Source organism: Sphingobacterium sp. UBA1897 (assembly GCF_002337775.1).
Classification (GTDB): Bacteria; Bacteroidota; Bacteroidia; order Sphingobacteriales; family Sphingobacteriaceae; genus Sphingobacterium; species Sphingobacterium siyangense.
The window spans coordinates 148,888-264,230 of the sequence record NZ_DDGR01000007.1 but is presented as its reverse complement, the minus strand read 5'-3'; the positions used below and the strand labels follow the sequence as shown (position 1 = coordinate 264,230).

Here is a 115,343-nt window from a genome sequence, read left to right as displayed (position 1 = left end):
ACCTATACTGGTGAGCAACTCGAGAAAGGTGATCCGTTTACCTTTCGGTGGGAAGTTGCTCCAAAGACTGCTTCCGTTGTTCATTCGACCTGGTACGAGTGGCAGGATAAGCAATGGATGCAGGAGCGTGCCGTTAAAAATAGGCTGGATCAACCCTGGTCGGTCTATGAGGTACATTTAGGGTCCTGGTCGCGGGATCCGGAAAGTCCGGATACTTTGCTCAACTACCGCGAAATCGCCGTGGCACTTGTATCTTATGTGAAGGAAATGAATTTCACGCATGTGGAGTTTATGCCTTTAATGGAGCATCCCTATTATCCTTCGTGGGGATATCAGATAACAGGTTATTTTGCGGCAAGTTCGCGTTATGGTTCGGCACAAGATCTCATGTATCTGATTGAGGAGCTGCATGCCGCCGGAATAGGCGTATTGTTGGATTGGGTTCCTTCGCATTTTCCGGGTGATGCACATGGTCTTTATCGCTTTGATGGCACGAGCTTATACGAACATGAAGATCCCAGGAAAGGGTTTCATCCCGATTGGCAATCCTATATTTTTAACTATGGGCGAAATGAAGTGCGTTCTTTTTTGATCAGTAATGCATTTTATTGGTTGGATCGTTTTCATATCGATGGACTTCGGGTCGATGCGGTAGCTTCTATGCTGTATTTGGATTATAGTCGAAATGCAGGCGAGTGGATTCCCAATGAATTTGGAGGAAATGAGAATCTCGAAGCTGTACAATTTTTAAAAGAGCTGAACGAAGCCGTTTACGGACATTTTCCACATGTGCAGACAATCGCCGAAGAATCTACTTCTTGGCCGAGTGTCAGTCGGCCAACGTATGCTGGTGGATTGGGGTTCGGAATGAAATGGATGATGGGCTGGATGCATGATACGTTGGATTACTTTAAAGAGGATCCGATTAACCGCAGTTATCATCATGATCGACTCACCTTTGCGACAGTATATGCTTTCCATGAGAATTTTATGCTGCCGTTGTCACATGATGAGGTGGTTTACGGAAAGCAGTCCCTAATTTATAAAATGCCAGGCGATGAATGGCAAAAGTTTGCCAACTTGAGAGCATTGTACCTCTTTATGTATACTTTTTCGGGAACAAAATTGCTGTTTATGGGCGGTGAATTTGGGCAGACTTCAGAGTGGAATGTAAACCAATCGCTTGATTGGCATCTTCTGGAGTTTGCGCCTCATCAGGGGATGAAAAGATTTGTAGCCGATCTGAACGCGGTTTATAAAGCTCAACCAAGTCTTTACCAAAAGGCTTTCGATGCTGCAGGTTTCGAATGGATAGATGCCGGTGATCGTGAAAATTCGATTGTGGTCTATTGGCGAAAGGGATTTGACTCCTGGGATGATACGGTTGTTGTACTTAACTTAACGCCTGTTGTTCGCGAACATTTCCGTATTGGTTTACCTTACGCCGGTGAATGGGAAGTGCTGCTGAATTCGGATGATTTGACTTATTTTGGTTCAGGTATACATCATCCCGTTGTCCATAGTGAGCACCTGCATTGGATGAACCAAGTACAGTCTGCACAACTTCATTTGCCTCCGCTTGGCGGATATATTCTGAAAAGAAAGAGCGTGGTAAAGGAAGTTGATCCAATTAAACAAAGCGAGCGTATCCCTGTATAAAATCTTGTTATTAAATCTCATGCTGTAAAAGAAGAATGAAAGTATTTCACTTGAGTGTAGAATGTTATCCCGTGGCCAAAGTAGGTGGTCTCGCGGATGTGGTGGGAGCGCTGCCCAAATACCAAACCAAGCTGGGGTGGGAGGCGGCGGTTGTCATGCCCTGGTATGATCGTCCTTTTGTTAGGGATCATGCTTTTAGCCTAGTTCATGAAGGTACTTTTTATCAAGGATCTGAATTGCTGAGCTACGGCGTTTATAAGGAAGATCATCAGGTACTCGGTTTTGAGCTCTACTTGATTAAGATTCCTGGCAAACTCGATCGGCAGGAGGTGTATTGTTATCCCGATGAAGGCGAACAGTTTATCGCCTTTCAACATGCTGTATTGGCTTGGTTTAAAGATAAAGCTATAGTACCTGATATCGTGCATTGCCACGACCATCATGTCGGTTTGATGCCTTTTTTGATGAAGTATAGCAATGACTATAATTTTCTTGCCGACGTTAAAACGGTAGCCACCGTGCACAATGGGCAATATCAGGGCTGGACACATTGGAGCAAAGCCATTCTGTTGCCTGCTTTCGATAGCTGGAAATGGGGATTATTGGACTGGGATGGTTTAATTAACCCGCTTGCAGCCCTAATTAAATGTTGTGATGCTTACACAACGGTATCTGAAGGCTACCTGGAAGAGCTTTATGTGGAAGCAAATGGCTTACAGCATCTATTTTATGATGAGCGAAATAAATCTGTCGGTATTGTCAATGGAATTGACTGGGAAATCTGGGATCCCAAAATTGATTATACTCTGCTCGAAAACTATGATGTTATACAAGCTTTTTCCGGCAAATTGAAAAATAAAGAGGCTTTAGCGAAGCAGTATAAAATCAATCCAGATCGACCACTGCTTGTTTTTATCGGCCGATTTGCAACAGAAAAAGGAGCGGATTTACTACCCGAGATAATTTTGGATTTGACGGAGAAATATCGCGATAGATTAAGTATATTTATACTGGGTGCCGGAGACCCAGCGATCCAGTCGCGTGTGAAATCACTCGTCGATGATGGAATTGATAATTTTGATGTGTTCTTTGGTTATGATGAAAGCCTTGCTCATTGGCTTTATGCCAGTGCGGATTTTCTTTTAATGCCTTCCCGTGTTGAGCCCTGTGGGCTTAATCAGCTCTATGCGATGAAGTACGGTACATTGCCGATCGTGCATCAGGTGGGGGGATTAAAAGATACGGTAATCGATCTGAAAAATGATGGCTACGGTATAGGTTTTGATAGTTTGACAATCACTGAAATTAGTGCAGCGATTGTTCGGGCTATAAATTTTTACGACAGTAAAAAGCAGTTTGAGGAGAATCAACGTAAAATGATGCAGTTGGATTTTTCTTGGGATAAATCTGCAGCGAAGTATATAAGTCTATATAACCAAATAATGTAATTTGATATGTCACGTCATAATGTAGTAGCTATCGTCTTGGGCGGAGGAAGGGGCTCACGTCTGTATCCATTGACCGATCAACGGTCTAAGCCAGCGGTTCCCATTGCCGGGAAATATCGCTTGGTGGACATTCCCATCTCGAATTGTCTTAATTCGGGTTTTAACAAGATTTTTGTGTTGACACAATTCAATTCTTCGTCACTCAACTCCCACATTAAGAATACCTACAACTTTAGTATTTTTAGTAAGGGCTTTGTTGATATCCTGGCTGCCGAACAGACCAATGATGGCGATAAATGGTTCGAGGGTACGGCAGATGCCGTGCGGCGATCGTTTCGGAAGCTGGCTAGTATTGATTATGACTATGTACTGATTTTATCGGGGGATCAGCTGTATCAAATGGATTTTGATGCCCTGGTTGACTTTCATGTCGAAAACGAAGGCGACCTGACCATTGCGACTATTCCAGTAAACGCCAAAGATGCCACTGGTTTTGGAATACTGAAATCAGATGAAAAGAATCACATTACCTCTTTTATTGAGAAGCCGAATAGTGAGCAGCTGGTGGACTGGAGTTCAGAAGTGAGCGACCATTTAAAGGGTGAGGGTAGGGAATACCTGGCTTCTATGGGTATTTATGTTTTTTCAAAAGGCGTCCTGAAACGTATGCTTGAAGAGAATCGCGGAATGGATTTTGGAAAAGAAATTATTCCCGATGCAATTGATACGAATAGGGTCCTTAGCTATCAATTTGAGGGTTATTGGACAGACATCGGTACCATAGGTTCTTTCTATGAGGCCAACATTGGTTTGACTGATAATATTCCGGCCTTTAATCTGTTTGATAAAAATACGGTTTTCACCCGTCCAAGGATGTTGCCACCTTCTAAAATTTCGGGTACAACATTGATCAATTCTGTCATTTCGGACGGCTGTATTATCCAAGCGGATAAAATAGACCGTTCCGTCGTGGGGGTTCGTTCGCGGATTGGTACAGGATCTGTGGTGCGCGGTACATATATGATGGGGTCTGACTATTATGAGGATCTCGTCGATATGGAGGATGCAAAGCGGAAAAATATACCTGTGGTGGGTGTTGGAGAACGCTGTTATATTGAGAATGCTATTTTGGATAAAAATTGTCGTATCGGCAACGATGTCCGGATCAATGGCGGACCTCATTTGCTGAATGCCAATCATCCTACCTATACCATTTGTGATGGCATTGTTGTTATCAAAAAAAATGCGGTTATTCCAAACGGAACAACAATAGGATTGACAAGCCTATAAAATTTATAGAACAAGGGAGATAATATATTGTTATCATTGCAAGTTATTCTAATGGAAGTATCGGGAAATACGGCTAATCTACAGGTTCAATTTACGGGTAGGTAGTCAAATAATTGTTTCATGGTACTGTCTTTGCTGGCAAAGAGCATTTTAATATAATGAAATCGTATGCAATTGAGACAGGTTATCTCCCTTTTTTTTATACTGTTTGTCTTTGTAGGTTGTGATACCTCATTGATGGTTCAAGGTAGTGGTGTCTTGCGTGACGCCTCGCGTAGATTTGAACTTCGTAACGGCAATCGAACAGTCGTTTACATTCCAATGCGGCATCTGGGTACACGTGTGTACTATGATCAAATCCAGCGTGCTGTAGATTCTCTTCAACATTCGGGCTATGTTGTTTTTTATGAAAGCATCGCTTATCAGGTGGATAGTGCGGCACAACGTGATCTATATGACCGCAAATTTAGAAAGCTTACAGGCAATCGGCTAGGGTTGCAGCAATGTATTGAAATACCGGGCGATACCTCCCGGGTTCTTCGGGCGCCCATGTACCGTAAACTGGGGCAGCGAATCATTAGTCAGCCCGATTATTCCTTTTTTCTGGTGAATTATGAAACGGCGGTAAATGCGGATATTCCCAAAAATAAATTGCTTGACGAGTTTGAATACCTGTATGGTGCGATCAACCTGGATGATTGTGATTACAAAACACCGCTCCAGGAACCTTATTCCTGCAAACCTATAAAAGCAGCATTAAAAAACAAATTTGATAAAGAATTTGTCATGAAAAAAAGGGAAGAGAACCTGGCTTCGTTAGTTGCTGACGCTCCACAGCAAAAGATTTTAATCTTATTTGGAACCTCACATTTTAAAGGCTTTTTGCGTAATTTGCAGGCTCGGGATCCCAAATGGATACAGATCAAATAATATGCTAGGAAAACTATTCATTGTACTGCTTATACCAGTAACCATTTATGTTGTTTATTACCTGTTAAATCGTACAGCCAAAAATAGCAAAGCCATTAAACGTGTATTAAGCGACGAAGGCAAGGAAATTCTAGAAAAAGAAGTTGCCTATTACCGCAATCTGTCCACTGCGGACAAAGCGGAATTTGAAACCCGCTGTTTAAAATTTTTGGATACGGTCAAGATTGAAGGTGTGGGTGTAGCGGTTGAGCTGAAAGATTATATGATGATTGCCGCCAGTGCAATTATTCCAATATTTGCCTTTAAGAAATGGACTTATCCCAATTTGACCAATATTATGGTTTATCCTTCCCAATTCAATACAGCCTATGAATTTGAAGGCCATGCTGACCGCAATATTATGGGTATGGTGGGTGAGGGAGCCATGAATGGACAAATGATATTGTCTAAATCGGCACTGGAGTATGGCTTTAAGAATCCAAACGATGGACAGAATACAGCGATACACGAATTTGTGCACTTGATCGATAAAACCGATGGCACAGTGGATGGCATTCCCACACATTTGATGGATAAAGCTTCAGTCATTCCTTTTATGAATCTGATACGGGAAGAAATTACCAAGATAAAAGAAAATAAATCTGATATTGATGTATATGGCATGACCAATCCAGCTGAGTTTTTTGCGGTTGCGTCTGAATATTTCTTTGAGAACCCTGCGAAATTCAAGACCCATCATGCCGAGCTCTATAAAGCACTTTCTGAAATTTTTGAACAAAGTTAGTTATAGATAAATAAAATTTTAGTATTTTTAAGGCAAACAGAAGTTGTTTGCCTTTTTTCTGCGAGCACCCTGCTCCTGGGCTGGAAAGAAGATCATCGCTTCGCTAAAGTTTTGTTAATTATAACTGTTATGCCTAAAACTACAATTTATTCTTCTATTGCCCTGGCTTGTATGCTATTTTGTGGCAGTAATCCGGGATTTTCCCAGCAGCGTTTTGCTACAGGGACAACATTTACTGAAATGGCCGATCCCACAAAGGATACTTTATCCAACTGGTCGAATGTTAAAACCGGCCTACATGCTTCGTTTGTATCGATAGACAAACGTTATCCCAAATCTGTTAATCCAAATCTGACAACACAACGTACAGCGGCTGTGGATGCTTGGAAAGGTGAACAAGTATCGGCGCAAGTATTGTTATGGACCAGTGCTGCCGCAGCAGATGTTGCTGTATCGGCAAGTGAATTAAAGTCTACAACAGGCAAGGTGATCGGTAGCGATGCGGTACAAGCACGTTTTGTTCGTTATGTCATGACTGACGAATTTGCAAGTGGTTGTGGCCATCGTAAACCAGAAGATTTTAAAGCTTCTCTTTCGGCAGATATGTTGGATGATCTGAAAAGCTATGACCTTGAAGCTAAGAAAGTCCGTCCTGTATGGATTACCGTAAAGGTTCCCAAGGAAGCTGCTGCTGGACAATATAAAACGACAATTTCGGTTAAGCAAAATGGTCAGGTAAAGGAACAGTTACAACTTACGGTCAATGTGCAAAATCATGTGCTGCCACCTGCATCCCAGTGGACTTATCATTTGGATCAATGGCAACACCCTTCTGCTGTGGCTCGGGTCAATAATGTAAAAATGTGGAGCGATGAGCATTTTGAAGCGTTGAAGCCTACCATGAAACAACTTGCAGCTGCAGGGCAAAAAGTGATTACTGCGACTTTAAATAAGGATGCCTGGAACGTACAGACGTATGATCCTTATGCGGATATGATCACCTGGAAGAAGGCAAAAGACGGTTCCTGGACCTACGATTATACTGTTTTTGATCGGTGGGTAAACTTTATGATGGACCTGGGTGTCAACAAACAGATCAATTGCTATTCGCTTTTACCATGGAATAACGAGGTCCATTATTTTGATGAAAGTAAAAATGAACTGGTCAATGTTATTGCGAAGCCCGGTACAGCTATATTCGAGGAACTATGGACGCCTTTCTTAAAGGATTTTAGTAAACACATTACCGCAAAGGGCTGGTTAAAGATTACCAATATTGCGATGGATGAAAGAGGCCGGGAGGAAATGGATCCAGCAATAGCATTGTTGGAAAAAGTAGCGCCCGAATTTGGTGTTGCATTTGCAGATAATCACAAAAGCTACCAACGCTATCATAAAAGTACCGATATCAGCGTTGCCGCTGGAGATCCTTTTGATCAGAAAGATCTCATTGAGCGACGTAAAAAAGGGTATATCACGACATTTTATGTTTGCTGTTCGGACGAATTCCCAAATCAATTCACGTTCTCGGATCCAGCAGAATCCACCTATATGGCTTGGTATGCGCTAGCGGCAGGCTTCGATGGAGCATTACGTTGGGCATTTAACTCCTGGGTGAAAGATCCGCTGCATGATTCAAGGTTCCGTACATGGCCAGCGGGAGACACTTATATTGTTTATCCACAAGGAAGAAGCTCTATCCGTTATGAACGTATGTTGGAAGGTATTCAAGATTATACCAAAGTCGGCATTCTTAAAGCAAAGTTGGAGAAGTCAAAAGATCAAGCTAACCTAGCGAAGCTAAATGCAAAAATTGCAAAATTGAATACCGCTAAACGTTATGCGGACTGGAACAAAGATCTCAATGATGCAAAGCGTTTTGTCGATGAATTGTCGCGACAAATCAACTAAGGATTTATTAAGTCTATAATTTTAAAAAAGCTGCTTCAATCAATTTGAAGCAGCTTTTTTGTTGATTATAATCTTTTTCTATTTAAGTGCAGCGGATTGTTGGCTGAAATTTTCGGCGCAGTGTATCCTTGCTTCCCGTTGAGGCTATCCTTGCACATGCGATCATTTTATACGCTTGGGTAATACAGTATTGTTCAGGTAATATCCCAAACCATTACGCTAAATTATTGTTGTTATTAAGTGGCGATAACATAATTTGCATAAGGTCGCTGTCACAAAATCTTAAATTATAGTATAGGTATGAAAAATGTAGCACACCAGATTGTGGGTCTTTTAAAGGATGCGGGAATTCAGCGTATTTATGCCGTAACGGGCGATAGTTTAAATTTTTTCAACGAAGCTGTTCATGCAGATGGAACGATGCAATGGATCCATGTAAGACATGAGGAAGTGGGGGCATTTGCCGCAACGGCAGAGGCTGATTTGCACGGGATCGCCTGTTGTGCGGGAAGCAGTGGACCAGGACATGTGCATCTGATCAATGGGGTTTATGAAGCACACAAGACACGGGTACCCATGCTTGTGATCGCATCAACATGTGCTACATATGAATTTGGAACCGATTATTTTCAAGAAACAAATCCAATCAAATTGTTTGATGATTGTTCTTGCTACAATCAAATGATCACTCGGCCAGAGCAGGTGCAACGTATGGTGCAAAATGCATTACAACAGGCTATCTCTAAACGGGATGTTGCGGTTATCGGTTTGCCTGGTGATGTATCAGAAATGGAAGCGGTTCAAATGAATACCTCAACCAAGGTGTTTTTTACCGAGCCGCAAATTAGACCTTCGGAGATGGAAATTGGGCGATTAGCACAATATATCAATCAAGCAGAAAAGATAACCTTGTTCTGTGGTGTGGGAGCCAAGAAAGCACAGGAGCAAATTGTAGCGTTATCACAAAAGATACATGCGCCGGTGGGTTATTCATTTAAAGCAAAGTTGGATATTCAACGCGACAATCCCAATGAAATTGGCATGACCGGACTTTTGGGCATGGCGTCGGCATTTCAAAGTATGCATCATTCGGACCTCATTTTACTTTTGGGGACTGATTTTCCTTATAAAGATTTTATCCCGACCAACAAAACCATTGTCCAGATTGATATTGAAGGTGAAAAGCTTGGTCGCAGATCCATCGTAGACTATGGGCTTGTAGGCGATATTGAACATACCTTAAAAGCGGTATTGCCTTTTGTGGAAGCGCGTTCGGATACAAAATTTCTGGAGAAGCAGCTTGCATCCTATGCAAAGGTCAAGGAAGATCTCATGACTTATGTGGACGATTCGGGCAGTGAATGCGCGATACAGCCTGAATTTGTTGCGCATACCATTGATCAAAAAGCCAGTGATGATGCGATTTTTCTACTTGATACCGGGATGTGCTGTGTGTGGGGAGCACGTTATATTAATCAGCGAAAGGATCGTATCATGCTGGGGTCTTTTAACCATGGGTCTATGGCTAATGCCATGCCAATGGCTATTGGAGCGGCATTGACACATCCTGAACGTCAGGTTATTGCTTTTTGTGGTGACGGGGGACTATCCATGTTGTTGGGGGATCTCGCAACAATAAAACAATATAACTTACCGATTAAAATCATCGTCTTTAACAACCGTGCACTTGGTATGGTTAAATTGGAAATGCAGGTGTCAGGTCTGAAAGATCAGGAAACCAATATGGTCAATCCAGATTTTGCGATGATCGCGCAAGCGATGGGAATACGCGCATTTACGGTGACTCAGCCCCAAGAGGTGGATGCTGTTATCACTGAAGCTCTTGGCATGACGGATGAGCCTGTCCTGATCGATATATATACCAATCCCAATGCATTGGCTATGCCGCCCAAGATATCCTTCAGTCAAATGAAAGGGATGACAGAAAGTATGGCAAAATTAATGTTGTCGGGTAATTTTGAAGAAGTATGGGATACCATTAAGTCGAACTATAAACATTTGAAATCGCTTTAATCACTTGTGATATTCGAATTGTTAAACATATTAAAAGCCCCTCGAAGCATAACAGCGGAGGGGCTTGTTTTGTGTTAAAAGTGACTTGAATGTGTGGCTGTCAGACCATAATATACTGATCAGCGGATAGTCGAAATTTGGAGGAAAATGTTATCTCAACATTGACGTTGAACAAACCAAAGACTTTTAAGTAATTCTTCTTTACAGCGTCTGAGTTTTTCAACTTTGGATTCGGAAGAAATGGTAACTTGCTCTTTAACAATAATAGCCAAGTCTGTTTCAATGGACAATTTTGTGAGTGATGTACATCCACTATCAAATTTCTTAAAGCTTACATCTTTCATACTAATATTGGTTAAGAATTCCTGAATTTTATAGAGTACAATTTACTAATAAAAATTAGCTTTACAATAAGCTAGCAATAATTTTATTGTTACTAAATTGTTTATTTTTAATAGCTTATATCGTGCTAAAATAGCCTAGTGCTATCTAACTTATAAACAATATTTGCTTGCTTTTTGTTTTCTGAATTTTAAATTTTTAAATGTTAGTTATTTAAAACAAAATTTCTTTTGAATTGCTATCTATACTATCAAACAAAAAAACACGATGAGAATAAGAAATTTTGGATTTATAGTGTTGCTGTGTTGTGCTGCCTGCCATCAGGAACAAAAAAAACAGGATGCTTCCACGAAACTCAATGACACTGTTCAGCGTACTCAACCTTCGGATACCGGGAGGTTTCTTACAGGAAAGAGTACGTATCAATACCTTAAAAATGGCGATACCATTTCATTATCAATCACTGTTGATGGAGAAAAGGTTCAGGGTGATCTAAGCTATGCCTGGAAGGAAAAAGATCGTAATAAGGGACATATTGATGGTGTATTGAAGGGGGATATTTTAACTGCCGATTATACTTTTTCTTCTGAGGGACAGGAATCCGTCCGCCAGGTAATATTTAAACTATCCAAGGAGCGTGCACTGGAAGGTTATGGTGCGATGGAGGAGAAGGCTGGAAAAATGACTTTTGCCGATCCTAAAAAGATAGCTTTTGATGAGAAATTCGCCTTAGAAAATTTAGCGAAGCGCCAATGAGATCAGCTTGGGAATAAAAATTAAGAGGCCGATCAATAGTGCACTGATGCTGCTGATCATCACTGCCGCTGCGGTGACATCTTTTATCTTTTTTATGTTTGGATTATCTTCAGGACAGATAAAGTCGGCTATATTTTCCAATGCGGTATTTAACAATTCACAGACAAATACAAAACCAATGGAAAAGAGTACAGCAATCCATTCGTGGGTACTTATGTGAAGCACAAATGACAGGGTAATGGCAATAATGGCCGCTATACAATGCACCCTGAAATTATGTTCTTCCTGCCAGGCTGTTTTTAGCCCACTGAACGCATAGTGAAAACTCTTTAATCTAGCACGAAATGAAAAGTTGTTTTTGGCCATAGTTGTCCTACTATTTTCTGTAAAGATAGCGCTTTCTGCTTATCTTGGCATACTGGATTTTTTATTGTATTTAGTCCGAGTTATTCCTTTGCCATATCCATCTGATCGGCTTTCTTGTTCATCCTTTTTACTTTATGGGGCTTTTACTACAAATGCAGCCTAATTTTGAGTAAATTGCTGTATGATCTATAATTTTGATAAAACGATTGTTCGTCGTGGTACCGATTCGGTCAAATGGAATCAACATGATTATGACGATTTGATTCCACTCTGGGTTGCGGATATGGACTTTCCAGCAGCACAACCTGTTGTGGATGCGCTTGCGCAGCGGGTTCAACATGCTGTATATGGGTATGCTACTATTCCAGCTGCTTTTTACAGCGCGGTTATGAGCTGGTCTTCGCAGCGGCATAAATTTGTACTTCAGCCGGAATGGATACTTCCTGTGATCGGTGTCGTACCGGCGCTTTCGGCTTTGGTTAGCGCATTTACCTCACCCGGTGACAAGGTTTTGGTTCAAGAGCCTGTATATCATTGTTTTTTTTCCTCAATAGAACGCAATCAAGCTGAGGTGGTTTCCAATGACTTGATTTACCGCAATGGCGAGTATGCCATTGATTTTGAAGATTTTGAATATAAAGCAAGTGATCCGAAAGTCAAGTTATTTATTTTATGTAGCCCACATAACCCCGCTGGACGTGTTTGGACTAGAGCTGAGCTTGAACGTCTCGGTGAAATCTGTTTGCGGCACCAAGTTTTAGTCATTTCGGATGAAATTCATTGCGATCTGGTATTTGAGGGCCATACACATATTCCTTTTGGGAGCATCAGTGCAGCCTTTTTGGCGAATTCGATTACCTGTGTAGCACCGAGTAAAACCTTTAATTTGGCAGGACTCCAGGTCGCTACGGTCTTCGTGGCCGATCCTGAACTCAAAAGGAAAGTGCAGCAGGCTTTCTTAGCCAACGAGATAAGTAGCATAAGTCCCTTTGCCATTACAGGCCTGATCGCAGCGTATGAGTCGGGTGGGGAATGGTTGGATCAAGCTTTAAGCTACATTCATGCGAATTATGTTTATTTGAAAGGCTTTATGGCTGAATACCTGCCTGCTTTGCATGTCCTTCCTTTGGAGGGCACTTATCTGGTATGGGTAGATTGCGCGGCTTTGGGGATTTCAAGTCGAAAATTGGGGCAGCTCTTATTGGACGAGGCACATGTACAGGTCAATGTCGGTGCGATGTATGGCAAGGGGAGTGACGCCTTTATTCGCCTCAATATTGCTTGTTCAAGGGAAGTGTTGACAACAGGCTTGTTGCGTTTGAAGACTGTTTTCTCCTCTTTACTGCAAGGAGCAAAATAGCATACGAATAGATGCTGCGTTAGTAGATGAATAGGTTCCGATTTACGGAGAGTTCTTCGTTCATAGTATCATGCCGCCGAGCGAAAAGGAAATAGCGTAATGAACAAAAAAATCCGCCGTATCTCTCGATGCAGCGGATTTTTTTAGGTTTGTTTTAGACCCTATTAAATACCCATTTCTTTCAGAATGAAATGCGCGTTGTCAATTTTATCGGCAACCCAGAGGACATAACGAATGTCGACTCCGATGGATCTGCTGTAACTCTCGTTCCAAGCGAAATCATTAATTGTTGCGTCATAAGCACGGTCAAAATTTACACCGATTAATTCACCATTGGCATTCATTATTGGAGATCCTGAATTTCCACCTGTAGTATCCATATCATATAAGATATTGACCGGCACAGATCCCAGGTCTTTTTGAAGATAAGGGCCAAAATTTTTATTGAGGTAAGCAGTCTTGATTTCTTGTGGGTAGTCAAATTCTGCTAAACCAAGATTTCCTTTTTGAATGATTCCTTCGATTGTCGTAAATGGCTTCATATAAGTTGCATCAGCAGGAGAGTAGCCTTTGATGTGCCCATACGTCAGACGTAAGGTTGAGTTTGCATCAGGAATAAAGTTTTTGGCCTGAAAAATTTCCTTGACGGCGACATAATCGCCCATTAATTTGTTCAGTACCCCTTCACGTCTTTTTTGTTCAGCAGCGAACTGGACAATATCATTGTTCAATTTGCCCTGGAAATCCAATAATTTGTCGTCAAATTTCTGAAGTGCATCGGCATTGGCCAAGACAGTATTTAGTATGTAATTTTGATCGCCAAGTTTACTGTTCTGAATAATCTCTGTTGCAAATTCTTGTGCAGTAGCCGTATTAAATTGCAATTTCTGAATGGAGGCCAATTGATTTTTACCTTGGAATGCAATAGCATCTTCCAACATTCTGGAGAAAATACGCTGATCAGCCTGTTTATTGTAGCTTTCGTAGGTTTCTTTAACAGCGGTTTTTAATTTTTCGATATTCAGATCGAAAAGCTGCTTGGCAGCTTGGGAAGATTTTTCCTTTGCCAAGTTGGTTTTCAGAACGTTCAGGTCGCGGGCTACTTTCAATAAGCTCGTACTATTGTAAATATTATTGATCCAAAGTTCTTTCAGGGCATCTTGATCGCTCAGCTGATAATAGGCGTCAATATCAGTGAGTAGACTTCCATATTTGTTTTTCAATTCGGGTTTACTTAAGATAAAAGCCGCCAGTGCTTCGTCTTCTTGTTTTTTTGTCGATAGCAAGTCGATTCCTCGTAAACCCTTGAGTTTACCACGATAGTTTTTCAATACATTCGCATTACGTTTTATGCGTGTTGCCAAGGACAAGGCGATATCGGTATTGTCTTTTCCTGCTTCCTCCATCTGTTTATTTTGGAAATCATACAGGTTGGATACGTAAGGCAAAAGATATTCCTGTTGATATTGAATATATTGTGCTGGTCTGTGTCGGAATGTTTTTCCGGGATAACCAAGGATAAAGGTGAAATCATTTTCCCGTACACCATTTGGATTGACTTTAAGGTGTTTTTTGGGCTGGTAAGGAACGTTATCTTTAGAATAAGGTGCAGATTTTCCGTTTTTGCCGACATAAGCTCTCAGAAAAGAATAATCTCCCGTGTGGCGTGGCCATACCCAGTTATCTGTTTCGCCACCAAATTCGCCGATGTTTTGACGTGGAATATAAACTAAACGAACGTCTTCGATTGTTTTATAACGGAATAGGACATAACTTTTTCCGATAAACATTTCCGATACTTCAGCTTTAATCGTGGGATCTTCTTTTTCCGCTTGTTTAACCAGTTCTTGTTGTTTACGTTTGATCGTATTGATACGCTCTACTGGGTCGCTGATGTTGGCGACAGCATTTAATATTTTAGCAGAAACATCCTCATAAGAATCGGTAATTCTTATTTTTAATCCTTTTGCTTCAATTTCCTGTTCTTGATTTTGGGCTACAAACCCGTTTTTTAGGTAATTGTTGATTGCTGTACTGGCAAGTTGAACGGCAGAAAAAGCGCAGTGGTGATTGGTAATGATTAAACCACGGTTTGAGACAAACGACCCTGTACATCCACTGACTTGAACCAGGGCATCTACCAGTCCGACCTGACCGGGATTGTAGATGTCTTTCTCACTGATCTTTAACCCAGCTTTCTTCAATCCAGCTCTATTTAATTCGCTCAATGGAAACATTCCCTCATCGGGATTTGCCTTGCTATAAGGACTGTTTGCCATGGTTAAGAATAAAGCTAGTGCAATTGTCGTACGATTTATAAACTTCATAGGATTTTAACTATCAACTGTTGTAAATCTCCAAATTTAAGAAAAGCATTTTGATGAAATCGATTTTTTATGTGAACTAATGTAACAATAGTGGATATACTGGACCTTTTTGGCAAGGTATTTATTGTATAATCGGCAGGCCAAATACTCCTGTTGACTTTAATTATAAAGGATTTGACATTGGTTTACGACAGGATTCGTAATTTTGTGCTTTAAAGATAGTAAGATGACCTTAATCCAACTGGAATATATTATAGCTGTTGATACCTACCGAAGTTTTGTTGCAGCTGCAGAAAAATGTTTTGTCACGCAACCTACGTTGAGCATGCAGATACAAAAACTTGAAGAGTCTTTAGGAGCAAAAATCTTCGACCGGAGCCGTCAGCCTGTTGTTCCTACAGAAATCGGCGAGAAAATTATTCTTCAAGCTCGATTGGTATTGACGGAAAGCCGAAAGATCAATGAGATTGTACAGGATAAAAAAGGGGAAATTGAGGGTACATTAAGGGTCGGTGTTATCCCGACAATCGCACCTTATTTACTTCCGAATGTGCTGACCACATTTATGGAGAAATATCCGAAACTACAATTGCAGATATGGGAATATACGACAGAACGGATTGTGCATGAATTGAAGGTCGGACTTCTGGACTGTGGTGTGCTATCTACTCCCTTAAATGATCCCGGGATTTTGGAATCACCCTTATTTTACGAAAATTTTGTCGCTTATATTTCAGCCAATAGTCCGCTGTTTCCAAAAAAAATACTGAGTGGTGATGATATTGCCGATGATAAACTTTGGTTGCTCAATGAAGGTCATTGTATGCGCGGGCAGGTGCTTAATATTTGTCATCACAAACATAATCAAGATCTTACAGGGCGATTTGAGTATAATACGGGTAGCGTAGAGACCCTAAAACGTATGGTAGATATCAACGACGGAATCACGATATTGCCTGAGTTGTCGATTTGGGATTATTCCGATGAACAATTGGATAGGATCCGTTATTTCAAATCACCGGAACCAGTACGGGAGATATCATTGGTGACGACGCAAAATTATGTAAAGAGACATGCAATTCAGGCCTTAGAAAAAGAAATATTGGCCGTAGTACCCGATAAATTCAAAACAAAAAAGAAAAAGGAAGTGTTGAGCTTTCAATAGGACGATATGAGAAACCTCAAAAGACGTTTTTTTAAAAAAATAGACCAGATCAACCAATGGCGGATGAAGAAAGTTTCTAACCGGAACTTTATCATTATACTCGCATTTTTGGTTGGAATTGTTGGTGGTATTATGGCATCTGTGCTAAAGAGATTAACCCATTTTATTGCGACGACTATACAGGATGATATCGATTGGAAAGTAAAGTACTCGGTTTACTTGATTTTTCCATTGATAGGGATTTTGCTCAGCGTGTTTTTTGTTCGCAAATTTTTGAAAGGGAAGAAGATGGAGCACGGGATTACCCCGATTATTTATGCCATCAGTCGGAAAGGCAGCCGATTGGATCCCAGCAATATTTATTCTCAGGTGGTGACATCGGCTATTACCGTTGGCTTTGGCGGGTCCTGTGGTTTGGAAGCTCCTGTTGCTTTGGGTGGTTCTTCTATCGGTTCTAATATCGCCCGTTTTTTTGGACTGCAGTATAAGGAAGTTACCATGTTATTGGCTTGTGGTGCAGCAGCAGGAATTTCAGGTGCTTTCAACAGCCCTTTGGCAGGAATGATTTTTGCTATCGAGATCTTGCTTCCCGAATTTTCCATTCCAGTGTTCATTCCTTTGCTGATCTCATCGGCATTGGCTTCTGTTGTCTCTCGCGTGCTTTATAATGAACCCTTATTCAGTACATTCAATTCCGATTGGCAAGTTTCGGCATTGTTGTTTTATTTGCTATTAGCTGTGCTGATTGGGCTTTATACGATTTACTTTGCACGTGTTTCCAGGAGTGTGGGGAAATGGTTTTCTAAGATTAAGAATCCCTATAATAAAGTGTGGGTCAGTGGTATCGCCTTAGGTCTGATGATTTTTGTATTCCCAGCGCTGTATGGTGAGGGCTATATTACCATTCAGCAGATTCTCAATGGTCAGTTTAACTCGATTGTTAAGAACAGCTTGTTCTCAGACTACAAGGATATGGGATTAGTAGTTTTGGGCTATACGATATTGACTTTATTTGGAAAATCCCTTGCTGCGTTATTTACATTAAATGGCGGTGGAAACGGTGGGGTATTTGGGCCAAGTTTAGTGATGGGCGGTCTGTTGGGCTTTGCATTTTCTTATGGTGTAAATTTGACGGGAATTGCGGAGCTAAATGTACCAAATTTTGTGGTAGCGGGGATGGCCGGTGCGTTGAGCGGCATTATGCATGCGCCGTTGACAGGTATATTTTTGATTGCAGAAGTGACCGGAGGTTATACGTTGATGGTTCCATTGATGCTGGTTTGTTCCATTTCCTATTTGATTAATCGGTCGGTTTTAAAGCATTCCATTTACACCAAGGTATTGGCGGAGTCTGGCGATCTGATTTCTTATGAAGACAAGGATCGATCCGTGTTAAGTATGATGCGGATAAAATATGTATTGGAAACTAATTTTGTGATCTTACGCCCTGACGAAACACCAAAAGGTCGACAAACAGACATCATTCATAGTAAACGCAATATCTTTCCGGTAGTGGATTACGAAGGCAAATTTATGGGGCTTCTTTATAGCGAATTTCTATTCTCAGTATTATTGGGTGAAGTGGATGGGGGAGATACGACCTTCGAAAAGTTAGCTCAGAAGCCAAATGATACGGTAGGAATCAATGAAAACATGGAAATCGTGATGGCTAAAATGAATAAGGACGACACGTGGATACTTCCAGTTTTGGGGGATGAAAATAAGTATATGGGCTTTGTTTCCAAATCGAGTGTATTCAACAAATATCGCGCGTTATTGATACGTCAGGGGCATTATTTGGAATAAATCGATTACACATTGTTAGAACCCGAAACGAAGCGTGTTCGGATATGCTCCCTTGGGTCGGCTTTAAACCCAAGGAAGCACAGCAAATTTTTTAAGCGCGTAAAGCCATTATCTTTGTGACATATTTTCCGATAATATCAAACTCCAAGTTGACTGTGCTACCCACTTCAACTTGTTGCAAGTTGGTATGCTCTAGTGTATACGGAATGATAGCAACGGAAAACTGATCGTCTTTAGAGTCTACTACTGTCAAGCTGATACCATTTACGGTAATGGATCCTTTTTCTACGGTGATATTTTGTTTGGAAACATCATATTGAAAGGTGAAAATAAAACTACCATTTTCATCTTTCTTTTGGATACAACGTGCAGTCTGGTCCACATGTCCCTGGACAATATGTCCATCAAATCTTCCGCCGGCCAAAGTACAACGTTCCAGATTGATCAGGTCGCCCACCTTTAATTGAGCGAGATTTGTCTTCTGCAAGGTTTCATCAATTGCCGTCACTTTATGCTGATTATTGTTCAATCCCACAACGGTAAGGCAAACGCCATTATGACTTACACTCTGGTCTATTTTAAGTTCATTGGAAATAACAGAACTGACGTAAAAATGGATATTGCTTTTTTCCTGTTCGATATTTTCTATTTTTCCTAGGGTTTCTATGATTCCAGTAAACATGATATTTTTTTTGATTGATTCCAAAGTTACTAAATAATTAAATGAAATATCGATGTTTAGATAGCACAAATGTGGTAGATAAGAGCTCATGGTGATTACATCTGAAATCAGACTCCACAACCAAATTAAGTTGAATGGCAAACTTGAAAGTTAAGGGGCAATTAACAATTGTGGTCTGTATTGACGTGTAGGGTATATTTACGGATGCAATTGAGTACGTAAAGATAAAAGTGATAGCTAAAATGAGGGCAGGAGATGACCGGTCATTCTGTTGTAAAGATAAATAATGCAAGGGTTAAATACTGTGGCTAGGACTAGCTGAGCAAAGCAACCAAAAAAATAACCTGTTGAAAAATGCAAAAAGATTGTAGTGTACATTGTACACTTACTATTCCTTTTGTGATTGCTGGGCTAAAACAAATTTATGGGAGTTGAAAAAAAATATAACAAAATTTTTGTTTATATCATTTGAACCACTATCTTTGTCCTAGGTTTAGGTTGATTGCCTCTTACAAAGAGGTATTTATAAAAGCTTAGCAGGTCGCCCGACCGAATGCTAAGCTTTTTTTTGTGATCATTTTTTTTGATTATTATTTCCGTAAACACTTAATAGCAAGCTGTTTACTTTCTTTTGTAAATTTCTAGGATGGGGATGAGGGCTGTGTGGTAGCCGTTAACTTTTGAAGGTATACCATGCTGTCAGCATTAGGATGGTGAGATATTCAAATTTTTTCGATTTGAAACGTTCTTTTAACGCATGCAATGCTTTGGATCTCGCATAATAGATGGTTGATGCGGTTGTGTTCAATGTTTCACAAATTTCATCTGTATTCAAGCCTTCCAAAAAACTGAGCTTGCAGATCTGAGCTTGTTGTTTGGGAAGCAAATTGATTTCAGCAAGTAACAACTCGGTGAGTTCTGTTCGGAATATCTTCTTGAGTACATCTTCATCCGGAACTGACATATGCTGCAGAATATCGAGTTCCTCTTTCCGTATTTTGAATTGCGTAGTTCTTTGCATATCGATACAGGCATTTTTAGTAGCGATAAAAAGAAAGGCTTTAAGGCTTTCATAATGCTCTACCTTTTGTCTATTATTCCAGAGTTTAACAAAAACATCTGAGACAATTTCCTCGGCATCGGTTTTGTTGCGGAGATAAGAAAAGGCAAAATAGCGTAAAGAATGACCAAAATGATCCATAAAAAAGCATAAAGCCATTTCATCACCTTCTTTCAGTGTATTGATGTATGATTCTATTTGCCGCATACTTGGTTATTGATCGTTTTACGTTGGCCTTCGGAATATGTTATACTCCTATATGGTCAATACGTCATTCATTAGGTAAATTCACATTCGAGCCCCGCTATGGATTGCTTGGCTAAATTACATAAAAAACTTGGGTTGTCATGATTCAATCCGGACAACCCAAGTTTTTTAAGATTAAAAAATTAAGAAAGAAATCGATTTATTTTTTAATCATCTTATTCGCTACAATCTCCCATTCCTGTATATGAGCAGGCTGGTGTTCATTATTGACAATTTCATCGAAATGCTGCAGCATTTGTGGGTGCTGTGCCGCGATATCTTTTTCTTCCCAAGGGTCTGTTGCTAAATCATATAATTGCCATTTTGCTTTAGGGTTTTTCTTCAGATCGAGTTTGACGGCCTTCCAGCGTCCTTCGCGTATGGCGATCTGGCCGCCCTTTTCTGGATATTCGAAATAAAGATATTGATGTTTTTGTTGGTTCTTTTCACCCAGCCAGGTTGGAAGGAGGGAGAGCCCATTGCTGTGGCCGGGGCTTTGTTGAACCAGCTGAGCGAAGGTAGCCATGAGATCGTATTGGGCCGAAATCAAGTCTGTTTCGGAATTCGCTTTGATGCGGTTGGGCCACCTGACAATTAACGGAACTTTGATACCGCCTTCAAAAACATCCATTTTCAATCCCCGAAGTGAATCGACACTGCGGAAAAAACGATAATCTATGCCCCCATTAAAGCCAGTTCCGTTGTCACTGGAGAATAGAATAATAGTATTGTCATCTATTCCCAATGATTTGATATGCTTCATAATCGTGCCGACCTGGTCATCCAGATAGGTGATCATACCGGCATAGGTTGCTCTTGGATAGGGGGTAGCCGTATAGCCGTCCTGTCCGTAATAAGGTTTGTCATGGAAGAGGTCCTTATATTTATCTACATATTCCTGTGGAACTTGTAGTGATAAGTGCGGCAATGTATAAGGAAGGTATAAGAAAAAAGGTTTGCGTTGGTTTTTGTCGATAAAAGCCAGTGCTTTCTCAGTCATTAGTTCAGGTGCATATTCCTTACCGTCAAACTGTTTGAAGTCCTCCGCCGTGGCCTTACTGGAATCTAAAGGAGAATGGACAAATTTTTCCTTGTTTTGAAGGGGATATTTTGTTTCATTTTCCCAAAGATGTGTTGGGTAATAATTGTGTGCCTGTTTTTGGTCCAGGTAACCGAAGAAATAGTCAAATCCCTGTTTATTGGGGCTTCCGGTGGAATTATTCATTCCAAGTCCCCACTTTCCAATGGCAGCGGTCTGATAACCGGCTTTTTTAAATAGGTGAGCCATGGTATACGTTCCTTCAGGTAGTGGCATCTGGCCACCCTCGAGACTATCTGCGAAACCGCCCAATTCATAATTTCCGCGAATATAAGATTGGCCACCATGCTTGCCCGTTAATAACATGCAACGGGCTGGGGCGCATACTGGAGTACTTGTATAGTGGTTTATAAAGCGTAAACCTTCATGTGCCAGCTGCTGGATATTTGGTGTTTTGATCAATCGTTGTCCAAAGGGCTCAGTTTCGGCATAACCTAAATCGTCTGCATAAAAAAATATGATATTGGGCAATTTATGCTGCTTTTTCTTTTGTTGTGCAAAAAGAGTCCCCCATCCGAGGAGGATGAGGGAAAGTCCAACTTTTAGTTTCATTTTTTACGTTCTCCTTCCAATAATTGCTTGAGTTCAGCGACCTTTTCTGGATATTTTGAAGCCACATTATTCTTTTCGCCGATATCATTTTTAAGATCGTATAACTGATCTTCCGGAAGACTTCCTGTTTCTGTATCGGTTAATTTCATGTAGGGGGAACCTTTGCTTGGCGCAATATATTTCCATTCGTCCTTTACGATGGCAAGTGTCTGTGCATGCTGAACCATACTGCTACGTCCCTTATTATCTTGACCGGTTAAGGTTTTCAAAAGCGGTGCGCTGTCTTTTGCTTCATCTGCATTTAGTGGAACATCCAATAATTGGGCACTTGTTGCCAAGAGGTCTATTTGGCTGATCAATGCATTGGAAACTTTTCCCTGTGCAACGCCCTTGCCGCTTACGATAAAGGGCACGCGAGTTCCGCCTTCGAAGATGCTATATTTGCCACCGCGTAGTGGACCTGCGGGTAAATGGCCATTTTGCTGGGCCACAGCGCCATCCATATAGCCGTCGTCGAGAACGGGGCCGTTGTCGCTGCTGAAAATTATAATCGTGTTTTTGTCAAGTCCCAAAAGTTGCAATTGCTGTTGAATTTGTCCGACGGTCCAATCCAATTGAAGAATTGCATCGCCGCGGTAGCCAAGTTTGCTTTTACCTTTAAATTGTGTTGCGGGCATGCGAGGGACGTGTGGTTCTGTCAAGCAGAAGTATAGAAAGAACGGTTTGTTTTGATGTTGTGAAATAAAGTCCTGGGCTTTGTGAAGAAATGTTGTGGAAACTTCTTCATCTACCCATCTGGCACGTGTTCCACCGCTCATGTAACCGATTCTTCCGATACCGTTGACAATAGTCTGATTATGTCCCTGGCCAGGTGAAGAATGCATTTTGAGCAGTTCGGGATGCTCTTTTCCTGTGGGGTCGTTACCTATTTTCTTTTCATAGTCGACCAGGATTGGATCATTGGCCTCTGCAGCGACGACCTGATCATTTTCAAGGAACACAGTTGGGACGCGATCTGCTGTTGCAGGAAAAATGAATGAATAGTCAAAACCTACATCATTAGGTCCGGGTTTGATGGGGGCATTCCAGTCTTTTTGGACCTGATTTCCGAGTCCCATATGCCATTTGCCAACAATGGCAGTAGCGTAGCCCGCATGTTTAAATACTTTGGGTAAGGTGATTTTATCAGTAGGAACGATTAGCTTGGCATCTCCTGGCAGAATGCCTGTTCCTTCCTGACGCCAGGGATACGTTCCGGTCATCAATGCAAAACGGGAAGGGGTACAAGTTGCCGAAGTACTATGAGCATTGGTAAATCGTACGCCGCTTTGGGCGAGCTTATCCAGGTTGGGGGTTTCGATCTGTTTGGCACCATAGCTGCTTAAATCACCAAAACCAAGGTCGTCAGCATAAATATAGATCACATTCGGTTTACTAGCCTTTTGGGCAAAACTAATCGTGGGGAGCGCTGCGAAAAGGCTCGAGGAGAGTAATAACGTTAGGGATAGTGGCTTCTTCATATACGTTAAATTTTGTTTAAAGGGTATCGTTTGACAATTGACGATACCCAAGATACTATTTTAAATTTGGATTGATATTAACTTCATTTTGCGGAATCGGCCAATGTTCATCTTGGCCAGCCCGGAAGGATTTGCTGGTCACATACCATCGGCTATAAGGGTCTTTACTTCCACCGGATTTTATTCGAAGATTTTTCGCATTTGGAAATGGGGCGCCATAAAAGTCACCTTTCAGTACATCCTTTGCGATACCCCAACGTAGTAAATCCCAATAACGAAGTCCTTCCAATGCGAGTTCCACACGTCTTTCGTTGCGTAACGTCGTGCGCAAGGAAGTACTACTTTGGACGTTAATGGCTGGCATATTAACGCTGCTTCTTTTTCTGACAGCGTTGATGGTTTTGTCGAGTAAGTCGCTGGTAATAGGATCTCCATTTTCGAGTTTGGCTTCAAGGTAACTCAGGAGAACTTCGGCGTAGCGTACAATAGGAACGTCGGCTCCAGAGTTTTGTAAGTTTCCACTAAACCCTTCGTCGTTGAACTTGCGTAATCCGTAGCCCGTACGAGTGGCCTGTTTTGTTGTGGTCAATTGGTCGATAGATAGGGTGGAGTCGGGGTGAGATGTATATTTAAGGTTTTTGAAACGATCACCATTCGTTATCACGGTGAAGGCTAAACGCGGATCCCGGTTTTTGCTGATGTCTTGCGGATTATAGCGCGCATCATCATACGAAAATGCCGTTCCATCGGTGAAACCATAGCTTTCTACAAGACTACCGAGCGGACAGTGAAGATGCCAGCCGCCTGCGATTGCCGGAAAATTGTGCTGAAACATACCGTTTCCGGCAAGATCAACCAAGTACTGCGTGGCAAAAATAATCTCTTTACTCGTTTCGTTGGTTCCATTAAATAAGCCTGAATAGTTAGGATCTATGTTATTTTCATTGGCATTGATGATCTGCTCATAGCTTTTGATAGCGTCGGCGTAAGATTTTTCTGCCAGTTGGATGCGTCCAAGGAAAGCGAGGGCTGCTTGTTTGCTTGCGCGGCCCCTTTCTGCGGTAGTCAATTTGCCATAACTAGGTAAGTCGTTTGCCGCTTCCTGCAATTCACGCGCGACAAATGTAACCAATTCCTGTTTTTTTGCTTTGGAAACCTGATTCGCTTCACTGGGCGTTAAAGTTTTGGTAACTAAAGGGGCATCACCCCAGTATTGGGACAGGTAGAAATATTGGCAAGCACGAATAAACCGGGCTTCTGCTTTAAATCGTGCGAGTAGATCTGCTGAAATAGGAGTTTTATCTATATTTTCAAGAAAATAATTTACACGGGCGATTTTCTTGTAGGTATACATCCAATAATTGTCTAAGTTGCTATTATTGCTCGTTAAGGTGCCATCGGATAGTTTGTTGAAAACCGAATTATCACCACGTCTATCGTAGGCATTGTCCGAAGCAAACTCCAGGTAAAGCAGACCGTTATAGGACCACCAATCTGTGGGGCTGAATTCGGCTAGGGAGTTCATTTGTATTTCCGCTTTGTATAATCCTGTCAGCGCTGCTCGAGCATTCGTTTCGTTTGTCCAAAAGGTTTCGTTGGCAAATTTATCCAGTGGATTGGTTTCCAGTTGTTTTTTGCAACTGGTACTTAGGCTTGATGCAAAAAGAATGCATAAGGCCAATTTTATAGGTTTATATGAGATATGTATCATGGTTTTTTATCGATTGGTTAAAAACTAAGGTTAACCCCAAATGTAAAATTGCGCATAATAGGGTAGTAGGCTCCGCTTGAATTGATTTCGGGATCCCATCCTTTTCTATAGTTGCTTTTCGTGAATAGGTTTTCGGCATTTGCGTAAACCCTTAGACCCGACAATTTCCATTTGTTAAGGATGTGCTTAGGAATGGTATAACCCAATTGGATGTTCTTGAGCCGCAGGTAGCTTGCGTCCAGTAACCAGTAGTCCGATAGCAGGGTATTTGGTGTGCCGGTATTCGGCAATTGTTCAATTCTTGGATATATGGCATTTCGATCGGGATTGGCTGCAGTCCATCTGCCATCAGCTTGCCAGCGTTGGATATTGCCGTTTTGTGTCAGCGCAAATCCAGCATAATTGTCCAATAAGCCTTTAACACCGCTTACACCTTGGAGAAGTATTCCTATGTCAAACCCTTTGTAGTTCATTCCGATATTTATCCCGTAGGTGTATTTGGGGATGCGTGATCCAATCACAGTTCGGTCGTACGTAGCGTCTACTTTTCCATCAGGTACACCGTCGGGGCCACTGATGTCCTTGTATCGGATATCACCCGGTTGAGGTTTGGGGTTGATGCTGGTTTGATTGGCATAGCTTGCAATATCGGCTGCATCAATAAACAAGCCATCGGCCTGGTAGCCGTAGTAGGCTTGAATCGGGTAACCGATAAACAGGGTGGAACCATTTCCCACTAAGCCATTCGGTTGATTGATATTGCCGACACCCAAATCGACGACCCTATTTTTGACCGTAGAGAAGTTCAGATTTACGTTGTAAGAAAAATCATTTAATTTTTTTTGATGCCCTAGTGTAAATTCCCATCCTGTATTTCGAAGTTTTCCAGAATTTTGTACACCTACTTCAAAACCCAAAATTTTGGAAACACTAGAACCTGGGCTCACCAAAATATCGTAAGTATATCGGTTGTAATAGGTACTGCTGAATGTCAGTAAATTTTTAAATAAAGCCACTTCCACGCCCGCATCTGCCGTTCGGGTCGATTCCCAGCGTAGCATAGGGTCAACAATTGTTGTTCGGGCGACCCCTGGAGAAATAGTGTTTCCAAAGGGGTAATTGTAACCCGGATTTAACACATCCTGGTATGGGTAGTTAGAGACAACGCGCTGTTGGACATTATTGACAATATTTTGGTTACCGAGAACTCCATAAGATCCTTTGATTTTCAATTCGTCTATCCAGCTATAGTGGTCCTTTATAAACGATTCTTCACTCAGTAGCCAACCTACTGCAATTGAAGGAAAAGTGGCATACTTTTTATCGGTTGGAAAACGGGAAGATCCATCGTATCGAACAACACCTTCGACCAGGTATTTCTTGGCATAGTTATATTGTATGCGTGCAAATAACGATTCCAATGCCCACTCAGTAGCTGTACCAGTATTTTGTTGTCCATCTGGTGAACCTACATTTAACTCGGTAAGATCATTGCTGGGAAAATTCTGGCGGTAAGCGCTTAAACCTTCGCTGTAGCCTTTCTCGAAAGAATAACCGCCCAATATTTTCAGGGAATGTTCCCCGATCGTTTTATTATAGTCTGCTAAGGCCTGAAACGTTTTATATGTTTCATAAGGAGCAGTTTGATTGAGGCTAGAAGGTCCGAGCGTAATGGAATTGTTGATCCGTTGTGATGCTCTAAAAAGTTTTGTGCGGCCATTCGTCTGCGTATAGCCCCCAATAGCGGACAAGGTCAGATCTGAAATCGGTTTCCAGTCGAGTCTTGCGTTTCCGGAGATATTAGACATTTTTTCTTTGTAGAAAGATTCGCTCTCGAGGAAAGATACCGGTGTCCCCTTCAGGTTATTCCCTGCGCCCCAGTCGCCGTTGCTCAGGCGGATCGGGTATATGGCGGGATAGCGAATCACCTGAGAAATGATATCCGTCATGCTGGAGAAGTCAAGCGTTGCCGGTGCTGCGGGTTCGTCTGTTTCGGTCTGAATTGCTGCTACCCGCGTCGTTAATTTGAGCTTGTCATTGAGGTTTGATATGAGATTGAGGCGGACATTGTATTTGTCAAAATTGTTTTTGATGACAATACCTTTTTGATTGAGAAAGCCAGCAGATAAGGTGTATTGTATTTTATCTGTGGTATTGGATATATTTAAGTTGTGGCCTGTTTGCGCCGCTTGGGACTTGAATGAACTGGTTAAGTAATTACTATTTGGGTAGTTGTCCGGATCCGAGCCATCTTTAAATTTTTGGATCTCCTCTGCGGTGTAGCCTCCGCCGCCACTTGTGGTTTCATTGAGCAAGGAAGCGTACTCCCAAGAGTTGACAAATTCGGGGAACGCTGTTGGTTTCTGGATACCGTAATAGCCATTGTAATTGACCGTTAATTTTCCACCTGTTGCCCCGGTTTTTGTTGTAACCAGAATAACGCCGTTGGCGGCTCTAGCTCCATATATCGCAGCGGAGGAAGCGTCTTTCAGTACCGAGATAGATGCAACATCATTTGGATCGATATCATTGAAGGAATTGGTGGGGATACCGTCAACTAAAATAAGTGCGTCGGTACTTGCACCGAACGAACCCACACCACGGATCTGTATGGTGTTGTTTGCTGCTCCAGGCTGACCAGATCGCTGAATGACTGTTACTCCCGGCATTTGACCTGTGAGGGCCTGAGCAAGTTGTGGGACAGTACGTTTTGCCAACTGCTTTCCGTCCACCTGCGAAACCGAACCGATTAATTCTTTCTTTTTTGTCGTACCGTAGCCGACGACGACGACTTCTTCCAAAGCATCGACCTGTTGGCTAAGTTCAATATTCAGGTAAAGCTGGTTGGATAATGGGATTTCTTTGGTTTGGTAGCCGATCATTTTAATCACGAGTACGGCATTATTATTTGCTTCGATCTGAAAGTTACCACTTTCATCTGTCGTGGTTGCCCTTGTCGAACCTTTTATTATAATCGTCGCGCCCTGAAGCATTGTTCCTTTGCTATCGTGAACATTTCCTTTGAATGTGCGGGTTTGTTGTACTAACGTGTAGTTATTTGGAAGCTCATAAGTCGGATAATTTGTTTTTAACTTCGTTACGACAAGCATATTGTCCTGAAAACTCCAATCGACAGGTTGGTCTTTTAAGAGAACCTGTATGGCTTTTTCTAAAGGCATATTACGAACCTGCGCCTCAATTTTAATGTCGGCAAGTTCTTTACCATTCAACAGAAAGGGGACGCCACTCTGTTTTTGGATGGTACGTAATACCTGCACCAAAGACATTTTTTTGGCGTTAATAGTAATTGATTGTGCGTAGCTAGCTGCAGACAGCTTAACAACACATGCAAGGGTAAAAAAGGCACTAAGCTTCATTTTGGTCTTCCATTGCTTGGGTATGTTCACAGCAATTCGATTTCTATGAACAAGAAAATTAAAATTCATAAATTTGTTGAATTAGGGATATAATCTATTATTAAACTGATTGGGTAAATCGGTCAAAAATGGAGATCGCTATTATGGCCGATTAATGTTCGTAGCATTGGTCGGCTTTTTTAGTATCTCGTTTGGTCTCGTTAGGTTGGTTTTCTCATAATTGTTGTTTTTGGGTTATTTCATGGATAATTGGTTAGTTTGAAACAAAGAGTTTACGAACTCCATTTTCTTGGATCAAGTCAAATTTAATATGGCTACGCTCCAGGATCTTTAGGACTGCCGCGAGACTTTTCGTGCGTTTAATTTCGCCATATAAAAGTGTTTCTTTTATCGGTTGCGTGTAGATGATTTGCAGGTCATACCATTGGCCGATCAGTTGTAGAGCAGTATGGAGGTCCGTTTCATTAAAATAGAATTTATTGTCGAGCCATGCGATGTAATTAGCGGGATCGACCACTTTTTTAGATAGTTGACCCGAAGCTAAGAGCGCTTGCTGATTGGGCTTGAGCTGTAACGTTTGCCCTTGCGCCGATAGATTGATACTCCCCTCTATAAGCGTTGTACTACTTTGGGATTTTGAATAGGTATTTACGTTGAATTCAGTGCCCGTGACTTCAATTTGTTGCCCGTTGGAAAGAACATGGAAGGGTACCTTTTTATTTTTTGCAATTTTAAAATAGGCTTCACCGTCCACTTCAACAACACGTTTGTTTTTTGCAAAACGAAGCGGGTATTTAAGTGTTGTTTTTGCATTGAGCGTAATCTCCGATCCATCTTCCAGTTGGAGTTGCAGCATTGTGCCAGCAGGGGTGTTGACGGTGGCCATCAGATCTCCTTTTAAAGATGCGTTTTGAAGGATAGTACCGTCTTCGTAGGTTAAATTTTCTCCTGAAACCAAGGCTCCTTTCTGACTCGATACCTGGAGCACTTTGCCGTTCGAAAGCCGTATTTCTGCCTGGTTGCTCTGTGCTTCTACGTCATTTAAGACGATTCGATTACTGACCGGTGCAACTTGTTTTCTAACCATGAAATACATCAAACCTCCTAAGATTATGCTTATTAAAGCTGCTGCGTAGGGAAGCAGGTGTTTTATATTTCTGATAGGAGATGGTTTAACGGCAGAGGTCCGAATAGTTTCTAGGGTCTTTGCTTTTAACCTTTCGTTCCAATCCATTGTATCTGAAGCCTGAAGCTCGCTCCATTGATTCAAGTCGTTTATCAAATCATGGTTATCCAGAAGGTCTTCAAAAAAAACACGATGTTCTGCTGATTCATCCAACCATAACTTTAAATCGGTCTTTTCATCGGACGTTAAGTTGTCGCCGATATACTTTATGATTAGTTGTTTGATATCATCAGTCAATCTCATGGTATATAATTTTAGATAGATACGTAACAGGGAGGATAAACCTTAGTAAAAAAAGTAAAAAAATAATTAGGTGCAGCACGTCGACAAATATTAAGCTCCAACCGACCAATATCGTCAATACCACGTCCAATATTGCTTTGGCATTTATCTTAACGGATTAATTCGCATCTTTAAAGAAGATTATTGTTTTTACTTAAAGCTTGATGGTTAAAGGGATTTATCAGCTGTAACTTGTAAAAGGTCGGCGTTGAAATCAGTTTTGGGATTGCTGCTCTCCGCAGGAACTGGTCGAAATGTATTAAATGGAATAGGAGGGAACGAGGAGTTCAGGCCTATTCGCCGCTTTGTTTATTTATTTTAAAATAGTGTGCTGATGAAAAGAAAGCTAAGTTTTATTTTCCTGCGAATTATAGGGTTTAGTATATTGACGACCTTTGTCCTTACAGCCATACTTCAGGCAAATAATGAGGCTGCAAAAAGAGCACGTTGCTACATGCCCTTTTTTACAGAATTGTTGCTTTCATTCGTGGCACTCTGTATTGCGATTGGTACGATATCTATTTTTCTAAATCTAAATAAGCAATTCAGAAACAGTAGGCCTGCACGGGCACTATCCTTTGTTTTATTGCCAGCTGCTATTAGCCTATTGTTTTCGTCCTTTCTGATCCAAGCTGGCGGAGCATCCAATATATTTGAAATGCTCCACATGGCTGCAACCTTAGTTCCGGTATGGGGGTTGATCTTATGGCAATATAATAGATTTAATCATTGGCTGACTACTATGGCTTACCAACATTAATTATAATGACAGCCATTAAAATCAGGAGTATGCCAAACCATTGGAATCCCGATACAACTTCCTGTAGAACCAACATGGCAGATAAGGTTGAAACAGGGATCTCCAGACTTGAAATAATATTTCCCATCGCTATTCCGGTTTTTGGGATTCCTTTTGTAAATAGTAAGGGTGGAAGAATAGTTCCAAAAATGGCAATCAGTAATCCCCAGGGTAATGCATTAGGTTGCATATACCGAATAATATCAATGTTCCAAAATGCTACGATGAGCAGCAGTCCGCCTAAGACCAAGAATTGGCTACGTATCGGACTCGGCAGCTCTTTTTCCACTGTGCTTGAAGCATAAATTGCCAACGCATAACTTATTCCCGCTCCGAAACCCAGTATTATTCCTCTGTAATCAAGGTTATTATTGTTTTGGAAGAGATTGGTTGCTAAGGTCGTTCCGAGCAAAACAATAATAACTCCTGTTATCTTGCCTTTTGACGGAAACTTTTTCAACAGCACTGCTTCTGCAACCAAACTTATCCAAATGGATTGCATCAGTAAAATAATTCCAGCGGATACGGGGATATATTGGATGGAGAGATAGTAAAGTGTTGTTGTTAAACCAAGGGAAATGCCCCAGACCATCAGTTTAATTTTTGATGAAAATTTGATGGCGTTATGTTCTTCTGCATTACGCTTTGACAACAGATTAAAGGACAACAAAAAGAGAAAACCAAACATAAACTGCAGAAAGGTCAACAAACTTGTATGTATCCCTAAATGGTTTGCATATTTCACAATTGTTGCGAGCAGTCCATAACTACATGCGCCTGCAGCAACATAGAGCGTCGATTTATAGTCCTTCATGTTGAAAGTAGTTTTGAAATAAAGCCAATTGTTGTGATAGTGATTTGCTCCAATAAGCAGTATCGTGTCCTCCTTTTGATTCGATGTAAAGATGCTCGATATTTTTGTCGGTCAGATGCTTGTGGAATGTACGGTTCATTTCCAGCATTTGCAGGTCTTCAGTTCCACAATCGAGGATATAGCGTTGTTTATTGTGCTTCATTTTATCTTCGTTGCTGTAGATGCGGTCTACATCGTTCAGATTTTTATAGTCGCCCAATACCTTGTCTACCTGATATTGCTGGTAGGCCTGTCCGAAGCGGTCGAAATCAAGAGCACCGCATGAACTTCCGACGATCGAAAATGTCTGTGGATAGGCTATGCCGATGTGCAATGCTCCGTAGCCACCCATGCTCCAGCCCAGTATTCCGCGCGCATTTCGGTTTTGTTGTGTTGGGTAGTGATGATCGATGTAACTTACTAGCTCATTTCCGATAAAAGTGGTGTACTGTGCATGTGGATCGATGGGACTATCTACGTACCAAGAATTGAAATTTCCATCTGGTAGTACATAGATCGTCTGAAATGTTTTTGCTTTTTGGATTAAGTCCGGAATGTCTTCTTGCACGGTACGGGTGGGGTTGCCGCTATAACCATGGAGAATATAAACTGTTTTATAATTGATCCCGTCTTGCATGTCGGGCGTAATTATAATGGTTTCAATGTTTTTGTCCATTTTGGCACTATGGATTTTTGTCTTAACGACTTTTTGTGCCGCCAGTGGTAGGCTAAGGGCAGAAAATAGGAGTGTGTATACTGTTTTCATAGCTTAAAATTTTGTCTTTATAAGGCAAAATTCAACAGTATAATCTTTAAAAACGTGTACACATGTTGATGGAATTATTCTTTTAATTCCTTACGGATGCGACTTAATTGCGTGGGAGTTACACCAAGATAGGAGGCGATATGATGCTGCTTGAGGCGTTTGAAAAGCACCTGATTCTTATGAAGTTCAAGATAACGTTCCTTTGCAGATTCCCACTTAAGCTCGATTTCAAGTGGTTCTTTTTTGACCACCCAATTTTTTTCAAGGTAGGCTATCTGAAAGAGCGCCAAATCATGCTTTGTGCGGACAAGCTCACGGAAAGCCTTGGCTGAATATTGAATTAGCTCCACATCTTCAAGTGCAATGATGTTGAAGGTGCTCGGTTTTTCTTCAATGATGGCGGCGGTGGAAGCGCAAAAGCTATTTTCTTCAAAAAACATTTTGTAGATAATATTGCCATCAGCGTTTGATTTATAATAACCTAATAATCCTTTGCATATAAAATAATAGTACTTAGCATATTCGCCAGCACGTAGAATATGTTCATTTTTTTTGAACTGCTTCACCTGAAAGATAGTTTTCAAAATTTCTGTCGTAGCTGGGCTAAGCGCAGCATAAGTATTCATTTCGAAAAGGAGTTTTTCTATCATCAGTAGGTAGCTGTTTTGTAAATGACCGATCTATCTATTTAACAAAGTTAGTGAAATGATCGCTTCAATTGTACTTTACCGGATTGTAACTTGGAAACTAAAGATTTTTACACTAGTCTTTGATGTAGTACTCGGTTCCATTCAGACCGACATATATTTCCTTGTCGAGGTCACCACGATAGCCAATAAACAGCGGATACTGCTGTTCACGTAATGGATTATTATAAAGCTCCTCAATATTCGCATACTTTGCTTTTACAATGATTTGATTGGTCTCACTATTTTTTATTCCTTTTAGTAAAGTGTTCTCACTGGTAAAATCTACGTAAGGTATTTCTTTTCTTTTGGGGCGGAAAATCAATTTAACTCCTTCCTTAATCAACGCCTTATTTTTTATGCGAAATTCCTGAATGGATTGCTCTTCCGGAAATATTTGTTTTCCGCTCTGGTTGTCTTTGATATGTTGAAAGAGTGTGTTTTGATCTATGCTGTCGCTATAATAAACAGTTGAATTTTTGTACAGATAAATTGTTGTTTCACCTGTTTTAAAATCGGCGGCATTGTATTTATATACTCGTGTTCCCTTTTTATCGATACGGTAGCGTTCGCCATTGAATAGTACCCAAGCATAGTCTTCTGTTCCATATTTAATGATCTCGGGATTATTTACATGGAAAAGTTGGAAATTGTAATCAGCTTCGAATAGTTCTGCTTTTTCAAAAAGTGCCTTTATTTTAACGTTTAGTGATTTGTCACAGTAGCCAAATAAGCTGTTCTGCATGAATGTCGGAATTAAATCAGGATACACCAAATCCGTTAAAGCTAATTTATCTTGGGCATGAGTAGGTATACTTAAGAAGGTTAAAAGTAGTAAAACAAAATTTTTCATCCGTTGTGCTATTTAATGTGCATAACAAAACTATCAAATTAGATCTGTTAAAAAATCAATGAAAATAGTGATTTTTAATCGGGGGAATAGATTTAGAAATTGAATTACTTATATTCGGGTATTACCGGTTATTTCCCCCGAAACTATTCATAAATTGATAAGGACAAAAACAATTAGGAGATAATCCTTAAGACAATGCTAATTTAACGTTAATTGCAAAAAGAATGAAACAAAGCACACTTTTTTTAATACTCATCTTTTTTTCAATTGTTGTTCACGGACAACAATTTGACAGTACCTATGGGAAGCCATTGATTGTGCTCACAGAGACAAACCCTTGGGCAATGGTTATGGGTTCTGACATTCCTTCATTTGCACTTTATGAAAATGGACAAATCATTTATAATAAAATTGAAAATAAGCAGTTGAAAATCTATGAAGTAACACTGGGGAAATCCGAATTAGAATATGTAATTAAGTCATTAGACATTACAGACAGTATTTACAAATTACCAGAATACATTGAAGTAAGCTCTTGGACGGATCAGCCATCAAATGAGTTAATTTTGAACATTGACTCAATTAAAATGATTCGTGTATATGGCAATATTGGAACAAAGGGTGAGGACCGAAAAGCGACACCTAAACAATTCTTGACTGTTTACGACAACATCAAAAAATATAAGAGTAAGTCTGCAAAAGAATGGTTGCCAAACAAAATTGAAGTAATATTTTGGGATTATGCATATGCGCCTAATAAGCGACCTTGGCTTGCTGGGTTTCCTGATTTAAATTCTACTACAACAGTTAAACGAGGTGACGATGAAAATATAATGTATAGCGTTTATATTGACAAAAAAGATTTTGAGGAGTTCAAAAAATACTATCTATCCATGGAGGAAAAGCAAGCAGTGGAAATCAATGGAAAAATGATGGCGATTGATTACCGATTACCATTTCCAAATTTAGAGTAAACCCGGCCGACTCTTCTTTCGAATCCTAATAGCTTTTCTTTGATCCCGTTGGGATCAGGATTAATTTCCTATAAGCGCCATCATGGCTTATTTTCGCCACCTTCATCAGGTTGGTCACCGAATGGGACCTGTAATTTTGTACCGGTAAGCATTTATGGGTATTAGGCTTTTTAAATATTAGGAATTTGACTGTGGTATATAGAGAGATAGGGCAATTGCGTGATTGTCAAGCTGATATTGTGTATCCATGTTTCCATATAAAGAAAAAAATTATTCAGACTGGGATGTCTTGAAAAGTACAATAGAGTAGCTCCTTGCTTATTTTGAATTTACTTTTGCCGATTACCCCATCAGGCTTCCGTGAACATTATACCCGTTATATTGTCAGGAGTAATGCCATACGAACGATGAACCCTACTATAAGGCTGCAAGAGGTTGGTATCATGGGTTTATGCGCTGATATCTGGTGTTTATGCTGTACCCAATTCTTTCCCGAAAATTAAGTATGATGGCTGAACCAAGTACTTCCAAACAGAATATGGGCTATTAATCAGTTTAGGTATCTCTTGAATAGATCTTTAGGATTACTTTCTATTAAAGTAATTTTTAATTTCACTTGATAATCATAAGGAATATTCCTTACTTAGGGGGCGCTTACTTTTTTGTTTTAATTAATAGCATCACTAACCATTTAGAGAGATATAGCGAAAGAGCAAATGAATTTCAGCCCCATAATTTTAGTATCAATACCATCACTATTTTTTTTTAGTAACAATCAAGCTTTCAGTCAGATAATCAAAGGACAAACTGTCGATCATGCGAACAACAGGCTGCCTTATTCGACCGTTACTATCTTTTCTGTTTCAAAAGAGAAGCTGAAAATCATAAATTCAGACTCTACTGGCAGCTTTGCGTTTGGCATGTTGCCTTCCTATAAATTTATAGCGGCTTCTTACATGGGCAATGTCTCCGATACACTCACTGTGCAGGATAAGGGCCTGCATATTTTAAAAGTTGATAACTATACCTCGATCGATACTGTCAATATTGATAAAGATCAGCATAGAGTTGAGCACCTGGCCGATAGATTTGTATTTACCCCGAGCAGACGATTTATTAAAGGAAGCTCTGCGCTCGATGCAGTCAAAAATGCCCCCTTAATAGATTTTAACCAAAAGGACGAATCCTTTAGCATTATAGGAAAAGAAGGAACCACAATTTATATTAATAACAGGAAAACAGACCTGCCAAAAGAAATGATCCTCGCTGAACTCAGATCCAACCCGGCGGAAAATTTGGAGAGTATCGAGATCATTACCAATCCTGGAAGTGAGTATAGTGCCAATACATCAGGCGGAATCATTAATATCAATCTGAAGCGCATGTCTTTCGAAGGGCTTTTCGGTATGGCCAATCTAAGTACCGAGCAAGGACCTGACAATACAACTGTTTTTAATGGAGCATTAAACTATCGCAGACGGAATTTCGCGCTGCGAATTTCGCCTTTTCTCAATCGAAGTTATAATAGAAGGGATACTGAATATGAGATTGGCAGTGCTCCTGATCAATCAACCAGTACAATCGAATATCACCGGAAATATATGGTGATAGGCGGCGGCGTCGGCACAGATTATGATCTTTCAAAACGAACGCTTCTAAGCTTTAATGGATTCGTTTCAACTGTTAACGGGGATGCGAACAGTAATTCCAGGACGATCTTTTCCTCTTCGGATAGGAATACGGAAAACGAGATCAGATCTGATGACAAATACTTTTATAATTTTGGGAATGTCTTTATTCAGCACAAGTTCGACAATCCGGGGAATCGGATTTTAGTATTCAATATCGACTATAATCAATTTGAGAAAAAGAACAAAGACCAAATCAGTACTGTAGGCATTGGCATGGAGCCACAAGTATCGAATAACCGTATACCCCAGGACTTCTTTAATATTTCGGAGAAGTTGGATTATATCCACAAGCTCGGCAAGCAAAACCGCCTTTCTTTGGGAGCCATGCACAGCTATTCCAAGCTTAACAGCAATCCCTTTTATCAGGTATACGGGAGCGGACAAGGTTCTGTGAATTTAGCATACGATTACAAAGAAACTTATCTCGCCGCTTATGGTACGTTGAATACAAATATTGGAAAGCGGTTCAATATGAATCTAGGCATTAGAGCTGAGAATACCCAGTACCGTACACGGGAAAAATTGAGTTTCGAGACGCTGGACACAACTTATTTAAAGCTCTTCCCATCTGTTTCGGCGGTTTATACCATAAATAAAAATAATGTGCTCTCTGGTGCAGCTTCAAGGAAGATACAAAGGCCCTCTATGGAAATGCTGTTTCCCGGAAGGATCTATCAGAATGAAAACTATTACACCGAAAATGATCCGTTCCTGTTTCCTTCCCTGCGTAATAATGTTGAACTGATGTACTCGAATAAAGCAAGACATATTTTTTCCCTGGGGTATAACAAAGCTACTGATGCTTTTGCCAAATTTATAGTGCAGATACCGGAGGAAGATAAAATCCTCCAGAGAAGCACCTATATCAATTATGGTTCCTATGAAAGGTGGTATGCTACGGCCTCTACCAGAAACAGTGCCTTTAAAAAGAAACTCGATATCGTACTCTCTGCTACCTTTAACCTTTACGATTATGAGGCAAAGGTGGCGGGTAACAATAATGATATACGCAATTTTAATTTCAACTCCATCCTGAATCTGAATTATGATTGCGGAAAGTACATGTTTGTTTATTCTACACTGAAGTTTGTCAGCAATTCAAAAACTATTTCGCAAGAAAATTTCAGAAATCTTACACTTTTTGATCTTGGAGCTAGAAAGTCGTTTGGGAATTTATCGGTATCTATTTACCTGAGCGATATTTTAAATACAAGTAATGTTCAAACAACTTCTTACTTAAATACCTTGTCTTATAATAGATATAGGTTTAATTATTATACTAGATCGGCTTCTCTGAGCCTCAAATATCAGTTTGGGAATACAAAAACAAAGCAGGTGTTAAATAAGTCTAGCGCAAATGAGGAAATGAGAGGTAGAATTAATTAAAAAATATTTTAATATATTTATTTTCTCTGTATATTAGTTTTGTCAGTAAAAAACATATAAATAATGTATTTTTAAATAGTGTGGAAGTTCTAATAGGACAATTCTGAAAGATATCAATTTCACTGTCACATGAAATAAAACCACGGCTATCGTCGGTACGAGCGATAAAGCCAGCATTATAAAGCGCCTGTTATAATACTATTCTGCAAATGACGGGAGAATACTTGTGGGAAAAAAAAACTTGACAGAACTTAGCCCGGATAGCTGGAGACAGCAATGCGGTGGAGTCCTTCAGGACGGCCATATATTTTCAGGTACCATTAAGTTTAATATTACCCTTCTTGATGAAAAGGATATTAACCTAGCGAAGTTGCAGGAATCAATAAGGATAGCTTGTTTCGAGGAATTTGTTGATGATCTTCCAATGGGCTTAAATACAAAAATCGGGAACGTGGGCTTGCAGATCAGTCGAGGGCAAAACAACGTATACTGATAGCGCGTGCAATTTATAAAGATCCCCAATATCTGTTCTTTGATGAGGCAACAAGTTCTCTGGATGCTAATACAGAGAAAGCAATACTCTACAATCTCAACGAATTTTTCAAGAACAGGACGGTAGTAGTTATAGCACACAGGTTAAGTACGGTAAAAAACGCAGATCAGATAATTGTACTGGAATCAGGGAAAATTATCGAAAACGGCAATCATAATGATTCGGTCCATTCGAAAGGACAGTACTATTCATTAGTAAAAAATCAATTGGAATTAAGTAATTAATATGAAAAATATACTTTTAATAGGATTTACAATGTTATTTAATAACATTTATTCACAAACTCTTGATATGGAAAAATTTCAGGTAAGTGGCCTTGTTGTGAGCGCACAGGATCATAAACCCTTGAAAGGTGTAGATATATTTATCGAGAACAAAAAGATAGGGATAACAGATGATAAAGGTTATTTTAGCGACGAAGTTATAGCTTCCTCAAACGATAAACCTGTAGTGATTGTTTTTAAAAAAAGTGGTTTTAAGGATTTTAAACAATCAGAAAGAGTCCATCCTTCCCTTTTGAAGAAAGGATTTAATTTTATTATTGGTCTGTGTGGTTCTAGTGACACGAGCCCCTTTAGTGATACAAGAATGGGTGCTTTGTCTTATGCTAAAACGAAGGATAGGCTTCCTGAGGTGATGAAGAAAGACCTTTTTAATAAGGATCTAAATGCATTGAGGATGGAAAAAGGTAAAGTGCTTTTTGAATATAAAGGTCAGCCATATCTCCTCAGTGAAAGTAGCTGGATCAAACTTGAATCACTTGATAATATAGTTGTTATTGATGGACGGGAAAAAGGCAAAGCAAGGGATATAAATCATATGATCCAGAGAGATCAGATCAAAGGCATGACTCCTGACGCTGAAAAAAAGTCCGTAATTAACATTACTACTTTTAAGAACCTTTAAATACAGAGTTGAAGCTTTGATATTTACTACGCTGTGTTAACATTCTCCCTATAACAGATGATATAGTGCCATTTCCGCGACTATGGTATCTACTGTTATGCTATTTTAAGTAATAAAGCTGATTTGTTATACACATATTAGTATACTTTAAGCAATCCCGCTGATATTGGCTCAGTCCCTCATTTCCCAAGCACAGCCCTGAGCCTCCATTGGATTGAACCCGGCCGACCCTTCTTTCGAATCCTAATAGCCTTAAAACAAGAAAAGCTAATTTTTCGATTAGCTTTTTTCAGTGAACCAATAGGTACGAAACTCGATTTTTTTTGGAATATTTATGATCATTGAACCAATTTAAAAGACTGTCTATATGAGCACAAGTTGGATATAAAGAAACCAAAACCTATAAGGAGATATCGCACATATTATCCTTTGCCGATGAAAACGGCAACGACAATATGAAGCCGGTCGTTGAAGTCAATTACAGGCAAGTCATGGCGCTATGCATATTGTAGAAAGCGAGATGGAATGGATTAATAATGACCCCGATTTACAGCATTTGATACAGCAGGAGTGAATTAGTGCCAATTCCCCGTTAAAAATTAATCCAAATTTTCTATCTTTGTGGTCTGTTATACTATATCTAACATATTATCTGGTCTTACTCGAAAGACAACTCTAAAAACAGAGTGATTAATGCATTGAAATCTTTTGGTCTTTAATGCACAGATAATCCTATCGACTTATTTCTTAATCTTAAACAAAACAAACGATTATCAAATCGATTGCATTATCACTTTTGCGGTGTATTCAACATTTCAAAATGTGGTGAAACGATGACTAAAAATGAATAGTAAACAGTTAATAAGTAGAGATATCGAGCTATTTTACAATAGAGCATCCGAAGAAACTCGACTTGACAAAGGAATGGGCGTATTTGAATTTGAAAGAATTAAATCACTCGTAGAAAAATATATACCAACTTCATCTTCAAAAATAATAGACATTGGTGGTGGTACGGGAAAGTATTCGGAATGGCTTGCTAAAAAAGGACATCAAGTTCATTTAGTAGAGCCAGTTGCAAAACATATACAAATAGCCCAAAACAGAGCGAATAGATTAAAGAACAGTTTTTCTGTACATTTAGGAGAAGCTCGAAAATTGGAATTTCCAGATAATTATGCAGACCTAATAATACTGCACGGCCCTCTTTATCATCTTCAAAAAAAGGAGGATAGAGATTTAGCCATTTGCGAAGCTAAACGTATTTTAAAGAGTGATGGGATTATTTTGGGTTTTGCCATCAATTATACGGCATCAACGCTGGTTGGTCTTTTAAACGGCTTAATTCACAAAAAGCCATTTTTTGACATGTGCAAAGAAGAATTAATAAGGGGGATGCACAATCCGCCCGATGATTTTCCTTGGCTTTTAGCAGAAGCATTTTATCATAAGCCACAACAGCTAAAAGATGAATTTATAAATCAAGGCTTAATCTATCTAAATACTTATGCGGTTGAGGGTATGGTATGGTTGGATAAAGAATACTTTGCCAATATGCTGAATAACAAAAAACGAAGAACATTAATGGAACTTATTCAAGTTACTGAAAATGACAGCTATCTTTTACCCTTTAGTCCACACATGATGATAGCTGTGCAAAAAAAATATAGTTATGGAAAATAAAGAAAAATATTACAGAGCATTAATAGAAAATGACGGTCAACTCAATGAAATTGACCTCGGGGAAAAAATAGGACTTAATGAAGATGAAACAAACGAAATAATTGTACAGCTTCTATCTGAACATAAAATTGAATATGCAGAAAATAGAGCGTGTAATTACAGTCTAATGAAAGGGGTAAGAAAGAAAAATAACAGCAGGTAATGATAGCTAAATTTTACAACGAAACATTGTCTAAACTGGAAACGGCAATCAATGAATTGGAAATTGAAACTGATTGTTCCGTACAACGGATGGAGGCTGTTATACACTTTATCCTTGAAGCACATCCCTGAGCCTCCATTGGATCGAATCCGGCCGACCCTTCTTTCGAATCCTAATAGTCTTAAAACAAGAAAAGCTAATCTTTCGATTAGCTTTTCTTTTGTGATCCCGCTGGGATTCGAACCCAGGACCCATACATTAAAAGTGTATTGCTCTACCAGCTGAGCTACGGAATCTTACTTCTTTGTTTTTGAACTACCGTTCCTTGTTTGAAGTGATGCAAAGATAGGGTTAATCCCTATTCCACGCAAGTATTTGTGCGATAAAAATGCGCTACAGCTGTTTAGGGCTTCATTTTTAGTGATTTATTTTTTTGTTTAGGATAGAAATTCCCGGTCTTCATCCGATAATTGGGACTTTCTGTCGCTGTTTTCTTCTTCCGATTCGTCTATTTCTTCCTCTTCATACGCCCGCTGTTTCTTTTTTTCGATTTTCAATAGGGATACAAATACAATTCCTGCAATAAAAAAGACCAATAATAGCTTCCATAGTGCCACTTGTGATTCCCCGAGAAAATTGAGCTGCACCGATTGCGGATTTTTGACACACACAACTGTGATGATAACCGTTATCAAGATTAAAAAGATATTACGCATGTTACTGTAAACTATATGTCGTTATTCTAACAGCGAATATAGGGAATATCTGTTTTTAATCAATATCGATCTTTGCACGATTTAAGCGTAAAGAATTCAAGATAACCGAAACGGAGCTGAAACTCATTGCAGCGGCAGCAATCATCGGGGACAGGAGAATTCCGAAAGAAGGATATAGAAGTCCGGCAGCCAATGGAATCCCGAGTATATTATAGACGAAAGCAAAACCCAGGTTCTCCTTAATATTACGGAGTAGTTTTTGACTCAGTACCTTTGCTTTGGATATTCCGATAAGGTCTCCTTTCAGCAAAGTGAGTGAAGCGCTTTGTATGGCAACATCGGTCCCTGTGCCCATGGCAATGCCGATATCGGCTTGAGCAAGGGCAGGGGCATCATTGATACCATCACCAGCCATAGCCACCACATGTCCTTTTTGCTGTAACGCATGAATTTCCTGCAATTTATCTTTGGGCAAGGCATTGGCTTTGAAATGCTTGATGCCAACTTGATCCGCCACAGCCCTTGCCGTATGGATATTATCTCCCGTCAGCATAACGACATCGACTTTATGCTGTATAAGATATTGGATTGCACGCTTCGAAGAGGCTTTTATTTGATCTGAAATACTAAAATACCCCAATAAGCTACTGTCTTTTGCAAGGAAGGATACCGTCTTTCCATGGGATTGAGCAGTTTCGGCCATCTGCTTCATATCATGAGGAATTGTTATGCCGATAGACTCCATCAACAATTGATTGCCCAGTGTTATGCTATGTCCAGCTATATTTCCCTTGATTCCTTGCCCGGCAACATTTTCAAAATCGGAAACTGCAAGGTCCGTTTTACTATTTTCCTTTTTTGCCCTTTCAATAATAGCATGACCTAATGGATGTGTGCTATTGGCGTTTAAAGCGGCAGCCAAAGATAATATCTCGTCTTTGCTGCTGGAAGAGTTTGGCTGAATATCATCAACGGTGGGTTTTCCTTCGGTGATGGTACCTGTTTTGTCTGTTAGAACCACATCTACATGGTTCATTTTTTCCAGCGCACTTGCATCTTTGATCAGGATCCCATGTTTGGCCCCTTTGCCGACACCCACCATGACAGACATCGGTGTAGCGAGTCCCAAGGCACAGGGGCAGGCGACAATAAGTACGGCAAGTGCATTGGCAAAGCCGAATGCTAAGGAAGCGGAAGGAACCCAAAGCCACCAGGTAAGAAATGTCAAAATTGCAATAATGATGACAATCGGGACAAATATCTCGGATACTTTATCCGTTAATCGTTGAATGGGTGCCTTGCTTCTGCTCGCATCATTGACGAGTTGAATGATCTGAGCCAGTAGTGTGTCCGAACCGATACGCTCTGCTTTCATGAGGAAACTGCGGTCGCCATTGATTGTTCCCGAACTAACATGATCTCCTTCTTGTTTTTCTACCGGAATAGGTTCACCCGTCAGCATGGATTCATCAATGTTACTGTTGCCATCCGTAATCTGCCCGTCAACGGGGATTTTGTCCCCGGGTTTTACTTTGAGTATATCTCCGAGTTGAATTTGATCTATGCCGATCTTTTTATCTATTCCATTTTCTACGCGCGTAGCTTCGGAAGGGCTCAGCTTGATCAGCTCTTTGATTGCCGAATTGGTTTTGGAATGTGCTTTGGCCTCCATCACCTGGCCTAATAATACCAAAGTCAATATGACGGTAACGGATTCGAAGTAAAGTGCAATGTAGCCATGGTGATTTTTTAATTCAGCAGGGAATACCTGCGGAAAAAATAGGCCAACCAAACTATAGACAAACGCAGCTCCAGCACCAAGTGCAATCAGGCTAAACATATTAAGGCGCCAGGTTTTGAAAGATACCCAGCCCCGTTGAAAAAAAGACCAGCAGGTATAAAAAACAACTGGCAGGGATAAAGCCAGCTGAACCCAACCAGACCAACTCGGCGAAATGATTTTACCTATTGGATTACCGGGAAGCATTTCACCCATGGAAAGTATAAAGATCGGGACCGTAAATAGGATAGAGACCCATAATTTCATGCGTAGATCACGATAGGTGTGATCGTCGGCCTCATCATTCCCATTGGCTATAGGCACAAGGTCCATACCGCATATAGGGCAATTTCCAGGATGATCTTGTACAATCTCAGGATGCATAGGACAGGTATATTGAAGATCTGTCTTTAACATGGGTACCTTTTCCAGATTCATGCCGCATACCGGACAGTTTCCGGGTTCATTATAGCGTTTGTCTCCCTCACAATGCATCGGACAATAGTATTGATCAGCAGACGTATGACCATGTGCTTTGTCAGGTGTAGATATTGTCTGTGATTGATGTACCGTGGCATTTGACTGAGCGGAATGATTGTGTTGCTGTTCGTGTTGGATATGCAAGGTCGCTGCATGCGCAGTATGCAGCTTATTTTTAATTGCTGTTTCTGCATCGAGCTTCACCAAATGCATACCACAAATCGGACAATTTCCTGGCTGGCTGTACGTTTTTTCACCTTCGCAATGCATGGGGCAGCCATATCTCTCCGAAGCTTGTGCTACAATGTGTTGATCGGACTGTACATCACCCTGATGCTTATGTATTTCGCTGAGTTGATAAGGACCTAATTTTGATATTATTTCCTGTAATTGCTGTAACGGAATATGTTTCTGGGATGTTACTGTCATGCTTGGCGGGTTTAAAGTTACCTCGGCATGAACCCCAGGAAGCTCATTCAATGCATGTTCGATTGTGGTTCTACATCCATCACAGGACATTCCCGAAAGTGTATAGTGGTGTTGCATAGCGTTGTCTTTGTTGCCTAAAGTTAAACGTTATATCGAGGTGATTTTTACACTTTTACCGGGTTTTCTTGTAAAATTTCCCGTTGATAATATGTGCTTCCGGTTTGCTCTCATTTTTTTAGGTCGAACCAGCGTTATAGTCTTCCGGAAACGGGATATGGTGTAAAAAAAACAGCGAAATTACGCTATGTTAAACACAACCGAGCTATGTTTTGTTTGCTCTGGGGATAGGTATGGGATAGGGGAATTTCCCTTTTATTAAGCCAGTAGCATTACTTGGGGATGTTTGATCAATGTATTGATGGTTACTTGTTCTTTCAGAACTGCTTCGTGAAAAGGCGCCGGGATCATCAATTTAAATGTTTTTTTTGTGGTTTTGATTACAAATAAGGCACCGTGAACGACCTGTTTATCATCTATGATCAAGGTGTACTGTTTTGCCGGCTGATTGCCTAATTTTTCCTTTTCGATGAGTTGTATAAGTTGTTGCATTGTATCAGAATATTTAGCCAAAATTACCAAATACTTAGCATTTATTGTTTTTTTTCTAATCGTTGCTATTTGAAATTTATCCAGTGCATTCAACCTTTTATTATTTTTTTAATAGCTAATAATCGTTTTAGCAAAGAAGAGATTTCAAAACATAGCGCAATCGATTGCGTATTTAGTCTGCTAAAATGCTAAATATGAGAAGGATGTATTTGCTAAAGTTTGTTTAACTTTTTTAGCTTTGTGCAACAAATATCCAATAAAACAACATTATGAGTGGTATAACTACACTAGGTCAATTTATCATTGAAAAACAGGCCGATTTTCCGTATGCTAAAGGGGAGCTTTCCAGACTACTGCGCGATATTGGAATCGCAGCAAAAATTGTAAATAGAGAGGTTAATAAAGCGGGATTGGTTGATATTTTAGGCGATGCAGGCCAGGTCAATGTGCAGGGCGAGGGACAAAAGAAACTGGATGTTTATGCCGATGAGCAGTTTATCAAAGCGCTTCAAAGTGGGGGAGAATGCTGTGTAGTTGCCTCAGAGGAACATGAAAATCCAGTATATATCCAATCAGGGGTTTCCAAAAATGCGAAATATATTGTGTGTATTGACCCACTGGATGGCTCAAGCAATATCGATGTTAACGTATCTGTGGGGACGATTTTTTCCATTTATCGACGAATTTCTGATACGGGTGTTTCTTGTAATAGCAATGATATTTTACAGCATGGAACGAAACAGGTCGCTGCAGGTTATATAATCTATGGTAGTTCAACCATGTTGGTGTACACAACTGGAAAGGGCGTAAACGGATTCACATTGGATCCTTCGATCGGCGAGTTTTGTTTATCCCATCCTGATATGAAAATTCCGGCTTCGGGTCAAATTTATTCGATTAACGAAGGAAATTATTCTAAATTTCCAAACGGCGTTAAGCAATATATCAAATATTGCCAAATGGAGGACAGTGCAACGCAACGCCCCTATGCGTCACGGTATATCGGCTCAATGGTGGCCGATATTCACCGTAATCTCCTCAAAGGGGGTATCTTTCTTTATCCAACGACTTCTGCGCACCCTAATGGTAAGCTAAGATTGATGTATGAGTGCAATCCAATTGCCTTCATCATTGAGCAGGCAGGGGGTAAAGCTTCGAATGGATCTCAGCGCATACTAGATATTGAGCCAAAAACTTTGCACCAGCGATCAGCAGCTTTTTTGGGCAATACCGATATGGTGGAATTGCTGGAAGATTTCCTGAAAAAATACAGTGATTGATTCTGTAGTGATTCAATGACAGGTAAGATTCTTTAGACAATAAGAATTATTTATCTTTGTCCTCAGAAAATGGCTTCATTATTGCGAAGCCATTTCTTTTTCACGATTTGTAATATGTTACGATTTTTAGTTTTTATTTCATTTGTTTCAGTAGTATTTTTTTCTTGTAAGGATAATCCTCCGACTTATGGCGATGTATTGGCGAAAGAGCTTGAAAATAAGTCCTATAAGGATTTTGACACAGTAGCGTATGTAAAAGTCTTCCATGAAGTATATGGCAAGGAAAAATCTCAATTGGTTAATCCAAGCTGGATGAAGGAATTATCGGATTCTACTGAAGGGATGACTTTAATTGCCGAACACCTTTTTGATGGTAGTATAGACACCATGTTAACTTACTTTGAGCGTAGTGATGCACATGGTATTCGAGCTAGTTATTTCCATACAACTGCGATTAAGGAAACATTATCTTCGCTTCGAAAACTGAAAAGCAAAGATGTTGCTGAAGTTTATCCATTATTGGCCAAACTTGACTTATTGAGTACTGATGGGCTCGTGGCTTATATCAGCAGCATAAAATATGGTGTGGTCAACCCCAAACGCCTTTATGGAAGATATTTCGTTCCTCAAAAGCGTATGAGCTATGGTAAAGTTGTACAAATGCTGGATAGTGTAAAAATTGGAACTGTGTTGACCGATATCCAACCTAAAAATCAGTATTACACCAGGTTTCAGGATTTATTGGAAAATGGCAACCTAAACAGTGCACAACGTAGCCAGGTGTTAATGGTATTGGAAAAATTGCGCTGGATGGGAGATGCTTTTCCGGAGAAATATGTATTTGTGAACATACCTGAACAACGGTTACATATTATGGAAGAAGGGAAGACAAGTCAACTGATGAATGTGTGTGTAGGTGAAACTGATAATCCGGCTTATACGCGAAAAGGTGAGAACCACGAGACACCTGTCATGCAAGGGGTGTTGGATGCCATGCAAGTAAATCCTGTATGGAATATTCCAAGCAGTATTGTCAAGAAAGAGTTATTGTCAAGCGTTCGAAATAATCCAAACTATCTGGCCTCGCGTAATATGGTAGCCTATTACAAAGGTAAACAAGTGGACCCTGCAACGGTCAACTGGAATTCGGATTCTGTGGAGAATTTTCGTTTTAAACAAAATCCTGGTTCGGATAATTCATTGGGGAATGTGAAGTTTTTGTTTGAGAACCCCTATTCCATTTATCTGCATGATACGCCTGCAAAACAAATGTTTGGGCAGAGCAATCGCGCCGTGAGCCATGGTTGTGTGCGTGTTGAAAAACCCGTTGATTTGGCGTCATACCTTGTCAATAATGAAAAACAGGCCGAAAAAATTGCAAAAGAAATTACCACAGATTCGATCTCAAAATCACGTTGGGTAACACTTAAACGGCAGATGCCAGTTTATATCACCTACTATACAACCTGGTTGGATGACGAAGGGAAAATTGTTACGTATCCGGATATATATGGTTATGATCCGCGTTTGAAGGAAGCGTTAAAGAAATATTGGACAAATTAATCAAAAAGGCTTAACTCATTTAGTTAAGCCTTTTTTTATAGCTAGTATTCAGAGTTGTAGGCTAGTGCTATCCGTACAAAAGGATAGTCTTTGTTGACATTGTTATGGTCTTGATAATGACCTTCCAATCTAAAATAACCGGAGTAAAGGTTGACACCGAAATTTTTCCAGATACGCATTGAAGCACTCGTGGATACCGCGTGTAGAAAATGGTGGGATTTGTTGCCACTGATTGTGACAAAATATCCGCCACGATAATCTACACCAAATTTAAAGCGGTTTAATGTGCTCAATGTGGCTGAAGCCCTAACATCTGCCCCGGGGCCATAATCGTACGTGCGGCTTTCACCAAAATGGAGATAAGGATCAGGTACAGCAGCCAATACCACTGGACCACCACCAAGGATGGTTGTCAGCTTGGTACGGCTACCAATATTGAAGTTTGAAAAAACATTGTAATTGATGCTCTGTGATCCGTAATAAAAAGCTTCATTGCGTAGAAAGTCGAAATGCGCAGACACGATACCACGATGACGTCCTGTTAAATTGGATAAAATACGGTTACCGTATAACGAGGCATACACATTGACCGCATTGACGATGGAACTATCATCTGATCCAAGTTCCAAATTGAGGAAGAAGTCATCAAAGGGTTTCTTTTTGTCTAGATCATCGTTGGTGTAAATCAGTTTGATACGGGCATAGATGTCATTCTTTCCTTTATTCAAGATGTCATGTTCTTTGGCATCAAACCGTCTTAGCCCCAATTCAACTTCAGTGTGTACTAAAGAACTGTCGACCACCGCACCTTTTACCTTATCTCCCCAGCGCCCGTCGAGCAGACGGTTGAGCCCGTTTATCGGATTGATCAACATGGCCAATAGTTCTTTTTTATTGCGTTGTCCTTTGGTCAGACTTGGGCGCGAAAGAATATGATGCGATAGTCTATGGGTCATTTCACCTAAAATAGTACCGCCAAAACTTGTGTTGATGATATCATTGATGGATGGTGGTTCTGTTTCACCTGCAGTTTCCCAGATATAGCTACCAGCTACAGTTGCTGCTGTCGATTGTAGAAAACTGTAGTTGTTGGATCGGAACGAATTAAAATAAAACTGACCGTGATAAGGATGTGCTATTTGATTTGTTGCAAAAAGATTGTCGTCCCAGGTCCAGGCTGACAGTTTTAAATGGCTAAAGAAGTTTTTAAAGGAAATATGGGAAACAGGATCTTTTCGAATGAAGTAATTAACCGAAGCAGGAATAGCTTGGATGGAAAACCACTCAATTCCCGCCCTTAAGAAATTCTTTTTTTGGTAGTCGAATAGACTGTCTGTTTGTTTTACGTTGATAAGATGATTGTTCCAAAGTCGTGGTTGCTTATCGTGGTACATGGGATATTTTTCGACAGGTTTCGCTCGAAATAGGCTATCTGAAGTCATTAAGGAATCTCTAGCTGGTAGGAATGCAGCCTTACTAGGCCCTATACTCACGAGCTGGACAAGCAACAAAATGATACATATTAAGAGACTATAATAACGTTGGTTAATGCGTTGTTTGATCGAAATGAACATACTGTTTTGCGATAAAATTTGTAAAGAATAACAAATATTGGGGAAAAGTGTTTGTGTGATTAGTACCTTTGCGGCAATTATCCCGTTCAAGTAAATTAAAAATGAACAATACCTTTGAAATATTCAATATAAAATCGACTAATCTTAAGAATGAGTTGTTTGCAGGATTAACGGTCGCAATGACAATGATTCCGGAATCACTCTCATTTGCAATTTTAGCTGGGCTACCACCGTTGACGGGACTTTATGCAGCATTTTTAATGGGTTTGGTGACCTCCATTTTGGGCGGTAGACCAGGGATGGTATCCGGAGGTGCTGGCGCAACAGTGGTTGTATTGATGGCCCTGGCGGCAAGTCACGGGATTGATTACCTGTTTGCTGCTGTCGTCTTGGCGGGGCTCCTGCAATTTTTAGTCGGGCTTTTTAAATGGGGGAAATTTGTACGCTTAATTCCGCAGCCCGTTATGTACGGTTTTTTGAACGGACTGGCCATTATCATTTTTATGGCTCAAGTAGTCCAATTTAAGGTGAATACCGAACAGGGGGCGGAATGGATGTCGGGAAGTACCTTATACATCATGGGGGGACTGACTCTGCTGACGATGTTGATTGTGATTGGATTTCCTCGGATAACGAAGGCTGTTCCAGCCTCTTTAGTCGCTATTTTAGTTGTATTTGGTCTGGTTTCTTTTTTAGGTATTGATACCAAAAAAGTAGTAGATATTGCCTCTGTTAGTGGGACATTACCCCATCTACATTTACCTAATGTACCCCTGAGCTGGGAAACATTGCAACTGATTTTTCCGTATTCTTTGGTGATGGCTGGAGTAGGGTTGGTGGAATCGCTCCTGACACTGAACATGGTGGACGAAATAACGGCGAGTAAGGGAAATGCAAACCGCGAATCCATGGCGCAGGGGATAGCCAATACAATCAATGGATTTTTTGGGGGAATGGGTGGCTGTGCCATGGTTGCTCAAACACTGGTCAATTTAAATGCTGGTGCACGCACGCGACTTTCTTCTTTTATAGGAGCGATGACCATCTTAGTGATTATTTTGGTAGGTGCTCCTTTTATTGAGCAGATACCCATGGCCGCGCTGGTCGGTGTGATGATGATGGTGGCCATTGGAACCTTCCAATGGGTGAGCTTGCGGATTGTCAATAAATTTCCCAAATCAGATATTTTCGTTGGGATTATTGTCGCCGGAATTACCGTGGTTTTACATAATTTGGCGCTTGCAGTGCTGATTGGTGTAGTGGTATCCGCACTTGTATTTGCCTGGGATAATGCGACGCGCATTCGTGCAAGAAAATATTTGGATGCCGAGGGCATCAAGCATTATGAAATCTATGGACCTCTTTTCTTTGGTTCGACAGCTAATTTTTTGGATAAATTTGATGTTTTAGAAGATCCTGAGCGTGTGATTTTAGATTTTAAGGAAAGTCGTGTGGTGGATATGTCCGCCGTGGATGCACTCAACAAAATTACCGAACGCTACGCTGCACAAGGGAAAAAAATCGAATTGTGGCACCTCAGTGAAGATTGTCGCTCTTTGTTAAAAAATGCTGCGGGCATTGTGAAGGTCAATATCATGGAAGATCCAACCTATCGGGTCATGCCGGGCAAGTAGACTATTTTTTGCGCAGCTCAAAAAAGAGTTCATTTCCCTGTCTTTGGGGAATACTGTTGGTTGAATCTGTCAGCTGTAAAATGTCAAATTGCGAAGCGAATAATTGTTGATATTCCGTTTGATCTCCACCGAAAGGTGGTCCCTGTTGTGCAAATTCCCGTTTGAACAATAAACCCATCAGAATACCCTGCTGCTTGAGCAAAGTATTCATTTGTTGTACGTAGCTGGGGCGTAATGAAGGATCCAGTGCACAAAAAAATGTTTGCTCAATTATATAGTCGTACTGGCCCTGGAGCTGGAAAAAATCTTGACATACAATTTGGATCTGAGGGCTATTGGCGAACTCCTTTCTTACCTTTGCAACGAGGGTCGGAGCGATGTCAAGTAAGGTAATTTGATGGAACCCCATGTCAAGTAGAGTCTTTGCTTCATAGGCATTTCCACAACCGGGAATTAGAATAGATGCATCTTTGGCAATAGACTCCGCTGCATAATTGATAATAGCAGGAGAGGCATAGCCAATATCCCAGCCTGTTGCTTTGTTCTTATAACGTTCATCCCAATAATTTTCATCCAATAATGAAGAATTCATAGCTGTTTTGTTCTATATGCTTTAGCAATTTACATAAATATTAGGTCAATAGGGTGCTTCTCTTTGCTGAAAATTGCTTTTAGCTACCCGCTCGGAAGTTGATTTTATTGAGTAAAGTCGGAAAAACAATGAGTAACAGGGGTAAAGCAACGATAAATCCCCCAATAACTGCGATTGCTAGAGGCTGATGCATCTGAGCCCCTGTGCCGATGCCTAAGGCGAGGGGCATCAAGGCGATGATAGCGCCAATTGCAGTCATTAGTTTGGGGCGTAATCGGGTGCTAATGGCATAGATGATTGCCTGTGCCTTTGTCTTGGTTGCTAAAGTTTCCTGAAATTGTAGATAGGTGAAAATAGCATTTTCGCCAATTATCCCGACCATCATAATAAGACCAGTATAGCTGCCAACATTGAGGGGTGTGCTGGTAAGGTAGAGGAGTATAATACCTCCGGAAATACCCAATGTTGAGATAAATAAGATCGTAAGCGCAAGCAAGAAATTCCGAAATAGAAATAGCATGATCGCAAAAACCAATAAACAGGAGATGAGCAAAATTGTCAATAACTCGCCAAAAGATTGTTGCTGTTCGGCATAGGCTCCACCATAGATAATGGAATAACCTGTTGGCAATTTGATCTGTTGGTCGATTTGCTGCCGGATTGATTGGATAGTTCCGCCTAGATCCCCATTGTCTAATCGAGCAGTCACAATACCTAATGATTGAAGATCTTCCCTATTGATCTCTGCTGATCCTGCAGTAGTAGTAACATTTGCAAATTCGCTCAGTGGCTTCAGTATACCGTTGGGGAGGGCGATCATGCTGTTGTTGATATCACTGAGTGATTGATTTGTACGCGAGTTGTAAAGTAAACGTATTGGCGTGTATTGCACCTTATCAAAGATGTTGCCCACAATATTACCATCTAAGTTGGTCTGTAATTGACTTTGGAAATCGGCGAGAGAAATGTTGTATTGTGCCAGTACAGGGAATTTGGGATTAACGATTATTGAAGGTCCAGCGATGATAATACCGTCAAATACATCTGCTGTACCGTTAACCTTTTGTACAATGCTGGCTATTTTTTTTGAGTATGCCTGTATTGTTCTTTGGTCAGTTCCGAAGATTTTGATTTCTATTGGCTGGACGCTGCTCATTAGATCACCAAGCATATCACCGATCACCTGTCCAAAGTCAACTGTCAAAGGCAGCTCTGATGCTTCAATGCGATTTCGTATCTCGTCGGTGACTTCATTTGTTGTTTTATTACGCTGTTTTTTTAGCTGAATAAGATAATCGCCTCGATTTGGTTCCGTAATAAAAAAGCCCATTTGTGTGCCCGTTCTCCGGCTATAAGCTTCTACTTCCGGTGTAGAGGTTATTATTTTTTCAACCTGTTTCAGCTCCCTGTCTGTTTCTTCCAGCGAGGATCCTGGAGGTGAGTTATAATCAAGAACGATACTGCCCTCATCCATTTCTGGTAGAAAACCGGTGTCGATCTTTGGCAAAATAACCATTGCACTCAGTATTAAAATAACGATGAACGAATAACTTAGCCAGGGGCGGGCCAGAAAAAATCCTACCCATTTCCGTTCTTTGACATCATGATGCTGAAACGGGTGCTGCCTTTTTTTCTCGGATGAAAAAAAGAGGTAAATGACGGGAAGTAAAATTGAACTTGCAAAAAAGGAACATATAAGCGTCAAGATCATGGTGTCGGTCATGACCTTGAAGTAGGCTCCAGCTACGCCGCTCATCAACATAAATGGTAGAAATATGACGATGGTGCTAAGCGATGACCCGATCATGGCTTTTAGTAAGTAATTTATAGCTTTTTGCACAAGTGTTGTGGCCGTTTCCTCAGGATGTTCTTCGTGTGTACGGTGTATTTGTTCTACAACGACAATGGCATCATCGATTATAAGTCCGATAGCTGCTGCAATAGCTCCTAATGTCATGATGTTAAACGTTTGCCCAATAGCGTAAAGCGATAAAATCGTCAGTGCCAGTGTTATCGGGATGGTAATTAGGATAACAAGGCTAGCTTTCCAGGAACGCAAGAAAATAACGGCTACAATAATTGCCAATAATAGTCCAATCCATAAAGCATCTGTTACGCTTTTTATTGAATCTTTTACAAAATCTGCCTGAACATAGTACGGTTTTAAGGTAAGGTCTTTCGGTAATGTTTTTTGGAGTTCACTGATTTTCGCTTCCATGGCTGTTGTCACGTCAACAACGTTGGCGTTGGGTTGTTGGATGACGGCGAGCAGAATGCTCTCTTGTCCATTGGCATTTACTTTTATGTACTGTTTGGCTTGGTGTACCATAATTTGAGCAATATCTCCCAGCTTAACAATACGGTTGCCATCGTTGCTGATGACCAAATTTTGCAATTGCGCTTCATTGCGAATTTGTGCATCGGTCAAGGTCAAGTATAAAAAATGGAAATCAGCAGAGTAGCCATTGGATTTAATAAAATTTGTACTATTGATGGCTTGTTCTATTTTAGTGGACGTGATACCCAATCGCGCCATCATCTGCTGGTTCATGAGAACCCGGTATTCTTTGTCCTGACCGCCGATAATCCGCACTTCACTGACCCCGGGCACCTGGGAAAGAAATGGCTTAATGGTGTATAGGGCAAGTTGTTTTAGTTCAATTGGATCAAGTGTATTTGAGTTTAATGAATAGCCGATGACGGGTAAAATGGCAGGATTCATTTTCTCTACAGTGATATTAATATCGCTAGGCAATTGATTACGTATCTGGTTGATACTACTCTCTATTTGTTGCTTGGCCAAATCAATATTCATATCCCAGGACATGAATGCCGATATTTCGCAGCTCCCTCTACTGGTCGTACTTTTGAGTAATTGCAAATCAGGTACTTTTTTGATTGCATCTTCCAATATTTTAGTTACGCCTACAGTCATCTGGTCAATAGGTTGTTGCCCAGCATCTGCTATAATCTTTATTTTTGGGAAAGTAATCTGCGGGAATAATGCCGCGTGAATCTTGGAATACGCATATATACCGCCCATAATGATCAGGAGTATCCAAACAAACAGGGGGATTTTATAAGTAACAAAGAATGATTTTTTCATGAGAAAATGCTTTTAGGGATGCTAGGGTCCTATTATTTATCGTTTTCCATTTGTTCTGATATGAACTGCAGCGGTGTCTGCCAGGCCGAAATTTCCGGATATTAACACGCGGTCTTTTGTTGTTAAATCACCTGATTTCACTTGAATAAATTTATCTGTTTCGATACCTTTTTCGATTGTCGTCTTTATTGCGGTCGAATCATTCATGAGTTTCATTACCCAGAAAGAGGTCTGTCCTTCGTCGCTCAATACCGCCATCTTGGGAACCGAAAGACCATAATCGAGATTCTTTGAGAAACTAATTGTGCCAATAAGATTCTCGGGAATGTCATTCGGAGCGACTTTTAATAAAATTTTTACTGTTTGGGAGACGGCATCCACCGTTGGCATGACTTTCGCTATTGAGCCTTGCAAAACAATGCCGTCTGGCAACGTAATCGGTAATATCTTTTTTCTTTTCACGACTTGAAGATATTCGTAGGGAACGTCCACTACAAAACCAAAACTGTTCGCGTCGGTTATCGTAGCCAGGATTTCACCATCCTGGACGTAGTCGCCGATTTGATGATTAAGCATAGCGACGTATCCTGTTGCTGGGCTTACCACAGTGGTATTACCATTAAAATGAAACGATGGATCCAATTTATTGATTGTATTGCCCAGAGCCCGGGCCTCTTTTGTCTCCAGACCGAATAATAACATTCCTTTATTGACATGATCGGCCATTTTTATGGTAATTTTTGTAATATAACCATTGGTGTTAGCCTTGACATCGGACTTTAATAGATAAGATGCTGTTGCATTCAGTGTGACCACATTGGCTAGCTTGGCTGTATCGGAAGGAAATGCAATGCTGACTTCGGTTGCCGGTTTTATGATCGGATCAGCTATGTTCGCATTTTCACTTTTCCCTGAATGACAAGAAAACAGCAAATAAGAACATATGAAAAGGGCCAGAATATGTTTCATAATTATTGGATAATGAGGTATTTCATCTGATTTTTAAGTGTATATAATGCATTGTTATATTGGATAATATTTGCTTTTAGGTTGAGGAGATTATTGATGGACAGGATAAAATCGACCATTTTTACGTCTCCGGTGGGCAATTGTTTTGCATTAGCCTCAACTAAAGCCTTCGCATATTCAATTTGCTGAGTTGCCATTCCCAACATGTTATCATAATGTCGTATCTGATTCTGCAAATTGAAAACTTCTTGTTGATACTGGTTCTGCGTTTGTTCGAGGTATTTCTTTCGGGTTTGTAAAGCAAGGTTGTTTTGCTGCAATAGGAGTTGTTTCTGATGTCCGTTATAAATTGGTAAAGAGACTGAAAGACCGATACTCATACCAAAATTGTTAAATGGGGTATGTGTGAGCGATGATTGGTAGCCACCATCGGAAAAGGCATTTACCTTTGGTTTGTAGTCATATGCAATAACCATTGCATCATTCGCCAATTTTGTACTGTCAGCTTGAAATGATTTTGTATAAATACTTTCTTGAAACGAAGGAAAAAAGGATATTTCTCCTAGATCAGGAAGGCTAAGCGCATGAAAGTTGGTATCGATAATTCCCGACAAATAATTGAGCAGGGCATAGTTATTTTGCCAGTCCGCAGTCTGCTGCTGTAGTGCAAGTTGATTTTGCTGTAATGTAACCTTAAAAGAAAGGTAGTCTGTTTGCTTAAAAGTTGCTTTTTGCGTTAGTTTTTGTAGTACTAGATCTTCTTTGGATAATAAGGCAATAATTTCAGTGCTCAGGTCCATCTGTTTTTGGCTGATGTATGTCGCAATGTATTGATCTGTAATCTGTCTATTTAGTGTTTGAATCGCAAGGTCTTTTTGTGTGAGAACTTGAGCGATACTATTTTTGTAAGCCTTGAGTCTTGTCGAGAGATTATTCCGGCTGATAAATTCTCGCGAGACACGGACGCCTGCAAAGATTGATTGGCCGTTCGTTAGTGCATTGTCATAGCCCCAGCCTTTGCTATTGGGCGCATAGCTGGCATTGCCTTCAGCGGTGACAATAAATCCATAGGTCGCTCTTAATTTTAGGCTATCAATGCGTGTAGAAAGCATCTGATTGTTGTAGTCTGTCAATAGGGGACTATTGAGCTGGGCACTTTCGATAAAATATGTCAAATTACTGCTTGTCTGTGCATTCACTAGACTAGAAAATAGCAATAGTACCATGGCTATTGAATAAACTAGAGTTACTTTAAAATAGCGCATACCTTTATGTTTGGCTTATATTTAACAAATGTCTCCACAACAATAGTGGCTAAAATTAACGCCATTCATGTTGGGTTGTTGAATTGTAAGACAAATTACAGGTGGATTTGGTAGAAATTTTGAATTTTGAACGATTCAAACAATTTAATATATGCCATTATTATTACAAGTGATCATAATTATCTATTTAAATAGTTATTTTTGCCGCAGGTATTCAAATTTGAATAGATTTCCTAAATCGATGGATCGATCATGTACTGTTGATTTGCACTATCGTGGTCAAAGTTGATTGGTAAGACATCGTATTGGAGAGAAATCTTGAAATTCACTTGTATTCCATACGATATTAAAATTTATAGCGTTCAATTACTCTAGTAGGGATAATCCCCTCATGTTTTTAGATGAATTATATTAAAGTAGTTTTATTTATTGTTTTATTTCTAATTGTTGGTCTTGCCTACGCTAATCAAGATTGGAATGGTTTGGAGAGCGCGCATCACTATATCGGTTATTTGTTGTTATCACTCTATATATCGGGCTCAACACTGTTTATGTATAAACCTCTTAAAGGGGATCGAAAACTAAAACGACATTTTTTTATTCGATTTTCTGTAGTCTGTATCGCCTTTCTGCTACTTCTTGTCCCATATTTGATTCTTAAACAACAAAATGATGCTTTGGGGGCTGGATATTTACTCTATTTTATGACCGTCAGTCTTGCAGCACCGTTGTCCATTTATGCCTTTATTGAGATCCTATGGTTATTTACCCAAAAGAAATATCCGCAAATAGGTGTTAACCTATTACTTGTTGGCTATATCTACTGCCTTTTTTTATTCAGTGGTCTATTTGGATATTAAACCTATGGGAGACACGGACTTGTCATCATCGCCTTTTAATCGGTTAAAATTAAGCATGTTTCTGCTCGTTTTTCTAGAATTACTTTTTTGTGAAAAGAATCATTGATTAAAATTGTTGTTTGCTTCTTATCCGGAAAATTGCTAATTTAATAAGGATTCTTAAACCTGAATTTAAAGAATCTCGAGACTAAACCTGATCAGGTCCTTGTTCTTGAAGATAACAATTTTATAACCAATTAATGGATTGAGGTATGATACACAAAGTAGTTTCCCTTGTATTGGGAGGAGGTCGAGGGTCGCGCCTTTTCCCATTGACACAGCAACGGTCGAAACCAGCGGTTCCAATAGCTGGAAAATATCGTTTGGTCGATATTCCGATTTCGAACTGTTTGAATTCTGGCTATAATAAGATCTTCGTACTGACGCAGTTCAATTCAGCCTCTTTGAACACACACATCAAAAATTCTTACAATTTCAGCATTTTCAGTAAGGGCTTTGTTGACATCTTGGCTGCTGAGCAGACCAATGAGGGCGATCGTTGGTTTGAGGGTACGGCTGATGCCGTTAGGCGAACGCAGAAACATCTCCTGAATGTAGATTACGACTACATTCTTGTCTTGTCTGGTGATCAGTTATACCAAATGGATTATTCGAAGCTGATTGACTTCCATGTTGAAAATGGGGGGGATGTTACCATTGCGACTATACCAGTCAATGGTAAGGATGCTACAGGATTTGGTATTTTAAAAGCGAATGAAGCAAATGAAATTACCGCTTTTGTTGAAAAGCCCGATAAGGATGAAGTATTAAATTGGACCTCAGAGGTCTCCGAGGTTTTGCATAAGCAGGGAAGACATTATCTGGCATCCATGGGGATTTATGTTTTCTCAAAAAACATCTTGCGCAACCTTTTAATTGCCAACCCCGGGATGGATTTTGGCAAGGAAATTATACCGGATGCCATTGAAGCACTTCGCGTGTTAAGTTATCAATTTGATGGTTATTGGACCGATATCGGAACCATCAAATCCTTTTTTGATGCCAATATCGGATTAACGGATGACATTCCGGATTTCAACCTGTTTAATGAAACCGTGTATACACGTGCGCGGATGCTTCCACCTTCGAAAATTTCGGGGACAACCTTGAATAATACGGTAATTGCCGATGGATGTATTTTAAATGGAGATAAACTGGAGAGGTCTGTTATTGGGATACGTTCCCGTATTGGTGAAGGGACGGTTATTAAATCGACCTACATGATGGGAACAGATTACTATGAGCAATTGGAAGAAGTATTGGAATTGGGAAATACACAAAAGCCACCACCGGTAGGCGTGGGTAAACGTTGTTATATTGAAAATGCTATTTTGGATAAGAACTGCCGTATTGGAGATGACGTTCGTATCATTGGTGGACCGGGCTTGAATGATGGCGATTTTGATACGCATATGATCTGTGACGGCATCGTTGTTGTGAAAAAAGATGCTATCATTGCCAATGGTGTTACGATAGGATTTTAATCATTTATATATGTTGAAGCGAAAGTCCGCCGTCTATTTAAAAGCTAAAACAGCGGACTTTCGTTACTTTTCCTTTGTTTAATGATAAAATGGAGATTGATGCCCAATATTGCCGTGCTGTATGGATTAATACTGTCAAAGAGGTAGTTTATAAATATTATCTTTGCGCATTATAAAATTTTTTAAGGCTAAAATGATCGATTACTGGAAACAGATTGTTTTTTATTGGCTACTGGTTTTACTTTTTGTAATGCCGGTTACCTCATTTGCGCAGATCTTGTCGGAACAACCTTCGGATTCGAGCAGCAGATCTCATTTTTTTAAGAAAATTCCTTACAAAGAACTGGCTGTTCCTGTAGGATTGATCACCTATGGTATCGTTGCCAAAGGGAATCCCTTTTTAAAAGGGATAGATGAAGACATTAGAGACGGCGTTTCGAGAAGGAACAATCAAAAAATTAAGTTGGACGATTTCACACGTTTTGCTGGAACTGCCGGAGTTTTTGTGCTGGATGCGGTCGGGGTACCTGCGAAACATAACCTTAAACAACGCCTGTTCACAACGGCGGTTTCCAATATTATCATGACTTCAACCGTGAGAATTATGAAATCTACTATACCTGTTTGGCGACCCGATAGTTCAGCGAACAATTCCTTTCCTTCAGGGCATGCTGCCACTGCATTTGTTGGTGCGGAATTACTTTGGCAGGAATACAGACAGGAGTCAATTTGGTACGGAATAGCGGGGTATGCTGTTGCCTCGGGTACCGGTTATCTGCGGATGCACAATGATAAGCACTGGTTCTCGGATATCGCTATGGGAGCTGGGGTCGGGATCTTAAGTACTAAAATCGCCTATTGGTTGCTACCGCTGGTAGACAGTCGATTGCAGAATTCAAAAAAGAGTTATGTGGTATTACCAACCTATAATGGACGGCAATTTTGCCTAAATGCCAGCTTACAGTTTTAGGCTCTTTTTTTTAAGTCCCATTCGGAGCCTCTACATTGATCGTACTCGGCTCGCCTGAAAATAAAATTTCTTAGATATTATTCGTACAGGGATATAAATCCACTTTAAATCCCTGTGTTCACTACCGTTTTTAGGTGTCCTACCTGAAGATTGGGACTGCTGTGTCCGGCATTTCCATTCCCTGTTTTAAGCATGTAACGTTTCTGTGAATTTTGGATTAAAAAATCATATTAGTTTCGTTAATAAGATTTTGTTTTTTAAATTTAATAGACAATCTAATCCACTTTTGCTGTTTTTTATAAAAAGAAAGACATGCAAAGTCAATAAACCAAAGTTGAACCCTACGGTTCTTTATTATTTTAAACCAATTTGTAATTATGATGAGAAATTTTTTTCTTCATGGAAAGGCGAGACCCATTAGCCTTTTGGGGCTCTGCCTGCTGTTTAGTCAGCCTGATTCTTACGCGCTGAATCTGGATCCGATCAATGCTATTGTTGATCAGGATCAGGTTACAGGGATCATCAAAGATGAGAAAGGTCAGGTATTAGCCGGTGCTACCATCACCGTCAAAGGAACATCCGTTCAAACGTCCTCCAATCAACAAGGTGTTTTTTCTATTCGCGCAAAGCGCGGTGATGTTTTGGTCGTGAACTACCAAGGGTTTACAAAACAGGAGGTGGCCGTTTCCGCAGGTAATGTGAACGTGGTCATGGTATCGAGTGATCAAGCACTTGAAGAAGTCGTGATCATTGGCTATGGTAAGCAGCGGAAAGGGAATATTACCGGTTCGGTCGCTACCGTCAATGCAGAACAGTTAAAAAACATCCCCAGTTCAAATCTTTCCAATTCACTCGCCGGTAGAGCTGCAGGTGTCAATGTCACCAATACTTCGGGGATGGCCGGAGCATCGTCGAGCTTGCGTATACGGGGGAGTTTTGCCGAGCCACTCTATGTAATTGATGGCGTGGTTCGCGATAAAGCTGCATTCGATGTGCTTGAAGCGAACGAGGTTGACCAAATGACCTTCTTAAAAGATGCTGCAACAGCCGCAGTGTATGGCACCCGGGCCGGTAATGGCGTAGTGGTGGTAACGACAAAAAAAGGAACGGCGCAAGCACCTGTTTTTAATGTACAAAGTAATTATACTTTCAATACGCCAACACAGGCGCTCCTTGCTAATTTAACGACTGCGCAAGATGAACTCACTTATCAAAACCGGGTCGCCGAATTTCGTGGTCTTTCTATCCCCAATGGACAAAAAGAGTTTGATTATTTCAAGGACAAAAATTACAATGCTAATGACGTTATCTGGCGCAATCCGTTTACACATCGACAATCAATATCGGTTAATGGGGGTGGCGACAAAATTACTTATTATAGCTTGCTGAGCTACCGTAAAGAAAATGGATCTTATAAATCTTTGGATCATGAGAAATTTAATTTAAGGAGCAATATTTCCGCGCAGATTACCGAAGATTTTAGCATGGATTTTAATATTTCAGCCAACCAGACCAATTCGAAGCGCTTTTTTTGGCCATTCAGCACATCTTCGAATGATGATGATTTTGATGTATCCGATTTCTACCGTGTCACATTCAACTGGCCAAAGATGTATCCGTTTTACCTGAATGCAGACGGAACACCGAGCAATACACCAACGGCTTATCCTGTACAGACGCCTATGGGAAGCTGGCAGGCGTGGAATGTGATCGATCAGGTCATTGGGGATCGCTATATAGACCGTAAAGTGCGGCAGGTCAATCCTATTATGACCCTAAACTTGAAGCTGGATAAATTGGTACAGGGCCTTTCGACAAAAGTTGTCGGAAGTTACATTGCTCAAGACTATATGCGCAAGCGTTATATGAGTTTTCAAAAGAACTATACCTTTACTTCTTTAAACCCGAATGACAACCGCTTTATACCAGCTCCGCCATCAGAAGCGAATATTAATATTTTTACTTTTAGTCAGAGCCAGCCTTTCATGGATTACAGCCCACAACGATTGTGGGAATATCAGGTAAACTGGTTTTTAAACTATAACCGCAAGTTTGGTAAACATTCCGTCGACGGAATATTGGTTTATGAACAGTCCAAAAAAGGAGGGACTTATGTCACTTCACGGGCAGAAAATCCAATTACAGCCCTGGATCAAATGTTTATTTATCCTACAGATCGCAACTTTAGGTCGACAACTGCCAATGAAACGATCGATTCGAGACGTGGTATCATCGGGCGTGCCAACTACAATTATGCGGATAAATATATTGCGGAGTTTTCTTTTCGTTATGATGGTTCACCATTATTTCCGACGGATAAGCGGTGGGGATTTTTTCCTTCAGTATCAGCAGCCTGGCGTGTGTCGGACGAAAACTTCTTTACGGATATAAAAAATACGATATCGGATTTGAAGTTCAGAGCCTCTTATGGTACAACGGGTAACGATTTGGATGTCAATGCCAATCGAATCGGGCAATTTGGTTATTTAGAAAAGTATACAACCTCGGGCGGTTATATGTTTGGTGACCGCTATTATAACGGTATTGCGTATGGTGCAACCCCAACACAAAATCTAACCTGGACAACTTCTAAGAGTGTCAACTTGGGTTTAGATTTTGGATTTGTTAATAATAAGCTGACCGGTAGCCTTGATCTGTTTTCACGCAAGGAAACCAATATTCTTGGTCCAAGATCGCTGAAGGTCCCTGACAATTACGGTCGTGCACTTGCTCCTGAAAACTATGCGGCGAGAAGTTATAAAGGCGGCGAGATTTCTTTTAACTGGAATGACAAGGTTGGTGAAGTGGCTTATGGTCTCAATGCCAATCTGGGGTATGCCAAAGACCGTTGGGACATCATTGACGAAGAACCATCTTATGCATCGGGCCAGCCGCAGAATTTTCGCTCCAGAATTGGACGACCTGAGAATAGAATTATCGGCTTAGAATCCCTTGGTTTGGTTAGGACACAGGCTGAAGCTGATGCGTTGAAAGCAAAAGGATTTAAGACCTACGGAAGGGATCCTTTTCCTGGGATGATCTTATATAAAGATATTCAGGGGGCGAATTACTCAGGTGGTCCGGATGGGAAAATTGATGATAACGATTTGCAGTTATTGTCGGACAATAATTCTCCGCGCATCAATTATGGGTTTGGATTCAATGCGAGCTGGAAGGGCTTTTATGTCTCGGCCTTATTTCAGGGAGTTCTTGCTTATGATCGCATGATCAGTAATCAAGAAGGCGGTGGAATGCGTCAGCACGGTGATACCTTCCGTCCATATTATCCAATTTGGGCTTCCGATGTCTGGACACCGGATAATACCGACGCCAAATATCCGCGGCCAACAGGATACTCTGGATGGGCCGAATCCGGTGCAGCCCCTTCGTCATTCTGGATAAGAAATGGAGCCTATTTGCGCTTACGTGACATTAATGTTTCTTATCGATTGCCGAAGAGCATGACGGAGAAACTGCGTGTGAAAGATGTCAATCTGTTTTTTAATGGGACCAATTTGTTTGTTTTTTCGCCAATGAAAGAGTTTCATGATCCCGAACAAAAGCTGTATGATTCTTATCCAGTCATGAAAACCTTTACGTTTGGACTTGATGTTAAATTTTAAATGAAAAAAAGATGAAAAAAATATATTATCCTTTAATTGCATTGGCTTTGTGCATGTCCTCCTGTAAAAATGTATTGGACATTGAGGACCTCAATTCGCTGGATGAAGCCAAGGTATGGGCTGATCCAAATCTAGTGAACGGCTATCTTGCCAATTTATATCCACTATTTGGTAACTGGAATTCTGGTGCGGACGGAAATTCGGAACAACTAATCGGCATCGCTTTTCCATTGGATGCGGTTACCGTCAACAATGGTTCTTACAAATCATGGGATTATACAACCATCCGGAAAATCAATACGGCCATACAGAAAGTCAATGAAAGTACTTCATTAAAAGACGATTTTAAAAAAACGGTGATTGGCCAAGCGTTGTTTATGCGTGCCTTTATGTATTTTAACATGGTCAGGATCCACGGCGGTGTTCCTTATATTACTGTACCGCAAGACCTAAAAAATGATGATCTTAATGTGCCCCGCAATTCGACAAAAGAATGTTTTGATCTTATCGTTAAAGATCTGGATCAAGCAATTTCACAATTGCCAAAAACAATTGCAAAAGGAACAGCAGATTATGGGAAAATTGATGGTGATTTTGCAGCCGCTTTTAAAGCAAAGGTATTGCTATATAAAGCTTCTCCACAGTTTAACCCTTCCAATCCTTATGGAAATGCCTATTGGCAGGAGGCCAATACCGCAAATAAATTAGCTTATGATCAGCTTAAGGCGGATGGCTATAGTTTGACTTCAGATTATTCCAACATTGCGCTGGTAGAAAAGGGGCCGGAGGTTGTTTTTGCTGTGATTAATACCTATCCAAATAAAGTTGCCAATTGGGATAATGGTGTACGTCCGGGATCTGAAAGTAGGGGGCCTGCAGGTTCCGTTCCATCCTGGGAATTTGTAAAAGCTTTTCCAATGAAAGATGGAAAGTTATATTCCGATCAAGCGGGTAAATACCATAAGACAGAAGATCAATTTTTACAATCCTATTGGGAAAACCGCGATCCGCGTTTTGACAAGTCTATTGTGTGGAATGCCAAAATCTATGAAGTTTCCGGCAAGACTGGCAAAAGACAATACACTTCTGTCGGTATTGCTCCGGCTTTAGATGACTTTGGCATTAACCCGAAGGCAAAAACTCCATCGTCCAATTTGGATCGATATAGCGGGTTTTTTATCTTAAAAAATTCCAAACTGTCATTAAAGCAAACCGAAGTGGAAACTCAGTATGATGTCGACTTTGTGTTGATGCGCTATGCCGAGGTCCTATTGAATTATGCTGAAACGGCAAATGAAACAGGAGATTTTGCGACAGCCTTAGACCTGGTTACGCAAATTAGGAAAAGAGCGGGAATCGAGCCGGGCGCAGACAATAAATATGGCATAACAGCAACCACGAAGGAACAAATGCGCGAGGCCATTTTGGCAGAGCGTAATATTGAGTTCTGTTTTGAGGGACATCGTTTTTGGGATTTAAGAAGGTTACGTAAGCTCAATATACTGAACAATACAACCAAACATGGAGTTGAAGCGATAGCAATAAATTCAAATGGAACGGAGATGAATCTGGATGATGCCAATGCATTGGCCAAAACATATACATTGAAGGAAAATCAGTTCAAATATAGCGTCTTGCAGGTGCCCAGTACAGGAAACAAAGTGAATTTGGTACCCGATACCTATTATTTCTTTCCCGTCGCGCAGTCGGTCATTGACAAGAACCCAAATATCAAGCAGAATAAAGATTGGGGCGGAACATTTAATCCAACCATGGAATAGTATTTTTGTCTAAACCTATTCAATAAAAAACACCCGCAACAGCTAAAGCCGTTGCGGGTGTTTTATTTAAATCTCATTTATGGTGAGTTTATTAATCACCCGATTGAGCCTTATTTGGATGAGAATTTAAAAACTCTTGAACTGAGTCTACCCTGGCCTTTGATTTTGATTTCTTTCGGATAGAGTTCCAAAAGTCCATAGGCGTTGCTGGTAGCTGTTTCGATCATACCCTCCATGGTTACAAAAGGAATATTATTTGCCATTACATAATTGCCTTTATGATTATGACCGGAAAGTACCAACTTAACTTCGGGGAATTTGTATAGTATATCAAGAACCTCCCGGTTATTGAGTGTTTCATAGCCGTTTTCTGGCAATAAAGGATGATGTGTCAATACGATCACATGCTCTTTGTTTTTCCGCGCTTGGGCAAGTTCGTTTTGTAACCATTCGAGTTGTTTACGGTCAACTCCGCCATTCCAGGGTTGCGTATTTTTCCTTCCGCTTGTCTGTAGGCTATCCACCAGGGTTTTCCATTCACGTTGGTCTGCTGAATTGGGCGTTGTGGCATATTCACTGAGCGCATTCGTATTTAAGAAAACAAACCGCCATTTTCCTTTTGTAAATGCGTAGTATTTAGCTGGCATCCCAAAAGCAGTGTGCAAAAGATCCGGTTTGGATACGTTAACATAGTCGTGGTTTCCAAGTAGACAATAAGTCGTTTTTTTTAAGGGGGAGAGATGTTCTAACAGTACCGGAAGATCTTTTGGACCTTCGTCGACAAGATCGCCAAGAATCAATGAAAAATCGACCTTATTGCGATTGAAGAAGTCTACAGCCGTATCGACCTTCATTAATGAATTGTGGTAGAAACGGCTACCGTTGCCTGCTTTGTCTGCGTATTGCATATCGGCCATGATACCGATACGGAGGACCGGTGTGTTGGATTGTGCCATGCTGAATAAGCCGGGTAAAGAGCAGATGACGAATATGGAAAGAAGCTTCCATTGCCGTTTGATTTTTAAGCCAATCTGTTTCATTTTTTTTAGCGTTTTAAAATATGTTGCTATAAGAATATATTAGTCCGTATTCCGATAATGTTGCTTTGCTGTCTGTTTAGTCTATTTTTTGAACCACTGTTCTGGGTAATTGATTATAATGTTATCACGAGTATACTGAGAATAAATTAGAGATTCAAGTAAATTGAATACACAAACGTTTGTGTAAATTGATGGATCGCTAACGAATTATAAATGATTGCCAACACATATAAACTATCGATTTTTTAGCTATTGTAATACAGTAGATTGGCGATTGTGGTGTTTAACGAATAAAAGGTTTTAACTTCTGTGTTGATTGTAATTTTTTAAGGACTTATTATTTGAAACGAAATGCAAAAATAAATACGTATGATAAAGAAAATCCTGATTAGCTTGACTTCAATTACCATTATTGGCTGTTGCTGTTTTTTTTACGCTATTCGACGCTATCGACTTGGCGCCTACGCAAAATAATCATTTGGCAAGTGAGGGAAAATGGAAAATAGAGCAGCGGGCTGATATTGTCAATTGGACAAGCTGGTCGTTGTTCTGCAAAACATGGATGACTAGTATTCAAAAAAAACGTATTTTCACAATAGACAAATTTTATCCATACCAGTAAGGACTAAAAAACTAAATAAATGATCAAACAGAATTCGGCGGAGAGAATCACTATTTACCTGAATACAAAGGAAGAGTGGCGATTTTGGCTTGAGAACAATCATCACATAGCACAATCAATTTGGGTGATCTGTAATACTAAAAAATCAAATTTACCGGTGGTCAACTGGACTGAACTTGTGGATGAAGCATTGTGTTTTGGCTGGATTGATAGCACACGGAGGCCGATTGATGCCTATTCATTCATGCAGTTATTTAGCCGAAGAAAACCCAATAGTACCTGGTCTAAAATTAACAAAGAAAAAGTTAAAAAACTAATCGATGCGAATCTGATGACTCCAGCGGGGCATGAGGTTATAAAAATAGCGCAAGAAAATGGCTCTTGGTCAATTTTGGACAGTGTGGAAGAATTAATTATTCCCGAGGATTTGGATGAAGCATTTCAACATTACGCTGGTTCAAAAGATTATTTTCTTGGATTGAGTAAATCCGTCAAAAAAATGATGTTGCAATGGATTGTTCTCGCCAAAAGACCAGATACCCGCAAAAAACGCATTGATGAGATTGCCGCAAGAGCAGCAGAAAAAGACAGGCCTAAGCAATTTCAGTAAGTTTCCAGTATTTTGAACTGCTATTTCGAGTGGTGAATAAAGGATTTTTAGTCAGATCTAAACATCTGGTTTTAGGAATTCTATTGCCTAATAGGGCTGTTTAAATAGTGCTATTTTCATGGCTATTTAATAGCAATCTTTTGGAAGCGCTTCATTGTAAAACTGATTTTCAATTTTTCCTACAAAACGTATTAATTAATTTATACCAGTTCTACTATTAGCAGGGGTTTAACAAGGGGATAACAGGGGGTTAACAGGGGTATAACAGGGGTAAACCCTTGCTAACACCCTGTTAATCCCCTGTAAAAATGGTATTATTCCGGTTTAACTTACGAACGTGATCGCAATGTGGTAACTTGGTTAGCGGATAAAGAATAGCTGTCTCAATAATGCCATTTTTATATTGGGAATATGATAAGAGGTGATAGTGCGTGTTGTATAATGATGAAACGATCAAAAGACCATGTCAAAGCTTATATTAATAGCAACTTGATTTGCTGTATTTGATCAATTTTTGTATCATTGGGGAGATGATAACCAATGCAGCAGCTTAAGTCTTTTTTATACGCGTATCTCCAACTCTTTCTTCTCCTTTTGTTAGGTCAATCGCCAGTTTGGAGCCAGGTCAATACGTATGCGTTTAAAACCTTAACTTCTGACCAGGGCCTGGTCCATAATCATGTCAATTGCGCACTCAGGGATAAGTACAATTACCTCTGGTTTGGTACCGAATCTGGCCTGAGCCGATTTGATGGGGCGCAATTCACAAATTTTCGCTATTCCGCCAATAAACGTACCGGGCTGAGTGGAAATTCGATTTCCGCAATCTTTGAGGGACCAGAAGGAAATGTATGGATCCGTACCAGCAACCGGATGAATGTGTATGATCAGCATTCAGGCATTATCGTCCAGCAGCTTGATTCCATACTGACCCGCTTAAAGTTGCCCGTCAAAGACGTACATACGATAAGACAGCTGGAAGGGCAGACCTTTGCACTATTGTATAGCGATCGTTCGCTGATCTTGTACGATAGCCTAAAGAAAACCTATCGTACTGTACCGCAGTTGACCAAAAACAACCGAATAGCCGATGTGATAGCTGGGCAAGGGCAGACGATCTGGGTAATCTACGAAAATGGCCTGCTGGGTCACATTGATACGAAATCACTGCGAAGTACCAAAACTAGCTTATTGCCGATCAGCAATAAGCTGGTAAATTATAATCTATTTGCCGATCAGGACGGGGCGATATGGATCTTCTCAAAGGATATTCCAATCGGTGTATACTGGCTTGATCCGAAAGATGGATCAATTCAACATCTCCAAAAAGAACTATCCAATCCTTTTGTAGGCAATATCGTGCAAGATGATAAAGGGCATCTCTGGCTAGGAACTGACCATGGTGGGATCAATGTTTATGATAAAAAAACAAAAAGTGTACAAATCATCGGTAACGATAAATATGATTTACGGAGCCTACCTTACAATAGCATAACGGCTTTATATCGGGATAAGTCAGGTATTATCTGGACGGGAACATACAAAGGCGGCATCAGTTATTATCATCCCAACTTGTTATTATTCTCCTTAGTCAAGAACTATCCTGGACTTCCCAAATCACTTCCCTTTGACGACGTCAATAAGTTTGTACAGGATCGAAAGGGTAATCTCTGGATTGGGACAAATGGCGGGGGATTGCTCTATTATGATCTCAGTCAGAAAACCTTTACGCAATACCTGCATGATCCTCAGGATCCCAATAGTTTGAGCAGCAACGTGATTGTTTCCTTATTGCTGGATGCGGAAGACAGGCTATGGATAGGAACTTATCGAGGTGGTATGTGTCGATTTGACGGCAAAAGTTTTAAGGTTTTCCACCGTGACGCGGCCCCCGGGAAATTGAATGACGATAGTGTATGGGAGATCTATGAAGATAGTCAACATCGGTTTTGGATAGGAACGCTAAGTACCGGCCTGTACCTGTTTGATAAAAAAACAGAACAGTTTTCGAAAACATATACACGGCAGGGCCAAACCATCAACAGCAATTATATCTCTGTCTTATTTGAGGATTCAAAAAAACGTCTCTGGATCGGCACAGCTACAGGATTGGCATTGTTGACACCCGACGACAAGATTACTTATATCAATACATCCAGTTCGCCTATGAAACTCATGAATGATCTAATTTATGATATCAAAGAGGATAAAACTGGTCGTATTTGGGTAGCGACACAAGAGGGACTGCATGTAATCGATGGTGCGAAAATAAGCTATCTTACACAGCAAGATGGGCTTAGCGACGATGCAATCCTGGCGCTCTTGATAGATGATCAAGGTGATATTTGGGCTTCCACAAACAAAGGCCTGTCGACGATTGTCGGTACAGGGCAGGCAGAGAAGTTTATCATCCGCAATTTTACGCAGGAATTGGGCCTTCAGGGTAATGTATTCAATGAAAACGCTGCTTTAAAAATGCGGGACGGAAGACTTGTTTTTGGTGGGCCAAAGGGGTTCAATTTTATTGATCCTGCGAAAATTAGCCGCGAAAGTGAACTGATCTTGCCGCTTTTGTCCAATCTCTATTTATTCAATAAGCGGGTCGCCGTAGGTGAAGAATTTTCGGGCCGGGTCATTTACGATCAAGCCCTGAATAATCTTAAGGAACTGAGGCTTCCGTACAACCTCAATGCCATTTCGCTGGAGTTCTCGACCTTTGACTACCTACAGCAACATAATGGACTCTATCAATATCAGCTTGCTGGTCTAAGTGATGAATGGTTTGATTTTGAACCGGGAACCATGCGGGCCAGTTTTACCAATCTGGACACGCGCAGCTACAGCTTGTATATTCGGCATGCTATCGATTCAAGTAGCTGGTCAGATGGTGTACTACTTTTGACAATCGATATACAGCCACCGTTTTGGCGTTCAACAATGGCCTTTCTTTTTTATGCCTGTTTGATATTAGTCGTCCTATGGGCTTATTTTTATTTGACAAAACTGCGTGTCAGGACGCGTAATCAACTCTATCTCGCACAAGAGCAAGCTGCACAGGCAAAGGAATTGGATGCGTTGAAAACACGTTTCTTTACCAATATAAGCCATGAATTCAGGACTCCGATCAGTTTGATTCTAACTCCAGCACAGCAGCTGCTGGATGAAGAGCAGCATCCGGAAAAAAAAGCCGACCTAAACTTGATCAAGAAGAATGCAGACCGTCTGCTTAAATTGGTCAACCAGCTGCTGGACTTTAGAAAATTGGAGAAAAGTGAACTTGAACTGAACGAAGAATATGGGGACCTCATGGGATTTATCCGCGAACAGCTTGATGCCTTTGCCGGGATAGCTCAAAGCAATCAGATCTCGCTGCAGGTCAATATCGCTCCAGACACATATCTGTCCTGGTTTGACAAAAACAAATTGGAAAGCATTATTTTCAATCTGATGTCAAATGCGGTCAAATTTAGCCCAGTATCCGGTATTGTGACATTCAATGCCGAAATCACTGAACAAGAAACAGAAAAGATACTGTGTATTGAAGTTCAAAATCAGGGTATAGCGATTCCCGAAAATTTACAAGCCCGCGTTTTTGAACGTTACATACAACTGGATGTGCCAAATGGAAAACTGAATCAGGGTACAGGCATCGGGCTTTCTATTGTCAAAGACTATGTCGAATTCTTGAGTGGAAATATCAGGCTGAGCAGCAATGCGCACTGGACGACATTTAATGTTCAGTTGCCCATAAATAAGGCCGTAGCGAGCGCCGATCCCGTCGAAAGCAGTAAGCAGGATAAACCCGCTATTTTATTAGTGGAAGATGATATTGACTTCCTTCATTACTTGGAGCGAACCCTGAGTTCGGTCTACCTAATTCACGCTGCACAAAGTATTAATGATGCAAAATTGATCCTAAGCAAGCAGCAGGTCGATCTTGTCATCACCGATCTCAGCCTGCCTGGAGAGAGCGGACTGGATTTTTGCCGCTTTATAAAAGCCCAGGCTAAGCTGGTCCATATCCCTGTGCTGATTGTAACTGCGGTAGTAAATCAGAAGATCGAACTGGAGGCCTTACAGGCCGGTGCAACAGATTATATCAACAAACCTTTTAATATCAGTCTGCTGCGTTCAAAATTGGCGCAGATACTCCATCAGCAGCAGACGTTAGTAAAACGGTATAAAAAACAGATCAACGTTAATCTAGCGCAGCCCGATATCGTATCTGCTGATGAACAGTTTATCCGTGTGCTTGTAAAGGAAATTGAACAGGATCTCAGTGACTCTTCGCTTTCTGTCGAACTGCTGGCCAAAAGAATGAACCTCACCCGCGTAGGGCTTTATAAAAAGGTGCTTGCCATCACAGGCTATTCACCGATGGAATACATCCGACATATTCGGCTCAAACGTGCCATGCATCTGGTTCAGAATTCGAAATTATCGATGGCTGAAATTGCTTATGAAGTAGGATTCGGAAATCCGAAACAATTCAGCAAATATTTTAAATCTACATTTGGTAACCTGCCGTCTTTTTATCGAAAAAGCTTGTAAATAAGTGAATTATCGATAGTGTTGCCCGCGAGTATTCCCGCATAAGTTAACAAAATAACCCCTAAAAGTTAACAAAACATACCCCTTATACAACCGGTTGCATTCTATATTTGATCTGTTCTTTCAATAGGAAAGGACGTGTAATAACCAAGGGAATATAATAACCAATAAATCTTATTTAAATGCGCAACTTAACGTACGCTTTAAGTGGTTTGATGCTCTTCGCAATCGTGCAGCAGGGATTTAGCCAAGCCAATAAAGCTCATTATGAAAAAATGCCTTCCGGTATTAAGGTCAGCTTCAAAAATTCGGAGACCTCCATTGATCAGGATATTTATTTGGATGTCGTAACCGACAAGATTGTGCGTGTCACAGCTGTTCCGGCTGGTGCAGTCTTACCGGGACAAACAAGCTTAGTGATCGTTGATTCACTGCGCCGGCAAGTAAAATCACTCGCGGTAAGCTCGACAGACTCGACGGTAAATGTACAAACGGCCAATATGCAGGCAGTGGTTTCCTTGATGAATGGTAAAGTGGAATTTTTTGACCTTAAGGGGCAATCTATCCTTAAAGAAGCAAAGCGGAATTCCAGTTCTTTCTTAGCCAATAGTTATCAAGGTGATGCATTTTATCACATTAACCAAGACTTTATTGTCAATGCTGAAGAAGGGATCTACGGACTCGGCCAACATCAGAATGCGGTGATGAACTATAACCGCGGAAAACAGGTTTCGCTGCTGCAATATAATACAGAAATCGGAATACCCTTTTTACTGTCCACCAATAACTATGGTATCTTATGGCACAATTACTCCATTACAAAAGCGGGCGACGTGAGGCCATTATTACCCCTAAATGCTTTTAAGCTGCAGTCAAAAGAAGGTGAACCGGGGTGGCTCACAGCAACCTATGTAAACCGGAACAAGGTCGAAGAGGTTTATCTATCCCGACCGGAATCGATCATTGACTATGGCTACCTAACAGATCAGCACAAGTTTCCACAAGGCGTAAATCTGGCCGAAAGCAAAGTCATCTATGCCGGAAGTTTCTCTTCGCCCTACACAGGCAAACATGTGCTGCATTTTAAATATTCGGGTTATATGAAAGTCTGGATTGATGGGGAGCTGGTCGCCGACCGCTGGCGGCAATCCTGGAATGCAGGTACCTTTGAGATTGAGAGAGACCTCCAGAAAGATAAGACCCACCAGATCCGCATGGAATGGATACCAGATGGAGGGGAGTCTTATTTTACCTTAAACTGGCAGAGTCCTATCCCGGAAGTGCGTAAAAACGTATTTTCCTTTAATTCGGAAGCTGGCGATGCCATAGATTATTACTTTGTTCAGGGCGCATCAATGGATGAGGTCATTGCAGGTTATCGCCACTTGTCCGGCAAGGCACCGATTATGCCGCTTTGGAGCTTCGGATTTTGGCAGAGCAGAGAACGCTACAAGACGCAAGCGGAAATTGAAGCGGTCGCAGCTGAATTTCGCAAACGTAAGATTCCAATCGACAATATTGTGCAGGATTGGTCTTACTGGGCTGAAAATGACTGGGGGAGCCAGAAATTTGATGTAAAGCGTTTTCCTGATCCTCAAGCCATGGTGAAGAAGCTGCATGATCAGCACTTTAAGATCATGATTTCGGCCTGGCCCAAAATCAATGAAGAGTCTTCCGTATACCAAGAATTTAAAGCCAACAAATGGATCTATCCACGAAATATTTATGATGGCAGAAAAGACTGGATCGGAAAGGGCTATACCTCGACATTTTATGATCCTTTCAACAAAGCGGCACGCGATGGGTTCTGGAAATTGTTGGACAACAACCTGTTCAAAATTGGGATCGATGCTTGGTGGATGGATGCCAGCGAACCAGATATTCACTCCAATATTGATCTGGATGAGCGTAAATCGGTTTTTCAGCCGAGTATAGGGTCATCTGTTCGCTATTATAATGCGTTCCCTTTGCAAAATGCCAAGGGTATCTATGAGGGCCAGCGTGAAACAGATCCTAACAAACGGGTATTTATTCTGACGCGATCTTTTTTTGCAGGGCAGCAGCGCTATGCGGCGGCGGCCTGGAGCGGCGATATTGCTTCGAGATGGCATGACATGAAAGATCAGATTGCCGGGGGCATCAATTTCTCGATGTCCGGTACACCTTATTGGACCATGGATGCGGGTGGCTTTTTGGTTGAAAATAGGTTTCACAAACCTAATGCGGCGGACTTGGAGGAGTGGCGCGAGCTGAATAGCCGCTGGTACCAATATGGGGCATTCTTGCCTTTGTTCAGGGCGCATGGACAATATCCCTACCGCGAACCGTACAATATCGCTCCTGTGGATCATCCGGCCTATAAAAGCATGACTTATGCGATCAATCTGCGGTATAAATTACTGGCCTATAATTACAGTCTTGCCGCAAAGACTTTTTTTGAGGACTATTCGATGATACGTGGACTTGCCATGGATTTCCCGCAGGACAAAGATGGATTCGACAGCAACGACCAATACCTTTGGGGGCCATCCTTGCTCGTCAGTCCAGTCACAGAAAAAGGAGCAACCTCACGCAAGATACACTTTCCAAAAGGAGCCAGCTGGTATGATCTATACAGTGGCAAGATGGTAGCAGGCGGGCAGGATCTGCTTATTGCAGCACCATACGAACGTATCCCTGTTTATGTCAGAGCCGGAGCAATAGTGCCCATTGGACCTGTCATGCAGTATACGGCCGAGAAAAAGCCGGATGTGCTGGATATTTATATCTATGCCGGAGCAGACGGTCAGTTTTCACTCTATGAAGACGAAGGGAGCAATTATAATTATGAAAAAGGGAAATATAGCCGCATTGATTTCAGCTACGATAATTCTGAACAGATACTGTCTTTGGCCAGCCGTCAGGGAGATTTCGACGGCATGCTGACCAAAAGAAAGTTCAATATCATTTTTGTCAGCGACAGGAATGCCGTCGGACTGGATGTTTCATCAGCAAAATCTACGGTGGTAACCTATGCAGGTAAAGCCTTGCAGGTCAAATTAAAATAATAAAAACCAATTTATAAATCAAGACATATGATAAGCAAACAATTGTTGAGCAGGGGCATGGCCGTCGTTGTCATGACCAGCGTGACCTCTTTGGTCTGGGCACAATCCTTCACCGGATCGGTTGTTTCGGCTGATTCAGGATTGCCGATCGGGGGTGCGAGTATCAGCGTAAAGAATCAGAAGATTTCAACGAGCAGCGATGAATCGGGCAAGTTTTCTATTGCAGCCAGCACAGGGACTGTATTGACCATTACTTACGTAGGGTACAAAACGGAGGAAGTTAAAATTACTGGTCCCAATATGGTGATCCGCCTACAGCCGCAAGCTTCCGATCTCGAAGAGGTGGTAGTCATTGGCTACGGTGTACAAAAGAAAAAACTGAATACAGGAGCCAATTTGAAGGTGGAGGGTGAAGAACTGCAGAAGCGCAATCAATTGAACCCGCTGCAGTCGCTTCAGGGACAAGCACCGGGTGTATCCATTACATCAACTTCCGGTCAGCCGGGAGCAGATATGAAGGTCGTCGTCCGGGGGTTGGGAACAATCGGTAATTCGGGCCCCTTGTACGTCATCGACGGCGTTCCGGGAGGGGATATTTCGGTCTTGAATGCGGCCGATATCCAATCTATCGACGTACTGAAAGACGCAGCTTCGGCCGCCATCTATGGTTCGCAGGCTGCCAACGGGGTTATCCTGGTCACCACCAAAATGGGCGCTGCGGGAAAAAACGTGCTGTCGTTTGATGGCTATACGGGCATTCAGAACGTTTCGCGTAAAGCAAAATTGCTGGATGCAGATCAGTACAAGCTGATCATGAATGAGCAATCGCTGAATTCGGGGGCCGCGCTGATTGATTTTAACGGCATGGACGGTCTAGCCAATACCAATTGGATGGATTATATGTTCAAGGATAATGCAAAAATGGACAATTACAATGTTGCCCTGACTGGCGGCAGTGAAAAATCCACCTACGCCTTATCGATGAATTATATTGGTCAGGAGGGGATTGTCGGTGGTAAAGACGTTTCCAACTATCAGCGTTATGGTTTCCGGACGAATTCGGAACATAAACTCTTCGATAACTTTGTGAAAATAGGTCAGCACCTCAACTTTAACTACATCAAAAATCGAGGCATCAGTGTGGGCAATCAGTACAGCAATACGCTGCGCGGTGCGTTTGCCACTTCGCCTTTGTCACCGGTGTATTCAGACAACGGCCTGTATGGAAGTCCTTTCAATGATACTTCCAATTCACCTTGGTACAATGGGGACAGCAATCCATATGGGGTGATGATGACCAATTCGAACAACGCCAATGATGGCCAAAAACTATTAGCCGATATCTTTGCGGAAATCGAACCGATCAAAGGCTTGAAGGTCCGGTCATTGCTGGGATTCAACTATTATGCTTCAGAATACAGAAGTTTTACGCCCTTATACCGCTTCTCCATCTACACCTACAACCAAGATCATACAACAACCTCGCAGAATATGAGCAAAGGTCATACGCTGACCTGGACAAATACAGCTTCTTATGACTTTGATATCAATACGGATCATCGCTTTTCGGCCATGGTCGGTATGGAATCGCTACGTTACCAGGGAACTTACCTTTCGGGGTCCAACTGGAATCTGCTTTCGCAGTTCAATGATTTTGCACATGCTTACCTAGACAATACTACAGGCCAGGCACACCTGGATGAAAAAGGAAACGTCGTCGAAACGCGTACGGTGTCAGGAAAACCTGAGAACATCACCCGTAGGGTCTCGTACTTTGGACGGCTGGGCTACAATTATAAGGAAAAGTACCTGTTGAATGCTACATTGCGTGCAGATGGATCCTCTAAATTTTCGCGCAGCAACCGTTGGGGATATTTCCCTTCGGTATCGGCAGGCTGGGTAATTTCTTCGGAAGAGTTTTTTAAAGAACATTTAGCGGCTGTAAACTTCTTTAAACTCCGCGCTTCATGGGGGCAAGTGGGTAATCAGGATATCGCTGATTTTCAATATGCGGCACCCATCAGTACCTCAACAGGCATTACATCGTCCAACCCCGGCGCACATTATGTCTTTGGAACGAGCAACAATAATATTGCCGGGGCTTATCCGAGCCGCTTATCCAATCCGAATCTGACCTGGGAAACTTCCGAACAGACCAATATCGGATTTGATGCCAAATTTGCGAACAGCCGTCTGGATGTTGTTGCCGACTTTTATGTCAAAAAAACGAAAAACTGGCTGGTTACAGCGCCTGTTTTGGCGACAACCGGAACGTTGCCCCCTTTTATCAATGGCGGTGACGTGAAGAATACAGGGGTGGAACTGGGACTAAATTGGGCGGATAAGATCAATGAAGTCAAGTATCGCATTGGGGTAAATGGTGCCTATAACAAAAATAAGGTGGGACAGATACCAACTGAAGATGGTATTATCCACGGACAGACAGCCATGTTATACGATAACTCGGAAGAATTTTACCGCGCCGCAAACGGCCTGCCCATTGGCTACTTCTGGGGGTATAAAACAGACGGTCTATTCCAGAACCAAGCCGAGATCGACGCCTGGAAAACAGCTGGAAAAGGTATCCTCCAAGCGGATGTAAAACCGGGCGATGTGAAATATGTAGATCAGAATAACGATGGTATTATCAATGCCTCGGATAAGACAAATCTGGGCGTGGGCATGCCTAATTTTACCTATGGATTTAATATTGGACTGGATTATAAAGGATTTGATTTCTCGGTGAATGCCTATGGTTCCCTTGGAAACAAAATTGTACAGTCTTACCGCAATCATGCCAATAAACAAGCAAACTATACCACACGAATATTAGACCGATGGACCGGGGAAGGTACTTCCAGTACGATCCCCCGTGTTACGGAAACTAATGTCAATTGGCAGTTTTCAGACCTTTATATTCAGGATGGAGACTTTCTTCGGATCAGCAATGTGACCTTAGGTTATGATCTGTCGAAACTGATCAAATGGAAGTATGCTAATCAGATCCGCTTCTACGTACAAGGTCAAAACCTGTTTACGTTCACCAAATATGATGGGATGGATCCCGAGATCGGCTATGGAACAGATGGTTGGGTATCGGGTATCGACCTCGGTTACTATCCAAGACCAAGGACTGTATTATTTGGCCTAAATGTTAAATTCTAAACACAAGAAATCATGAAAAAAACGAGCTATATCTATCATTCCATGTTATTTGGATCCTTAATCTTAGGATCATGTTCATCCAGTTTTTTGGATGTCGAACCGATGACAAGCGTTTTGGAAAGCAACTTTTATAAAACCGTAGCCGATGCTGACATGGCTCTGGTCGGCTGTTATGATGGTTATCAACGGACGACCTCCAATGGGAGCCAGTCTTTCTATCTGACAGCAGAGGTGGCCGCCGACAATTGTTTTGGCGGAACAGGTACAACAGACGGTCGCTCATTTCAGGCAATAGACCGTTTTGATATTGCGCAGTCCCAATCGGACAATAATATCTTTGATGGTACCTGGTCTGATTACTACGCGGGAATTTTTCGCTGCAATACCCTTTTGGGAAAATTGGACGGTACTGATTTTTCAGGCAACACAACAGCGCGGGCACGTATCGAAGGGGAAACGAAATTCCTGCGGGCCACCATGTACTTTGATCTCGTCCGTCTATTCGAAAACATCCCTTTGCTAACGAGCCCGACCAATGAGAATATTCCACAGTCGGACCCCAAAGCGATTTATCAACTGATTGTTTCAGACCTTAAATTTGCGGCTGCCAATATCCCAGCAACAGCTTACCCCAAGTCAGCTGCGGCAACCAATGATGGTCGGGCAACTCCATTTGCTGCTAAAGCGCTACTGGCCCGTGTTTATCTATTTTATGCAGGCTATTATGGCGGCGAAGATATCGGTGTCTCCAAGGCCGAAGCCCTGGCGGGACTCGAAGAAGTTATCAGCAGTGGCCAGTTTGCGCTGGTGGCAGATTTCAAAAATCTGTGGCCGGCAGCGAGTTATATCCCCAATGCAAGCAATAATACGCTAGATATTTCCAAATATGCCGGCAAGGGAAATGCTGAGGTTGTATTTGCACAGAAATTCAACAATACATCGAACTACAACGGTTATGTTGATGGCAACCGCTGGGTCGTCTTTCTGGGCTTGCGCGGTAAAAATTGGTCGCCTTATGGCCAAGGATGGGGGGCATGTACGGTAAGCAAAAAGTTCTTCAATGAGTTTGACAACATGGATACACGCAAAACTGCCTCAATTATTGATATCGATGGCGAGAATATCACGGGATTCGACCTGAAAGACCAGCGTGAGTATACAGGTTACACCATAAAAAAATACGCCCCCACGGCATTGCCGGATGGCACCACCAATACTGGAGGGGATAAGGATATGCAACTGTCCCAAGACCAGGATTACTTTGTCATCCGCTATGCTGATGTCTTGCTTATGGCGGCAGAACTCGGTTCCGCAAACGCACAGAAATACTTTGACGAGGTAAGGAAAAGAGCGTATAAGACCAATTTTGTGTCGCTAGCAGTTTCAAAAAACAATATTCTGAAGGAAAGAAAATTTGAATTTGCGTTTGAAGGTATCCGCTATTGGGATGTATTGCGGCAGGGGCTGAATAATGCCGCCGCTACACTGGAAACAACCGAAGATGTGCTCAGTGGATCTGTACCGGAGAAGGTCACTGTGACTAAAGAGCGTTTTTTGACAACGAAAGGATTTATGCAAATACCTAACAAGCAGATTACCTTATCCAATGGTGTACTGAAGCAAAATGCTGGATGGAACTAAACACAGGTATACTAGGACTTACTATTGGTTGAATTATAACTAGACAAACATGAAAAAGATATTCACATATGCCATCTGCTTTTTTGCGGCGATGGTACTCTTTGGAGCCTGTTCTCCCGAGAATTATACACTGGGAGACATCGATGTCACTTCGGCGCAGTTGGAGAAGGGAAAGGCCTTTACTGTTGAACATGATGCCAGCAATCCCAATATTGTGTATTTAACCAGCTTGATGGATTCAAAATACACCCCATTGTGGGAACATCCACAAGGACGGAGTCAGGAGAAAAAGGTAACCCTGAAAATGCCTTTTCCCGGTGAGTACACCGTTAAATTTGGTGTCGAGACGCGTGGTGGTATTGTCTACGGCGAGCCTGTGACATTTAAAATCGATCAGATGTATGCCGAGTTTATCAGTGACGAGACCTGGACCTTATTGACGGGCGGGGCAGGGGAAGAGAAAACCTGGTACCTCGATCTGGATGCTGAGGGCATTTGCCGCTACTTTAAAGGTCCAATGTATTTTTACGGCACCGGTGACTGGTGGGGAAGCATCAATAAAACAGCCGCGCCTTTAAATAGCGATAGCTGGAGCTGGGAACCCGATTGGAAAGGCAATAGCTGGCTTATGCCTGCCGGTGATTATGGAAGTATGACTTTTGATCTGAAAGGTGGTGCAAACATCAATGTGAATCATGCTATGCTGGGGAAAGTTCAGAAGGGGACTTTTAATATCGATACCGAAAAGAAAACCATCCGTATGACTGGGGCTTCGCCTTTACATGGAAAGCCACAAGATGGGATCGTTGTCGACTGGGGCGATGTCCGTATTATGTCGCTGACCGAGAATACGATGCAACTGGCGGTATTGCGGGATCCTGTGCTTTCGAACGACGGAGCAGCTATGCTGACCTTTAATTTTATCAGCAAGGCCTACAAGGAGAGTTTGACCGAAAATGCCTCGGATACCAATAAGACTAAATAAGCCTATGTTGAAGCGACTATTTCACACAGGATATAGCCGAATGATGATCCTGCTCTTCCTGTTATTGGGGGCGACGGTCTCCTTAAGGGGACAGTCCAGAAAGGTTATTGATTTTAATGGGGGCTGGTGGTTTAAACTGGATAGCAGCCAGCAATATAGCAATGGACGAAAAGGAGAGGGCTGGCGAAAGCTCGATCTACCCCATGACTGGAGTATCGAAATGCCATTTAGAGAAAACAGCCCCGCAGGTAGCGGGGCTGCTTACCTCGATGGTGGCGTAGGATGGTATCAAAAAACGTTTAAGCTGGCTCAGGCTGAGCAAGGGCAACGGATATTTATTGCATTCGAAGGTGTGTACGAAAACAGTGAAGTCTGGATCAATGGGCATTTTTTAGGAAAAAGACCCAATGGTTATATCGGATTTGAATATGAGCTTTCCCCTTATTTATACTGGGATGGTAGAGACAACCTGCTTTCAGTAAAAGTAAACAATAAGAATCAGCCCAACTCGCGTTTCTATTCGGGGTCGGGGATCTATCGGGATGTCAAATTAATCAGCCGGAATCCAGTCAGCATAGGAACGAACAGTACTTTCATAAGAGCTGGGCAGCTCAGTGAGAAACGTGCTGTCGTGGATCTCTCTCTGGAAATTGAGCATAACCTTGAGGAATCAAAAAAGATTACGCTTCTGACAGAGGTTCTTTCGGCTCAAGGTGCTGTTGTCGCAAGCAAACGTACCACCTTGAGCGCTGTCAAAGCAGGTCTGCACTCCACCGCTCAGCAGATAGTCCTCGAAAATCCCGTCTTATGGGGTATTGAAAATCCCTATCAATATACTGCAAAAATTAAACTTGTTGTTGATGGTCGGGTTTTAGATGAACAGCTTACGAAATTTGGCTTACGTAATTTTAGCTTCGATCAGCAACGGGGCTTTATACTGAATGGGAGGCAGCTTAAAATCCGGGGTGTCTGTTTACATAGTGATCTCGGCGCTTTGGGCATGGCATTCAATACGTCGGCAGCATTACGTCAGCTCCGCATCATGAAAGCAATGGGGGTCAATGGGATACGCACCTCACACAACCCTGCGGCTCCAGCGTTTTTGGACCTTTGCGACAGCTTGGGTTTTGTCGTGATGAGTGAAACTTTCGATGTCTGGAAAGGGCATAAAAACCCTTATGACTATCATTTATACTGGGACGAATGGTACAAGCGGGACTTTGTTGACCATGTCAAAAGGGATCGGAATCATCCGTCGCTGTTTATTTGGTGCCTGGGCAATGAAGCGCAGGAGCAATGGCATTCCAAAGCTGATGGTACAGCGATTCCGATCGCGCTGGCAGCAATCGTCGATAGTCTAGATGGCACACGTCCGACCACCATTGCTAATAATGAGCTTTCCAAAGCAAATCCGGTGCTGATGAGTTCGGCGGTAGATCTGATTGGCTACAACTATAACCATAAGAAATGGGCAAGCTTCCCACAGGATCACCCCGGAAAGAAGTTTATCGTAACGGAAAGCACTTCGGCGTTGGAAAGCCGCGGAACGTATGATTTGGTTCCTTATGATTCTAGCCGCATGTGGCCTGAACGATGGGATATTCCTTTTTCTGGCGGGAATGAAGACAGGAACATATCGGCTTACGACAATGTATTCACACCATGGGGTTCAAATCATCAGACAAGCTTGAGGTTGATGGAAAGGTATGACCATATTGCTGGGATGTATGTATGGACGGGATTTGATTATCTCGGCGAACCCACACCGTACACCTGGCCGGCACGAAGTTCGTACTTTGGTATTGTGGATCTAGCTGGATTTCCGAAAGATGTCTACTATCTGTATCAAAGCGTATGGACAGAAAAGCCGATCTTACATGTATTGCCTCATTGGAATTGGAAGCAAGGTGATCAGGTGGATATCGTGGTATATTTTAATCAGGCTGACCGGGTGGAGCTTTATCTGAACGGTAAAAAGATAGGGGAGCAGTCCAGAGACCCAGACCGGTACGATCTTGTATTTAAGGCCGTTGAATTTGAACCAGGGGAGATTGAAGTAATATCGTTTCAAGGTGGCAAGAAACTGCTAAGTAAAACGATCCGTACGGCAGCAAAAGCGCATCGTATACAATTGTCTTCAGAAAACCTGACTTTCAATTCGGCAAACAAAGAACTTTCCTTTGTGCATGCCTATATCGTGGACGAGTTTGGTACGATCGTTCCTGATGCAGACGATAAAATCGAATTTGAGGTGAAGGGAGATGCTGCAAAAATTGTGGCGACAGACAATGGCAATACGACGGATCTGACAAGCTTCCAATCAGCTTCGCGCAATGCTTTTCATGGTAAAGCCTTGGCGATTGTCACGAGCAAAAACAAAGGTAAAATACGGGTAAGGGCAAAAAGTGAAGGACTAATTTCGGGGGTTATTCAGCTTGAAGCCAATTAGTTCTTGGCTCTGGTCTGCGCTGGATCTGTATGTTTTTTGTTCACTAATAAGAGCAAGGTTTTACCATGGTAGGACCTTGTCTTTTTGTTGTATCGTGCTATCGGCAATTTGTTAAAGACGTTGTTTCTCCATTATTACCGATAAAAGACTGTGGTAAGTACAATATATCCTAAAAAGGAAATAATTTGATAAATGTTCGTGAAGATATTTATATTTGATCAGAAGCCATTATTAGCAAATGATACCTGTATCGCTGACACAACAAGAAAACTTACAAGGTATTATTAAGTATTTTATCATAGGATCTTAATTAAAAATAGCATGAAAGAAAAAGAATTAAGCGAACTATCGGACCAAGAATTATTAAAAAAACGGAAAGATTTGCTGATCTTCAAAAGGTTCTCTGTAATATTAACCGTATTGTGCCTTCCGGTTGTGGTTTATAGTATTGTGAAAAAATAACTTTTCCTGTTTAAGAAGAACAAAGAGTAAATTAGGTGAACATTTTGTGATATATTTGTATTCTATCCCTAACAAAGCAAAGGAAAAATGGATTATGATCAAAGTATTGTTGTCAGCACTTCTTTATTTTTCACTAGTATTCTCCGTATTTGCTCAAAAAGCTTCTAAACCGATCTTCGGTACGTATGGGGAATATTCGACCCGTCTGACTCTAAATCTAGACAGCACATTTGAGCTTATTGAAGCAGATCCTATTTTCCCCTATACATTTGAATCCTATACGAATAGAGGAGATTGGGAAGTAAAGGGAGATACAGTAATTTTAAATCCACACCTGGAAAAAAGATTACCCAGGGTATCGGTACGGGAAAAGTCAGTCCAAAAAGATAACGATTCTATTTCAGTAACGATCAACTATTATTTGGAAACTTATGAGAAAAACGAGATGAGCAGTAGAACTCCGTTTTACTTCGAATTACTTTCCATATATATTAACAAAAAGAAAAATTATCGAAATATTGTCCATGTTCCGCAATATAGACATTGCATGTTTTCTTCCAGACTAAGAAAACAAATCGTTATTGATTCAACGAAAACATTTAATTTTCCGAGACAGGACGTTTACAAGTTAGGTGTATATTCGTACGGCTTTGAAAAAGCTATCGAAATTAAAGTCAATAATACCCAGGCCAACCATTACGAGATCACTGTTATACAACCCGTGGACAAAGAGCGGATGCCTAGGAGCAAGAAGGTTATTATCAAAAGGAGGCAAGCCTACTACTATGAATGGAATGGAAAGATCTCCAGTGGAATTTTCTCTTTGTCTCCTTTGGAGCGTTTAAATTAGTCTGTAAGAATAAATGTAAGTAACCAGTAAGGTTGTCAAAATCACTCCCGTGCTTTAATTTATCCATTTTAGGTACATAAAAAACACTAAATGCATTATTGTAATTGAATCTATAACTAGAGAAGTTATTTAAAGTATATTTGACCGATAAAAGGAAGTTATATAGTATATGCAGTAAGCAACTGTAAATAAATCCATATGGAGCTCTAGCATATTCTAGGATCCAACCCCTTGAAAAATAGAAAGCCAATAAAAATGGGATTAATAATAGGTTTTCAAAAGCCATATTGTAGCGCTTATAGTGAAGTATTGCAAAGATTATCGCAGACAAAATGAATATTCTACGTTGATTATATGTCCAAAATTTATTTAATGCATCCTGATTTTTAGAGTATGCGATACCGTAATAAAAATTAATATCGAAAAAAGTGAATCTTCAATAGTTGTTTTTTATAATCATAGCACTACGGCAAGTCCAGTCCATGTAGCTGTGAGAAATTCTAATGGACAGTATAGCTGGAAAGTAGGTGGGTTTAATTTTGAAGAAAACCAGGACTATTCAGTTTTATTTGAGCGGTAATACATTTTAAAGATAAACATTAATAATAAAAAAAAATCACTTAAAATGTTTATTTTAAGTGATTTATAATCAATGATGGTTATTGTTTATTATCGTTAATTAAGATTTACTTTCCGATGCAAAACTTGGAAAAGATATTATCCAATAAATCGTCTGTAGAAACACTTCCGGTGATTTCACCAAGATGATATAAGGCTTGGCGTATATCCATCGCTAGGAAATCAGAAGTGACAGGATTGTCAATCCCATATATTACGCGTTCCAGTGAATCTGCTGTTTTTTGTAGCGCTTCTACGTGACGGATGTTGGTGACCATGACATCGTCGGTATTTAAATTTCCTAAATGTACACGATTGATCAATTCGTCTTTCAGTTCCTCGACACCGATTTGTTCTTTCGCTGAAATGTAAAGCGGATTAAGGACATTGTAAACCTCTTTTTGCGCCTCAGAAAGCAAATCTGATTTATTGATAATGGTGACAAATGGAATTTGTAGGCGCTCGATTTCTGGTATTTGCGCTTGTACTTCTTCAACTTTGTCCTGTGTAGGGTCAAATAGGTAAATGATCAATCGCGCTTGTTTCATCTTTTCACGGGTACGCTCAACACCTTTTGCTTCAATAACATCCGCCGTCTCACGTATACCCGCTGTGTCAATAAATCGGAATGTGACGCCATGAATATTAATCTCATCTTCAATGGTATCGCGCGTTGTTCCTGCAATATCTGAAACAATGGCACGTTCTTCGTTTAAAAAAGCGTTCAATAGGGTTGATTTTCCTACATTAGGTTTCCCGGCAATAACAACAGGAACACCATTTTTTAGGACGTTACCCTGTTCAAAAGACTGCACTAATTTTTGAACAATAACCTGTATTTTATTGATTAGATTTTTTAGCTGATCTCTGTTGGCAAATTCCACATCTTCTTCCGAAAAATCAAGCTCTAATTCAATCAGTGAAGCAAAGTGAATGAGATCTTCACGAAGGGATTTAAGCTGATTGGAAAAGCCGCCACGCATCTGCTGCATCGCCACTTGATGTGAGGCTGCAGAATTAGATGCAATTAAATCGGCAACTGCTTCTGCTTGGGATAAATCCATTCCGCCATTGAGAAATGCACGTAGGGTAAATTCTCCCGGACGGGCGGCACGTGCTCCTTTTTTGATGAGTAAATTTACAACGCGCTCGATAATATATTTGGAGTTATGCGTTGATATTTCCACCGAATTTTCTCTCGTATAGGAGTTCGGAGCTACAAATAAGGAGACCAATACTTCGTCAATGATCTCTTCGCCATCGCGTATGGTTCCAAAATGGATGGTATGTGATGCTTGTTGAAGTAGGTTCTTTCCTTTAAATATTTCGTTCGTAATTTTTATGGCATTTTGGCCCGAAACGCGTATGACAGCAATAGCGCCATTTGTTCCGGAAGATGTCGCTAATGCAACAATGGTATCTTCAGTGATATATCCCGTATTTGACATGGTACAAAGATACGTTAAATTGAAGTAATGGATTCTATATATTGCAGCACAAATTAAATTCATCTTGATCGATTAAACCTTTGTTCAAACATTGAAGTCATACCCATAGAAACGCTTGTAAAAAAGAATGGAACACAGGCAGAGTGGAATTGATTTTTAAATTTAAATTATACTGTTATGAGAAAGATGATATACTTCGCGTTGGCAATTGGAGGGCTGGTTTTAATCGCTCCTCAACAATCTTCGGCTCAACATCGTGGACATGAACGTGAATGGAAACAGGACAAAGAGCGTAGAAAATATGAAGAGAAAAGGGATAAGGAATATCGAAAATATTTAGAAAAACGCGAAAAAGAAGACCGTAAGTATCATAAAGAAGTAGCTAAGTCATACCGAAAAGGATACCGTCATGGAGCACCAGCCTGGGCAAGTGCACATCGTTACGATAGTAGACACCATGTATACTTTAGAGATTACAAAACATTCTACGATCCTTACAGAGGAGGTTACGTGTATATGCGCAATGGTCGTTGGAATTTTTCAGCAAATGTACCTTCATTTATGTTAAATGTCAACTTGGGAGCAGCCAATATCCGGATTGTAAAAGATGTTGCAATTAGCAGACATCCTGAAGATTTTTACAACGACTACCGTTGGGATTAGAAAGAATTTATCTTGTTGTTTGAATAAAAAAGCCTCAGTCTTTAGGAAGATGAGGCTTTTCTTTTTGCTAGTCTTCTTCGAAACTGACTTTATTCACTTCAAGCGACTTTATCCGCGCTAACGATTCAATTCTTAAATCGGGCAATTCTCTTAATCTTTTGCCACCTTCCTGGAAGGATTTTTCGATAATAAATCCCATGCCCAATACTGAAGCTCCCGATTGTTTAACGAGATCGAGCATACCAAAAGCGGCATTCCCATTGGCCAAAAAATCGTCTATAAAAAGAACATTGTCGCTCGGCGTAAGAAACTCTTTGCTGACACAGATGTCATAGGTTCGGTTCTTGGTAAATGAATGCACCTGGCTTACATACATATCAGCCATGGTGGTCGGTTTTGCTTTTTTTACAAATACAACCGGTAATTCCAAAAGGTAGCCAAGCATGATCGCTGGGGCTATTCCGCTTGCTTCAATTGTAATGATTTTATTGATCGGGAGGTCTGCAAAACGACGGACAAATTCCACCGCAATAGATTTCATCAATACGGGGTCCATCTGGTGATTGATGAAGTTGTCTACTTTAAGTATGCCTCCTGCAAGACTTTTACCGTCATGAAGGATTCTATCCTTTAATAATTTCATGTTTTACTCGTATAAATATAGTGCGCTATGTCAAAATTTTGATTTGTTAATCCTTAATCCATCTCCATTTGATAGAGGTTATTGAACTCTTCTTGATGATGTTCGAGAATTACCTTTCGTTTCATTTTCAAGGTTGGTGTTAACTCTCCATTTTCAATAGTAAATTCATCTGTTAAAATAATTGGTTTCTTAATCTGCTCCCAGTTACCAAAGTGCTGGTTCGCACGACGCACCTCCTGATTGACTTTTTTTACAATGGCAGGGTCAGTCAGAAAATCATCCTTTGTCATGGTTGCAAGTTCAGGAGCATCTGTTCTGGCCCAATCCAACAAATGGGCATAGTTTGGTACAATAAAGGCAGAAGCAAACTTCATCCCGTCACCGATAACCATTGCCTGTTCAATAAATTTAGATTCAACGAGCTTTGTTTCTATTGGCTGTGGTATGACGTACTTCCCGCCCGAAATTTTGAACATCTCTTTTTTTCGGTCAATGATTTTCAAGAATTTTTCATCTTCCCACTTTCCAATATCTCCGGTATGCAGCCATCCATCAATGATTGTTTTATCCGTTTCGGCCTTGTTCTTATAGTATCCCATCATGACATTAGGGCCTTTTACTAATATTTCTCCGTCTTCAGCAAGTTTTATTTCAACAAAACGGACAGGAAGGCCAACAGTACCTATGCGTATTCCTTTGATATAATGATTGACCGAAATGAGTGGGGAGGCTTCGGTCATGCCGTAACCCTCATATAATGGAATTCCTGCAGCTAAGAAGGCACGTGTCAACTTGCTGTGAAGAGAGGCTGATCCAGAAGCAACGGTAAGTAATTCGCCACCCAATGCTTCATACCATTTGTTAAGGACAAGTTTCTTGGCAAGCTTTAGTTTGAGATTATAGGATAGACTTCTTTTCTCAGGATTTGGATCATATTCTTCTGCAACTGAAACAGCCCAATCAAATACTTTGCGTTTGAAACCACTGAGATCATGACCTGTTTTCATGATTTTCTCATAAACTTTTTCAAGAATACGTGGGACAACGGTCATGATATGAGGTTTTACTTCCTTCAGATTATCACCAATCTTGTCAAAAGATTCTGCGATATAGATCGTAAAGCCAAGATACATATAGGTATATAAAACCATACGCTCGTAGGCGTGACAAGGAGGGAGGAAGGTCAGTCCGCGGTCATAAGCTTTACAAGGGGTAATTTCTGCTGCGCCCAATACATTGGAAAAGATATTATTGTGTGACAGCATTACGCCTTTTGGTTTGCCCGTTGTACCGGATGTGTAAATCAGGGTAGCGAGATCTTCAGGTTTAACCTGGTCACGTAGTGCTGCTAGTTTTTCTAGGGAGCAATTGGAGCCTATATCATTCAGTTCTTTCCAGCTACGTGTGCCTTCCTGATCTGCGATACAAAAAATATACTTCAATGTATAGATTGAGTCGGTTAGATTCATCAGGCGATCGTACAGGCTTTTGTTACTGACGATGCAAACCCTGATTTCGGCATCATTAAAGATATATTGATAGTCTGTATCCGTAATATTTGGATAGATGGCCACCACCACTGCACCAATTTGCTGGATTGCAAAGTCAATCAAATGCCATTCCATACTGCTGCCGGCAATGAGACCAACTTTCTCGTTGGGTTTCACGCCAAGTTCAATCAGCCCTTTGGAGAGGCTGTCTACTTGTTCAAGAAAATCTGCTGTTTTGATATAATTCCACTTGCCGTCCACTTTGTGTGCAAACATATCAAGATCGGGGTATTTGCCCATCTGTTGACGTGCAAGATCAAATAATCTAAGTTTTTCTTCCATTTCAAATCGTATTCTTTTAAGCTCCGGGGGAGCACCCTTCCAGTATGAACTTTGTTTTAAGGGAAAAGTTTGCAAACATAAATAATAGTTTCAAGAATATGGAATGATTTTGTAATTAGCTTGTTTCAAAAGGATGAAGGGGAGTCGAGTGATAGGTAAAGTGCTTTTGTGCTTTTCAAAAGTAGGGTGTTTCCTGGATACCATTTGAGCATAGTTCCTTGAGTAGATGGACTTGATGCCCGCCAATTATAAAAAAAGCTAGTCGTTATCGACTAGCTTTTCTTCTTTGTTTTTCTTTGATCAAAAGCCCGAGCTCCCGACCTGTCGCTCCTGCGACGGAAGTATTTTCTTGTGCTCTACGGAAAAGGTATGGCATCACCGCTTTAACCGGTCCATAAGGCATGTATTTAGCAACATTATAGCCATGTGCCGCTAAGTTAAAGCTCAGGTTGTCAGACATACCCAATAATTGCGCAAAGAAGATGCGATCGGTGGATCTATCGATACCACGTCTGTCAATTTCCTTCGCCAATAACATGCTACTGTCCTCATTGTGTGTACCCGCCATTAGCCCAAAGTTGTCCAGGTGGTCCAAGATAAATTCAATAGCTTCATTATAATCTCTATCGGAAGCTTCTTTATTTGGCTGGATGGGATCGGAATAACCTTTTTGTGCAGCACGAGCACGTTCGATCTCCATGTAGGCACCACGAACGATCTTAGCACCCATGTGAAAGCCTCTAACTTTTGCGTATTCAAAGTCGGCTTTCAAAGATGCCAACTTATCACTACGATACAATTGATAAGTATTATATACAATTGGTTTCTCCATATTGTATTTTTCCATCATTTCACGTGCAATATCATCGATCGCATCTTGAATCCATGAATGTTCAGCATCCACTAAAACTTTTACACCGGCGGCATGACATGCTTTACAGATACGGTCAGTACGATCCAACATGCGTTGGTATTCTCCTTGTTCTGCTTCTGTTAAAGTTTCTTTGGCGTTGACCTTTTCAAATAACTCAAAACGTCCTAATCCAGTTGGTTTAAATACTGAAAATGGAATGTACTTGTTTTTACTGGCCGCAACTACGGTACGTAATACCTCTTCGCAGCAGGCGTCAAATGCACTTTCTGTTTCTTCTCCTTCAACGGAATAATCCAATATTGTCCCTACACCATTCTCTCCCAATTCGTTGATTGCTGCTTCGCAACCCGCGATGGTTTCTCCACCACAAAAATGTTTGAAGATTGTTTTACGGATGATGCCTTGGATAGGCAGTCCTATGTTCAGGGCAAAGTTGGTCATTGACGGACCTACTTTTGTCAAGAAGTTATTCGCTATTATTTTGAATAACCAATACGCTCTTTCCAAATCCTTATCGCTTTTACTTTTAAAAGCAATCTCTGTATTATCAAAGGATAATGTCTTGGGCTCAGAATTCTCAATCATAATCTTTATTTGCAATAAGGCAAATGTAGCAATTTAGTAAGCATTAAAACGATGATAATTCTTGTATTCCTCAGTGAAACCACTATTTTTGTGAAATGCAAGAATTTAAAATCGAGGGCGAATATATCCAGCTTATACAGTTACTTAAAGCTTTAAATTGGGTAGAGCATGGTGCTATGGCTCAATGGGTTGTGTCGGAAGGGTATGTGAAGTATAATGGGCAGGTTGATTACCGGAAAAGACTCAAATTAAGACCAGGAGATGTTGTTGAATTTGATGGGATGGAAATAAAATTGGTGTAATATTAAACAATATTGGTAAATAGAAAACTTAAACCTTAAAGAATCATAGAATGGAAGTCATAGAAAGTTTGGGCTATCAGGTATATTTTGATGATACGTTGGCCTCTTTAGAGGCGTTTTTAGCTGAGCGCAATTACTCAAAGATCATCGTATTGGTGGATACCAATACTTTGGATAATTGTTTGCCGCTATTTCAGCAAGCTTTACCCAATTTAGCGAATTATGATGTGATAGAAGTAGATCCGGGCGAAGAAAATAAAAATATTGATTTCTGTATTGGTGTATGGCATAATATGCTCGATTTCGGAGCTGATAGACATTCATTGATGATCAATCTTGGCGGTGGTGTGGTGACTGATATGGGAGGATTTGCCGCATCGACTTTCAAAAGAGGGATGGATTTTATTCAAATTCCGACGACTTTACTTTCCCAGGTAGATGCATCAGTAGGGGGTAAAACCGGTATTGATATGGGAAGTGTGAAAAATATTATTGGAACTTTTGCACAACCCCAGGCTGTTTTTATTTCAAGCCAGTTTTTGAAAACTTTAGATCAACGTCAGTTAATCTCAGGTTTTGCTGAAGTAATCAAACATGGCCTGATCTTCGATCGGGCTTATTATGAGCGAGTGAAAACATTGGAGATCGATCAAATCGATAATTCTTTGGTCAAACATTCTGTTTCGATCAAAAACCGTGTTATTCTTGAGGATCCGAAAGAAAAAGGACTGCGTAAAATTTTAAACTTTGGCCATACAATTGGTCATGCTATTGAGGGATACTCTTTGTTGAACGATGCTTCACCTTTATTACATGGAGAAGCTATTGCAGTAGGAATGATTTGTGAGGGGTATCTATCGCATAAATTGAATGGTTTGCCTTTGGATGAATTAAACGATTTGATCCAAACCTTCAGAAAATATTTCAACGATTACACATTCGATTCATCCATTGATACAGCCTTGTTGGATCTGATGCGAAATGATAAGAAAAACCTGTCCAATCAGATCGGTTTCGCATTGCTTGATCAAATTGGCAGTTGTCAATATGATATCTACGTTTCTGAGGATGATATTATAGAAAGTCTTGATTTTTACCGTGAGCTAATCACAAAATAATAAAACAGAAAAGCCGTGTATCGGGAGAATGCACGGCTTTTCTTTACAGCTATTTTTATCGCAATTTCGTTGCGGAAAATAGTAAACCTAAACTTAAATCATCATAATAACCATTTATATCATGAATAGAATCTTCATTTTTCTGTTTCTCCTGTTGGGGATATCAGCTGCTGTTCAGGCACAAAGGCAAGTATTGATCTTTAGCAAGACAAAAGGGTTTAGACACGGAAGCATCGAAAAGGGTGCACAGGTACTTAAACAATTGCTAGATAAAGAAAAGATAAAATCTGATCATTCGGAGGACGCTGCTCTGTTTACAGATCAGGGATTGAAAAAATATGACGCTGTTATCTTTCTGAGCACAACTGGCGATATTCTCGATAATGCGCAACAGGAAGCTTTTGTGCGGTATATCCAATCAGGAAAAGGGTTTGTGGGTATCCATGCCGCGACGGATACGGAGTTTGATTGGCCCTGGTATAACGGCCTTGTAGGGGCATATTTTGCGTCTCATCCTGCCGTACAAAAAGCCAAAATTGATGTGCTGGACAGAAAACATCCGGCCACCAAGCACCTCGATCCGATCTGGTGGCACAAAGATGAATGGTATAATTTCAAGGACGTGAAGGACGGATTGCATGTGTTGATGAATTTGGATGAAAAAAGCTACCAAGGTGGAAAAATGGGGGATCAACATCCAATCTCCTGGACCCAGAGCTACGATGGAGGGAAAGTCTTCTATACCGGGCTTGGACATACCGATGAGTCCTATGACGAACCTGAGTTCCAAAAACATTTAATTGGAGGAATTTTATCTGTTCTTCCCAAGAAAAAGTAACTTATTTTATAGTTGGCGTTTTCTTAAATAGGGCATGGTACATGCTTCTATGTGTCAATAACACAATGAAAAGTCCCAAATGGTCATTCCATTTGGGACTTTTTTATAATTGACGGGAAAAGGGAAGAGAACCGATTTTGCCATTTGCTTGGGTTTAATAGTTCAGTTTATATTTTGCGCCGATACTAAACCAACGACCGGGCATTGGAACGGCGGCAGCTTCTATATAGCTCTTGTCAAATATATTCTGAACATCCACAAAGATGTTTAAGTCTTGGAGTTGGTACGATCCTCTTACGTCAGCGATAAAATAAGATTTGTAACTGATACGCTCATTAAAGCGGTTTGCAGAAGTTAACATCCAGTTCTTGTGGTTTATGGTAAAGTTGGCAATAACTTGATGCCTTAAGCTTTCAATAGCATATTTGGATAGTATCCCGTCTGCTAATGTTATGCTTGGGTTGAGATAATTATAACTTAGCGTTGTAAAGTATCGTGTCGTTGCGCTGGGATCGTTGATATTATATCGGAATGAAGCATTGAATCCATCAATTTTATTTTTTCCAATATTTATTGGTTTCCACGGAATGACCGTTCCGCTTCCTGTAGTGGCATCCTCTTTTTGCCAGTCTATGAAATCGCTTATCCTTCGATGGAAATAGCCCGCTTGAGCGATAATCCGATTGGATAAGTATTTTATACCACCTTCGATCTGATAGGCGTTTTCAGAGCTCAGTGTGGGGTTTCCGACGTTGGCTGTCTGATTGGTGTAAAGATCCGTAAAGGAAGGGATCCGCTGGCTAGAACCTGCGTTGACTACAATCTTCCAATGTTCGGTAATATCATATCCCAAATCTAGACCCGGGAATACCTGCCAGCCAAATTTTGAGTTGTAATTGATGTAGGCACCAGAGTTGATCATCAGTTTTTTGATCGCCTCTGTTTTGAATTCAAGGTAGCCGCCGTAATTCTCCCGGTTATGGTCGCCAATACTGGTGCTATTGATGCGTTCAAATCGACTTTCTAATCCTAAGCCAAATGTACCATAACTTTGCTCCAATGTAGCATTGATTTCTGCTCCGAAGACGTTGCTGTAATGTTTGGATCTACCTTTGGTTGTTTCTCTGCCTAAATACCAATATTCATCTTCGTTGTAGCGATTACTGAGACGTGGACTGATGGAAAATGCCTGTGTTAATTGATGCTTGGACTGTAGGGAAGCGAAAGCTGTCTTAACCTGTTCATAAGCTTCCTTGTCACTCGGTGCAGCATAGTAACCATTGGCTCCAAATTGATTGTTGATATAGCCAACATTGGCTTTTATCATATTGGCTGTATTCGGTTGATATGTACCGTCATAATAGAGTTTATTATTGTTGGAGGCTGTATTATAGCGTTGTCCATTCGAATCTTCGTGGCCAAAATATAAACCGTGGCTTGTTTGCTTGGTTAAGAACTGTGAGCCAAGCTGAACACCTTTACCATAATACTTGCCTGTACTTGTCTGCTCATTATCTTTGAATGAAGAACCACTATATACCTGGGCGCTAATTTGATTTGATTCAATTTTCTTTGTTACGATGTTAATGGCACCGGTTAGTGCATTAATACCGAAAATCCGTGAAGCCGGCCCCCGAATTATTTCGATACGCTCGATGGCCTCTAGAGGAACCGGAAGGTTCATATTGTGATGGGCACTCTGTGGATCGGTGATTTTAACACCATTGAGTAGGATCGCCGTCTGTTCAAAAGACCCACCGTCGATACTTATATCTGCCTGCGAACCGAATGGTCCACGTTGGCGAATATCAACACCTGGGATATTGCTAAGCAATTCGTTGATTGATCGATTTGGTAGTCTCTGTATATCTTCCTGCGTCAATATTTGGATATTCTTGCTTTGTTTTGAAAAAGGGATCTGTAAGCGATTTTGATTAATGATGACTTCGCCTAAAGCGGTTGTGTCTTTAATCTGAGCAGTCGCAGCCCCAATACTCAGCACTAATGCAAGGTTTGTTAACGTAATATTCTTATTCAACATGCTTTCCTAGATTTTACGCTGCAAAAGTAGCTTAGCTGACTAAAAAATAAATAGTCCGGTGTGAATAATACTGGTAGTCCGGGTGATGTTTTGTAGCCTTTTTACATCCATTCTTCTCGACCGATACGCTTTTTCCCCGTTATATCGATGTGATCTTGCTTGTCGCTGCTTTTTATTTTTTCGATGTTAGTCAAGTCGGGTTGGCCGGATTCGAGCCAGGCTGAATACCAATAGGAAGCAACGCGTAAAATGGTTTTTTGCATTCTCCTTTCAACCATACCGTTCATGGCTTCATGATAAGCTCTAGCATAACTGTCGGAATAGGTCCATACCAATTGATTGTTTCGCTCAATAAAAGATTTTTTTTGAGATGCCTTAAATTGACGATTGAGCTGGGCTTCGATGCTCAATACAGAATCCACAAGGCGATTGCTTTCACGGACGATAGTCCAGGCTTCCGCTAAGGGATCTTTAATATAGTTGGCTTTTCCAACGCGAAGGTTGTATTTTTCTGAAAACATTTCTGGTAAGCGGCTTTCCCAGAATGCATGTATACCTTGTTGATGCGTTAGCTGTCCATTATAATTTTTAGTCGTGTGCAATGGAACATGGGCATCAGCAATATAATGGCCGAGTTCTGCAGAGTGTTTGATGATCCGTTTATAATCTTTTGCTTGAAAGGCTTTAACAAGCTTTTGGTAGGTAAGATTGATTTGCCAGGGCACAATGCCATTTTTTAACAATTGCTTTTCTTGAAATTTCTCTTTGGCTTGTGACCAATGTATCGGTATGGAGTCAACTGTACTTTCCTTGCGGTAGTCCTCTAAATCTATAAAATGTCTTGGGCCTTCAGCGCTGTCTGTGAAGCAGCGTTTATCTGGATCAACGGCTTTTTCGGTAATAAGGTCAATATTGGATTTATAGAACTTGGCCAACTGAGCGGGGAGCGCAAAGACGGCATAATGGTTAATTTTTTTATGAGCAAAAAATCCCCATGATGTTAAAATTAGCATGGCGACTATGCAAAGCATCCGATAAAATAGAGACTTCATGGGGTATTAAACTGGCTATTAATTAATTGTTGATATTAAATATACGTAAAGGAAAATTAAAAATGGATTAACGAATTTTTTTATTGATGTTAATTTATATTTTCTTAACATAACTAAACAATAAAATAATATTGATACTCGTTAAAATTGATTAATTTGCCGACACAAAATGCAGTCGTTATGAAGATATTGTATGCCGTACAAGGGACAGGAAATGGACATCTGAGCCGGGCAATGGATATTGTCCCCTGTTTGAGGGAGTTAGGGGAAGTCGATGTTTTGGTTAGTGGAATTCAAGCAGATCTATCATTACCTTTCGAAGTGAAATACCGTTTTCACGGGTTGAGTTTTATCTTTGGTAAATCCGGCGGAGTAGATCTGTGGAAAACATTTATGAGTTCGACGATCCGTAAATTCACGAATGAAATTAAGAGCTTGCCCATAGAAAACTATGATTTGGTGATCAATGATTTTGAACCAATTTCTGCTTGGGCTTGTCATTCAAAAGATTTGGAATGCATTGGGTTGAGCCATCAGATTGCTGCCTTAGATCCATCGAGTCCTAAGCCAGAAGATAGTGATATGTTGGGCAAATTTATTATGAAAAATTATGCTCCGTCTACTCATTCCTATGGTTTCCATTTCAAGCGGTACGCCAAGAATATTTACCAACCGGTTATCCGTAATGCTGTTCGTGAATTGAATGTGACAGATCAGGGACATTATACGGTTTACCTCCCGGCATATGACGATGCGCATCTTTTAAAGCATTTGATGAAGTTTCCGGATGTGAAGTGGGATGTTTTCAGCAAACATAATTCGAAGGCATTTGACATGAAAAATGTAACGATAAGACCGATCAATAACCAATCTTTTATTGATAGTATGGCATCTTCTTCTGGAGTTTTATGTGGGGCAGGTTTTGAAACACCGGCAGAAGCGTTATATTTGAAAAAGAAACTGTTAGTTATCCCGATGAAAAACCAATATGAGCAGCATTTGAATGCAGCGTCATTGGAAGAGATGGGGGTGCCTGTAATTTCGAGCTTAAAACAGAAAAACATGCTGGCGATAGAAGCCTGGCTCAACAGTAAATCTAGGGTTGAAGTTGATTACCCTAATATCACGCAGGAAATTATAAATGAAATCGTGCAGAAGCACCGTTAAACAAACATGAAGTATATTGCATTAGCCCTATTATCCTTGACAACAGTCACAGGATTTGCCCAACAAAAAAAAACGAACACGACGGCGAAGAAGAAGGTCGTCGCAACTAAATCAAGTGCAACAAATCAACTGAAAACGAAGGCCGATTCTGTGTCTTATGCGTTTGGTGCCGATATCGGAAATTCACTAAAATCTATTGAGATCGATTACTTGAAGTCAGATGTTATTGCAAAAGCAATTTCGGATGTCTTGAAAGGGGAGAAATCGCTATTGGAAGAAGGCCAAGGAAGAGCTGTTATCCAGCAGGCGATCATGGACGTTCGTGCTAAAAAAGAGGCTGCTAGCCGTGCTGAAGAAGATAAATTTTTTGCAGAAAATGCTAAGGTTGCTGGGATGAAATCTACAGCCGAAGGAATTCAATATCTTGTTCTCAATGAGGCGGAAGGTCCAAAGCCAAAAAGTGATGATGAGGTAACAGTGCATTATAAAGGTACTTTACTCAATGGAAAGCAATTTGATAGCTCATATGACCGTAAGGAGCCATTGAAACTGTCCTTGGGTCAGGTGATCAAAGGTTGGCAGATTGGAATCCCGTTAATGTCGAAAGGTGCAAAGTATAAATTTTTTATACCAAGCAGATTAGCGTATGGCGAACGGGCGACAGGTGAAATTCCTGCAAACAGCACATTGGTGTTTGAGGTAGAATTGCTTGATATTGGTACAGATGGAACAACGTAAATTAGGAAATACAAGCTTAATCGTTTCGGAAATAGGTTTGGGCTGTATGTCGCTAAAAGGCAATCAGTCCAAACAATCCAAAGATATTATCCAAAAAGCTTACGAGAACGGGATCACTTTCTTTGATACCGCTGATCTCTACGATAAAGGCCTAAACGAGATGATCGTCGGGGAGAGTGTGCAAAGCTTTCGCAAGCATATTGTTTTGGCGTCGAAAGTTGGTAACCTTTGGCGTGCAGATGGATCCGGTTGGGATTGGAAGGCTTCGAAAGACTATATTATCAAGGCTGTGGAAGGTTCGTTGTCACGTTTAAAAACGGATTACATCGACCTCTATCAGTTACATGGTGGTACAATAGAAGATCCGATAGAGGAGATTGTTGAAGCGTTTGAGTTGTTGAAGAAACAAGGGAAAATCCGTGCTTACGGCCTTTCATCAATTCGCCCAAACGTTATCAAGGCATTTTTGTCCAAATCTGACATTGCCTCGGTAATGATGCAATACAGTCTATTGGATAGAAGACCAGAAGAAGAAATCAGTGGCTTGTTGGAAGAACGGGGTGTAAGTATCGTCGTACGCGGTGTATTAGCCAAAGGTGTTCTCATCAACAAACCTATTGAACCTTTTCTTCAGTATAGTTCGGGAGAGGTGGCCCATATCGTGAGAAACTTGGCAAATCTTTCCAAACGTATCGGAAAAGACAATATGATTGTTGCACTATCTTATGTGCTTTCTAACGCAGCTGTTGGTACAGCACTCGTTGGTGTGAGTACCAAATTGCAATTGGATGAATTGATCAGAGCAAAAGCGCAGATTATCAAATTAAGTGATTCGGATAAGCAGGTACTATTGGAAGGTGTCCGGTCGTTATACTATACCGAACACCGGTAAGCTTTACTATTTATTAAAAAATAGTCTTAATATTTTAGCGAGGTCTTCTTTTGTATCCACCGCGACAGTTTCATGCATTGTAATTGCCGTTTGAATGGTGTAACCGTTTTCTAACCAGCGCAGCTGTTCCAATGCCTCTGCTTCTTCTAGCATAGAAATGGGAAGTTGTGTCAGGGCTTTTAATGTATCTACCTGGTAAGCATATATTCCGATATGTTTATAGAATGTTTGCTTTTGTAACCATTGGTCTTTTTCCACACCTCTTAAAAAAGGAATGGTCTGCCTACTAAAGTAGATTGCTTCTCCTTTGCTGTTTCGGACAACTTTAGGGATGTTTACATTGAATAGTTCCTCCTCCGCAGTAATTTCCTTGACTAGGGTCGCTATCTGCGTAGTGGTATCTTCAAAACAATGTGCTAAAAGATCAATTTGCGCGGGGTCAATAAAGGGTTCGTCACCCTGTATATTGATGGCAACATCATAACCTTCTATATCCGTTATAACTTCGGCGCAACGATCTGTTCCCGATTGGTGGTGCTCTGCTGTCATGACGACTTTGCCACCAAAGGAAAGTACAGTTTGTGCTATGCGTTGATCGTCGGTTGCGACAACAACTTCGTTTAATTTTGTTGATTTTTTGACCTGTTCGTAGACACGTTGGATCATCGTTTTTCCTTCGATGTCGATCAGGGGTTTTCCAGGGAATCTGCTCGATGCATATCGAGCAGGGATAATACCTAAAAATTTCATCTTTTATTTTTTATCAATGGATGGGCAATTGGAATTTATCAAAAAGCCTGTAAAATAACGTTATTTTACAGGCTTTTTGATTCGTTGATTATTCGAACAATCCGAATAATTCGGCTTCGATCTTTTGAATGATATCGCCGAGGTCTTCTGGGTTTTTGGTGAAGTCCAGATTGTCCTTGTCCAGAATCATTACCTTACCTTCTTTGTAATTATTGATCCATTTATCGTATTTATCGTTCAGCTTCGACAGATAATCCAAGCGAATTGCGGATTCATAGTCACGGCCCCTTTTTTGGATATTATTCACTAGGGTAGGGACAGAGGCTTTGAGGTAAATCAATAAATCTGGAGGTTTGATATAGTGGATAATGCTTTGAAAAATATTACTATAGTTTTCAAAATCACGTGCGCTCATTAAACCCATATCATACAAGTTTTCGGCAAAGATATAAGCATCTTCATAAATGGTACGATCCTGAATCATATCAATGCCAGTTTCCTGCAATTTTACAATATGTCTAAAGCGACTGTTGAGGAAAAAAATCTGAAGATTGAATGCCCAGCGTTTCATGTCCGAATAAAAATCTTCTAGATAAGGATTGTTGTCTACAGCTTCAAACTGAGGTTCAAATTTAAAGTGACTGGCCAACATTTCGGTCAACGTTGTTTTGCCGGCACCTATATTTCCAACGATAGCGATGTGCATATTATTTCTAGCTTAATAAAATCTTTTAATACCAATAATCTCACGAACTTCTTTAAGTGTCTTGTGCGCGGATTCGCTTGCTTTTTCAGTGCCCATTTTTGCAACTTTAGCAATGTATGCATCATCGTTTGATATATCCTCAATGCGAGAGCGTACATCGTTGGTTGCAAGTACCATATCTTCTGCCAATTGTTTTTTGAAATCACCATAACGAATTTCACATTTGTTATAGAGTTCATCAAAATGCTGTAACGTATCTGCAGTAGATACGACCTTCATTAAATCAAAAAGATTTTGGATAGCTTCAGGCTTAGGCTGGTTCATCTCAGTTGGACCAGAATCGGATACAGCACGCATCACCTTTTTACGAATTACGGTTTCACTATCCGATAGATAAATACAATCTGCCTCACCATTGGATTTACCCATTTTTCCCTGGCCTGCAAGTCCGGGAACTTTCACCAATTTGTCGGAATAGGAGAATGCAAATGCTTCTTTAAAATAATCTACGTTGTATAAGCGATTGAAGCGATTGCCAAAAGTCCGCGTCATCTCCAAATGTTGTTCCTGATCTTTTCCTACTGGAACTTTTGTGCCATGGTGAATCAATATATCACAGGCCATCAAGACCGGATAGGTCAATAAACCTGCGTTAACATTGTCGGGATTGCTTCTAACTTTATCCTTAAATGCTGTAGCACGTTCAAGCTCGCCGAGATAGGCGTTCATATTCATGTATAGATAGAGTTCCGCAACTTCTGGAACATCTGATTGAACGTAAATAGTCGATTTTTCGGGGTCTATTCCTGCAGCTAGATATTCAACAATAACTTGGCGAACCGTTCCCTGAAGTCCATGAGGAGTGGGGTGGGTCGTTAGTGAATGTAAATCCGCAATGAAAAAAAAGCAATTATATTCGTTTTGCATTTTTACAAAATTGCTCAATGCGCCGTAGTAATTTCCTAAATGTAATTTTCCGGTACTTCTGATACCGCTAACAACTGTTTCCATATTCCTGCGAATTTACGCATAAATTTGACAAAGTCGAATTAAATTCGGTCGGTGACTCCCTTTTTAGGAATTGCGTTATTTTTTTAATTTTTTAGCTTCATTCCAATAAACGTCCATTTCTTCTAAACTCATTTCCTGCAGCTGTTGCTTATTTTCAGCGGCTTTTTGTTCTAAATAGGTAAACCGCTCAATGAATTTTTTGTTGGTGCGTTCTAGAGCATTTTCAGGATTGATACCAATATGCCGCGCATAATTTATTAAGGAGAATAAGAGGTCGCCAAATTCCCCTTCTGCTTTTTCCTGATCCATAGGAAGTGCTGTCTCCAGATTAAATTCTGCTTTAAATTCGGCAAGCTCTTCTTCTACTTTTTCCCATACTTGTTTCTTATCTTCCCAGTCAAAGCCGACACCGCGAACTTTATCTTGGATACGATAGGCCTTTACCAAAGCGGGTAGGCCTTTCGGGACGCCAGAAAGAACAGATGTATTGCCTTCTTTGAGCTTGATTGTTTCCCAATTGGATTTGACTTGATCTTCTGTATCAGCACTGGTGTCGCCGTAGATATGGGGATGGCGCGTAATCAATTTATCACAGATTGCATTGAGTACGTCTACGATATTGAAATGTCCTTCTTCTTCGGCAATGCGGGCATAGAATACAAGATGCATCAAGACGTCACCAAGTTCTTTTTTGATTTCTGGATAATCTTTTTCTAAAATGGCGTCGGTTAATTCATACATTTCCTCCATAGTCAAATGTCGAAGGGATTCCATGGTCTGTTTTTTATCCCAGGGACATTCAATCCGTAAGGTATATAAGACATCGAGTAATCGTTGAAAAGCTAGTTGAGGTGTAAGCTGATACGCTGGTGCTGCTAGATTTGCCATATTTCATCGTGTTTGGTAGCACAAAAGTAGAAATATGATTTCGAATAAACTATTTCAAATTGCGGAAAACAAAACCCTTTTGTCAATCGTTTTATAATAAAAATTAGAATTTAGATCGGATTTAGAACAATCAACTATGGAAAGAATGCATGGATACTCCTCTGCAAGTGTTGCCTTGGAAAAGTTAAACAACTTAGGTTACACGATAGATTATAATATTGAATTTGACGATTTGTTGGCTCATGCAGATCAGTACAGAATTGACTACTTATTTCGCTATGAAGGTGCATCGGATCCTGATGATGAATCGTCGGTGTATGGTATTAGCAAAAATTCGGGACAGAAAGGTGTTTTTGTTGCAGGCAATTTGTCTTTAATTGAAGGTAAGAAGCGGGATATTCTATTACAAATGGAACTTAAAGAGCGGGAGCGATAGCCTTATGGAAAAAAATGGAATGGAAACAACGGAGCGGCTTGAGCAGCTTAAGCTTTGGGCTTTGAAACGTGATGGTAAAGAGGAGGATGCGCAATATCATGATCTTGCTTCGGATCGATGGTTGCAGATTTATAGAAATGAAGCATTAAACCTCATGAAAGCGGGATTCTACAATAAAGGCTCGGCTTTGTTTGAGTCTTATGTTGAGGTTCATTATCCGCATGAACTGGAAAAATTGATTGGCAAATTAGAACGTAGTTATGACAGTTTACAGCGTTTTAGTCCAGGATTGCTTGAAGATGGTTTTTATAATCTCGTTTTGGGTGATATCCCTTTGCTCATGGCTGGTACGATCGTTGTTTTGCTTAGGGCCAAAGAGTCTGATTTTCCATCCATTTACAATAATGATGCGGATGCCGACATGCGAAGCTCTCCAAATTGGCTTATACAGCAGTCAAACAATGATATTTGGGTTGATATGCACCAGACAGCTTTAAATAATATTCACTACCCGGATAAAATTCTTTAGTCTGGCAAAATTTTTGTAGTCGATCGTACCAGAAAGAGGAAACCTGAATAGGTTGTTCACTTTTTGGACTTTTTATTGAATTGTAAACCCATTCTAAATTTTATTTTATGATGTTGTACATTGGTATTTTTGCCGTTATCGTTGTGGCTTGCGTATTCATTTCTCTTATGATGATGAAAAAGCAAAAGGAGACGGCCAAAAAGTATGAAGGTGAATCTGGGATTGCCCTAGCTCCGGGCGTAAAGGATGAATTGTTAAGTGATGAATTTAGTGAATTAAGAAAACAGTTGAACGGCGCTCCGATCGACGCCTTTACGCAATGCGCGTATATTGCAACAGTTGGCGACAAAGTTGCTTCAGCTGCAGCTACAGCGGCCAAGACTGTTGCTTGGGCGGCTGTAGGTGTAAAGGCTCGTTATAATGAACGGGATAACGCTTCTTATCTGGTGCTTAGCAACAACGAGTTGCATTACGTATTTTTTGATGAGGGGGAGGTGAGAGACCATTTGGTTTTTGATCATGAAACCTTGCTCGATGCGCGAACTGCGCAGATTACTAATTCTGAAAAAGTAACACGCATGGGCTCTGTCATGGGCTTGAAACCTAAGAAAATGCATCTTGACGTCAATGGAAATGGGCTCGATATTATTTATTACGGCACTGTTCAGCGTATGCCACATGGTATTATTTCTCCAGGTTCAGGTATGTTCGAAACACAGGCGAGGCTTCAATTGATGGGGCGTTTGTTTTTGGATAGATTATATAAAAAATATCCGCAGCTACAGAACTAAGCCGCCGAGAAATGTCATTTTAGTTTCGTTTTAATTGAAGTAAGTGGCCTTTTTGACTTGATTCCGCATTGCTTTTAGTAAATTGTCTGTATCATAAAATTTATATCATATGAAAATTTTAGCAGATAAAGTAGCTTTAGTAACAGGTGCGGGTTCGGGGATCGGACTGGCAGTTGCATTGGCTTATGGTAAAGAAGGTGCAAAAGTCGTTGTCTCGGATATCAACGAGCAAGCGGGGAATGAAACCGTAAAACAAATTGAATCTCTAGGAGGAGAAGCTGTGTTTTTCAAAGCAGATAGCTCATCTCCCGCTGACAATGAAGCCTTGGTGGGGTATGCTGTCAAGACATTTGGCCGGCTTGATATTGCATGCAATAATGCTGGTATTGGTGGAGAGGCTGCACTAACGGGAGATTACAGTCTCGATGGATGGAAAAAAGTAATTGATATTAATTTCAATGGCGTATTTTATGGATGTAAATATCAAATAGAAGCCATGGAGAGGAATGGAGGCGGTGTTATTGTCAATATGGCTTCCATTCATGGTACCGTGGCTGCGCCTATGTCAAGTGCTTATACTTCAGCCAAACATGCTGTAGTGGGACTGACAAAGAACATCGGCGCAGAATATGGTCAAAAAAATATTCGTTGTAATGCGGTTGGACCTGGTTATATTGATACACCGTTATTGGCTAAGTTGGATAAAGAGCATATCGATGCGTTAATCAGTAAACACCCTATTGGACGTTTGGGAAAGGCAGAGGAAGTCGCTGAGCTGGTTCTTTTTCTAAGTTCGGATAAATCGTCTTTTATGACCGGTGGGTATTACTTAGTTGATGGTGGTTACACTGCTGTTTAACAGATCAGTTTAAGAAAAAAAAGGGATCCAAGTGTGTCGTGTTGGATCCCTTTTTTTGCACTATAACTGTGCTGCTGGACGTATTTCAGTCCCTTCCATGTTATTTAATCCGTCACCCAACGTGCGACGATATTTATCTGCTACCTGTTGGAGTTGTTTGACAATTTCGGGATATTGATCTTTTAGGTCTCTATCTTCACCGGGATCAATTGCAAGATTATATAATGCCAACGGGACTTTTACTGTAGCATATTTTCCTGGATACCGATCGCCGCCTATGGTTGCAGGTACTTCGTATGTTTCGGTTTCAGCAGGAAAAACAAGCTTCCATTTTCCTTTTCGGATTGCTTTCAAATTGTTTTTATTATGATAATAAGCGAGTTCATCTCGTGGAGTACTTTGGGTATTACCCAATAGAAGCTCTGTAAAATCAATCCCATCGATTTTCTTTATTGGCTTGGCTGCCTGGGTAATATTGACAATCGTTGGTAGTAAGTCCATATTGGTCAAAAGCTGGTTACTTACAGTTGCCGGTTTGACATGACCGGGCCAGCTTATAATGCAAGGTACTTTTAATCCACCATCAAATATAGTTGCTTTACCCTCTCTGAGCCCTCCTGTCGAACCTGCGTGGTTTCCAAACGTGAGCCATGGACCATTGTCACTCGTGAAAATAACAATAGTGTTTTCGAGCAGATGATGTTGTTCCAACGTCTTCATCACTTCGCCTACGGACCAGTCTACTTCTTCCATGACATCCCCAAACATACCGGCACCGCTTTTGCCTTTAAATTTTTCGGAAACGCCAAGTGGGACATGAACCATGGCATGGGCTAAATAGAGAAAGAAAGGGTTGTTTTTATTACGTTTGATAAAAGAGACCGCTCGGTTTGTATAATCGGTGGTCAATTGATCCTGACCATCAAAAGAATCGATAATTTTAACTGTTTTGTTGCCTTCGATTAAAGGAAGTGGGGGGTATTGGGCCCGCCAAAAAGTTGAATCTTGCCATTTTTTTCCCTCATAATCGTAGGCCCACATATCATTGGAGTAGGGAAGTCCATAGAACTCGTCAAAGCCATTTTGAAGGGGAAGGTAAGGCTCTTTATGTCCAAGATGCCATTTTCCGACCATGCCGGTTTTATATCCTTTGCTTTTCAATAGTTCGGCGATCGTTTGTTCATCGGGGTTAAGTGCAAATTTGGCATTATGGTCAATCGCACCGCTAATGCCAATTCGCGTAGGGTAGCAGCCGGTTAATAGGGCACTTCGGGAAGCAGTACAGATTGGCTGCGCGGCATAAAAATCGGTAAAACGCAAACCTTGTGCTGCGAGTTTATCGATATTTGGCGTTTGGTAGGGGCCACCACCATAGCAGACTGGGTCGGCATAGCCCATATCATCCATTAAAATAATAATGATGTTTGGGGGTGGAGCTGGTTTATTCTCATCCGTAATAGAAGCTGCAGAAGCTCCAAGGGTAAATAAGAATGGTATAAAAGAAAATATATACTTCAAATCCATCGTTTGCATTTAATTATTTAACGGTTAAGTTTTCTTGTTTGAGAACCTGCTGAAAAGCTGCTCTTGTTGCATCATCATCGCCCGCTTCAGCTTTAAGTTTAGCCAATTTTTTCTTCAACCTGGCAATTTCTTTGACATATTTTTTGTCTAGAATGGCATTGTGTGTTTCCATGGGATCTTGCTGCAGGTCATAGAATTCCCAAGCTGGAGCCGTTGTTTTAGAGTCGCTGCCTGTCATTTCTAATGGCTGTCCATAGAAGTAGATCAGTTTGTAGCGTTCATCACGGACTCCAAGATGCGCCGGGCGTATTGGTGCATGTTGCCAGTAACGGTAATACATGGCAGACCGCCATGCTTTGGATGTATTTCCTTTGAGGTTATTCCGAAAGCTTTCGCCTTGGATGTAGGCAGGTTTTTTGATGCCGGCATAATCTGCAAATAGTGCAGCGAAATCGATATTTAGAATCATGTCATCTAATCGACTACCAGCTTTGATTTCTTTGGGGTAGCTGATCACAAAAGGCATGCGCAGTGATTCTTCGTACATCAATCGTTTATCCATAAAATTGTGTTCTCCTAAGAAGTATCCTTGGTCGGAAGCCAGGATCACAACGGTATTTTCGTCCAAATTTGCCGTTGTAAGATAGCGCATAATTTTCCCTAGATTATCATCGATTCCAGCGACGCAACGCAGATAATCTTTGAGGAACTTTTGGTAGATCTTTTTGCGGGCTTCCAAAGGGTCCATTCCTTTTGTTGAAAACGGAAGCTCAGGATAAGATGTCCAAAAGGGGCCTACCGAAGCTTGCTCATAACGGCGGCCAAGCTCTTCCGAGGGCTGCCCTTCGAAAGAGCGTCCAGTTGTGATTGCTCCTGAATCCAAAAATGTCGGGGGATAAGGAAACTCCACATCTTTGTAGTAATCTTTGAATCGTTCGGCAAAATCAAAGGGTTCATGCGTCGCTTTGTAATGACACATTAAGAAGAAGGGTTTATCGGGGTTGCGTGATTTTAACCAGTCCAAACTCATCGTTGTGGTGATATCATCTACATAGCCTTCGTAGGGTGTACCAGCCTCTTCCTTATCATTCCAGTTGTCTTTAGAGAGGTAAGTCGGGTTATGATAAACACCATGTCCAGGAAGAACTTTAAAATCGTCAAATCCACTTGGCCTTTTTTTCAGATGCCATTTCCCAAACACAGCAGTTTGGTAGCCCGCATTGCGCAGATCCTTGGCAATATTTTCCTTATCGGGATCCAACGCATCTTCCAGTGTGTAGACTTGGTTTTTATTACTGTACTGTCCTGTCAGTATGGTTGCACGGCTAGGGGTGCAAATTGAATTGGTACAGAATGTATTATTGAGTACTGCCCCCTGACTGGCTAATTTTTCAATATTCGGATTTTTGACAAAATCTTTTAAAATACCGCCATATACGCCCCATGCTTGGGCTGTGAAATCGTCCGTTAGGATAAAGACGATATTGGGGCGTTGTGTTGCGTTGTTCTTTTTCTGTGCTTGTGAAAAAATGGGCAATAGGCCGCAGATGAGCAATACAAATTTTTTATTCATGTGAATTCAGCTATATATTAGTCGACGAATTGACTATATCGGATTGCAATAATAGTTATAATCGTTCGTCTTGGTCTGGTTCTGTCCATTTGATTGTAGACAAATCTACTCTTTATAGACAAATATATAACGGATAAACTGTAATAAATATGTTAGTCATCAATACCTTTTCCATCTAGAATATGCTGATAGTATTTTTCGATTCTCGCCGCTCGTGTTTTCTCTTGTTTTGCCTGGTTAAAGTAGAATAGATACCCTTTTTGTCGACCTGGTGTAAGTGATTGAAAAGCTTTTTGAAGTAAAGGGTCTTCAAGTAAGGCACGCTTAAATTCTTCCGGTACAGGGTAATCGGCAGCTTTCCGCATGTCAACTTTCTTGCCTGATTTTTCAATTTCGATGGCCTCCTGAATATAAGCCGATATCACTTCCCGCAATGATTCTATCTGCTCAATAGTGGTGAATCTAAGCTGTCTGGCTGACTGAACATTTTCGGTTTGCTGGATCAGTATATTTTTGGGATCTTTTAATAATGCACCTTTATGGAATAGCAGCGCACAGTATTCTTTAAACCCGTGTATCAATACGACATTTTTACCTTCAAATGTATAACAAGGATGCATCCATTTATAATCCTCCTGCAGTGTTTTATTGCCACGGACAATTTCTCTCAACAGATTGAATTCTTCATTCCATCTTGTCGCATTTTCAAAAAAATGTTCAATTTTTAGATTCATCATGTAGTGCTTTAGGTAAGTTTAGCAAGAATTTCTTGTAATCTGTTGTGCGCCATATTGATTCCTTGCGCAAAGGGCATCTGTAACAGCTGGTTCCGAAATGCGACCGACTGAAATATTATATGGATGTGAAGCCTGCTGCGTTCTGCACTTATTTTTTCAAATGTTAAATATTCCAACTGCACAGGAAATGCGCTGTTTTCCATTTCAAAAGTCCGTGTGATGCGTTGATTGGGGAGGAATTCATGTATCGTTCCATTTGCTTTGAACATGACCCGGCCATTGTGCGAAGTTTCAAAGGCATAGGAGCCATGCTTTTTATTTTCCAATTTCAGAACTTTAGTTCCCATCCACTGTTCGAAAATTTCGGGATCCTCGTATGCTTTGAAGAGCAGTTCAATAGGCAAATCGAACTCCCTTGTAATGATAATCTCCTGTTTATTATCCTCAGCCTGGACGTTAGTTTTTGACTCCATATTATTTGTTCTTGTAGTTTTGCATAATAGTTTCCAATTTATTGAATCTGTCGTCCCACATTTGACGGAAAGGTTCAATAAAATCCGCAATTTCTTTCATCTTTGGTGGGTTCAATTGGTAGTATATCTCGCGTCCATTTTGTTGAGACTTTAATAATTCACATTCCGTCAATATTTGCAAATGTTTTGAAACGGTCGGTCTTGCTGTATTGAAATTGGCTGCAATTGCACCAGCAGTCATGGCTTGTGAGGTCAGAAGAAGTAAAATTGCTCTTCTGGTTGGGTCTGCTATAGCTTGGAAAACATCTCGTCTTAAGTTCATATTGATCTATTTGATTACTAATATAAGTGTAGTTATTTGACTACGCAAATTTTTTATAAATTATTTATAACGGAATAGATGGGGGTGGAGCTAACGTGGATCAACGAATAAAAATTTTTTCCTGGCGAATTTAAAATGAAAGCGATCGGGAATTAAACCTATGGATCAATGTTTGGTGAATAATGCTAAATTAGCGTAATTAATTATAGCAGGATGAAAACACAGTTATCGTATTTAAAAAAATTAAGCGTATTAGGGACGAAAACCTTAGTCAAATATTATTTGCTGGCTATTGTTTCGACTTTACTGTATTTGGTGGTTGGCAGTTTTCAGTTTAAGGCTAGTCATGAAGCTTTCTTTTCGACGGTCAGTCCTGTGCAAGCCGCAGCTAAATTCATTTGGCTGATTGGACTGATCCTGCTACCTGTACTAATTTTTATTTTTAGCAACAAATATGTGTTTTCAAAGATTGCAAGTCTTGTTGTAGAAGAAAGGCAGGATGATCTCATTCTTCCGGCATTTGACAAAGTATTATTAATTTTTCAATCGAATCAGCCCGATGTAATACAAAATGTCGCTGATTATTCTTTTGCAAAACTTAAATTGATCAATGACGTGAAAAATAATAAAATCGAGAACCCTTGGGTGCGACGCATTGTCATTTTTGGTCTGAATAAAGTGAGATTTGATGCCCTCGATTTAGACAAAAACGATAGCTTTTATGCGATCGTACGATCGAAGTTTATCCAGGTACTCGAAATCTTAACAGAACCAAGTAGCAAACCATTTTGGCTATGTATTCTTGCGCAATGGCTTATTCTACTTTTTTTGTGGCTGGCCAACTAAATGTGTTGATCACTGCAAGCAAGCAAGCAAGCAAGCAAGCAAGCAAGCAAGCAAGCAAGCAAGCAAGCAAGTGCTGAAATAACAGAATATCACGACGGTATAAGTTTTATTTTGTATTTTAACTGTAAGAATAAAAACCATAGAGTTTTAAATGGATGTTATGATGAAAAATATTTTTTTTACTGTTGTTCAGCTTTTGGTTGTATCATTTGTTTTCGCACAAATGCCCCAGGTAAAGGTTGAAGAGGGGATATTAGAAGGAATTACTTTGTCAAGCGGGGTAGAGTCCTTTCGAGGGATTCCTTTTGCAAAACCGCCAGTAGGAGACCTGAGGTGGAAAGAACCTCAAGCTGCTGAACATTGGTCTGGCATCCGTAAAGCAGATCATTTTGGTTATTCTCCGATGCAGAAACCGATCTATGGGGACATGCGATTTCGGTCACCAGGGATCAGTGAAGACTGTCTCTACCTGAATGTATGGCGTCCAAAGAATCTTGGTTCAGGCAAACTTCCTGTTTTAGTTTATTTTTACGGCGGAGGTTTCAATGCTGGTGATGGATCGGAAAACCGCTATGATGGTGAAAGTTTTGCCAAAGAAGGTCTTATTGTCGTTACTGTCAACTATCGCCTTGGTATCTTCGGCTTTTTTGCGCATCCGGCATTAACCGAGGAATCTCCGAAACATGCTTCCGGAAATTATGGACTGCTGGATCAACATGCAGCTTTGGTTTGGGTCAAGAAAAATATTGCTGCATTTGGTGGGGATCCCGATGCCGTCACCATCGGTGGTGAGTCGGCAGGGAGTATGTCTGTTTCTGCCCAGATGACGAGTCCGTTGTCCAAAGGACTATTTAAACGTGCTATCGGTCAGAGCGGAAGTGTTTTTAACTTGCGGTATGGCACTGCCTCTATTACGGAGCAAGAGCAACAGGGGACTGCGTTTGCAACGCGCATAAATGCCGAAGGGCTTGATCAACTGCGTAAAATTCCTGCGGCCGAACTCCTTGATAAAGCCAGCGAGCCAGGGGCCTTTGCGACCCGTTTGATTGTTGACGGCTATTTTCTGCCTAAATCTCCTTTGGCTATTTTTGAGGCAGGGGAACAGTCTAAAGTCCCGCTACTTGCAGGCTGGACGTCTACGGAAGCCCCATATACCGCCTACATGGGTAAATTGTATCCATCTCCGGAGAATTATGAAAAGTTGGTAAGAGCACAATATGGCGTTCAGGCTGACGAAGTGCTCACGCTTTATCCTGGAAAGACAGAGGCGGAAGTTATTCGGTCAGCAACTGCCTTAAGTAGCGATAATTTTATCGTTTATAGTACCTGGAAATGGCTTGATTTGCAACGAAGAAATAGCGGTCAGCCAGTCTTCGTTTATATATTCGGTAAACCGCGACCACCCATGCAACCTGCATATCGCGATGCACAAACCGGGCTTGCCGGAGGAATTAGCAAGAAATCTGCACAGGAAGCCAAGGAAAAAAGCCCAAAGCCCCTGCCGGGTGCTTTCCATGCAAGTGATATTGAATATTTATTGGGAAATCTGCAGAGTAATGATGTTTTTGCCTGGACTGAAGATGATTACAAGGTGTCAAAACTTGGTCAGCGGTACTTTGTTAATTTTATCAAGACGGGCGATCCAAATGGAAAAGGGCTGTCAACATGGCCGAAAACAACAGCACAAGATAAGCGCATGAATATTCTGAATTTGAATATCAAAGTAAAAGTATCTGCCGAAGAATTTCGGAACAGATATCTTTTTCTGGATAAATTGTTTGTCGACCGTGAATATAAATCCAGATAAAAGCCTTATTTATTCAATTTATAGCAGTGGTTAAGTCGTTTATCTATCAGGTAAATTAAAGTGCTTTTTTATTTTAAGGCCAAATAAAAACTATTTATTGCCAAGGGCTGTTATCAGATAGACTTTTTATGAAAGCGTATGGGCGATATTGTCCTGTATAGGGGGATTTTAGACAGTGGATAGATTTATCAAGAATCGTTTATTGAATAGTGGGGGGCAACCAATTTAGGAAACTGAAGTACGATTTATGGCGTTGATTTTTTGTAGATGATACTCATATAGAGCAAACTTGGATATATGACAATAAATCCTGATGTGATTATTATAGGCGGTGGTTTGGCTGGACTTACAGGTGCATTGCATCTGTCTAAACAAGGATTCAACGTAACGTTAATCGAAAAACATGTTTTTCCTCGTCATAAGGTTTGCGGCGAATATGTTTCGAACGAAATTTTGGCCTACCTTCATTGGCTGAAAGTGGATGTTGAATCGCTATGCCCAACACATATTCAGGAGCTTGAGTTCACGACAGAAGATGGACAGATGAATAGGGGCAGGTTACCCTTGGGTGGGATTGGTATCAGTCGTTACGCGTTGGATGATCTGTTATATCAGCAAGCAAAAAGTAATGGCTGTACAATTGTTATTGCGACTGTAACGGGTATATCCTTTAGCGCTGATACATTTACTGTTTCGTTTCAAGATCAGGTATTAAGATCAAAAATTGTACTGGGCGCGTATGGAAAACGCAGTAATATGGATCAGCTCTTATCCCGTGATTTTATAACGAAAACCTCTCCTTGGATGGCTGTTAAGGCACACTATTCGGGCGATTTTCCGAATGACCTAATTGCCTTGCATCATTTTGAAGGAGGCTATTGTGGGATTTCCAAGGTCGAAGATGATCGGATAAATTTATGTTATCTGGCCGATGTAAAAACGTTCAAGAGATACAAAAACATCGGTGATTATCAGAAGTATGTTTTGTCTAAAAACAGACATCTTAAGTGTTTTTTTGAGCACAATAGGCTACTTTTTGAAAAACCGCTCACGATCAGTCAATTTTCATTTGATAAGAAATCAACGGTAGAAAACCATATTCTTATGATTGGTGACACAGCCGGTCTTATTCATCCATTCTGCGGAAATGGGATGGCGATGGCGATACACAGTGCAAAAATAGCTTCTGAGCTTGTCCTGGAATATTATCGGGGCCATATTCATTCACGAAAGCAATTGGAAAAGGCTTATGTCAAGCAATGGAATCGAACGTTTAAAAGACGCCTCTTATTCGGTCGACTTCTGTCGCGGCTGTTAAGCTATAAAATAGGGACCGCAGTTTTGATGAAGACTACCTCATTTTTTCCGAAAATGCTCAGCTGGATTATTAAACAAACTCATGGAAATGCAAGGTCAATAAAATGGGAATAAACACAAAACAGAGAACATCGGAGAATGAGATCATGGACGATTTTCTGCTCGAAGGAGAAGAACTTCGGACCACATTAGACAGGATAGCAAAGATTAATCGTTTTTTAGGCGGAAATAACATTACGCTGAACGGTGTAAAAAAATTACTTTCAACCAGCTGCAAGAATGAAACAATAACGATTGTGGATATCGGTTGTGGCAATGGGGACATGCTTCGCATGTTGAGCGATTATGGCAATAGACATCATATTAAGCTTTCAATGCTCGGTATAGATGCCAACCCCTATACAATAAATTATGCGGGGGATTTGTCGAAAGATTATACCAATATATCCTATTTGTGTGCGGATATCTTTGAAGAAAATTTTGAAGATGTCAAGTATGACATTGTTCTGTGTACGCTTACCATACATCATTTTGACGATGAA

At 40.8% G+C, this 115,343-nt stretch carries 89 protein-coding genes and 1 tRNA gene (2 of these 90 only partly in view); 50 read left to right on the top strand and 40 right to left on the bottom strand.

Annotated elements, in window-relative coordinates; all coding sequences use genetic code 11:
• From glgB to B4N43_RS06440, 7 genes are all read left to right on the top strand, one after another.
• Positions 1–1,659, top strand: partial view of a 1,4-alpha-glucan branching protein GlgB gene (gene glgB / locus B4N43_RS06470; RefSeq protein ID WP_286733629.1) — the 3' portion only. It extends 300 nt beyond the left edge of the window; the window shows 1,659 of its 1,959 coding nt (coding positions 301–1,959); its start codon lies off the left edge, out of view; it ends in the stop codon at positions 1,657–1,659.
• A gap of 35 nt (positions 1,660–1,694) precedes the next feature.
• The gene (locus B4N43_RS06465) at positions 1,695–3,107 is read left to right on the top strand and encodes a glycogen synthase (RefSeq protein ID WP_286733628.1); all 1,413 of its coding nucleotides are present in this window, start codon (positions 1,695–1,697) and stop codon (positions 3,105–3,107) included.
• Positions 3,108–3,113: 6 nt separating this feature from the next.
• Positions 3,114–4,397, top strand: a complete 1,284-nt coding sequence (locus B4N43_RS06460; protein WP_075992008.1) for a glucose-1-phosphate adenylyltransferase — start codon at positions 3,114–3,116, stop codon at positions 4,395–4,397.
• A 168-nt stretch (positions 4,398–4,565) separates the two neighbouring features.
• On the top strand, positions 4,566–5,327 hold the full coding sequence (locus B4N43_RS06455) for a hypothetical protein (protein WP_088161069.1): 762 nt from the start codon (positions 4,566–4,568) through the stop codon (positions 5,325–5,327).
• 1 nt (position 5,328) lies between these two features.
• A complete protein-coding gene (locus B4N43_RS06450) occupies positions 5,329–6,111 on the top strand; it encodes a zinc-dependent peptidase (protein ID WP_286733625.1) in 783 nt (260 codons plus the stop codon).
• A 129-nt stretch (positions 6,112–6,240) separates the two neighbouring features.
• Positions 6,241–8,022, top strand: coding sequence for a DUF4091 domain-containing protein (locus B4N43_RS06445; protein ID WP_201670706.1), 1,782 nt, complete (start codon positions 6,241–6,243; stop codon positions 8,020–8,022).
• A gap of 300 nt (positions 8,023–8,322) precedes the next feature.
• The gene (locus tag B4N43_RS06440; RefSeq protein WP_159728661.1) at positions 8,323–10,056 is read left to right on the top strand and encodes a thiamine pyrophosphate-dependent enzyme; all 1,734 of its coding nucleotides are present in this window, start codon (positions 8,323–8,325) and stop codon (positions 10,054–10,056) included.
• A 155-nt stretch (positions 10,057–10,211) separates the two neighbouring features.
• Here B4N43_RS06440 and B4N43_RS06435 read toward each other — a convergent pair whose 3' ends face one another.
• Complete coding sequence (locus B4N43_RS06435) at positions 10,212–10,400, bottom strand: hypothetical protein (RefSeq protein WP_075992013.1); 189 nt, start codon at positions 10,398–10,400, stop codon at positions 10,212–10,214.
• Positions 10,401–10,665: 265 nt separating this feature from the next.
• Between B4N43_RS06435 and B4N43_RS06430 the strand changes: the two genes are divergently transcribed.
• Positions 10,666–11,154 (top strand): hypothetical protein, encoded by a 489-nt coding sequence (locus B4N43_RS06430; RefSeq protein WP_286733620.1) that lies wholly within the window; start codon positions 10,666–10,668, stop codon positions 11,152–11,154.
• Here B4N43_RS06430 and B4N43_RS06425 read toward each other — a convergent pair.
• Positions 11,137–11,520 carry a diacylglycerol kinase gene (locus B4N43_RS06425; RefSeq protein ID WP_286733618.1) on the bottom strand — a complete coding sequence of 128 codons (384 nt, stop codon included), beginning with the start codon at positions 11,518–11,520 and terminating at the stop codon, positions 11,137–11,139. The genes B4N43_RS06430 and B4N43_RS06425 overlap by 18 nt on opposite strands.
• Positions 11,521–11,701: 181 nt before the next feature.
• On the opposite strand from B4N43_RS06425, the gene B4N43_RS06420 reads away from it, so the two are divergent.
• Positions 11,702–12,880 (top strand): MalY/PatB family protein, encoded by a 1,179-nt coding sequence (locus B4N43_RS06420; protein WP_182981058.1) that lies wholly within the window; start codon positions 11,702–11,704, stop codon positions 12,878–12,880.
• Positions 12,881–13,044: 164 nt separating this feature from the next.
• On the opposite strand, the gene B4N43_RS06415 is transcribed toward B4N43_RS06420, so the two are convergent.
• Positions 13,045–15,207: a S46 family peptidase gene (locus B4N43_RS06415; protein ID WP_120334677.1), complete on the bottom strand. Its 2,163-nt coding sequence runs from the start codon at positions 15,205–15,207 to the stop codon at positions 13,045–13,047.
• Between the two features lie 226 nt (positions 15,208–15,433).
• Here B4N43_RS06415 and B4N43_RS06410 point away from each other — a divergent pair, with 226 nt between their 5' ends.
• Together B4N43_RS06410 and B4N43_RS06405 are read left to right on the top strand one after the other, a co-directional pair.
• Positions 15,434–16,372, top strand: coding sequence for a hydrogen peroxide-inducible genes activator (locus B4N43_RS06410; RefSeq protein WP_120334676.1), 939 nt, complete (start codon positions 15,434–15,436; stop codon positions 16,370–16,372).
• Between the two features lie 6 nt (positions 16,373–16,378).
• Entirely contained in the window at positions 16,379–18,178 is a 1,800-nt protein-coding gene (locus B4N43_RS06405; RefSeq protein ID WP_075992018.1) for a chloride channel protein, read from the top strand.
• Positions 18,179–18,269: 91 nt separating this feature from the next.
• Here the strand turns inward: B4N43_RS06405 and B4N43_RS06400 are convergent, their stop codons facing one another.
• The 7 genes from B4N43_RS06400 to B4N43_RS06370 all read right to left on the bottom strand — a co-directional run bounded on the left by B4N43_RS06400 (position 18,270) and on the right by B4N43_RS06370 (position 29,854).
• Positions 18,270–18,860: a riboflavin synthase gene (locus B4N43_RS06400; protein WP_286733614.1), complete on the bottom strand. Its 591-nt coding sequence runs from the start codon at positions 18,858–18,860 to the stop codon at positions 18,270–18,272.
• Positions 18,861–19,533: 673 nt separating this feature from the next.
• Positions 19,534–20,127 (bottom strand): RNA polymerase sigma factor, encoded by a 594-nt coding sequence (locus tag B4N43_RS06395; protein ID WP_088161078.1) that lies wholly within the window; start codon positions 20,125–20,127, stop codon positions 19,534–19,536.
• Between the two features lie 199 nt (positions 20,128–20,326).
• Complete coding sequence (locus tag B4N43_RS06390; RefSeq protein ID WP_286733611.1) at positions 20,327–21,817, bottom strand: arylsulfatase; 1,491 nt, start codon at positions 21,815–21,817, stop codon at positions 20,327–20,329.
• A complete protein-coding gene (locus B4N43_RS06385) occupies positions 21,814–23,337 on the bottom strand; it encodes a sulfatase-like hydrolase/transferase (RefSeq protein ID WP_286733608.1) in 1,524 nt (507 codons plus the stop codon). The genes B4N43_RS06390 and B4N43_RS06385 overlap by 4 nt, the downstream gene beginning before the upstream one ends.
• 55 nt (positions 23,338–23,392) lie before the next feature.
• Positions 23,393–25,048 carry a RagB/SusD family nutrient uptake outer membrane protein gene (locus B4N43_RS06380; protein ID WP_248933449.1) on the bottom strand — a complete coding sequence of 552 codons (1,656 nt, stop codon included), beginning with the start codon at positions 25,046–25,048 and terminating at the stop codon, positions 23,393–23,395.
• A gap of 17 nt (positions 25,049–25,065) precedes the next feature.
• Positions 25,066–28,494, bottom strand: coding sequence for a SusC/RagA family TonB-linked outer membrane protein (locus B4N43_RS06375; RefSeq protein ID WP_286733604.1), 3,429 nt, complete (start codon positions 28,492–28,494; stop codon positions 25,066–25,068).
• A 184-nt stretch (positions 28,495–28,678) separates the two neighbouring features.
• Positions 28,679–29,854 carry a FecR family protein gene (locus B4N43_RS06370; protein WP_088161083.1) on the bottom strand — a complete coding sequence of 392 codons (1,176 nt, stop codon included), beginning with the start codon at positions 29,852–29,854 and terminating at the stop codon, positions 28,679–28,681.
• Between the two features lie 373 nt (positions 29,855–30,227).
• Here B4N43_RS06370 and B4N43_RS06365 point away from each other — a divergent pair, with 373 nt between their 5' ends.
• Entirely contained in the window at positions 30,228–30,653 is a 426-nt protein-coding gene (locus B4N43_RS06365) for a hypothetical protein (RefSeq protein WP_286733603.1), read from the top strand.
• Here the strand turns inward: B4N43_RS06365 and B4N43_RS06360 are convergent.
• The 4 genes from B4N43_RS06360 to B4N43_RS06345 form a co-directional block, all read right to left on the bottom strand.
• Positions 30,634–31,506: an EamA family transporter gene (locus B4N43_RS06360; RefSeq protein WP_286733602.1), complete on the bottom strand. Its 873-nt coding sequence runs from the start codon at positions 31,504–31,506 to the stop codon at positions 30,634–30,636. The genes B4N43_RS06365 and B4N43_RS06360 overlap by 20 nt on opposite strands.
• Positions 31,493–32,311 carry an alpha/beta hydrolase gene (locus B4N43_RS06355; RefSeq protein ID WP_286733600.1) on the bottom strand — a complete coding sequence of 273 codons (819 nt, stop codon included), beginning with the start codon at positions 32,309–32,311 and terminating at the stop codon, positions 31,493–31,495. The genes B4N43_RS06360 and B4N43_RS06355 overlap by 14 nt, the downstream gene beginning before the upstream one ends.
• A gap of 74 nt (positions 32,312–32,385) precedes the next feature.
• The gene (locus tag B4N43_RS06350; protein WP_183043953.1) at positions 32,386–32,961 is read right to left on the bottom strand and encodes a Crp/Fnr family transcriptional regulator; all 576 of its coding nucleotides are present in this window, start codon (positions 32,959–32,961) and stop codon (positions 32,386–32,388) included.
• A 112-nt stretch (positions 32,962–33,073) separates the two neighbouring features.
• Positions 33,074–33,850 carry a hypothetical protein gene (locus B4N43_RS06345; protein ID WP_286733596.1) on the bottom strand — a complete coding sequence of 259 codons (777 nt, stop codon included), beginning with the start codon at positions 33,848–33,850 and terminating at the stop codon, positions 33,074–33,076.
• Positions 33,851–34,074: 224 nt separating this feature from the next.
• On the opposite strand from B4N43_RS06345, the gene B4N43_RS06340 reads away from it, so the two are divergent.
• The 7 genes from B4N43_RS06340 (at position 34,075) to B4N43_RS06310 (ending at position 41,376) form a co-directional block, all read left to right on the top strand.
• A complete protein-coding gene (locus B4N43_RS06340) occupies positions 34,075–34,824 on the top strand; it encodes a hypothetical protein (RefSeq protein ID WP_286733593.1) in 750 nt (249 codons plus the stop codon).
• A gap of 716 nt (positions 34,825–35,540) precedes the next feature.
• Positions 35,541–37,901 (top strand): outer membrane beta-barrel family protein, encoded by a 2,361-nt coding sequence (locus tag B4N43_RS06335; RefSeq protein WP_286733591.1) that lies wholly within the window; start codon positions 35,541–35,543, stop codon positions 37,899–37,901.
• A 241-nt stretch (positions 37,902–38,142) separates the two neighbouring features.
• Positions 38,143–38,394, top strand: coding sequence for a hypothetical protein (locus tag B4N43_RS06330; RefSeq protein ID WP_286733589.1), 252 nt, complete (start codon positions 38,143–38,145; stop codon positions 38,392–38,394).
• A 285-nt stretch (positions 38,395–38,679) separates the two neighbouring features.
• Positions 38,680–39,360, top strand: coding sequence for a hypothetical protein (locus tag B4N43_RS06325; protein ID WP_286733588.1), 681 nt, complete (start codon positions 38,680–38,682; stop codon positions 39,358–39,360).
• 843 nt (positions 39,361–40,203) lie between these two features.
• Positions 40,204–41,043 carry a class I SAM-dependent methyltransferase gene (locus B4N43_RS06320; RefSeq protein WP_286733586.1) on the top strand — a complete coding sequence of 280 codons (840 nt, stop codon included), beginning with the start codon at positions 40,204–40,206 and terminating at the stop codon, positions 41,041–41,043.
• The gene (locus B4N43_RS06315; protein WP_088161094.1) at positions 41,033–41,245 is read left to right on the top strand and encodes a hypothetical protein; all 213 of its coding nucleotides are present in this window, start codon (positions 41,033–41,035) and stop codon (positions 41,243–41,245) included. Before B4N43_RS06320 ends, B4N43_RS06315 begins: the two co-directional genes overlap by 11 nt.
• Positions 41,245–41,376: a hypothetical protein gene (locus B4N43_RS06310; RefSeq protein WP_286733584.1), complete on the top strand. Its 132-nt coding sequence runs from the start codon at positions 41,245–41,247 to the stop codon at positions 41,374–41,376. The genes B4N43_RS06315 and B4N43_RS06310 overlap by 1 nt, the downstream gene beginning before the upstream one ends.
• Before the next feature lie 92 nt (positions 41,377–41,468).
• Here B4N43_RS06310 and B4N43_RS06305 read toward each other — a convergent pair.
• The 4 genes from B4N43_RS06305 to B4N43_RS06290 form a co-directional block, all read right to left on the bottom strand.
• Positions 41,469–41,541: transfer RNA gene (locus tag B4N43_RS06305), tRNA-Lys, on the bottom strand.
• 141 nt (positions 41,542–41,682) lie between these two features.
• Complete coding sequence (locus tag B4N43_RS06300) at positions 41,683–41,961, bottom strand: lipopolysaccharide assembly protein LapA domain-containing protein (RefSeq protein ID WP_286733581.1); 279 nt, start codon at positions 41,959–41,961, stop codon at positions 41,683–41,685.
• Positions 41,962–42,016: 55 nt separating this feature from the next.
• Positions 42,017–44,767, bottom strand: coding sequence for a heavy metal translocating P-type ATPase (locus tag B4N43_RS06295; RefSeq protein ID WP_286733579.1), 2,751 nt, complete (start codon positions 44,765–44,767; stop codon positions 42,017–42,019).
• A 258-nt stretch (positions 44,768–45,025) separates the two neighbouring features.
• Entirely contained in the window at positions 45,026–45,259 is a 234-nt protein-coding gene (locus B4N43_RS06290) for a hypothetical protein (RefSeq protein ID WP_120334661.1), read from the bottom strand.
• 269 nt (positions 45,260–45,528) lie between these two features.
• Here B4N43_RS06290 and fbp point away from each other — a divergent pair, with 269 nt between their 5' ends.
• Positions 45,529–46,539, top strand: coding sequence for a class 1 fructose-bisphosphatase (fbp, locus tag B4N43_RS06285; protein WP_145327440.1), 1,011 nt, complete (start codon positions 45,529–45,531; stop codon positions 46,537–46,539).
• A 114-nt stretch (positions 46,540–46,653) separates the two neighbouring features.
• On the top strand, positions 46,654–48,102 hold the full coding sequence (locus tag B4N43_RS06280; protein WP_286733578.1) for a L,D-transpeptidase family protein: 1,449 nt from the start codon (positions 46,654–46,656) through the stop codon (positions 48,100–48,102).
• A gap of 41 nt (positions 48,103–48,143) precedes the next feature.
• Here the strand turns inward: B4N43_RS06280 and B4N43_RS06275 are convergent, their stop codons facing one another.
• A complete protein-coding gene (locus tag B4N43_RS06275) occupies positions 48,144–49,676 on the bottom strand; it encodes a DUF3943 domain-containing protein (protein ID WP_286733576.1) in 1,533 nt (510 codons plus the stop codon).
• 101 nt (positions 49,677–49,777) lie between these two features.
• Here B4N43_RS06275 and B4N43_RS06270 point away from each other — a divergent pair, with 101 nt between their 5' ends.
• Positions 49,778–51,310, top strand: coding sequence for a SulP family inorganic anion transporter (locus B4N43_RS06270; protein ID WP_286733574.1), 1,533 nt, complete (start codon positions 49,778–49,780; stop codon positions 51,308–51,310).
• 1 nt (position 51,311) lies between these two features.
• Here the strand turns inward: B4N43_RS06270 and B4N43_RS06265 are convergent, their stop codons facing one another.
• The 4 genes from B4N43_RS06265 to B4N43_RS06250 all read right to left on the bottom strand — a co-directional run bounded on the left by B4N43_RS06265 (position 51,312) and on the right by B4N43_RS06250 (position 57,242).
• Positions 51,312–51,902, bottom strand: a complete 591-nt coding sequence (locus B4N43_RS06265) for a methyltransferase domain-containing protein (RefSeq protein WP_286733572.1) — start codon at positions 51,900–51,902, stop codon at positions 51,312–51,314.
• A gap of 79 nt (positions 51,903–51,981) precedes the next feature.
• Positions 51,982–55,008, bottom strand: a complete 3,027-nt coding sequence (locus B4N43_RS06260; protein WP_286733570.1) for an efflux RND transporter permease subunit — start codon at positions 55,006–55,008, stop codon at positions 51,982–51,984.
• 36 nt (positions 55,009–55,044) lie between these two features.
• Positions 55,045–55,977 (bottom strand): efflux RND transporter periplasmic adaptor subunit, encoded by a 933-nt coding sequence (locus tag B4N43_RS06255; RefSeq protein WP_286733567.1) that lies wholly within the window; start codon positions 55,975–55,977, stop codon positions 55,045–55,047.
• A gap of 2 nt (positions 55,978–55,979) precedes the next feature.
• Positions 55,980–57,242: a TolC family protein gene (locus tag B4N43_RS06250; RefSeq protein WP_286733565.1), complete on the bottom strand. Its 1,263-nt coding sequence runs from the start codon at positions 57,240–57,242 to the stop codon at positions 55,980–55,982.
• A 401-nt stretch (positions 57,243–57,643) separates the two neighbouring features.
• Here B4N43_RS06250 and B4N43_RS06245 point away from each other — a divergent pair, with 401 nt between their 5' ends.
• From B4N43_RS06245 to B4N43_RS06225, 5 genes are all read left to right on the top strand, one after another.
• Positions 57,644–58,102, top strand: coding sequence for a hypothetical protein (locus B4N43_RS06245; protein ID WP_075992038.1), 459 nt, complete (start codon positions 57,644–57,646; stop codon positions 58,100–58,102).
• A 251-nt stretch (positions 58,103–58,353) separates the two neighbouring features.
• The gene (locus B4N43_RS06240) at positions 58,354–59,625 is read left to right on the top strand and encodes a glucose-1-phosphate adenylyltransferase (RefSeq protein ID WP_145327434.1); all 1,272 of its coding nucleotides are present in this window, start codon (positions 58,354–58,356) and stop codon (positions 59,623–59,625) included.
• Between the two features lie 163 nt (positions 59,626–59,788).
• Positions 59,789–60,595, top strand: a complete 807-nt coding sequence (locus B4N43_RS06235) for a phosphatase PAP2 family protein (protein WP_286733563.1) — start codon at positions 59,789–59,791, stop codon at positions 60,593–60,595.
• Positions 60,596–60,972: 377 nt separating this feature from the next.
• On the top strand, positions 60,973–64,218 hold the full coding sequence (locus B4N43_RS06230; RefSeq protein WP_286733562.1) for a SusC/RagA family TonB-linked outer membrane protein: 3,246 nt from the start codon (positions 60,973–60,975) through the stop codon (positions 64,216–64,218).
• A gap of 11 nt (positions 64,219–64,229) precedes the next feature.
• Positions 64,230–65,999, top strand: a complete 1,770-nt coding sequence (locus tag B4N43_RS06225) for a RagB/SusD family nutrient uptake outer membrane protein (RefSeq protein WP_286733559.1) — start codon at positions 64,230–64,232, stop codon at positions 65,997–65,999.
• A gap of 110 nt (positions 66,000–66,109) precedes the next feature.
• On the opposite strand, the gene B4N43_RS06220 is transcribed toward B4N43_RS06225, so the two are convergent.
• Positions 66,110–67,039 (bottom strand): metallophosphoesterase, encoded by a 930-nt coding sequence (locus B4N43_RS06220; RefSeq protein ID WP_286733558.1) that lies wholly within the window; start codon positions 67,037–67,039, stop codon positions 66,110–66,112.
• A 641-nt stretch (positions 67,040–67,680) separates the two neighbouring features.
• On the opposite strand from B4N43_RS06220, the gene B4N43_RS06215 reads away from it, so the two are divergent.
• The 8 genes from B4N43_RS06215 to B4N43_RS06180 all read left to right on the top strand — a co-directional run bounded on the left by B4N43_RS06215 (position 67,681) and on the right by B4N43_RS06180 (position 85,421).
• On the top strand, positions 67,681–68,271 hold the full coding sequence (locus B4N43_RS06215) for a YdeI/OmpD-associated family protein (RefSeq protein WP_286733557.1): 591 nt from the start codon (positions 67,681–67,683) through the stop codon (positions 68,269–68,271).
• A 540-nt stretch (positions 68,272–68,811) separates the two neighbouring features.
• A complete protein-coding gene (locus B4N43_RS06210) occupies positions 68,812–72,822 on the top strand; it encodes a hybrid sensor histidine kinase/response regulator transcription factor (protein ID WP_286733556.1) in 4,011 nt (1,336 codons plus the stop codon).
• Positions 72,823–73,004: 182 nt separating this feature from the next.
• Positions 73,005–75,869: a TIM-barrel domain-containing protein gene (locus B4N43_RS06205; protein ID WP_286733554.1), complete on the top strand. Its 2,865-nt coding sequence runs from the start codon at positions 73,005–73,007 to the stop codon at positions 75,867–75,869.
• A 27-nt stretch (positions 75,870–75,896) separates the two neighbouring features.
• Positions 75,897–79,034 (top strand): SusC/RagA family TonB-linked outer membrane protein, encoded by a 3,138-nt coding sequence (locus tag B4N43_RS06200; protein WP_286733552.1) that lies wholly within the window; start codon positions 75,897–75,899, stop codon positions 79,032–79,034.
• Positions 79,035–79,046: 12 nt separating this feature from the next.
• Positions 79,047–80,675, top strand: a complete 1,629-nt coding sequence (locus B4N43_RS06195; RefSeq protein WP_286733551.1) for a RagB/SusD family nutrient uptake outer membrane protein — start codon at positions 79,047–79,049, stop codon at positions 80,673–80,675.
• Between the two features lie 49 nt (positions 80,676–80,724).
• Complete coding sequence (locus tag B4N43_RS06190) at positions 80,725–81,660, top strand: hypothetical protein (protein ID WP_286733549.1); 936 nt, start codon at positions 80,725–80,727, stop codon at positions 81,658–81,660.
• A 4-nt stretch (positions 81,661–81,664) separates the two neighbouring features.
• On the top strand, positions 81,665–84,109 hold the full coding sequence (locus B4N43_RS06185) for a glycoside hydrolase family 2 TIM barrel-domain containing protein (protein ID WP_286733547.1): 2,445 nt from the start codon (positions 81,665–81,667) through the stop codon (positions 84,107–84,109).
• Positions 84,110–84,665: 556 nt separating this feature from the next.
• Positions 84,666–85,421: a copper resistance protein NlpE gene (locus B4N43_RS06180; RefSeq protein WP_145327425.1), complete on the top strand. Its 756-nt coding sequence runs from the start codon at positions 84,666–84,668 to the stop codon at positions 85,419–85,421.
• Here the strand turns inward: B4N43_RS06180 and B4N43_RS25485 are convergent.
• Positions 85,333–85,821 carry a type II CAAX prenyl endopeptidase Rce1 family protein gene (locus B4N43_RS25485; RefSeq protein ID WP_376749012.1) on the bottom strand — a complete coding sequence of 163 codons (489 nt, stop codon included), beginning with the start codon at positions 85,819–85,821 and terminating at the stop codon, positions 85,333–85,335. The two genes, B4N43_RS06180 and B4N43_RS25485, sit on opposite strands and share 89 nt — an antisense overlap.
• A gap of 286 nt (positions 85,822–86,107) precedes the next feature.
• Positions 86,108–87,487 carry a tRNA uridine-5-carboxymethylaminomethyl(34) synthesis GTPase MnmE gene (gene mnmE, locus B4N43_RS06175; protein ID WP_286733545.1) on the bottom strand — a complete coding sequence of 460 codons (1,380 nt, stop codon included), beginning with the start codon at positions 87,485–87,487 and terminating at the stop codon, positions 86,108–86,110.
• 177 nt (positions 87,488–87,664) lie between these two features.
• On the opposite strand from mnmE, the gene B4N43_RS06170 reads away from it, so the two are divergent.
• Positions 87,665–88,150, top strand: coding sequence for a hypothetical protein (locus tag B4N43_RS06170; protein ID WP_120334634.1), 486 nt, complete (start codon positions 87,665–87,667; stop codon positions 88,148–88,150).
• A gap of 67 nt (positions 88,151–88,217) precedes the next feature.
• Here the strand turns inward: B4N43_RS06170 and xpt are convergent, their stop codons facing one another.
• The 3 genes from xpt to B4N43_RS06155 all read right to left on the bottom strand — a co-directional run bounded on the left by xpt (position 88,218) and on the right by B4N43_RS06155 (position 92,084).
• The gene (gene xpt / locus B4N43_RS06165) at positions 88,218–88,793 is read right to left on the bottom strand and encodes a xanthine phosphoribosyltransferase (protein WP_075992052.1); all 576 of its coding nucleotides are present in this window, start codon (positions 88,791–88,793) and stop codon (positions 88,218–88,220) included.
• Between the two features lie 53 nt (positions 88,794–88,846).
• The gene (locus tag B4N43_RS06160) at positions 88,847–90,625 is read right to left on the bottom strand and encodes an AMP-dependent synthetase/ligase (protein ID WP_075992053.1); all 1,779 of its coding nucleotides are present in this window, start codon (positions 90,623–90,625) and stop codon (positions 88,847–88,849) included.
• Positions 90,626–90,890: 265 nt separating this feature from the next.
• A complete protein-coding gene (locus B4N43_RS06155; protein WP_075992054.1) occupies positions 90,891–92,084 on the bottom strand; it encodes a proline dehydrogenase family protein in 1,194 nt (397 codons plus the stop codon).
• 95 nt (positions 92,085–92,179) lie between these two features.
• On the opposite strand from B4N43_RS06155, the gene B4N43_RS06150 reads away from it, so the two are divergent.
• The 3 genes from B4N43_RS06150 (at position 92,180) to B4N43_RS06140 (ending at position 94,342) form a co-directional block, all read left to right on the top strand.
• Positions 92,180–92,386: an RNA-binding S4 domain-containing protein gene (locus tag B4N43_RS06150; RefSeq protein WP_120334633.1), complete on the top strand. Its 207-nt coding sequence runs from the start codon at positions 92,180–92,182 to the stop codon at positions 92,384–92,386.
• Between the two features lie 50 nt (positions 92,387–92,436).
• On the top strand, positions 92,437–93,504 hold the full coding sequence (gene aroB / locus B4N43_RS06145) for a 3-dehydroquinate synthase (RefSeq protein ID WP_120334632.1): 1,068 nt from the start codon (positions 92,437–92,439) through the stop codon (positions 93,502–93,504).
• A 121-nt stretch (positions 93,505–93,625) separates the two neighbouring features.
• On the top strand, positions 93,626–94,342 hold the full coding sequence (locus B4N43_RS06140; RefSeq protein WP_120334631.1) for a ThuA domain-containing protein: 717 nt from the start codon (positions 93,626–93,628) through the stop codon (positions 94,340–94,342).
• A 154-nt stretch (positions 94,343–94,496) separates the two neighbouring features.
• Here B4N43_RS06140 and B4N43_RS06135 read toward each other — a convergent pair whose 3' ends face one another.
• Positions 94,497–96,383 carry a TonB-dependent receptor plug domain-containing protein gene (locus B4N43_RS06135; protein ID WP_286733539.1) on the bottom strand — a complete coding sequence of 629 codons (1,887 nt, stop codon included), beginning with the start codon at positions 96,381–96,383 and terminating at the stop codon, positions 94,497–94,499.
• A 101-nt stretch (positions 96,384–96,484) separates the two neighbouring features.
• Positions 96,485–97,396: a zinc dependent phospholipase C family protein gene (locus tag B4N43_RS06130; RefSeq protein WP_286733537.1), complete on the bottom strand. Its 912-nt coding sequence runs from the start codon at positions 97,394–97,396 to the stop codon at positions 96,485–96,487.
• A 219-nt stretch (positions 97,397–97,615) separates the two neighbouring features.
• Here B4N43_RS06130 and B4N43_RS06125 point away from each other — a divergent pair, with 219 nt between their 5' ends.
• From B4N43_RS06125 to B4N43_RS06115, 3 genes are read left to right on the top strand one after another with little or no spacing between them, the layout of a single operon-like run.
• Positions 97,616–98,602, top strand: coding sequence for a glycosyltransferase family protein (locus tag B4N43_RS06125; RefSeq protein WP_120334628.1), 987 nt, complete (start codon positions 97,616–97,618; stop codon positions 98,600–98,602).
• A 6-nt stretch (positions 98,603–98,608) separates the two neighbouring features.
• On the top strand, positions 98,609–99,340 hold the full coding sequence (locus tag B4N43_RS06120; RefSeq protein WP_286733535.1) for an FKBP-type peptidyl-prolyl cis-trans isomerase: 732 nt from the start codon (positions 98,609–98,611) through the stop codon (positions 99,338–99,340).
• Positions 99,327–100,232, top strand: a complete 906-nt coding sequence (locus B4N43_RS06115; protein ID WP_286733533.1) for an aldo/keto reductase — start codon at positions 99,327–99,329, stop codon at positions 100,230–100,232. Before B4N43_RS06120 ends, B4N43_RS06115 begins: the two co-directional genes overlap by 14 nt.
• 6 nt (positions 100,233–100,238) lie before the next feature.
• On the opposite strand, the gene kdsB is transcribed toward B4N43_RS06115, so the two are convergent.
• From kdsB to mazG, 4 genes are all read right to left on the bottom strand, one after another.
• Positions 100,239–100,982: a 3-deoxy-manno-octulosonate cytidylyltransferase gene (gene kdsB / locus B4N43_RS06110; RefSeq protein ID WP_182981168.1), complete on the bottom strand. Its 744-nt coding sequence runs from the start codon at positions 100,980–100,982 to the stop codon at positions 100,239–100,241.
• 88 nt (positions 100,983–101,070) lie between these two features.
• Complete coding sequence (locus B4N43_RS06105; protein WP_075992064.1) at positions 101,071–101,688, bottom strand: deoxynucleoside kinase; 618 nt, start codon at positions 101,686–101,688, stop codon at positions 101,071–101,073.
• Between the two features lie 12 nt (positions 101,689–101,700).
• Entirely contained in the window at positions 101,701–102,699 is a 999-nt protein-coding gene (trpS, locus tag B4N43_RS06100; protein WP_286733531.1) for a tryptophan--tRNA ligase, read from the bottom strand.
• 75 nt (positions 102,700–102,774) lie between these two features.
• Positions 102,775–103,587, bottom strand: a complete 813-nt coding sequence (mazG, locus tag B4N43_RS06095; protein ID WP_286733529.1) for a nucleoside triphosphate pyrophosphohydrolase — start codon at positions 103,585–103,587, stop codon at positions 102,775–102,777.
• Between the two features lie 136 nt (positions 103,588–103,723).
• Here mazG and B4N43_RS06090 point away from each other — a divergent pair, with 136 nt between their 5' ends.
• The 4 genes from B4N43_RS06090 to B4N43_RS06075 all read left to right on the top strand — a co-directional run bounded on the left by B4N43_RS06090 (position 103,724) and on the right by B4N43_RS06075 (position 106,202).
• Positions 103,724–104,023, top strand: a complete 300-nt coding sequence (locus B4N43_RS06090; protein ID WP_153848806.1) for a hypothetical protein — start codon at positions 103,724–103,726, stop codon at positions 104,021–104,023.
• Between the two features lie 4 nt (positions 104,024–104,027).
• Positions 104,028–104,552: a hypothetical protein gene (locus tag B4N43_RS06085; protein WP_286733528.1), complete on the top strand. Its 525-nt coding sequence runs from the start codon at positions 104,028–104,030 to the stop codon at positions 104,550–104,552.
• A 107-nt stretch (positions 104,553–104,659) separates the two neighbouring features.
• Complete coding sequence (locus tag B4N43_RS06080) at positions 104,660–105,343, top strand: hypothetical protein (RefSeq protein WP_147420923.1); 684 nt, start codon at positions 104,660–104,662, stop codon at positions 105,341–105,343.
• 109 nt (positions 105,344–105,452) lie between these two features.
• Positions 105,453–106,202, top strand: a complete 750-nt coding sequence (locus B4N43_RS06075; protein WP_159728574.1) for an SDR family NAD(P)-dependent oxidoreductase — start codon at positions 105,453–105,455, stop codon at positions 106,200–106,202.
• Positions 106,203–106,262: 60 nt separating this feature from the next.
• Here the strand turns inward: B4N43_RS06075 and B4N43_RS06070 are convergent, their stop codons facing one another.
• From B4N43_RS06070 to B4N43_RS06050, 5 genes are all read right to left on the bottom strand, one after another.
• Positions 106,263–107,726 carry a sulfatase family protein gene (locus B4N43_RS06070; protein ID WP_286733525.1) on the bottom strand — a complete coding sequence of 488 codons (1,464 nt, stop codon included), beginning with the start codon at positions 107,724–107,726 and terminating at the stop codon, positions 106,263–106,265.
• A 13-nt stretch (positions 107,727–107,739) separates the two neighbouring features.
• Entirely contained in the window at positions 107,740–109,299 is a 1,560-nt protein-coding gene (locus tag B4N43_RS06065) for a sulfatase family protein (protein WP_286733524.1), read from the bottom strand.
• 152 nt (positions 109,300–109,451) lie between these two features.
• Positions 109,452–110,036 carry a YdeI/OmpD-associated family protein gene (locus tag B4N43_RS06060; RefSeq protein WP_232475750.1) on the bottom strand — a complete coding sequence of 195 codons (585 nt, stop codon included), beginning with the start codon at positions 110,034–110,036 and terminating at the stop codon, positions 109,452–109,454.
• 8 nt (positions 110,037–110,044) lie between these two features.
• The gene (locus B4N43_RS06055; protein ID WP_286733522.1) at positions 110,045–110,509 is read right to left on the bottom strand and encodes an SRPBCC family protein; all 465 of its coding nucleotides are present in this window, start codon (positions 110,507–110,509) and stop codon (positions 110,045–110,047) included.
• 1 nt (position 110,510) lies between these two features.
• Positions 110,511–110,831 (bottom strand): ArsR/SmtB family transcription factor, encoded by a 321-nt coding sequence (locus tag B4N43_RS06050; protein ID WP_120334617.1) that lies wholly within the window; start codon positions 110,829–110,831, stop codon positions 110,511–110,513.
• A 213-nt stretch (positions 110,832–111,044) separates the two neighbouring features.
• On the opposite strand from B4N43_RS06050, the gene B4N43_RS06045 reads away from it, so the two are divergent.
• The 4 genes from B4N43_RS06045 to B4N43_RS06030 all read left to right on the top strand — a co-directional run.
• Positions 111,045–111,677: a hypothetical protein gene (locus B4N43_RS06045; protein ID WP_286733519.1), complete on the top strand. Its 633-nt coding sequence runs from the start codon at positions 111,045–111,047 to the stop codon at positions 111,675–111,677.
• A 160-nt stretch (positions 111,678–111,837) separates the two neighbouring features.
• Positions 111,838–113,484, top strand: a complete 1,647-nt coding sequence (locus B4N43_RS06040; protein ID WP_286733516.1) for a carboxylesterase/lipase family protein — start codon at positions 111,838–111,840, stop codon at positions 113,482–113,484.
• A 297-nt stretch (positions 113,485–113,781) separates the two neighbouring features.
• Positions 113,782–114,915: an NAD(P)/FAD-dependent oxidoreductase gene (locus B4N43_RS06035; protein WP_286733513.1), complete on the top strand. Its 1,134-nt coding sequence runs from the start codon at positions 113,782–113,784 to the stop codon at positions 114,913–114,915.
• Positions 114,906–115,343 carry the 5' portion of a methyltransferase domain-containing protein gene (locus B4N43_RS06030; protein ID WP_075992077.1) on the top strand. The gene runs 276 nt beyond the window's last position, so the window shows 438 of its 714 coding nt (coding positions 1–438); it begins with the start codon at positions 114,906–114,908; its stop codon lies beyond the right edge, outside the window. The genes B4N43_RS06035 and B4N43_RS06030 overlap by 10 nt, the downstream gene beginning before the upstream one ends.

What these genes read in the sequence shown, in the direction of transcription:
- B4N43_RS06215 (WP_286733557.1), top strand. Translation starts at nt 67,681, where the DNA reads ATGATCAAACAGAATTCGGCGGAGAGAATCACTATTTACCTGAATACA.
- B4N43_RS06105 (WP_075992064.1), bottom strand. Translation starts at nt 101,688, where the DNA reads ATGCACATCGCTATCGTTGGAAATATAGGTGCCGGCAAAACAACGTTG.
- B4N43_RS06260 (WP_286733570.1), bottom strand. Translation starts at nt 55,008, where the DNA reads ATGAAAAAATCATTCTTTGTTACTTATAAAATCCCCCTGTTTGTTTGG.
- B4N43_RS06190 (WP_286733549.1), top strand. Translation starts at nt 80,725, where the DNA reads ATGAAAAAGATATTCACATATGCCATCTGCTTTTTTGCGGCGATGGTA.
- B4N43_RS06070 (WP_286733525.1), bottom strand. Translation starts at nt 107,726, where the DNA reads ATGGATTTGAAGTATATATTTTCTTTTATACCATTCTTATTTACCCTT.
- B4N43_RS06125 (WP_120334628.1), top strand. Translation starts at nt 97,616, where the DNA reads ATGAAGATATTGTATGCCGTACAAGGGACAGGAAATGGACATCTGAGC.
- B4N43_RS06385 (WP_286733608.1), bottom strand. Translation starts at nt 23,337, where the DNA reads ATGAAGAAGCCACTATCCCTAACGTTATTACTCTCCTCGAGCCTTTTC.
- B4N43_RS06210 (WP_286733556.1), top strand. Translation starts at nt 68,812, where the DNA reads ATGCAGCAGCTTAAGTCTTTTTTATACGCGTATCTCCAACTCTTTCTT.
- B4N43_RS06290 (WP_120334661.1), bottom strand. Translation starts at nt 45,259, where the DNA reads ATGCAACAACTTATACAACTCATCGAAAAGGAAAAATTAGGCAATCAG.
- B4N43_RS06160 (WP_075992053.1), bottom strand. Translation starts at nt 90,625, where the DNA reads ATGGAAGAAAAACTTAGATTATTTGATCTTGCACGTCAACAGATGGGC.
- B4N43_RS06440 (WP_159728661.1), top strand. Translation starts at nt 8,323, where the DNA reads ATGAAAAATGTAGCACACCAGATTGTGGGTCTTTTAAAGGATGCGGGA.
- B4N43_RS06075 (WP_159728574.1), top strand. Translation starts at nt 105,453, where the DNA reads ATGAAAATTTTAGCAGATAAAGTAGCTTTAGTAACAGGTGCGGGTTCG.
- B4N43_RS06220 (WP_286733558.1), bottom strand. Translation starts at nt 67,039, where the DNA reads ATGAAACAGATTGGCTTAAAAATCAAACGGCAATGGAAGCTTCTTTCC.
- B4N43_RS06450 (WP_286733625.1), top strand. Translation starts at nt 5,329, where the DNA reads ATGCTAGGAAAACTATTCATTGTACTGCTTATACCAGTAACCATTTAT.
- kdsB (WP_182981168.1), bottom strand. Translation starts at nt 100,982, where the DNA reads ATGAAATTTTTAGGTATTATCCCTGCTCGATATGCATCGAGCAGATTC.
- B4N43_RS06265 (WP_286733572.1), bottom strand. Translation starts at nt 51,902, where the DNA reads ATGAATTCTTCATTATTGGATGAAAATTATTGGGATGAACGTTATAAG.
- B4N43_RS06045 (WP_286733519.1), top strand. Translation starts at nt 111,045, where the DNA reads ATGAAAACACAGTTATCGTATTTAAAAAAATTAAGCGTATTAGGGACG.
- B4N43_RS06350 (WP_183043953.1), bottom strand. Translation starts at nt 32,961, where the DNA reads ATGATAGAAAAACTCCTTTTCGAAATGAATACTTATGCTGCGCTTAGC.
- B4N43_RS06465 (WP_286733628.1), top strand. Translation starts at nt 1,695, where the DNA reads ATGAAAGTATTTCACTTGAGTGTAGAATGTTATCCCGTGGCCAAAGTA.
- B4N43_RS06400 (WP_286733614.1), bottom strand. Translation starts at nt 18,860, where the DNA reads ATGTTTACTGGAATCATAGAAACCCTAGGAAAAATAGAAAATATCGAA.
- B4N43_RS06080 (WP_147420923.1), top strand. Translation starts at nt 104,660, where the DNA reads ATGATGTTGTACATTGGTATTTTTGCCGTTATCGTTGTGGCTTGCGTA.
- B4N43_RS06035 (WP_286733513.1), top strand. Translation starts at nt 113,782, where the DNA reads ATGACAATAAATCCTGATGTGATTATTATAGGCGGTGGTTTGGCTGGA.
- B4N43_RS06225 (WP_286733559.1), top strand. Translation starts at nt 64,230, where the DNA reads ATGAAAAAAATATATTATCCTTTAATTGCATTGGCTTTGTGCATGTCC.
- B4N43_RS06185 (WP_286733547.1), top strand. Translation starts at nt 81,665, where the DNA reads ATGTTGAAGCGACTATTTCACACAGGATATAGCCGAATGATGATCCTG.
- B4N43_RS06120 (WP_286733535.1), top strand. Translation starts at nt 98,609, where the DNA reads ATGAAGTATATTGCATTAGCCCTATTATCCTTGACAACAGTCACAGGA.
- B4N43_RS06130 (WP_286733537.1), bottom strand. Translation starts at nt 97,396, where the DNA reads ATGCTAATTTTAACATCATGGGGATTTTTTGCTCATAAAAAAATTAAC.
- B4N43_RS06275 (WP_286733576.1), bottom strand. Translation starts at nt 49,676, where the DNA reads ATGTTCATTTCGATCAAACAACGCATTAACCAACGTTATTATAGTCTC.
- B4N43_RS06200 (WP_286733552.1), top strand. Translation starts at nt 75,897, where the DNA reads ATGATAAGCAAACAATTGTTGAGCAGGGGCATGGCCGTCGTTGTCATG.
- B4N43_RS06335 (WP_286733591.1), top strand. Translation starts at nt 35,541, where the DNA reads ATGAATTTCAGCCCCATAATTTTAGTATCAATACCATCACTATTTTTT.
- B4N43_RS06375 (WP_286733604.1), bottom strand. Translation starts at nt 28,494, where the DNA reads ATGAATTTTAATTTTCTTGTTCATAGAAATCGAATTGCTGTGAACATA.
- B4N43_RS06365 (WP_286733603.1), top strand. Translation starts at nt 30,228, where the DNA reads ATGAAAAGAAAGCTAAGTTTTATTTTCCTGCGAATTATAGGGTTTAGT.
- trpS (WP_286733531.1), bottom strand. Translation starts at nt 102,699, where the DNA reads ATGGAAACAGTTGTTAGCGGTATCAGAAGTACCGGAAAATTACATTTA.
- xpt (WP_075992052.1), bottom strand. Translation starts at nt 88,793, where the DNA reads ATGAAATTATTAAAGGATAGAATCCTTCATGACGGTAAAAGTCTTGCA.
- B4N43_RS06405 (WP_075992018.1), top strand. Translation starts at nt 16,379, where the DNA reads ATGAGAAACCTCAAAAGACGTTTTTTTAAAAAAATAGACCAGATCAAC.
- B4N43_RS06315 (WP_088161094.1), top strand. Translation starts at nt 41,033, where the DNA reads ATGGAAAATAAAGAAAAATATTACAGAGCATTAATAGAAAATGACGGT.
- B4N43_RS06310 (WP_286733584.1), top strand. Translation starts at nt 41,245, where the DNA reads ATGATAGCTAAATTTTACAACGAAACATTGTCTAAACTGGAAACGGCA.
- B4N43_RS06320 (WP_286733586.1), top strand. Translation starts at nt 40,204, where the DNA reads ATGAATAGTAAACAGTTAATAAGTAGAGATATCGAGCTATTTTACAAT.
- mazG (WP_286733529.1), bottom strand. Translation starts at nt 103,587, where the DNA reads ATGGCAAATCTAGCAGCACCAGCGTATCAGCTTACACCTCAACTAGCT.
- B4N43_RS06415 (WP_120334677.1), bottom strand. Translation starts at nt 15,207, where the DNA reads ATGAAGTTTATAAATCGTACGACAATTGCACTAGCTTTATTCTTAACC.
- B4N43_RS06300 (WP_286733581.1), bottom strand. Translation starts at nt 41,961, where the DNA reads ATGCGTAATATCTTTTTAATCTTGATAACGGTTATCATCACAGTTGTG.
- B4N43_RS06425 (WP_286733618.1), bottom strand. Translation starts at nt 11,520, where the DNA reads ATGGCCAAAAACAACTTTTCATTTCGTGCTAGATTAAAGAGTTTTCAC.
- B4N43_RS06055 (WP_286733522.1), bottom strand. Translation starts at nt 110,509, where the DNA reads ATGGAGTCAAAAACTAACGTCCAGGCTGAGGATAATAAACAGGAGATT.
- B4N43_RS06155 (WP_075992054.1), bottom strand. Translation starts at nt 92,084, where the DNA reads ATGATTGAGAATTCTGAGCCCAAGACATTATCCTTTGATAATACAGAG.
- B4N43_RS06140 (WP_120334631.1), top strand. Translation starts at nt 93,626, where the DNA reads ATGAATAGAATCTTCATTTTTCTGTTTCTCCTGTTGGGGATATCAGCT.
- B4N43_RS06150 (WP_120334633.1), top strand. Translation starts at nt 92,180, where the DNA reads ATGCAAGAATTTAAAATCGAGGGCGAATATATCCAGCTTATACAGTTA.
- B4N43_RS06245 (WP_075992038.1), top strand. Translation starts at nt 57,644, where the DNA reads ATGAATTATATTAAAGTAGTTTTATTTATTGTTTTATTTCTAATTGTT.
- B4N43_RS06370 (WP_088161083.1), bottom strand. Translation starts at nt 29,854, where the DNA reads ATGAGATTGACTGATGATATCAAACAACTAATCATAAAGTATATCGGC.
- B4N43_RS06230 (WP_286733562.1), top strand. Translation starts at nt 60,973, where the DNA reads ATGATGAGAAATTTTTTTCTTCATGGAAAGGCGAGACCCATTAGCCTT.
- B4N43_RS06065 (WP_286733524.1), bottom strand. Translation starts at nt 109,299, where the DNA reads ATGAATAAAAAATTTGTATTGCTCATCTGCGGCCTATTGCCCATTTTT.
- B4N43_RS06280 (WP_286733578.1), top strand. Translation starts at nt 46,654, where the DNA reads ATGTTACGATTTTTAGTTTTTATTTCATTTGTTTCAGTAGTATTTTTT.
- B4N43_RS06170 (WP_120334634.1), top strand. Translation starts at nt 87,665, where the DNA reads ATGAGAAAGATGATATACTTCGCGTTGGCAATTGGAGGGCTGGTTTTA.
- B4N43_RS06455 (WP_088161069.1), top strand. Translation starts at nt 4,566, where the DNA reads ATGCAATTGAGACAGGTTATCTCCCTTTTTTTTATACTGTTTGTCTTT.
- B4N43_RS06240 (WP_145327434.1), top strand. Translation starts at nt 58,354, where the DNA reads ATGATACACAAAGTAGTTTCCCTTGTATTGGGAGGAGGTCGAGGGTCG.
- B4N43_RS06180 (WP_145327425.1), top strand. Translation starts at nt 84,666, where the DNA reads ATGATCAAAGTATTGTTGTCAGCACTTCTTTATTTTTCACTAGTATTC.
- B4N43_RS06325 (WP_286733588.1), top strand. Translation starts at nt 38,680, where the DNA reads ATGAAAAATATACTTTTAATAGGATTTACAATGTTATTTAATAACATT.
- B4N43_RS06270 (WP_286733574.1), top strand. Translation starts at nt 49,778, where the DNA reads ATGAACAATACCTTTGAAATATTCAATATAAAATCGACTAATCTTAAG.
- B4N43_RS06295 (WP_286733579.1), bottom strand. Translation starts at nt 44,767, where the DNA reads ATGCAACACCACTATACACTTTCGGGAATGTCCTGTGATGGATGTAGA.
- B4N43_RS06420 (WP_182981058.1), top strand. Translation starts at nt 11,702, where the DNA reads ATGATCTATAATTTTGATAAAACGATTGTTCGTCGTGGTACCGATTCG.
- B4N43_RS06205 (WP_286733554.1), top strand. Translation starts at nt 73,005, where the DNA reads ATGCGCAACTTAACGTACGCTTTAAGTGGTTTGATGCTCTTCGCAATC.
- B4N43_RS06390 (WP_286733611.1), bottom strand. Translation starts at nt 21,817, where the DNA reads ATGAAACTAAAAGTTGGACTTTCCCTCATCCTCCTCGGATGGGGGACT.
- B4N43_RS06345 (WP_286733596.1), bottom strand. Translation starts at nt 33,850, where the DNA reads ATGAAAAATTTTGTTTTACTACTTTTAACCTTCTTAAGTATACCTACT.
- B4N43_RS06460 (WP_075992008.1), top strand. Translation starts at nt 3,114, where the DNA reads ATGTCACGTCATAATGTAGTAGCTATCGTCTTGGGCGGAGGAAGGGGC.
- mnmE (WP_286733545.1), bottom strand. Translation starts at nt 87,487, where the DNA reads ATGTCAAATACGGGATATATCACTGAAGATACCATTGTTGCATTAGCG.
- B4N43_RS06395 (WP_088161078.1), bottom strand. Translation starts at nt 20,127, where the DNA reads ATGCGGCAAATAGAATCATACATCAATACACTGAAAGAAGGTGATGAA.
- B4N43_RS06050 (WP_120334617.1), bottom strand. Translation starts at nt 110,831, where the DNA reads ATGAACTTAAGACGAGATGTTTTCCAAGCTATAGCAGACCCAACCAGA.
- B4N43_RS06135 (WP_286733539.1), bottom strand. Translation starts at nt 96,383, where the DNA reads ATGTTGAATAAGAATATTACGTTAACAAACCTTGCATTAGTGCTGAGT.
- fbp (WP_145327440.1), top strand. Translation starts at nt 45,529, where the DNA reads ATGAGTGGTATAACTACACTAGGTCAATTTATCATTGAAAAACAGGCC.
- B4N43_RS06430 (WP_286733620.1), top strand. Translation starts at nt 10,666, where the DNA reads ATGAGAATAAGAAATTTTGGATTTATAGTGTTGCTGTGTTGTGCTGCC.
- aroB (WP_120334632.1), top strand. Translation starts at nt 92,437, where the DNA reads ATGGAAGTCATAGAAAGTTTGGGCTATCAGGTATATTTTGATGATACG.
- B4N43_RS06410 (WP_120334676.1), top strand. Translation starts at nt 15,434, where the DNA reads ATGACCTTAATCCAACTGGAATATATTATAGCTGTTGATACCTACCGA.
- B4N43_RS06115 (WP_286733533.1), top strand. Translation starts at nt 99,327, where the DNA reads ATGGAACAACGTAAATTAGGAAATACAAGCTTAATCGTTTCGGAAATA.
- B4N43_RS06435 (WP_075992013.1), bottom strand. Translation starts at nt 10,400, where the DNA reads ATGAAAGATGTAAGCTTTAAGAAATTTGATAGTGGATGTACATCACTC.
- B4N43_RS06060 (WP_232475750.1), bottom strand. Translation starts at nt 110,036, where the DNA reads ATGATGAATCTAAAAATTGAACATTTTTTTGAAAATGCGACAAGATGG.
- B4N43_RS06445 (WP_201670706.1), top strand. Translation starts at nt 6,241, where the DNA reads ATGCCTAAAACTACAATTTATTCTTCTATTGCCCTGGCTTGTATGCTA.
- B4N43_RS06340 (WP_286733593.1), top strand. Translation starts at nt 34,075, where the DNA reads ATGAAACAAAGCACACTTTTTTTAATACTCATCTTTTTTTCAATTGTT.
- B4N43_RS06360 (WP_286733602.1), bottom strand. Translation starts at nt 31,506, where the DNA reads ATGAAGGACTATAAATCGACGCTCTATGTTGCTGCAGGCGCATGTAGT.
- B4N43_RS06355 (WP_286733600.1), bottom strand. Translation starts at nt 32,311, where the DNA reads ATGAAAACAGTATACACACTCCTATTTTCTGCCCTTAGCCTACCACTG.
- B4N43_RS06380 (WP_248933449.1), bottom strand. Translation starts at nt 25,048, where the DNA reads ATGATACATATCTCATATAAACCTATAAAATTGGCCTTATGCATTCTT.
- B4N43_RS06040 (WP_286733516.1), top strand. Translation starts at nt 111,838, where the DNA reads ATGATGAAAAATATTTTTTTTACTGTTGTTCAGCTTTTGGTTGTATCA.
- B4N43_RS06250 (WP_286733565.1), bottom strand. Translation starts at nt 57,242, where the DNA reads ATGCGCTATTTTAAAGTAACTCTAGTTTATTCAATAGCCATGGTACTA.
- B4N43_RS06195 (WP_286733551.1), top strand. Translation starts at nt 79,047, where the DNA reads ATGAAAAAAACGAGCTATATCTATCATTCCATGTTATTTGGATCCTTA.
- B4N43_RS06085 (WP_286733528.1), top strand. Translation starts at nt 104,028, where the DNA reads ATGGAAAAAAATGGAATGGAAACAACGGAGCGGCTTGAGCAGCTTAAG.
- B4N43_RS06255 (WP_286733567.1), bottom strand. Translation starts at nt 55,977, where the DNA reads ATGAAACATATTCTGGCCCTTTTCATATGTTCTTATTTGCTGTTTTCT.
- B4N43_RS06090 (WP_153848806.1), top strand. Translation starts at nt 103,724, where the DNA reads ATGGAAAGAATGCATGGATACTCCTCTGCAAGTGTTGCCTTGGAAAAG.